This window comes from Methanolobus vulcani (genome assembly GCF_006546655.1).
Lineage (GTDB): Archaea > Halobacteriota > Methanosarcinia > Methanosarcinales > Methanosarcinaceae > Methanolobus > Methanolobus vulcani_A.
This window is the reverse complement of record NZ_VIAQ01000019.1, coordinates 57,672-173,014: the sequence shown is the minus strand read 5'-3', so window position 1 is coordinate 173,014 and position 115,343 is coordinate 57,672. Positions and strand designations below refer to the sequence as shown.

Here is a 115,343-nt window from a genome sequence, read left to right as displayed (position 1 = left end):
AGTCAGGTAATTATTATCATAAAAATCCGTGACAAATCAACGATATATTTTTATTCTATCTCATCAAAGATTTATTTAGGTGAAAATATGGCCCAGTCTACGCATGGAACTATGGGCTCCTATGCCCATCTGATGCAATCCCTTCCTGATTATTCGGAGTTGATAATAGCTCTACTTATCATTGTATTGCTACTTATCTCACTGGATGAGATAATGGACTTTATTTATATGGTAAGGGAATTGTTCACTTACAAAAGCATGCCTTTTAGTTGAAGCTAATAGCCAGACAGTAACTTCTTTCTGGAATGTCGCTATTTAGGGGGTATGTGAGTTTAATCTCTTGCTGAATTCTCCTACTTTTAACTTGTCCTGTCCGTTGTAGCATCATTGGCTTTTTAAAATGATGTAGTGAAAAAGGTGTATTTAGGCTCATTATTCTATTTTTATTCACTTCTTCCAACACTCTTATTTTTGGTATGAATACAAAAATACCCCACATTTTTGACCAAAATTCAAAAAACATATATATCTCTTCTATATTATGGGTTAGCATGCAGGAAATTACAGGTCTGGAGCTATCTCCAAAAAAAGTGCAATATCTTAAATTCCTTTTGAAGAAAGGTGATCTGGTAAAGACTACTGATATTTCCACGGAACTGAATGTCGATCCTTCTACGTCCACAAAGACAATAAATGACCTGGCTGAGTCAGGTTATGTGGATCATGTTCCTTATCGTGGTGTGCGTCTTACGGAAAAGGGCCGGGAATTTGCAGAATTCTTTGTGAACAGGCATAATATCCTGAGTCTGATGCTAAGTCATTATGGTCTTTCGTCAGAGGGTGCCTGTGCCGAAGTATCACGTTTTGAAGCATTCGTTTCAAAGGAAGCTATCGATACAATTTGTGGTTCAATGGGTCATCCTACTGTAAGCGTTTGCGGAAAAATCAAACATTCTTCGTGTAATTTGCATTGATTCTTTTTCGTAAAATCGTTGTATATTATAATATGGTGAATTAATCTAATGTTTGGTGTATGTCCAAAAAGGTTGGACCTACACCAAAGGCATTGGTTTACGTAATATCAATAAATGAGGTATTTAAATGAAGAAACTAACTATGGCATTAATTACACTCCTTCTGTTAGGAGTTGTTCTGATTTCCGGATGTGTGGATGAACAAAGCTCTTCCGAAACAACATCTGATTCTAATGATAATTCTATAATTGTAGGTGTCAGTATTCTCCCTCAACAGGAGTTTGTTGAAAAGATCGCAGGTGATAATGTAGAAGTGGTAGTGATGGTTCCTCCAGGTGCCGATCCGCACTCTTATGAACCAACGCCCAGCCAGCTTACTGCTCTCAGTAAAGCAAAAATGTATGCGATGGTTGGTTCCGGTATCACAGTAGAAGATACTATGATGGATAAGCTTGAAGACTTGAATCCTGATATGCAGATTATAGATTGTTCAGAAGGTATCACTCTCATCGAAATGGAGGCCCATGTGCATGAAGGTGAAGAAGAAACTGATGAAGAGGACCATGAGGAAGAAAGTGGTCTTGATCCGCATATATGGACTTCACCGGATAATGTGGAAATAATGGTCGAGAATATTTATCAGGGACTGGTAAGTGTTGATCCTGACAATCAGGAAACATATCTTGAGAACAAGAATGCATATCTTGCAGAGCTTAATGAACTTGATGAGCAGATACAGAACACTCTTGAAGGTAAAGAGGGTGGCAGCTTTATGGTTTATCATCCTGCATGGGGGTATTTTGCCAACCACTATGGAATAACACAGGTGGCTGTTGAGATCGAAGGCAAGGAACCAAGTGTTCAGGATATGCAGAACATCATCGATGAAGCAAATGAGGAAGGTATTAAGGTTATTTTTGTGCAGTCAGGTTTTAGTACTGTCAGTGCAGAAGCTATAGCAGATGAAATTGGCGGAGAGGTAGTAGAGGTCGATCCGCTGGCAAAGGATTATATAGATAATCTTGCAAAGGTAGCAGAAGCGTTTGAAAAAGGACTGGCTTAAATGGAAAATGTGATCGATCTTAAGGATATATGGGTAAGTTATGATGGTGTCAGGGTTCTTGAGTCAGTGAACCTGGTAGTAAAGGATAAAGATTTCCTGGCTATTATCGGTCCCAATGGCGGGGGCAAAAGTACTCTGCTAAAAGTCATCCTTGGATTGATCAAACCTGATAAAGGTTCAGTTAGTTTATTGGGTGGCATGCCTGCAAAAACCAGAAGGTATGTGGGCTATGTTCCTCAATATCATTCATCTAATCTTGATTTTCCCGTAACTGTATGGGATGTGGTCCTGATGGGTCGTCTGAATACTAAACGTCCTTTACAGCGATATAATGATGATGACCGCAATGCAGCTACTGAGGCGCTTAAGACTGTAGGTATGCTTGATTTAAAGGACCGGCAGATCGGTGAGCTCTCAGGTGGCCAAAAACAAAGGGTTTTCATTGCCCGTTCCCTTGTTAATAAACCTAAATTGTTACTACTGGATGAGCCGTCTACTGGAATTGATTCCAGAATGCAGAAGGAGTTCTATGAACTTCTCAATAAGCTGAAATCAGAGATTGCCATTGTAATGGTTACTCATGATCTAAGTGCAGTCTCAGTCTATGTGGATAAGATCGGCTGCCTGAACAGGAAGTTCCATTATCACGATGATAAGGAAATAAGTTCGCATGATCTGGAAGTATCATATCAGTGTCCGGTAGAATTAATTGCACACGGTGTACCACACAGGGTACTGAAAGAGCACTGAGGTGAAAACGGTATGCTTGAACTACTCCAGTATGACTTCATGAGGAATGCAATTCTGGCCGCGATTCTTGCCAGTATCGCATGTGGTATAATCGGTGTCTATGTTGTTGTGAAAAAAATTGTATTCATCAGTGGTGGTATCACTCACGCATCATTTGGTGGAATTGGTATAGGTTATTATCTTGGTATCAATCCTTTATTTGGCCTGATTCCTTTCAGTCTCCTGTCTGCAATTATAATGGGCCTTGTAAGCAAACGTACAAAAGTGGCTGAAGATACTGCAATAGGAATTCTGTGGTCTCTTGGAATGGCTATTGGTATCATTCTTATTTACTGGACTCCGGGTTATGCTCCGGATCTTATGACATATCTTTTTGGTAATATCCTGACAGTCCCTATGTCAGATATATATCTCATGCTGGGGCTTGATGCTGTAATCATATTTGTTGTCTATGCCTATTACAAACAGTTCATGGCACTTTGTTTTGATGAGGAATTCACAAAGGTTTCAGGACTCTCAGCAGAGAAACTTTATCTGCTTCTGCTTTGTCTTATTGCACTCACAATAGTACTCCTGATCAAAGTTGTCGGTATTATCCTGATTATCGCACTTCTGACAATGCCAGCATCACTCAGCAGGCATTATACCAATAATCTTGGAAAAATGATGTACCTTGCTATCATCTTTGGAGTATTTTTCAGTTTGGCAGGACTCTATCTGTCATATGTTTTCGATGCACCTTCCGGTGCAACGATAATCCTAGCCATGTCGACTGTCTATATACTCCATTTCCTGTATGATGGTCTTAAACCAAAAATAGCATCATAAAAGTATGATCATTCTGAAATGATCTCTTTTATCTTTTCAAGAACAAGAATGGCATCTTCTCTTTTGATGTCACGTTCATTTTCTTTGCAGAACTGAAGGAGGCTTTCAGCCTTTTCTTTTGATATTATTCCTTCTTTTTCTGCTGTTCGTGAGATTCCAAAATAGCTTCTTTCGGTGTAATGTGTATTCTTTGCAAACCGGGTTATAAGCCTGCACTGCTCATCGTCAATGATGCCTGCCGTGTTTGCGGCTTTTAATGTTTCACGTATATTGACCATGGGGCTTGAAACCGGTTCAAAAGTATCAGGGTTTGTAGCAACAGCAACTTCGTCATCATCCTCGATCACTCCGTCCCTGTACCACTCGTAAATTTTGCCAACACCCTCCATTCCGTGAACATCAAGTTCAGATGCCCTGAGAGCTCCCATGCTGCAGCCACCGATAACGGTAACTCCCTCTTTGATTACATTTATTATTTCTTTGTGGGCTGCGGCCGCCCTGCTAAAAAAGATGCCGTCTATTATGCCTATAATTTTGTATCCTTTACTGGCTGCTTTACCAATATCTCCTCTGGATATCGGTGGCCAGTATGTGGCATCAAGGATCGTTGATGCATCTTCGTGGCTGATACTTGTGCCAACAAAAACAAGGACTTCAGATTTAGCACTCATTTTCGACGTCCTTTTCTCCAGGGTCTATCCTGTGGGGCCATTTTCTTTCTGGGACCGGATTTTGCCCTTTTTCCAACACGTTCTCTGTCAAGGGTGTACATTTCAAAGGTTGGAATGACCACTCTTATAACCGGAACAGCTACACTTTCACGTGAAAGGTCCACGACAACTGCAGAATCTGTTACTTTTTTGAGCTGCTCGATAATCACATCAATACTTTCAGCAGGTGTGGTATTTGACAGGTCCTTCATCTCAGATATGGAGATTTTCTCTCCATCCTCGTACCAGTATTTATTCATGCGTTTTATCCTGTCATATCCTATTTCCCTGACAAACTTTTCACGTTCAGTGTCTTCACGGGCACCGTGTATCTGCACAACTCTTGACTGTGCAGCTTCAGTGAGTGCTCTTCTTACTGCGATTTCTGGTTTGAGGTGTGCACCTGCACCCATTACAAGCAGTGCAGCATCCTTTAGCCTGGCATCATCTGTGGTAGCAACCACTGTTGTAATTTCGGTGTCATGGGGTAAAGCCCAGAGCTTAATATCAACTTCGTTATCTATGAACTTGCGGAGAATCTCATAATTCTCTCCGTCTTCTTCTGTCAGGATTATTTCTTTTCCCGGGTTCCTGTTAAATTCTGCAATGCTGAGCGCATCTCTTTCAATAACTTCGAGCAATCCGTGGAATATTGCTTCTTCAATGGAATTTCCTGAAGCAAGTCCGTTGGTATTACTTCTGAAGAGTTTTAATGTTCTTCCGGGTGCATCATAAGGGTGATACACTGAATTAGCAGGCACAAATATCTCTTCATTTTTTAAAAGGTCCCATCCCTGTATCCATTCGATCAGTGCTTTAGGGCCATAGCTTTCGGCTATTAGCAGGGATTGAGGGTCTACTACATTATTTTCAATGGTGAGGTTACTATAACTCTCGATCACGTGAATGGATTTAATATCGTCTTCTACGTTCTCATTCATACCACTTCTCTCAGCAAGACAGCGCTCAAAACCTTCCATCATGGATGAGATTCTTGCCTGGGTCTCTGTGTTTCCTTTCCCGGAATAAACAGAGATAGCACCATCTGCCGCACTTGGTCTTATCGAGGAAAAAACAGGTATGCCAAGCCTGTCTAGATCAGTAATACTGGCTATTCTGGTAACCCCTATGCTTTTAAGATTATCTTTTGTTTTTTCAAGGGTGCTGTTTTCATCAAGCACCCGTTGGGTACCATCTATGAATTTTAGTGACCTGTCAATGTTTATTTCTGGCATGATTAGCGAGAGTCTCTGCATATATTATATCTTTTACGACAAGATAACATTGCTCAGGGTGGTGTGTAGTAATACTGATCAATAAAATAAGATGTGAGTGCTTTTATTTACTAATCCATTCGTTGTTTCATTTTTATTTGCAACTACTCTTCTTTTCTTAAATCCTCATCTTAAAATTCATAACCAGAAGGTATTTATATTATGTGGGACAACTATAGTATTTAGCACGCAATGTGTAAATAAATATTGTTAGGATGTATATATAATTTAGCAGTATGCCGAATCCTGGCAAACAACTTAAAAAGAGAGACCGGAGGTAAAATATGAGAGACACGAAGAAATACAGAAAAACAGATGTATCCAGAGACTGCCATGCAGTGGTTGCTGGAATATCAAAAGACAAACTCTCCGCTGAGGATATGGAGCTTTATCGCTTCATGGTAGGCGGTGTGCAGGCAAAATAGCCTGCAAAACTATTTTTATTTTCTCTGCATAGTGCTCCCTATGTATGATGTTCTCAGTGTCAGGGAAGATTTTCCCGTATTAAAAGAAGTTATCTATCTTGATAATGCAGCCACTACCCAGACTCCAGTTCAGGCTGTTTATGCAATGCAGGACTATTTTTTCAAATATGCTGCAAACCATGGCCGTGGGGCTCATAGGCTTGCCCGGGAAACAACCAATCATTATGAGGATGCAAGGGAATCAGTGGCATCCTTCTTTAATATTGATGCTGAAAAAACGATATTTACAAAGAATGCTACGGAAAGTCTCAATATTGTTTCCAGAGGGTTCCCATGGAAAAAAGGGGACCATGTAATCGTAACACTTGTTGAGCATCATTCCAATCTGCTTCCATGGGTTCGCCTGAAGGAAATAGGTGTTGAAGTAACTGTTGTTGACGTTGATATCACTGGCGTTGTCGATCCTGAAGATATTCGCAACGCTATCAAAGACAACACCCGACTTATAGCTGTGAATCATGTTTCTAATGTATTCGGTTCTATACAGGACGTTGGAAAGATAACTAAAATAGCAAAACAGGCAGGTGTTATGATACTTGTGGATTGTTCACAATCCGCAGGAAACATGTCAATTGATATGAAATCTCTTGATCCTGATTTCTTTGTCTGCCCGGGACATAAGGGTTTGCTTGGTCCGCAGGGGACAGGTGTTCTATATATCAAAGACCCGGATGAGATCCAACCATTGTTCCTTGGTGGTGGAATGGTTAATTCTGTTACAAAGGAAACTTTCAAGATGGAGCCAAGTCCTGCAAAATTTGAGGCAGGAACTCCTAATATCCCAAGTGTAATAGGTCTTGGTCGTGCAGTAGAATATGTCGCAGAACTGGGTGTGGATTCCATAGAAAAACATGAGTTTGAGCTTGCCAGAGATGCAGCTTCACGTCTTGCAGATATCGAAGGCGTGGAAGTATATGGTCCAGAAAAACGTGCAGGAGTCGTTCCATTCAATGTCATTGGTATGAATGCACATGATGTTGCAATGATACTTGACCAGACCAAAGGTATATGCGTCAGAAGTGGTTACCACTGTGCAATGCCCGGAGTTTCCAGTCTTGGTGTCAATGGTACTGTGAGGGCATCATTTGGACTGTACAATACAGAAGATGAACTTGAATCACTTGTGAAAACCGTTTCAGATATCACTGCACTGGTATGAAGCATTATATATTTATTAATACTGTGTTATATCCTGATAATTCATTGCCGTATCTGATTTATGCCGGACAAAAGCAAAAAGTTATTATGCGCAAATAATTATATTAGTCTTGCAAAGTGAATTCTGAAACACATCAGATTATCTTATTATTAAAAATGGCAGATGACAATAGCTGGTAATAATGGCAATTAACAATGGTTATGAGTAATGATGATTAATTATCTGGCAAGAGGGGAGTTCAATTGAGCAAAGACATGCTTTTGTGGGATGAAACTATTTTCAGCAACGGGGAGGTACTTGAATTTGATTACCTGCCGGAATATTTCGTACACAGGGATTCCCAGATGCAGGCTCTTCGTTTTAGTCTCAAACCTGCGTTAAGAGGAATGCGGCCTGTTAATTGTCTTGTAAAAGGTCCTCCCGGCACAGGAAAGACAACTGCTGTAATGAAAGTCTTCAACGAGGTTAAAGAATATACTGATGATGTTGCTTTTGTGAAAGTAAACTGTCAGATTGACTCTACCAGGTTTGCGGTTGTTTCCAGAATATATGAACAACTGGTTCACATCACGCCACCTTCATCTGGAATATCATTCAGGAGACTTTTTGAGAAAGTTATTAAGTACCTGCTGGATTCAAACAAGACACTTGTTGTAGCTCTTGACGATATCAATTACCTTTTCCCGGAAGGACATGCAGATGAGGTTATGTACTCACTTTTAAGGGCACATGAGCAGTATCCCGGAGCAAGGATTTCTGTAATAGCCATTATCAGTGATGTTGGTATTCCTTACAGTTTTGATCCACGTGTGGGTTCTGTATTTCTGCCAGAAGAAATTGCATTCCCAAGATATGAAATAGCCGAGATTGCTGATATCATATCCAATCGTGTGAAACATGCTTTTTTCCAGGATGTTGTATCCGATGAAGCGCTCGATAAAGTTGTTACTTATGTGGACAGGACAGGAGACCTGAGAATTGGTATCGATCTTTTGAAACGTTCAGGTCTTAATGCGGAAAGAAGGGCAAGCCGCACTGTTTCTGTTGAAGATGTTGACAAAGCCTATGAAGCTTCAAGACTCCTGCATCTGTGTCGCAATATCAAATCACTTTCTGACCATGAGAAGATATTACTAGGTCTGATAGCAAAGGATAGCAGTCTTCCAACAGGTGAGCTTTACAAATCATTCCATGAGATAACTGGTCTTGGTTACACTCGTTTTTATGAGCTAATCGAAAAAATGCACATCTCCAGGCTTATTGATGCTGATTTTTCAGGCAAGGGTATGCGTGGAAGAACCAGGTATGTTGCACCTGTTTATGATTCGGAAGATATACTCAAATGTCTTGAGTAATTTATTTTTCAGTTATTAATAATAATTCAAAAAAGCGGTTTTGCGCAGAATTCAAGCGAACCTGCGCAAATAAGTTTAGATTTATAAATCTTTTTTTCAGGATATTTACATATCCATGCCTGGCATACCGCCCATTCCTGGTGGGAGGTTTGGAACCATGTCTTCTGCGGATGGTCCAGGTGCTCCCTGTCTGGATGCGATTATGTCATCGATCCTGAGGATCATTACTGCGGATTCTGCTGCTGCGTTGATCGCCTGGGTCTTTACTCTGAGTGGCTCTACGACTCCAGCTTCCCACATATCGATTACCTTTCCTTCGTAGACGTTGAGACCTGCTGTCTTTACACCCTTCTCGTGGTGTGCACGGAGCTCCATGAGCATGTCTATTGGGTCAAGACCTGCGTTCTCTGCAAGGGTTCTTGGAATTACTTCAAGAGCCTCTGCGAATGCCTTGACTGCAAGCTGCTCTCTGCCGCTGAGTGTTGCTGCGTATTCCTGGAGTCTGAGTGCGACTTCTACTTCAGGTGATCCGCCGCCAGCTACAAGTTTCTCGTCTTCGATTGCTACGCCGACTACTCTGAGGGAATCGTTGAGTGCTCTCTCGATGTTGTCGATAACGTGCTCAGTTCCACCACGGAGGAGGATTGAAACTGCCTTTGGATTGTCACAGCCTGTTACGAAGGTCATTGGGTCGCCGCCAATCTTCTTCTCTTCTACAAGGTCTGCCTTACCCATGTCAGCTTCTGTGATCTCATCGACATTTGTGACCAGCTTTCCACCAGTTGCTCTTGCAAGCTTCTGCATGTCGCTCTTCTTTACACGTCTGATTGCGAATACGCCTGCCTTTGCAAGGTAGTGCTGTGCCATATCATCGATTCCCTTCTGGCAGAATACGACATTTGCACCGCTGCCGGTTACCTTGTCAACAAGGTCCTTGATCATCTTTTCTTCCTGGTCAAGGAATGACTGGAGCATTTCAGGTGATGTGATTGAGATCTCAGCATCGACTTCTGTGTCTTTGAGTTCGATTGCTGTGTTGATGAGTGCGATCTTTGCGTTCTCGACCTTCTTTGGCATGTTGGTGTGTACACGCTCTTTGTCGATGATCATGCCCTTTATGAGCTCGGTTTCCTCGATACGTGCACCAGCCTTCTTCTCTACCTTGATATTGTCCATGTCAACATTGTTGTCTTCATCGGCAATGCTTGTGATAGCGTCAACTGTGACGTTTGCAAGGACTTCCTTTGTTGCTTCTGCACCCTTTCCGGTCATTGCTGTTCCGGAGATGTTGATGAGAATGTCCCTGTTCTCTCTGGTAACTGATTTTGCGAGTGTCTTGATGATCTCGCCTGCTTTCTCTGAAGCCATTCTGTAACCGGATGCGATGATTGTTGGGTGTACATCCTGCTCGATAAGTTCTTCTGCCTTCTTGAGGAGTTCACCGGCAATTACAGCAGCTGTTGTTGTTCCGTCACCGACTTCATCGTCCTGTGTCTTGGAAACTTCAACGATCATCTTTGCTGCAGGGTGCTCGATGTCCATCTCTTTAAGGATGGTTGCACCATCGTTTGTGATAACTACATCTCCGAGACTGTCTACAAGCATCTTGTCCATTCCTTTTGGACCAAGTGTTGTTCTTACAGCTTCAGCGACTGCTTTAGCAGCCATGATGTTGTTGCTCTGTGCTTCTCTGCCTCTGGTTCTCTGGCTTCCTTCTCTTAATATGAAAATTGGCTGTCCTGCCATCTGTCCTGCCATAATTGTCTATCCTCCTATGTTATGAAATTAGAATGACATTTATTCTCAAGTCGTTTTTTAATGTTTGTAGTTCTATATAAGCATATCGGGTTGGTTGAGTTCTTCACGAAGAAAGAGTAAGCTACTCACAATTGAAAAAAAGATATCGAAATAATAGATAAAAGAAAAAAAGATTGATGTAAGTGAGAAAACTCACCTTACAATTGATTTTGGTGATCTGCTGAGGAATCTCCTCTTTGCACCGGATGACATGTATCTCTGTGCTGGTCCTGGATGAGCTTTTCCTTCCCTGCACTTTGGTACTTTGATTGTTCTTCCTTTGCGTCCCTTTACTTTTGACCATTCAATGCTGCCTGTTTTACCCATGATAAAATCCTCTTGAATTATTATTTAAAATTATTTGTAAATTAATGTTAATTTTAAGTTATTTTATGTTTAACCTAGATATATAGTTCTAGTCGTTGAGTTTACTTCTAGACGTAATGCTTAGTATTAAAGCTTGCGGGAACGCAAGGGCAAAATTACTTGTAGACAGCAGAGATTATGCATCCATATTAGCAGGAGTTGATCAAAATAATCCCGGCAATTGAGAAACAGCTGGAAGCAGTAAAAGACGAGCTTCAGGGTGTACAAGATTATCCCAATGAAGAGCTCATATCTATTATACAGGAAGTTGGCTTTGAATGTGATTTCTGTGCCCGCTGCTGTACAAGGCAGTTCAATGACCATGTTTTTCTTCTGAACGAAGATGCCATCAGGATGAAACAGATTGATTCAGACTGCATGGAACCTGCACCATACTTTGAACTTTGTGACCGGCAAGGTCGTTTCTACGTATCCGGCTATGCACTAAAAGCAAAAAAAGATGGTTCATGCATTTTCCTCAATGAAGAAAACCGATGCAAAATCTATGACCAGCGCCCCACAATTTGCAGTCTTTATCCTTACATGCTTCACCGTGAACCAGATGAGGATGGCAATGTAGACTGGAGGCAGATAAGCGGCCTTAACCAGCACGGTTGCTATCACACAGAGATTATTAATGAAGAAGCCAGTGAGATTGCAGACCAGATTAAATCATACGAAACCGGTTATCTTTCCCAGCTAATAGAGTTCTTCAAAAAAGCAGAACAACACTTCAGCAAGAATAAACTGAAACACGTACAGGGTGTGTACGATAGGGAAATGCGTAAGTTCAACAAAGGTGCGGAAATTACAGTATTTGTCTACTATAATAGTGAATTCGTAGAGCACAAGTTCAAAAGACCAGAATTAAAATGAATTATAGTATTATTCCCACGTGCCGGTTGCCTTGCCTGTAAGTGCCAGTTTCCCCATCACTTTTTTGTAGCGCTTACTTACAGGTGATGTTTTCACATCAGCAAAAGGTGTTCCCGGTAGTGGTGTAAGGTAATGCGAATGCACATTCCCTCCTTTTTTGCAAATCCACTGGATAAGCTCAAGGCTCATATCCTGTTCTTCTTCAGTTTCATCGGGGAAACCAACCATAAAATCCACAATAGGTGTTATCCCATGGTCAAAACAGAGTTCAAGGCTATGGACAACATCATCAACAGTGTGTCCTCTGAGTATTTCTCTCAGGATCCGGTCACTTCCTGATTGTGCTCCAAGGCTTACCTTAGAGTTAGTACAGTACTTTGTGATTAGTTCCAGTGATTCATCGGTAACAAATTCAGGTCGAACCTCAGACGGAAAAGTCCCGAAGAAAATATCCCTTGCTCCAGTATCTTTTAGTGCCGATAGGAGTTTTTCAACCTTGTCAAAACGTGGATGAATTCCATCACTACCGTATGCCATTGAGTTTGAAGATGTGAATCTCAGGTCGCGGTAATATTTTGCATATTTAACGATAGAATCTATACTTCGATGTCTCATTTTATTTCCAAAAAGACGCGGAGTCTGGCAGTACCTGCACCTGAAAGGACAACCCCTGCTGATCTCAAGTGGTGACATTACAATATCAGGGTTAAAACATGGATATTTGTCAAGGTCAACAGGCTCTCTTTTCTCTGTGATTACAGTTTTTCCGGAATCATCCCTGTAAGCAATTCCTTTTACTGTGGAAACATCCCTCCCTGATTTGATTGCATTAACAAGTTCAGGTAAAGTCTCTTCACCTTCACCGATAACCACGTAATCAAAAAAATCCAGTGTTTCATCCGGCGCACCTGAAGGATGAGGACCGCCTGCTATGAATATAGATTCGGTGTCTGCTTTTTTTACTTCTTTAAAGATGGAATCTTTTTGCCTGGTGGCGAAGCTGTATATCATTACTCCATCGTGAGGCTTTTTGACCTTCAAAGCATCTGGTACAAGAGGTGCCAGTGCAGCAAGACTGTATGTGTTCTTCTTGTTCCAGCGAAAACAGACATCCATGAATTATCTCTAAACCTTAATTATTCATCTTTTAACTCAACAAAAGCTTCGGTACTGTTTACAATAACCCTGTCACCATTTTTCAGAATTTCATAAGGGTCATTTTCGAGCCTGTCAACAAGAGGCACTTCAGATATTATAGCTCCTACAGCTACGATTGGTTCAGATTCTAGATTTATCATTGCAGCAGGAGCTACACCATTCTTGAAAAGCTGGTAGATTACGTAAGAGCCAACAGTAGAACCTTTTCCATGAGGAAAAACAAGGACCTTTCCGGCAATTGACTGTCCGTAAAGTTCGTGCTGTGGCTCGACTATTTCTCCGGTTTCCGGGTCAACATTTCCAAGGAATGAGATCGCATCATTTGTAAGGAGAACTTCTCCTTCTGCAACGCCTCTGGAAATTGTCCTGCATTTAATTTTCATCAACAACACCTGCCTCTTTAATGCAGTCCTCAATGCTCGCATATTTTGCAGCTACTTTGCACATGCTTGGAACATAGGCAAGAGCCTTACCGGAATTTACTGTTATAGAAGCATACTTGTTCGTGGCAGGTGAGACTACCATGCATGTGTCACAGACAACCTTTGCACCGCTTTTCTCAATTCTCTGCACAAGGTCAGGATGCCTTTCAGCGACTTCCCTTGCAGTGCATACCCACATCTCCTTTTGTAGTTTCTTCCCTTCAACAAGTCCTGCAATCTCTTCCAGTTCCTCAACAGAACAGTGTGGACATCCAACGGTGATGATTTCGCTGGACTGTATATCCTTATTAGCTTCATAGACCTCGTCTATCTGTGTTCTTTCGACAGGGATGACTTCATCAGGCCTTGTAAATTTGTTCCTGACTGCCTCAGGTGTGACGCCTTCTATATGATATAGTGCCACAGCGCCGGATGCTGCAAGGGCTGCACCGAGGGCTTTCATCTCGTTCTTTGAAGGTTCGTTCTTCGTGTAGAATATTGGCACCCTGCTTCCGACAGTTTTGCCTACAACGTAACCAAGAGCACCAAAGTCAGAGCCTGAAAGTTCGCAATCAACTTCCACTGCTACCACAGGTTCTCTCATTTCATCAAGGTGGTATCCGTAGTTTGCGGTCTTGCCTACAAGTGCTGCGGAGAGTGCTGATGGACCTCCTTCACGGTTTGTCCTTGCACCAATAACTGAATTAGCATATGATACTGCTGAAGACTCACTCCATGCAATGTGATCGTCAAGTGTGACGTTGAATCCTTCAAGGTAATATGGTGTGCATGTGCACTTTGTCTGGATACCTAGTTTTGCATAAGCTTCGATGATTTCCTGCTGCTTCTTTGCAAAAACAGGATCAATTCCCATTTCATCCCAGCGAACTATGTCCATACCGGCAGGATTGAGTATTGAGGGGATCTTCACTTTTCCTTCAAGATCTGATATCCACTCAAGACCTGCATCTCCAATTGTCTTATAAGATACTCCGGCTATCTGTGCACTTTTTACAGGAATTAGTTTGTCAGCACCGTAGATGTCTCCAAGTGCAACCAGTATTTCGATGGCTTTCTGGAGGCTACGACCATATTCACCATCAAGTGTTTTTTCTTCTTCAGGTGTAAGATACATTCTTTTTCACCATGTTGTTATTTTCAATCTTACTCTGGCATCTTTGCACGTTCAAAGTTCTGTGCTTCTTTCAGAACCTTGGTTGCATCAATTCCCATTTTAGTTGTGGTTCCGTCAGGTGCACCACGTGGATCAAGTGAACTTCCTCTCACATTTGGTATTATCATAACGTCCATGTCACCTTTCACTCTGGTGGCAATGGCAAATTCAACATCATGTAGGTCAAAGATGTCGATGTCATCATCAACTACAACCACATGCTTCAGGCTTGTGTGGGCTGCAAAGGCTGCCATGATGGCGTTCTTTCCGTCACCTTCTGTCTGTTTCTCTATCTGCACAACAGCATGCAGGTAACAGCATCCGCCTTCTGTGAGCACCACGTTCTTGACGGTTGTGACCTCGCTTACAGCATTGAATATCCTTGGTTCGTATGGAACTCCCATCATGAGCAGGTGTTCAGGACCTGCCGGGAGGATTCCGTGGTAGATAGGGTCTTTGCGGTGCAATATTCTTGTGATATGTATGACTGGTTCTTTTCTCACAAGGTCGTAGGTTCCTGTGATGTCCACGAATGGCCCTTCATCGACTCTTTCAACAGGGTCAATGTAACCTTCAAGTACAATTTCTGCATGAGGGACTTTGATTCCGTTTGAGCATTCGAAAAGTTCCACTGGCTTTCCACGAAGTGCTGCAGCATAGTTGAATTCCTTTCCTGCCGGTACACGTGTGGTCGATGCGAAAGTAACTGTGGGGTCTGCACCAAGAACAATTGCTACAGGTAATTTTTCTCCCTTGTCGGATGCTTTCTTGTGCATAACATAGCTGTGTCTTGGAGCTACAAGACGTGCTGCAAGTCTGGTTTTATCGACTACAAGAAGTCTGTGGATAGCTGCGTTCATGACACCTTCATATTCTGTTACAACAACTCCGGCTGTAAGGTATGGCCCTGCATCCTTCTCGAAGTGTGTCATTATGGGGAGTTTTGTAAGGTCAACTTCATCCTCGATGACTTCCATGGTTGGTGAGTTTTTTACAATAACAACCTCACCATCTGGTGATACTTCAGAGAGTTTCTTGATGATTTTATCCTTGTCCACACCGAACATTGTTGCAAGTTCATCCCTTGAACCAAGTACGTTCATGATGGCTTTGTTGCCGTCAATATCATGGAACAGCACCGGTCCGGGTGTTTTCTTTGCAATACGCGGTGCTTCGAACACCTTTGAAACAGGCTCTGTAACCTCTACGAGTTTCCCGTTCTTCCTGAGCTGGTCGATAAATTCCCTCATGGTATCATCCGTGTAAAAGTTGTAATATGTTAGTGTAATCTCATTTTTGGGCTAGAATATGAGCCAATTATATTTGAATGCATATACTAAAAGGGGATTTGTATACTTTACTATCAAAGTGAAAACCAGTATCTTTGTACTACTTTTTCACCTTCGTTAACTTCATTTTCCAGTCTTCCATCGCATTTAAGGATAGTTTTTGCAGAAGCTACATTCTTCTTATCGCAAGTTAGAAGCACTTTTGAAACTCCAATATCCTTTAAAATAGAAAGTGCCTTTTTAAGCATATAAGTAGCATAACCTTTACCACGTTCGGAAGGCCGGACACCATATCCTATATGCCCTCCATAATTAAACAGGTAATCGTTAAGTTCATGTCTGATATTTATTGCACCTAATATGCGTTCATCTTTAACTAAAAAATGAGTAGATGCCGGTACCAAGTCTTCAGAGCATGTTTCTTTTCTTTCGAGTTTGTAAATCTCAGTTAACCATTTTTCGTAACTTCTATCCAGTAGTCTTGCAGGAGATGGAATGATTTCTTCATTGCTTTTTTTCCATTCAATGGCAAAATCCAGATACGAATCTTTCATTGCTAGTGTTGGTTTTACAAGATTTACTGTTTCATTGATCATTGTGTATCTTTAATTTAGCATCATGCATGATAATAACCTTTATCCTTACCAACCTCGATCGGAATACAAAATAACTCCATTGTCCTTTTCGGTATATGGGGCTCAATTATGAGATTAAAATAGATTCCTATGTTGCGGTAGTTAACGGCTTTCTCGGAAAAGAAGTTTTTCAGGATACATGTGAATGCATCCTAATCATCGACTAGAATCTTGATTTCTTCAGATTTAATTTCTCCGAACCAGTAAGGCTTTGATACCATTTCATTCTTCAGTGTCCGATAAACGCCGTAGAGGGTGTATTCTCCAGGTTCTAGTTCCCAACATTTGGAATTGAATGTGGTATTAATTGATTCTCCCGGTTTTAGTTCTTCGGTTTCTTCATTGGTCATTGGAACTCTTTCCAACACACCACAAGAATAATGCACATAATTATCGGATTCAACTGATCTGAAGTATAGATCATAACTTATCTGCTCACAGAGTTTCCATACATTCAGGGTATTGTTTCCTGTATTTGTCAATGTAAGATGTATATCAAAGGTTTCGTTATCTTTTACTTTCGTCTTTTCCGGCACAACTGTTAAGTTCAAATTACCTGATTGATACTGGGATAAATAGATAATCTCAATAAATTTTCCATTGTATACTTCTCCATTACTAGTGCCCTTTATGTGATATTCTTCATTACCGTTGATAATTTCTCCACCCAAATAACCCATGGATTCCGATCCTGAAAACCATGCTGAGCTCTCTGTGTTATTAACAACCTTTCCTTCGAATATGAATACTTCTTGTGGGTCCTGTCCGTCGAAATATATGTCCGGTCCGTTGTTTAAGGATACCTTTCTGGCTCCTTCGGGAATAGCCACTTCCGTAAGCTCTAATTCTAAACTCCTATTTATTAGTTCAAGTGTGAAAGTGCCACTATCTGCATACTTCTTGAATAGTGCCGGGTCAGGGGTAACAACTTCATAATTTTCTTCAAGCCAGAAGTACTGGCTATCTGTAGAGATATCATAGTCTACAGTCTCGAATATTGAGTCTGCATTCTTCGTTGTTGAAGAATCACTATGGTCCATATCAAAACATCCGGCAATTGATACTGTAATGAGTGCACAAAGGATAACTAAAGGAATGGTTGGAGCTTTCATAGCATCACTATATGTAAACATGCATAACTTTGCATATAAATATATGCACTTATAAAATAATAGTATGTCGTAATATGTTTTATTTCAAAAGTAAGTTTTGAATAAATTTTTAGATTGTAACAATTTTCCAAATTAACAAAAAGAATAAAGGTTTTTTTTCAACACCATGCATGATAATATCCCTTATCCTTACCAACCTCGACCGGAATGCCAAATAACTCCGTCAGTTTCTCAGCAGTAAGAATATCCTTAATATCTCCGTCTGCAAAGATTCTGCCGTCCTTCAGAAGGACCGCACGGTTGATTTCAGGAACAATATCCTCAAGGTCGTGGGTTACAAGGATAATGCTCTTTCCGGCAGCTGCGATTTTGCTCACAGTTTCCCTGAACACATGCTTGCTTTTCAGGTCAAGGCTGTTTGTTGGCTCATCCAGAACAAGTATCATGGGGTCGTGGACAAGTGCCCTTCCGATGAGAACTCTCCTTGCTTCACCGGTTGAAAGGTGGGATATGTTCTTGCTTGCAAGATGTCTGATCTCAAGGAAATCAATAATATCTGCTGTCCTTTGCAGCATGTAAGGTTCGATTTTCATGTTAGGATAGATGCCAATGCTGCTGAAAAAACCGGAAAGGACCACTTCTACAACTGATATGTCTCTAGTATAGTCAAGTTGAAGCTCTCCTGATACAATTCCCATGAGATTTTTCAGGTCAGAGATTACCCACCTGTCTTTTTCCATAATCCTGAAAACCATGCCTTCAGTATCTGCAATTGGGCGGTAGTCTCCGATAATTGTTTTAATGATAGATGACTTGCCGGAACCATTCGGTCCGATGAGTGCGATATTTTCACCTTTCTTAATGTTGAAACATAAGGAATCAAGGATTAGTCTGTCATTTTTTCTGACAACTATATTCTTCATCTTAACAAGAGATTCAGGCATCTTTTCACTGCTCAACTTTGTGTTTTTTTGATTCTCTGTCATCTACTGGTCACATGTTTCCTTTCAGCTTGGTTTCATCCGTTTATTTGTCTAAGCATAATAATTCTTTTGTAGTATTCTATGAATGCCACATGAATCTTGTTTTACTATTTGATTTAACAGAATGACAAAAGACAATCTTTATATATTTATTACGTTATACTATTTTTTATTATCATCTATGGTTGTAATACTAAGGTACAAAAGTGGTCTCAATTCAATAGATGTCAAGGAGGGTTAAAATGGATGATGAAATAATCGGAATTGTTCCGAACATGAAAAAAAGTAAGATGCTGGGTATGTCATATGATATGTTCACTTTGATCGCAACGCCAGATACTACCATCATGGCTAAGGTCACACGTGCAATGCTGAATCAGGTTATAAAAGACTCTCGTGCACAGGCAAAAGCTGAAGGAAAAGGCTTCTTTGGCCAGTGGGGTGCTCAGATCTCCGGTGCGAACAAATACGCAGAAAGATATGTTAACATGAGTGCACAGACAGCTCTGGCAGAGGATAAAGCAAATTTTGCAATTCCAAATTCAACTATCAGTTCTGTCAAGGTCAATAAAAAGACCAGTACAGATGACGATGGCATAACTCAGACAAGCTGGGAAACCATCATCAAGGCAGATTCCGGGAAATTTAAGTACAAAACTGATTTTGATCCGAAGGGACATTTGCAGGCTATATACGGCAACCGTGTAAAATAACCTGGCTAAATCTTGTTTGAGATTCTCCTTTTATTATCAGCCATTTCCGGCTGAACTTTTTATCCAATCTTAAAGCATCTCATTGAAACAGATGCATGCTGGAATCCTTCATGAGTAAACTCAAGAGTGTCATCTTCTTCCTGTAATGCGATTGTATATATCATCGGCAAGTAGTGATCCAGAGTGGGAACACCAAGTTTGGCTACTTCACCCATGTTCAGGTATTCAATAAGATCCCTGTGGTTACCTGATAGGAGATTATCCTTGACCTTCTCATCAAGTTCAACCGCCCAGTCATAGGGTTCTGCATCTACATTCTGGAAATCAATAAGACCCAGATTATGGACGATGTTACCGCTGCCAATAATAAGCACACCCTGATTTCGAAGTTCTTTAAGTTCTGATGCAAGATCATAGTGATATTGCATCATTTTCGGGTGCCACTCATTGAAAGAATAATCAATACTCATCTCAAACACAGGAATATCAGCTTCAGGATACATATGTTTAAGGACTGCCCATGATGCGTGGTCCAGTCCCCACTGGTTACTGCACTCAACCGGTGCTTTTCTTACGGTTTCGCATGCAAGTTTAGCTTCAAAAGGAGCTCCCGGAGCTGGGTAATCAATCTCATATAATTTGCTTGGGAAACCATAGAAATCATAGATCGTCTTCGGCTTTTCATTACAGGTAACAAAAGTTCCATCGGTCATCCAATGAGCCGAAACAATCATAATCGCTTTTGGTTTTGGAAGTTCTTTCCCGAGTTTCGCAAGGCTCTGTGTGTAGCTGTTGTCAAGAATGATGTTCATTGGAGATCCATGTCCAATAAAGAGTACAGGCATTTTATCGCTTGATATGTTCCCACTCATAATATCCCTACATGAATTATGTTGTGCGTTATATTAATGATTTTTTGACTTATCCCACATACGGCTCTGTAAAAATCCTGCTATCAATATTTTAGGGTAAGCAGGTTGGTTTTGTCATGTCAATATGATTTCTGGTGGGTCATGAATAACTTGAGTAACCCAAAGGGCCCGGCGAAGCCGGCGTTTTTCAACAAGAAGGAAAAAACGATCTTCGTAACTCTGGAATACTTTCTTCGCATGCACTATTCTTTTGAATTATATTCTTTATAGCAGCATAGGAATGTGCCGCCTTCGGCGGATGGTTACTTTGTTTTAGATTTTCAAATTTTTTTTGTGGAATTTAAATAGAGCAAAGTTTTTTTTCACTCATATAAACAGGAATTCCACTGGGCAACAAATAGCTTCACTTATATACTGTCTTTTCCTACTCTTATTGTGAATTCAGAACTCGTTCCCTCACTGGACAAGAAGATCACAGAGTTTAGTTCACTCCCTGTCATAGAAGGCTATTACCTTGTGCTGGGTGGTGGAAAAATAGGAAGTGACTTTGCCAGATATGCCAGGGAGAAGTCTTTCTCTTTTGTAGTGATCATTGATGTAGATAAATCATCTAATGCCTCTAACAGTTCAGTGACTGTTGGCCGTGAAGAACTTCTCAATCTAATAAAGTATTTCCACAAGTCAAAAAGCAAATCCGACAATGTTTATTTCCATTGTATGGATGTTCGTAATGTACCTGAGATTCTTGAAGCCGGAATCCCGGAATTCATAATTCCTGCTGTGCCAACTCATGCTGTTGTGAATATGGCAATCGATATGTTGGGTTCATTTTCATCCGGAAATCTCATTTCAGCCGTTCAAATTGCTGACAACGATGAGAAAATGACGGCATATTTTAACGGCATACTCTCCCTTTTGCCTGAAAATATTGTGGTGTTTAATTCTCCAAAGGACGGGGCAATCATGCTCTCGTACGCTAAGATGGGAGAAATATGTCCTGATAACTGCATGGGGCCTGCTGAGTATTGTTATAATTTCAAGAGGGAAAAACCTGAAACAATAACGGCTTATGCCAGAAAGCTACTACCCATCTACAAGGGCTGGGTTTTTGAAAGTTGCCAGATGAAGCCTGGAATTGGTGGGATCAGAGGAGTTGATTTTAAAGAATATATGCTCTCTTTGATGGAACATGTGAAGTCAGTTTCTGAAAAAAGGGATTCATGTACAATTAAAGATCGTGTTTTCTTTATTGCTACAACCTGTAATTGTCATGGGATTATGAATTTGCTTGAGGTGCAGTAAAGCATTTCTGTAATCGGTAAAATTGATTTGTCACTGTCTAAATTGAGAGCACCGGTTATTTATACAATAGGGTGGTTGAAAGGAATAGTTCGATTGCTCAACGATGTATAAAGGGTTACTCTATTTTTGCGTGCTTCTTTTAACAATTGCTGACAGTAAGAAGTAGCCGTATCGGAATGAGCGATTTGGTTTTAACAGATATTACCTGTTCATACAATAATTCTCAGTATCGGTTCTGCTGTGCGAACTATATAAAAATTTAGGAGAAATATAAAATGGCATTCAATAACAGAGGCGGAAACAGTAGAGGCGGCGGCTTTAGGTCAAACAACGGTCCAAGAGAAATGCACAAGGCAATATGTGCTGACTGCAAACAGGAGACTGAAGTTCCTTTCAAGCCATCCGGTGACAGACCTGTATATTGCAGGGAATGTTTCCAGAATCACAGACCAAAAAGATACTAATTATTTCGTATAATTCAGTATATTTCAGACAGATACTGTTTTCATCTATTTGATTATCGTATCTGTCAACACAACTTTTTTCAATCCTTGTTTTTTTATCCTATCACTTTCCGTAAGCTAAGCTAGGGAGAAATGCAGGCATGAAGTTAAAAAAAGTGTTATGTCCGGCATGTGGTTCCCATATTCTTGCAGGTATACCATTGGGATAAAGCATTGTATCTGTTTCAATCACTTCCGGTAAACCGGGTGACTTTGGTGCAGCATAAAATCAAGTTCAAAGTGTACAAGCTGCAATAAAATGTTTGCATGTTATACTAAGAACGATGATTAAGAATGAAACTCTAAGAAACTAAGTAATCTATTCACTGGAATGAATCTCTTTAACTCGTCCAACACTACCATCTTCCAGTTGAACTTTTATTCCGTGTGGATGAGATGAAGATTTTGTCAGGATTCTTTTGACAACACCTCTGGTTATCTTGCCGCTTTTCTGATCCTGCTTGAGGACAATTCCAACAGCAAGTCCGATTTTGATGTTTTTTCGTGAGCTTCCGGGATTCATGGTGGTGTGAGAGTTTGAGACCATATAAGTTTGTTTGTAGATTGAATTTACAAATGAGCCGATAGTCTGGGGCTGCAGATGTGGTATTATATTGGTATTATCTCATTCAATATATCTTTTCCAACTTTTTGTTTCAGGACAGGTTTGAGCACAAGACCAACTTTAATTCCCAATGTTTCAGAAAGATAATCCTCAAGTTCAATAAAACCAAGCAATCCGGGCATATCACTGTACTCTACAAGCAAGTCGATGTCACTTTTTTTGTTTTGGTCATTTCTGACATAAGAACCGAATACTGCAAGAGAATGAACGTTGAATCTTTTTTTCAGTTCCGGCAACAACTTATGAAGTTGCTCTATGTACATATCAATTTCAATACTACTTGTATTTACCATAAGCATTCGTCCAGTTATTCGCAATCTTCAAAAACTCTTCATATCCGTATTCCCTTATAAACTCAGTTGCCTGCTGATATTTCCCGTATTTGTACCCATTTTTACCGTAGAACTCCATAATTGCAGGGCATGTCTCAATTTCAGGACAATCGGCACAGCTATCATATCCTTTCACAATGCAGCAGATTTTTATTTTGCATCTGGCTTTGCTGATGTCTCTATCACCGGTGTCATAGCCGATTTTGCATCCCTTGCAGGTTCCGGTGTAAAATGGTTTACAGGTTTTGCAGTATGCACCGCAGCAGCCTATTTCTTTGATGGACATGATTGTTATTTAGAGTCAATTATTCAAATGCATTGAGTGGCAGTCCCAGAGACTGAGCTTTTTCTGCTGCACGAAATCGCCTGATTCTAATTTCCAGTTCATTTGCTTTCGATTCAAAAGTTTCATGTGTTTCATCCATTTTGTCTTTTGATTCCCACATGCTAGTGGCTTTATTAGTTGAATATGTGATATTCTTGAAGCTTATAATCGGAGGCGATAGGTAGTGACCTAATAAATTCCGGTAGTGTGGCTGACCCGGCAGAGCAAAAATGATCCAGGGGTTGTTTGCAGCCATTTCTTTAATTGCATGGTTTTCGATTTCGTCCATGGAATAATCAGATATATCATTTTGATCTTCGCCAGAAGTATCAAACATATTTGCCAGTTTCACAAATTTCCATAAAACCTGTGCTTTTTCAAGATATTCGCGGTAAATTGGATGAGTTCCCAATGTTCCTCTTTGAATTACATCAAAACCGCTTGTAAAACCAGGTAAGTTTTTCTCTTCAAGTGTTGGTAACACAATTTTGTCCCAGGCGAATGTCCAGCTATTGATCCAGTCAAAATTAATATTACCTGAGCGATGTTCCATTATCTCCTTTATTATATCTTCCTCTGTTGCACGTTCAAAACAAGATGTGAAAACACTAACCGGGTCAGGGCTGCCAAATGATGCGTGGGTTATTACTGGAAACAGAAGTGCGATAAGATAACTATTGCCGGAAGCTTTTTCCAACAGCCATCTGTAGGGCTGAGCATAGAGGTGAGAATCTTCACCCTGTTGCATTATTGTGTCATATTCTATCCATGAATAATTGCCAGCCAGTCTATTATTATAGGTTTTAGCTTCGCCAATTTCAATTCCTTCTTCCTGTATTATTCGTGCAGGACTGCGAGTATGAACATCCCAATACCTGGCCCAGCATTCGGTAAGCTCATAAGGCGAAAATGGGATGTCTTCAGGACGCTGGCTAAAGTTCTTTAAAAAATCACTTTTAGGGATTATCTCGTTCATTTGTTCAAAATGATCCAGGCGTTTCCATTCCTCACTGATCAGATTGGCTATATAGCCAGAGGCAAGAAATTGCCAGAAATGAATGGATTCATGATAGAGCACACGGCAGAGAACATCTCCCCACTTTGCATTATTGGGGTTTTCATAGAATGCGTCTAACCCTTTTTCCTGCAAAATATCCGGCAATGGTGCTGAAATATTAATGGCTCCATTCAGGTACTCAAAATTATTGCTCATTGAGCTTAGATCCCCCCTTATTGACCCAATGCCAGGTTTAGTATGGACATCATGGATTTCAATGCCTCATCATCGCCTTTATCATAGTCTACTTTGTGGGTTGTAGCCTGGCCGTCTTTATCAATGATTACAAGAAAACCCATTGGTATGCCGGCAATTCGTGATATGAGTGGTGGTACTTCCCTCAAGTCCATCATAACACCCTGCTCCTTCTCTTTAAACCAATGATCGATCATACGTTTTGCAAGGTAAAGGACAGTTGCACCAACAAGAGCTGTTACCGGCTCGACAAAACGAGCTTCTTCCAGAGGTTCCCCCGGCAGACTCGTAATAGGTTTGATATTTTCGATACTAAATTCGTCTATATCCCCGGAGACTTCCTGCTCTGTTTTTAGTTCCTCTCTTGTCATATCCAGACGAAAATTAATGACGTCACTCATTTTACTCCCTCCTCCCACGTTAGATAATGAGTTATGTAAAATTATATGGTCAGTAGTATATAGTGCTTTTCTTCATAACAGTCTCTGCATTTGGAAATTTGTGGATATAAATCGCATTGAACTATTTTGCTTCTACTTTTGTCTTTCTTTTTCCACATCTTGCACATTCATAACGTTGATCACGTACATTTGATGAAAAATTAGAAAAACTTCCAGCTTTTCTCCATTTATGAAGACCCAGTTTACATAAAATTGAGATTACAACCACCAAGTGAAATTAGTATTATTGAATATAAAAAATTTACATTTTTATATGTTTTGAGTTCACAGCATCATTTAAACAACAACTTCACCACAACCATAATCCCCAGAACAATCACAGCGAACACAACAAGAAGATACACAAAACTGAATGCCAGATGGAAAAAAGCTCCCATGAAATTAAGAATGGCTTTTACTAAGGCAAAAGCAGCTATAATAACTACAATTACCAGAATGATCTCTTTAGCATCCAATGACATGCACCTGTCACTTAATTAACACTTTTATTATTTTATGTTTTTGAGAACCTGGTTTGTGAAATAGTTTTAACTAATATTTTATCAGGTTGATACTGAAATGCTCATATTAAAAATTTCTAATAAGCAATCATAAATTTATGCAGGAGCCTGCATGGAAATATTCTATAAACTAAACATTTATAAATATGAACTGGATATGTATATTAGACATCATATAAAATCGGCGGTTGTTGTGTTTACTTATATATTGTTAATCTTTTGATTGTGATCTAATATATAGGGACTTAAAAATGAGACAATGGAGTCCATCAAGATGAATAAAACGGGCAATGTTGACACTCTTGATACAGAAAATAAACTCAAACAAAGACTGGACTATGAGCTTATAACAGTCAAATGCATGCGCATTTTACTTGAACAAAACAGTCTGGACAACATTTTACCCAGAATACTTGACACAATACATCAGGTTGTAGATGTTAGCAGATTGTATATTTTTGAAAATGAAAATGACCCTGATAATGGTCTCTGTATGTCTCAGGTATATGAAGTTGTCTCAGAAGGAATCGATGCACAAATTGACAACCCGGACCTTCAACATCTGCCCTATAGTGAAGGGAGTCCTACTCTATTATCCATATTAAGTACAAGAAACTACTTTGCGCATTTGGTAGAAGAACTGGATGAACCTGAAAGAACGATACTTGGCGAACAGGGGATTCTTTCAATACTGCTGATTCCCATTTTTGCAGGTCAGCAGTTCTGGGGCTTTATTGGATTTGATGATTGTGTTAAAGCACGTAGATGGGATGAAGAGGATATCAACCTCCTCACAATGATTGCTGATGGGATTGGAGAATGCATTTCCCATAGAAAAGCTGAAAATGAACTGAAGGAAAGTGAAGAAAGATATAAATCACTGACAGATGCACCCTTAGGTGGGCTTTTCCTGCATAGAGATGGCATTATAATTGACTGTAATTTAGGTCTTTCTAAAATGACAGGATATTCACTTGACGAACTGATAGGGATGGATGGACTGCTCCTCCTTTCCGAAAGGTGCAGAGATGAAGCAACAATTCATATGCGAACATGGCAGGAATTATCTTATGAATCCACAGGACTTAAAAAAGATGGAACTGAATATTCCATTTTCGTACAAGTAAGGAACGTACCGTATAAAGGACGAAATGTGAGGGCTGTTGAATATAGGGATATGACTGAGCTGAAAGAATCAGAAAATGCGCTCAATGAAAGTGAAGAAAAATACCGTTTCCTTGCTGATAATACTCTAGATAGCATCTGGATTTTGGAACTTGACTTGGTATTTTCATACATTAATTCGGCAGTAACTAGGATTATGGGATTTACTCCCGAGGAATGGATTGGGTCAAAACTCAGTGATCACTGTGACGAAGGTAATTTTAGGAAAATGATGGACCTCATGCAATTGGAAATGGGAAAACCTGATAAATCAGAAGGCATCATGTTTCAGGTAGAGCTACTCCATAAAAAAGGATATAGTGTTCCTGTCGAGATAATATGTAAAGTGATCACTGATGATAATGGAAAACCTCTGATTATACAGGGTACTACCAGAGATATTACTAGTAGAGTACGTTCTGAAAAAGCACTAAAAGAAGGTGAAGAAAAGCTCAGTGCAATGGTAGCTAACATTTCCGACGTTATTGCTATTGTTGATAAAAGCGGGGTTAACAGGTACAAAAGTCCAAATGTAGAAAAATGGTTTGGGTGGAAACCTGAGGAACTGGTTGGTAACTTTGCATGGGAACTGATGCACCCGGATGATATTGCAAAGACACAGGAAGCACTCTATGAGATATCTACTAAACCAAAAGCTACCACTAAAATAGAAGCAAGGTACCGTTGCAAAGATGGGAACTACAAATGGGCGGAATTTATAGGTATAAACCTTTTTGATGAGCCTTCAATAAATGGATTCCTTGTGAATTATCACGATATTTCTGAACGCAAACTGGCAGAAAAAACTATTCTTGACAGGGAAGAACAATATAGGGCGCTTTTTACAGAAGCACCGATTTCGATAATAATACATGACAGGGATAGCGGTGAGATCATTGATGCAAATCCTAAAACCTGTGAAATGTATGGTTTTTCTTCGCTTGAGCAGCTAAAAACAAATGAATTATGGTCACTCCCTCAATATTCCTATAAAGATGCACTGAGATGGATACATAAAGCTGCAGATGAAGGAACACAGGAATTTGAATGGTTCAACAGAAAGATGACCGGAGAGCCTTTTTGGCAGCATGTCCGATTGAGTCCTGTAATCATCAATGGTATTGAAAGAGTTATGGCGGCAATCATAGACATAACTGAGCGAAAAAAAGCTGAAGAAAGGATGACAGAAGAAACTATCAGGAAACGTGTCCTCTTTGAACAATCCAATGATGGAATTGTTGTTGTTAATGACAAAGGTGAGGTTGTTGAGGCTAACCAGAAATATGCTGATATTCTGGGCTATTCTATGGATGAGGTGCTCCAGTTACACATATGGGACTGGGACAATCAATGGACACCCGAAGAACTAATTGAAGTGATAAAGAATACTGATGAATCTGGTTGCATGTTCGAGACACTACACCGTCGTAAAGATGGAACTTTACTGGAAGTTGAAGTTAGTTCGAACGGAGCAATCATTGACGGCCAGAAACTTGTTTTTTGTGTATGCAGGGATATAACTGAACGTAAACGGGCAGAAATGGAATTACGAAGGAAAGAAATGCAACTGCGTACAGCTCAAAAAGTAGGACATATTGGAAGCTGGGAGTTCAATCTCAATTCTGGAATCGTTAATGCTTCAGAGGAAGCAAGAAACATATACGGAGTAGGAGTAGATGAGGAGCTTACAATAAAAAGAATACAAAAAATCCCATTGTCAAAATATCGTCCAATAATGGACAACGCAATGAATGCCCTTATTGAAAGAAAAGAAGCTTATAATATTCAATTTGAAATCCCCAGCTCAAAAGAAGGGGAGATTCGCTTCATTAGTGCTGCAGCAGAATACTTTGCAGAAAGAAATGTAGTTATTGGTACTATACAGGACATCACGGAGAGAAAAAGGACTGAAGCCAGGGTTGCAGAAGAAACTGCAAGAAGACGTATTCTTATAGAGCAGTCCAATGATGGAATAGTAGTTCTCAATGATAAAGGGGAAGTAATTGAAGCTAACCAGAAATATGCTGATATGTTGGGCTATTCTATGAATGAGTTCCTCCAATTACACGTGTGGGATTGGGACAATAGATATTCACATGAGGAAGTAATTGAATTATTAAAAAATACTGATGAATCCGGAGTTAGATTTGAAACAAGCCAACGTCGTAAGGATGGGAGCTTTATTGATGTTGAAGTCAGCTCAAATGGGACTATTTTTAACGGTCAGAATCTGATTTTTTGCGTGTGCAGGGATATTACTGAACGTAAACAGGCTGAATTAGCTCTTCTTCAAGCTAAAGCACTGGCTGAAGAGTCAAACCTAACAAAATCGGAATTCATTGCAAACATGAGTCATGAACTGCGTACGCCACTCAATTCGGTAATTGGATTCTCCCAGGTACTAACAGACAGAATGTTCGGAGAGCTGAATGAAAAACAAATGGGTTATGTCTGTAATATACTGAAAAGTGGGGAACATCTGCTGGAATTGATCAATGATATACTCGATATTTCAAAAATTGAATCAGGTAATATGGAATTTACACCCGAAACAATTTATTTACAGGAAGTGATCAATGAGATCACATCATTAATGGAGCCTCTGATCAAAGCGAAAAACATTGATTTTGAAGTTAATAAGGACTTTGAAGAGCTAGAAGTTGATGCTGATAAGCTTAAGCTTAAACAAATTCTATATAATCTTCTTAGCAATGCAGTTAAATTCACACCTGAAAATGGCAAAGTTTGGTTTAATTCTAAAATCCTGGACAAAGGTATTCAGATATCTGTATGCGATAACGGTATTGGTATTCCCTTGGACAAGCAGCAAGCTATATTTGATCCGTTCAAGCAGGTTAGTTCCTTTGCAAACCGCATTCACGGTGGAACAGGACTCGGACTTTCTATTGCGAAATATTACATAGAGATGCATTCAGGAGAAATCTATGTTGAAAGTGAAGTTGGAAAAGGAAGCACTTTTACTTTTACAATACCGATTGATTCAAGAATAAATTAATCTATTTTCCATCATAAATTTAATCAAAACTTGACCTTTATATAGACATTTCTATTCCTTACAATGCATCTACATCACATAACTTGGTGTATTCTGGCAAGGCAAATAATTCAACTCCTGTCAAAATATGCAATCCGGATGAAGTGCAATTCGAGATATGTATAGCATGGATGGCAGGAAAAGTCATTATGACTCTCTAAAAACAATATTCAGGGGATATTAAAAATAATTAATATGACATCTATTATATATTATGTGCAATAATTACACATTAACATAATATAATGCAGCACGGTTGATATTTTACTTATATATAAATAATAACTACTTTTTTTCAAAAAAGTAATCAAAGAGGATATATGAAAGATAATTCCAGATCTTTAAAGCGCATTCAGGAGAAAATAGAGACGGAATACTCGTGCCTATTCAATAACGATAAAGCTGTTATGCTAATTATTGATCCTGATAGCCTGGATATTATCTATGCTAATAATGCTGCTTCCTATTTTTATGGCTGTTCATCTGAAGATTTCAGACAAATGAAAATAACTCAAATCGATATGATGTCTGAACAAAAAATAAAAGTAGAGTTATCTAAAGCAGAGAAGGGGATTCAAAATCATTTCATCTCTAAACAAAAACTGCAAAATAATGAAATCCACGATGTTGATATTTGTTTAATTCCAATAACCACTGAAGAAAGAACTCTTCTTTGCTTAATGGTCAATGATATATCAAAGGTAAATGAATGTGAAGAAGTTCTTCTTGAAGATGAAGCTAATGATAGGGATTTAAGATATATCACAAGTAAAAACGATCAAATAATAAAGAATGCCATCAGTGGAGTAGTCCTCCATAAAATGATTTTTAATGATGATGGAAAACCAATAGACTGCATCTATTTGGAAGCAAATCCAGCTTTTGAGAAATATACTGGACTGAAAATAACCGATGTTATTGGCAAACTTATTACTGAAATTCATCCATATGTAAAAGAAACATCCTTAATTGAAACATACGGAAACGTTGTTCTCACTGGAATACCTGCAAGTTTTGAAACATTCAATCCACAGCAAAATAAACATTATTCTGTGAACGCATGTAAAATTGAAGATGATTGTTTTGCCGCTATTATTCAAGATATCACTGAACGTAAAGAAGCAGAAGCTGTTCTAAGGAATACTGTAGGACAGCTACGTACACTGGTGAATACTATTCCAGATTGCATATGGATTAAAGATGTCCATGGTACATTCCTCGGATGCAACCCTAAGTTCGAGCGATTAGTTGGTGCTAAGCAAGAAGATATTATTGGAAAGACAGATTATGATTTTGTTGCCAAAGAACTTGCAGATTTTTTCAGACAAAAAGATATCGAAACATTAGAAGCTGGCAAGCCTTTGGTGAATGAGGAATCAGTTACCTATGCTGATGACGGCCATGAAGAATATCTGGAAACTATTAAAAGTCCTATGTATGATTCAAATGGAAAACTTATAGGTGTGCTGGGGATTGGCAGAGATGTTTCCGAAAGAATGACGGCTGAAGAAAAAATTAAAGAAGAAGCTATTAGAAGACGTATATTCTTTGAACAATTAAATGATGGAATTGTTGTTATCGATCAGAATGGAAAGATCGTTGAGGCAAACCAGAAATATGCAGATATGCTTGGCTACCCCATGAATGAATTACTTCAACTTCATATATGGGATTGGGATGAATCATTTACCCGTGAGAAGTTATCCGAAGCAATCAGAACTACTGACCAGCATGGCTATTTTAAGACAAAGCACCGCCGTAAGGATGGTAGTTCATATGACGTTGAGGTAACCAGTACCAATGCTACGATATGTGGACAGAACCTGGCATATTGTATTTGCAGAGACATTACTGAAATAAATAGAACTGCAGAATCATTGAAACAAGCAAAGCAGCAATACAAACATGCATCCAAACTGTTGCAGGAAGTAATAGAAAGTCCAAAAGATGTTGTTATATTTGCTCTTGATAAAGATTACAGGTACATTACTTTTAATAAAAATCATCAGATGACAATGGAACATATCTGGGGTTCCAGGATCGAGATTGGTGTTAGCATGCTTGATTACATCAAAAATCCTGCAGATATGGAAAAGGCAAAAGCTAATTTTGATAGGGTACTTGCAGGGGAAGCTTTCACTGTTATTGAAGAATATGGTGATTCCTCACTCAACAGAAGATGGTATGAGAATGTGTATAGCCCGCTTGAGGATGATGATGGAAATGTTATTGGGCTTACATTGTTCTTAACAGACATAACTGAAAGCAAACTGGCTGAAATTGAATTGCTAAGGAAAGACATACAACTGCGTACTGCACAAAGTGTCGGAAATGTCGGAAGCTGGGAAATCGACTTAACTTCTCACATAGTCGATGCATCCGAAGAAGCAAGAAAAATCTATGGAATTGAAGATGATAAAGAATATACTAATGAATATATACGAAATTTAGCGTTACCCGAATACCATCAAATGCTATCTGATTCAATGATTGATCTGATTACAAAAGGCATCCGTTACGATGTTGAATTTAAGATTCGGCGAGTAAGTGATGGCGAAATTCGTGATATCCATTCCGCTGGAGAATATTTTGCTGACAGGAATGTGGTCATTGGTATGATTCAGGATATCACTGAACGTAAAAATGCAGAAATGACACTAAAAAATAGTGAGAAACAACTGCAAACGATTATAGATACTATTCCTGATCTTCTATGGGTCAAAGACATTAATGGTGTATTCATCACATGCAATCATAAATTAGAACAATTATTGAATGCAGATATAGCAGATATCATTGGAAAAACAGATTATGATTTTGTTGATAAGGAAGTTGCAGATCTGTTCAGGCAGAAGGATTTTGAAACTTTAGAAACAGGTAAGCTTACTATCAATGAAGAAATGGTCACCTATGCTGCTGATGGACATCAAGAATATCTGGAAACCATCAAAACTCCAATGTATGATTCCAGTGGAAAAGTCATGGGGATTCTGGGTATTGGTAGAGATATTTCTGAAAGAAAACAAGCAGAAAAGTCCATCTTAGAAGAACACAAACGTCTGGCTAATATCATCGAAGGTACGAATGTCGGGACATGGGAATGGAATATTCAGACGGGTATAACTTCATTTAATGAACGTTGGGCAGAGATAGTAGGTTATACACTCAACGAACTGCTTCCTCTTGATATCCATACATGGAATAAATTGGTTCACCCTGAAGATAAGAACGAAATGAATGTACTTCTTCAAAAACACTTTACGGGCGAACTGGAAATCTATGATCATGAAGTACGTATGAGGCATAAGAATGGAGAGTGGGTGTGGATACATGCTCGTGGTAAAGTAATAGAATGGGATGACGCGGGAAAACCCCTTCTCATGTATGGAACTCATGCTGATATCACTGAGAAAAAAAGGACTGAAGCCAGGTTTGCAGAAGAAACTAACAGAAGACGTATCCTTATAGAGCAGTCCAATGATGGAATAGTAGTTCTCAATGATAAAGGTGAGGTTATTGAAGCTAACCAGAAATATGCTGATATGCTGGGTTATTCTATGAGTGAGTTACTCCAATTGCACGTATGGGATTGGGACAATAGATATTCACCTAAGCGACTAATTGAATATATAAAAAACACTGATGAATCCGGGGTTATATTTGAAGTACTTCAACGTCGTAAGGATGGGAGCTTCGTTGATGTCGAAGTTAGCTCTAATGGCATAATCCTTAACGGTCAGAAACTGGTTTTTTGCGTGTGCAGAGACATAACCGAACGTAAACAGGCAGAACTGCTCCTTCTTCAAGCTAAAGCCCTGGCTGAGGAATCAAATCAGATCAAATCGGAATTTATTGCGAACATGAGCCATGAACTTCGCACACCACTTAATTCTGTTATTGGTTTTTCCCAGATATTGAATGAAAAAGTATTTGGTGATCTGAATGAAAAACAAATGCATTATATTTGTAATATACAGAGAAGTGGCAATCATTTGTTAGAACTTATCAATGACATCCTTGATATTTCAAAAATTGAATCTGGCAATATGGAATATGCACCTGAAATAACAGATATCAAAGAAATAATGGATGAGATTACAGTACTAACGGAACCTCTGGTTGCCGATAAGCATATTGTTCTTGAAACCAACAGTGAATTCGATAAGCTGGAAATAAATGTCGACAGAATGAAAATCAAACAGATCATGTTCAATCTTCTTAGCAACGCGATCAAATTTACACCTAAAAATGGGAAAGTGTGGTTTGATTCTAAAATAATCAACGGAAATATCCAGATATCTGTATCCGATAATGGTATTGGAATTCCTCTGGAAAAACAAAAAACTATTTTTGAACCTTTTAAGCAAGCCAGTTCATCTACAAGCCGTACTCACGGAGGAATAGGACTTGGGCTTGCTATTGTTAAATATTACGTGGAGATGCATTCAGGGCAGATACATGTTGAAAGTGAACCTGACAAGGGAAGTTCATTCACTTTTACAATACCGATTGATTCGGGAAGCTGTTAATTTCTATATGCAAGAACTCTGATTAATCCTCCCTCATCTAGGCGAATCAAAACACATCTGTAATGAGTTTTGAATAGTCGAAAATAAGAATGGAGCCTCAGGCGTACTATCAACCTCGTGTTAAAGCTGATCTCTATTGAGTTTTGTATTGTATCAGTTGCTTGTACTTATAGAAGTACAAAATGGGTTACAAAGAGGAATTCATTTTGAATCATTTATTGAGGGTGACTTGTCTAATTAGAATGGGAGAGTTTTGGAGCTAATTGGATTAACTCCTATAGATATCATTGTTTTATAAATTTTTATGTACAGTTATGCTTAGCACATATGGCACGTGCTACAATACGTCATTTCAATTATTATTTTTTACATAATTATATTTATATAGTATGTGTGACTTCATGCACAGTTGTGAATAACTTGCTAAAATTTAAATATTTATTCATAATGTCAGAAATATTTGCAAACTGATACGTATAGCAAATAATAGTTATTTACAAAAATTTGATTAATATTAGGCTAGGGATATACATGATGGAATACTTGCTAGGTAAAAAACATAAATTTGAAGATTCTCTTGATACTTCAAAAGATAATTCAACTGCCGTAAAAGAGATACTCGCACTTGTCGAGGCAGTAGTTGAGGGAAAACTTGATGCCCGTGCCAGAGTTGAATCATACGAAGGAACTGACAGGGAAATATTAGAAGGCGTTAATGAACTTCTTAACGCAGTGGTTGGGCCATTAATTGTTTCTGCAGAATACGTTGACAGGATCTCCAAAGGTGATATTCCTGAAAAAATTACTGATGAGTACAAAGGTGACTTCAATAATATCAAGAACAACCTCAATACCTGTATTGAAGCAATCAATAACCTCGTTGCCGATGCAAATATTCTGGCTCAGGCAGGAGTTAATGGTCAGCTTGGTACTCGTGCTGATGTTTCTAAACATCAGGGTGCATATCTTAAGATTGTTGAGGGGGTCGACAATTGCTTAGATGCAGTTGTAGGTCCTGTGAACGAAGCTGCAAGGGTAATTAATGCCTATGCTAAAGGCAACCTGAATGCGAGAGTAACGATACATACCAAGGGAGACTTCAGGCAACTAAGTGACACTCTTGATGAGTTAGGGGACGAGCTTCAGAGTGTAATCGACGATTTATCAGAAGTCCTCGATTCGATCTCGTCCAATGACCTGACAAGAAATGTAAAAGTTCATGGGGTCGGAGACTTCAGACAACTCACAGAAGGTGTGGAAGATTGCAGGTTGTCCCTGAATGATATGGTCACTCTTGTGAACAAGAACGCTGAAATGATTGCCTCCACTGCACAGGAAATGTCCGCATCCAGTGAGGAAATGACAGCTACCTCCGAACAAATAGCCAGCACTGTAAACGAGATATCAAAAGGCACACAGATGCAGTCCACCAAGACCGAAGAGGTTTCAAGGTCGATGATCGATATGACCCACTCTGTCCAGGAAGTGGCTGGTAATTCAGAGAAGGCTGCGCAAAATGCTGTAGAATCCAACAATCTCATACATGGCCTTGGTGAGATGTCCCGGGACCTCCTGTTAAAGATGGACAGCATCAAGTCTGCAGCGGGCGACTCTTCAAACGTCATCAAAGAGCTTGATGGCAAATCCAAGCAGATCGGGGAGATTGTCAGCCTCATTACAAACATCGCTGACCAGACCAATCTGCTTGCTCTTAATGCAGCCATTGAGGCTGCGAGGGCAGGTGAGCATGGACGCGGGTTTGCCGTAGTAGCTGACGAAGTGAGAAAACTGGCTGAGGATTCTGGTAATGCAGCCAAGGAGATAGCGCAGCTCATCCATGAGATGCAGGATGGAACCCATAATGCAGTTTCCTCTATGAAGATAGGTATGGAGGAAGTGGACATGGGGGCAGTTTCTCTCGAGAAGTCGGTTAGTGCGATCGAAGAAGTTGTGGAAGCAGGAGATATCATTGTTAAGATGGTACAGGAGATTGCTGCGGCTGCAGAAGAGCAGTCCGCATCAATTGAAGAGATCACGTCCTCCATTGAAGAGGTATCTGCCGTTGCGGAAGAATCCGCAGCAGGGACACAGGAGGCTTCCGCTTCTGTTCAGGAACAGTCCGCTTCCATGCATCAACTTTCAACATCAGCACAAGAACTTGCGGATGTAGCGGCTAATATGCAGTCCATAGTGTCGAAGTTCCGGTTAGATTCCGAAAGTGATGCTGCTGCCGGGAAATCAGGCCGTGCCGATAAAAGGGAGATGTCGGTATCTGTAAATATGAATGAAGGATCTCCAAACCATTCAAAGGTAAGATTTGTCTGATGCTGTGAGGTATTCTTATGACAAAATCTGTTTTGAATAAAGACGGCAGCTCTTCTATAGAGCTGCTCCAGTTGGTCATATGCCAGCTTTACAATGAAGAGTTCGGCATTGAGATATCTAAGGTCAAAGAAATCATTCGTATACCTGACATCACTAAAATTCCCCATGCACCGGTTTATGTGAAAGGCATCATAAACCTGCGCAGCAGCATAATCCCCATAATCGACCTTTCGGCAAAGTTCGGCCTTGCTCATGAAAAAATGAGTACTGATTCGCGTATAGTAGTTGTAGAAATAGGGGAGCTGGTTGCAGGAATGATTGTTGACGCAGTTAGCGAGGTATTGAGGATATCAAGTGAGAACATTGAATCCGCACCTGAAGTTATAGTTTCCCAGATCACCGGGAGATATATCCAAGGCGTAGGTAAGATCGATGAGCGTTTACTCATATTGCTTGATATCGATAAGATATTCACCGATGAGCAAAAAGTGCAAATCGGCCGGTTGGAAAATGCAGGATATGTTCCTGCATAATTTTATTTCAGAGGATAAATATCGGGATTTTAATTATAATGCATTGGTGGTGATCTGCTGTCTGAAAATAAAATTTATGCAGAAGACTCGGATGATAGAGGGGAACATTTAGACCATATCTTGGAATTATGGGGTGTGGTGGTTTGGTCTGTAACATATCCTGATCTTAAGATACTTCATGTCAGCCCTTCATTTGAGGATATATTCGACCTGGATTCGCGAGAGCTTGTAAACAAAAATGGTCTTTGGTACCAATATGTCCACCCTGATGACGTAAATATTGTACAGGCTGCGGCAAAAAAAAGAGAACTGGAAGGGGAAGCATCAGCAGAGTATCGCATTTTAAGACCCGACGGGAGCATTCGCCGGATACGTGAACACTCGGAGATTACCTGTGATGAAAATAATGTTCCTTTAAGAGTGAGGGGTATCGTTACTGATGTCACCGAACCAAAAAAAATAGGAAAAAATCTGTGCGAATCTGGAAAATGTTTTAACGCCATTCTCGAAAATATTCAGCTTGTGGGCCTGATATTGGATACGAAAGGAAACATTGTTTTTTGTAATGATTTTTTACTCGGCCTGACCGGATGGAAAAAAGAAGAGGTTCTGAATAAAGATTGGTTTGAACTTTTCCTGCCTGCGGAGATTGTTCATGAGATAAAAAATATCTTCTTCAAGATAGTTGAAACTGAAGATATCCCATCATACAATGAGAACGCGATTGTCACAAAAGACGGAAACAGAAAAATTATTGCCTGGAATAATGCCGTCTTTAAGGATGAAAATGGCCGAATATCAGGTGTTGCCAGTGTGGGAGAGGATATAACCGATCAAAGGATAGCTGAGGAGAAACTTCGCCAAAGTGAGGAACTATACAGGACTACTATCGAGACTTCCATGGACGGCTATAGCCATCTGGATATGAATGGCAGGTATCTTGAGGTGAACGAGACGTACTGCAGCCTCCTCGGTTATACACGTAAGGAACTGCTTGGCATGAGGCTAAATGATGTAGAAGTAAACGAGTCCCCTGAACAGACAGCAACCCGCCTCCTTAAAATAAAGGAGAACGGAATGGACCGTTTCGAGACCAAACTTCGCACAAAAGAAGGCAGGATACTGGATGTTGAGGTCAGTTCGACATACTCTGAAAAAGCAGGTCCGGGATTTTTTGTTTTCATAAGGGATATCACCAAACGTAAGCAGGCAGAAGAGAAACTTAAGCAAAGAGAGGAGCGTCTGGAAAGTCTTGTCGACATACTGCGACGAAAATTCAATACGGTTCGCGAATTCCTGGATACCGCACTTGCCGAATCCATCAAGCTTACCGGAAGCAAAATTGGCTATATCTATTATTATGACGAGGAAAAAAAGGAATTCAGCCTGAACTCATGGTCCGGGGGTGTCATGGAGGAATGTGCCATCACCGATTCGCATACCATTTGCAAGCTTGAGAAAGCTGGGTTCTGGGGAGAAGCGGTCCGCCAGCGTAAACCAGTTATCCTTAATGACTTCAATGTCCATCACCCATTGAGAAAAGGGTTCCCTGAAGGACATGTCGAACTTGGCAGGTACATGACCATCCCCGTATTCAGGAACGATAAGATAGTTGCCGTTGTCGGGGTGGCCAACAAAGAATCGGAGTATAGTGAAGATGATATACTTCAGATAACCCTGCTGATGGATGTCGTGTTGGAAGTTGTCGATCGTAAGCGTTTAAAGAACATTATTGAAGGCACGAATGCCGGAACATGGGAATGGAATGTGCAAACCGGTGAGGCTGTATTTAATGACCGGTGGGCACAGATAACAGGGTACACACTTGAAGAGCTAGCTCCGGTAAATTACCAGACTTGGGCAGACCTCATCCATCCACAAGATAAGAAAAAGACAGAAAAGGCCTTGGAAAGGCACTTTGCAGGGGAATTGGAATACTATGAATGCGAGTTGCGCTTGCGGCACAAGAAAGGAGGATGGGTATGGGTACTGGATCATGGAAAGGTTGTTCAGTGGAGCAGGGATGGAAAACCACTCCTGATGGCGGGAGCTTTCACTGATATTACCGAGCGCAGGCAGGCGGAAGAGAAACTGGCTGAAGAGACGAAACGGCGAAAAATCTTTTTTGAGCAGTCCAACGATGGAATAGTTGTTGTTACCTGGAATGGTGAGGTACTTGAAGCAAACCGCAAATTTGCGGATATGCTTGGTTATTCCTTGGAGGAAGTCCTGCAACTACACGTTTGGGATTGGGCCACCCAATGGACACAGGAAGAAACGCAGAAAAAGTATGTCGATCATCGTCATAAAAGTTCCTATCGTTTTGAGACGTCTCACCGTCGCAAAGATGGTAGTTTTTTTGATGTTGAAATCAGTGTAAACGTATCTGTTGTTAACGGGCAGAAAATGCATTTTTGTGTGTGCAGGGATATTACCGAGCGAAAGCAAGCCGAGGAAGAAATGAAAAGATACAAACAAATCGTTTCTTCGACTCCTGATCTTATCTCCCTTATAGATACAAATTATAGGTACAGTATTGTCAATGACACCTATGGGCGGGTCTCTGGAAAAGAGGAGGAGGAACTGGTTGGGCATGCGGCAGCAGAATTCTGGGGGGATGATCTGTTTAATAACCAAATCAGGGATCTGTATGACAGGTGCTTAAAAGGTGAAACCGTAAAGTACCAGAAGTGGTTTGATTTCCCAAAAACAGGCAAATGTTTTGCTGATATCACTTATTTCCCTTATATCAATAAAAAAGGTGAGGTAGACGGTATAGTTATAAATGGAAGGGATATTACAGAAATTAAGATGGCCGGGGAAGCACTTAGGGAAAGTGAGGAAAAGCTGTCCCTTGCGATGGAAGCTTCAGAGTTCGGTTTCTGGGATCTTGACTTGAAAAGCGGCAGATTATATGCGAATCTCACTGCATACGCAATGATAGGATACGAACCCGAAGATTTGCCTGAAAATCTTGAAGATTTGTTATTATCTATAGTTCATCCAGACGACAAGAAGCTTGTTTTCAAAGCCATTGAAAGCAACAGAAATACCCTTGATAAAATGATCAGCATCGATTTCAGAGTGAAACACAAATCCAGAGAATGGATATGGGTTTCTGCCAAGGGGAAATACTTTATTAACACTTATAGTGGCAAACCACATCACTTTATAGGGACACTGGTCAACATCAGTCCTAGAGTGAAAGCAGAAAAAGCTCTTTTGTATGCTAAACTTGCTGCAGACAACTCCAACCGCATGATGGATGAAATGTTAAACAACATTACCCATGAACTCAGGACACCCCTGGCGTCGGTGATAGGTTTTTCGGATGTGCTGCTCGAAGATACTGAAAAACTCAGCGAACCCCAGAAGAGGTACCTGTGCAACATTAACGAGAGTGGACATAGGCTTCATAATATAGTCAACAAATTACTCGACTTTGTAAATGTAGAACGTGGAAGTCTGGATTCACTCGACATTCGGCGTGTTAATATACAGGAGTTATTCCCGGAAATCCATAATATCCTTTCTGCAAAAGCGGAAAAGAAAAAAATTACAATCAATACTATTATAGACCGAGATTTCGGTGTTGTTGCTGTGGATCGCCAGAAACTCAAAGAAATCCTGTATAACCTTATAGAGAATGCCATTAAGTTCACAGACAGCGGAGGTTCGGTAAAGATAGAGGTAAAAGGTAGCAACGATGCTCTTCTGGTCTCGGTATATGACACGGGCATAGGTATAGTAAAAGAAAGGTTTGAGGAAATCTTTGAACCATTTGTTCAGATAGACGGATCGAGCACCAGAAGGTATGAAGGTACCGGCCTTGGCCTGGCTCTGGTTAAGAAACTGGTAGAGATGCACGGTGGTCATATACATGTTGAAAGTGAAGTGAGGAAAGGTAGTAATTTCACTTTTACAATACCGATTGATTCGGGAAACTGTTAATTTCGATATGCAATAACTCTAATAAACCCTTCATCATCCAGGTGAATCAAAACATATCTGTAATGAGTTTTGAATAGTTGAAAATAAGTATGGAGCCTCAGGCGTGATTTGAACACGCGACCTAGTGATTACAAATCACTCGCTCTGCCGGGCTGAGCCACTGAGGCATTTGATGACGCATTCCACATCTATTTATGGAAAGCAATCCCTTACATATCATAATAGCAGATAAGTTTTATGGTAGCGGACTACCCGGAGATATCCTATGTGGCGTGAAATTTCAAGGATTGGAAAAAAACTTGTGGAGAACGGACTGGTAGAATCCCACTTTGGTAATATCAGTGTGAGGATTGGCAACCGGATGCTCATCACACGCAGCGGTTGCGCTCTGGATGAGATAACAGAGAGCAATGTAGTAGAGGTTCGCATCGACGGTTCATCACCTCTTGACATGATCGCCTCATCCGAGACAATAGTTCACCGTGCCATCTATAGTAAAACTCCTGCCCTTGCCATTGTTCATGCACATTGCCCGTTTGCTGTGACACTCTCCTTACTGGCAGAAGCTGACAGTATCACGCCTGCCGACAGCGAGGGGCAATACTTCCTGGGAGAAGTTCCAATTGTAAAAGGCGGCATCGGATCAGATGAACTTGCAGATAATCTTGCCTCAGCCCTTGCGAATAACAAAACCGCTATTATTTACAGTCATGGCACATTTGCCATAGGAAAAGTACTGGATGAAGCCTATGTACTCACCACACAGGTTGAGCATTCATGCAAGATCAAATACTGGTATGACCTTGCCAAAAACACCAGAACATGAAACTTTACCTGATAATTAGCATGATAATCAGCCTGAAAATATCCTGAAATGCTATAATTTCCAGAAAACGTTAAATCATAAAAATGCTCATTTGGTACAATATCCATGACATTCAATGCTCTAAGACCTGCAGCATCAAAAATACTGGAGCCAATGGCCGTTACGATTGCAAAGATGGGTGTTTCCCCAAATACGATCTCACTGATATCACTCCTGTTTGCGGCACTTTCAGGCATACTATACTACCGGTCAGCCTTTGATCCTCTTCTTGTGCTCGTAGCGGGTTTATTGGTCGCATTTAACTCCTTTTTAGATGCAATGGACGGTCTTGTGGCGCGTCATCTCAATGTATCAAGTGCAAGAGGCGATTTCCTTGACCATGTAATAGACCGCTATTCAGATGTATTTATCATCTGCGGTATCTTCTTCGGAGGCTATGTGGAATGGCAAATAGGTGTCATAACCATTGTCGGTGTCCTCCTTACAAGTTACCTTGGTACACAGGCACAGGCACTGAATCTCGGGCGCTATTACGGCGGTATCATAGGCAGGGCGGATAGGTTAGTCCTTATTATGTTGTCTTCAGTTATCTACTACTTCTATCAGGCTGAAGTCCTTGGATTCTCATCCCTTGGCTGGATGATTCTTATAATCGGAGTTGGAAGCCACATTACAGCTTTCCAGCGCATAGCTCACATCTGGAAACAATTGGAATAATTTCCGCTATACCAATATAACAGTAGACTCTCGGAACCAAGGGGCTAATTTAATTATCTCAAGACCAATTAAGGTTCATGTCATCTGAGATGGGTCTCGACTACGAGTATCTGGAACACACTGCTGATGTAAGGTTTCGGGCTTACGGGAAAAGCCTTGAGCAGGCATTTGAGAATGCAGCCCTTGCCATGCTTAACGTAATGGTGGAAACCTCTTCTGTTAACAACAGCCTGTCAGTAACTGTTGAACTGACATCCTTTGACCTTGACAGCCTGCTCTTTGACTGGCTTTCCGAGATACTTTTCGTATTTGAAGTAGATGAAATGGTGTTTGGTCGGGTGGAAGTCAACAAAATAACCGTTGGCGATGAAGAATGCTCCCTTAAAGCCACTCTCTATGGAGAAACCATTGATCTTTCCGTTCATGTTTTTGATACCGAAGTAAAGGCTGCCACTTATAACGACATGAGGATCGAGAAATCAGATGATGGCTGGATGATCCAGGCAACAGTGGATACGTGAATTTTCAGTTTACCTATTTCCAGCCATTGGGTCAATCAATTTCTTATTATCAATATATTCATACTATTAGAGCACATAATCTCCATTATAGATGCTTGAAGGAAGAAAGACAAGAGGAAATAACATGTCAGATGAAAATGAAACATCAATTTTAGATATTCTCACCAAAGTAAATGATAATATATGGGAGGTGCCCGACAATTACAAACCAGGGATGAATGTTCCGGGAAGGATTTTCGTATCAACCCCTCTCCTTGAAATTCTGGAACCTGAAACCATCGATCAGGTTGCAAACGTGGCATCTCTGCCGGGAATCCAGAAATACTCCATGGCAATGCCGGATGCACATTTAGGTTATGGCTTCTCCATTGGTGGAGTTGCAGCTTTCGATAAGGATGAAGGTGTGATAAGCCCGGGTGGTGTAGGTTTTGACATCAACTGCGGAGTCCGTTTTATACGTTCCAATCTCATGGAGGATGATGTTCGTCCAAGGCTACCTGAACTTCTTGATGCACTGTTCGAGGCTATTCCTTCCGGTGTAGGTTCCAAGAGTCGCATGAGGCTTAACGATGAGGAACTGGATGATGTATTCGTCCACGGAGTGAACTGGGCTGTAAAGAATGGCTATGGTATGCAAGGAGATCTCAGTCATTGCGAGAGCAATGGGATGATGCCAGGTGCTGATCCTTCAAAGGTTAGTGTGAAAGCCCGTAAAAGAGGTCGTCCACAGATAGGAACTCTTGGAAGCGGAAATCATTTCCTAGAAGTGCAGTATGTGGATAAGGTCTATGACGAGGAAGCTGCAAAGGCTTTTGGTCTTAGGGAAGGACAGATCACTTTTATGATCCACTGCGGTTCACGTGGTGCAGGTCACCAGATATGTACTGACCATCTTCAGAAGCTCACACAGGCTTCCAGGAAATACAAGATTCCTTTGCCTGACAAACAACTGGCATGTGCTCCTGCAAGTTCAGAGGAAGCCCAGGATTATTTCAAAGCAATGATATGTGCTGCAAATTATGCATGGGTAAACCGCCAGATGATAATGCACTGGGCACGTGAGGTTTTTGATGAGTTCTTCAAGTCTCAGCACGGTGACCTGGGACTTGATCTTGTGTATGATGTTGCTCACAATGTTGCAAAGCTTGAGAAACACATGATCGATGGCGAGGAAAAAGAAGTCTATGTCCACAGGAAAGGTGCCACACGAGCATTCCCTGCAGGTCATCCTGAAGTTCCGGAAGCTTACAAGGATATAGGTCAACCGGTCATTATACCTGGAAGTATGGGTACAGCATCCTATGTGCTAAAAGGCTGTCCTGCTGCAATGGAACTGACCTTCGGCAGTGCCTGTCATGGTGCCGGAAGGGTTATGAGCCGAAGCAGGGCTAAGAAAGAACTGCGTGGTGAAGATATCCAGAATGAGCTGAAGTCAGAGGGAATCATTGTAAGAGCAACCCAGCCATCACTCATAGCCGAGGAAGCACCAGAGGTCTACAAATCCAGCAGTGATGTCGTGGATGTCGTACACAACCTTGGTATTGCTACAAAAGTTGCACGTGTACTTCCAATGGGAGTTGTCAAAGGTTAAACTGACCTTTGGCTTAATTTTTCTTTTTTAGTTTTCTCAGAATAACTTCTAATTTTAAAATTATCTTTAGTACACAGATACACAGAGTTTACACTAGTTAGCTAAATAACATAAAAGAAGTCTTGCTCTTCAATTGAGCAACGAGGAAACGGAGACATGTTTGAGGGGATGAATGGTTTTGCTTGGTTACAGTTACTATACCTTGAATACAGTTACAAGCAGTAGTTTCCGTTTCCTCTACTTATAATTGGTCATTATTATATATAAATCTGTTTGACATTATTTATATAGCAAACAAGGTTCACTTCCTTAAAGAAGATATAATCTGATATCAATTTAACCGCTATCATTTTAAAACTTATACTTTATTTAGCAACTATGAGCAATGCAGATAAAAATCTCATTAGAGTCAGGACAATGGCCGATATCCAGTTCGGAAAGGGTTGTGGAGATATTCTTTTCCCTGATGGTGTCACATTCCTGCTTTCCAGGACAAAACGTGTAAGACAGGTTCAGTTCAACGGAAAGCACATGGCAACAGTTCGTGCAAAGGATGGAATGCTCACTCTCAGTATAGATGGAGCTGCTGCTCTTCATCAGGGTCTTGAAAAGCCTGCATCAAGAGTTGTAATTTGTGATGATGCAGTTCCATTTGTATCAAAAGGAAAGACTGCTTTTGCAAAACACGTAGTTGCGGTTGACCCGGAACTAAGAGCAGGAGACGAGGTTATCATAGTTGATGGAAAAGACGAAATACTTGCAACAGGGCAACTATTATTGTCACCTGCAGAAGCACTTCGCATGGACAGAGGTCCTGCAGTTGATGTAAGGCGGGGGATAGCACAATCTTAGAATAACTATTTATAAATCTATCTCTATTAAATAGATGAAAATAAAGTCATAGTAGTGCCTTTGATACAGTATATCCGAGACCGGAGAGTGAAAGCATAGAAGAGGAGATATTTAAGACATTTGTAATTCCAGACAATACCAGGATGGAAGAGCATACAATAGTCATAGATGGGGATGTTATTGCAGGCAATCACTCTGAAATAAAGTACGGTATCATTGCAAATTCAGCAATATTTGGTGAAAGGGTCAGCCTCACAGGGGATCTGGTTACTACCGGGGATGCAAGAATCGATATCTGGTCAGAAATTGGCGGGAATGTCAAAACAGATCAGAATGCCTATATCGGAGAATTCGTAACCATCGACGGAAAACTGGTGGTAAAAGGCGATCTCGATATTGGTAACGATGTAAAGATCAACGGTGGTTTTGAAGCCAAGGGCTGGATTGTTGTAAGAAATCCTGTACCGGTCATAGTTTATCTTTTCCTTTATATCAGCGAGCTTCTAAGGCTTGGAAAGGACGAGGAAGTTGAAAAGGCATTAGAGGATCTGTTTGAGGATGATGAAGAGTCCATTGGGCTTAATTCCATGATCATTCCAAACGGTTCCAAGATATCCATGGACTCCATAAAGGTTCCTTCAAACGCGATTATCGGAAGCAAGTGCAGACTTGTAGGGAATATACGTGCAACTTCCCTTGATATGGCAAATGAGACTACACTTTATGGAAGCATACGTACCATTCAGGATGTAAAACTCGGAACAGATAATGTGATTCACGGAAATATAATTTCCAGAGGCAATGTTTACGTTGCTGCAGGAACACATATTCTGGGAGAGATTAACTCGCAGTCAATAAAGATACATGAAAGTGCCCGCGTAGATGGCGTGATGCGTGCACCGGGTGGTATAATCTTTGAGCGTGAGGAAGATGATGCTTTGAGTGACAACGAACTGATGCAACTGGATGTCTGATTGATTCAAGATAGGGTTACCAAAAAAATATGAGGGGATGGCTATGAGTCTAAGTTCAACGTTCCATTTTCTGGATCTTGCAATACGTCTTTGTATAGTGATTCTGGCGCTATTGACATCTTATCTCCTGGTGAAGATAGATCCCGATGTCATACGCTCGCGAATTTATGTATCATTTAACAATCTGAAAAAGTATTTTGTCTTTCTGACAGTAGGGTTTGTACTGTATCTTTTAGAGATACTCGTAACGATAAATTCAGTGCCGGGAAGCACACAGTATGATAACGTTAAAGGTTTCATGCTGCTTATTTTCCAGATATCAATGCTCGTTTTCCTTTATCATCTATATGTGGCGATAAAGGTACCTGACAGACGCATTCTTTGAGAAGTGACATTAGGCTGGCTGTTAGCTGGCTATGTTCACATTTATTTTTCTATTTGTTTTTTCTTGTGACGATAGTCAGATTTAAAAACGGTTCTAATAATTATAGTGAAAAGGTGTTAATTTGCAACAGGATTATACTTCATCATCATCTGAGTCTAAATCCATATTCGAGAAGGACTCAAAATATGTAATGCAGACATACGGCCGCCAGCCAATTGTTCTTGAAAGTGGGAAAGGTTCTCTGGTCTACGATATCGAAGGCAGGGAATATGTGGACTGTGTTGCCGGAATTGCAGTGAACAATATTGGCCATTGCCACCCACGTCTTACAGAAGCACTACAAGAGCAGGCTGAGAAACTTATTCATGTTTCCAACCTATACTACACGCAGCCACAGGCAGAGCTTGCCGAGCAACTTGTCAATGTGACTGGTATGGATCGTGTGTTCTTCTGTAACTCAGGCACAGAAGCAGTGGAATCCGCAATGAAACTTGCAAGGGCAACAACCAAAAAGACAGATTTCATTGCAGTGGAACACTCTTTCCACGGACGTACAATGGGTGCGCTGAGTCTTACATACAAGGATATGTACCGTGCACCATTCAAGCCTCTTGTTCAGGAAGAAAAGTTTGTATCTTTCAATGATGCGCAGGCAATAGCCGATGCCATCACACCAAACACAGCGGCTGTTATAGTTGAACCAATACAGGGAGAAGGTGGCATAAATGTTCCTTCACAGGACTATCTGAAAGAGGTTCGCAAGATATGTGATGAGAATGAAGTTCTCCTTATCTTTGATGAGGTCCAGACTGGTTTTGGAAGGACAGGAGCCTGGTTCTGCAAAGAACACTTTGGTGTTGAACCTGATATCATGACAATGGCCAAGGCTATAGGAGGCGGTTTCCCAATGGGTGCTATAGCTGCCCGTGAAGGTATCTCCTTCAACCGGGGTGAACACGCAGCAACATTTGGAGGAGGTCCACTTGCATGTGCTGCAGCACTTGCTTCAATTGATGTGATCCGTGAAGAGAATCTCGTCCAGCGCTCAAAGGAAATGGGTGAGTACTTCCGCAGTGAACTAAGTAAGATTTCCGCCGATGGATTTGTTGAAGTTCGTGGTAAGGGTCTTATGATCGGTGTCCAGTTCGATCGCAAGTGCGCTGACCTTGTGGATTATGGACGTAAGAATGGTGTTCTTCTGAACTGCACCTCCGAAACAGTACTGCGTATCGCTCCTCCGTTGGTGATCACTAAAGAGCAGATTGACAGGGTGGTGGGCGTACTTGAGCAGGCCTGAGCTAATCAAGGACGTTGTAAATTCCATTGCAGAATATGTTCCGGGAAAGTCCATTGAAGAGATTGCAAAGAAATATGGCATCGACCCAAAGTTAATCATAAAACTGGGTTCCAATGAGAATGTTCTTGGTCCGTCACCAAAAGCAGTTGAAGCTCTCATATCGTATGCATCAAAAGTGAATATATATCCTTCAGCCGATGCTTCCGAGCTTGTGGAAGCTATTTCTGAGTACACAGGTCTTCCGGTAGAGAATATATGCGCTTCCGGTCCAGGCATGGATGGTTTACTTGATAACATGATGCGTGTGCTCATTGAACCTGGTGATGAGGTTGTAATTCCAACTCCCACATTCTCCTATTATGAGATTGCAGCAAGGGCAAATGGAGCAACTGCTATTCATGTAGCTCCCGGTGAAGGGCTAAACTTCAATATGGCTGCCATAAAAGAAGCAATTACCGACAGGACAAAGGTTGTATTCCTCTGTTCTCCTAACAACCCGACAGGTATGCTCACTTCAGAAGAGTATGTCCGTTCTCTTCTTGAGTCTACAAAGGGACTTGTGTTCGTGGACGAGGCATATGTTGAGTTTGCAGACAGTAATCTCTCAAAACTGGTTCTTGAATACGATAACCTTGTAATTGGAAGGACTTTCTCAAAAGCATTCGGGCTTGCAGGTCTGAGAATTGGATATGGTTTGATGCCTGAGTGGCTCAAATCCCAGTATATGAAGATTGCAACTCCTTTCAATGTAAGTCTGCCTGCTGTAATGGCTGGAGTCGCAGCACTTTCAGATTCGGAATATCTGAAGAAAAGCATCTCAATGACTGTGGAAGGTCGCAAGTTCCTGGCTGAGAATATACCTTTCAAGGTTTATGATTCACAGGCAAATTTCATCCTTGTGGATGTTTCACCTCTGATTGCAAAAGATGTTTCAGAATCTCTTATGAAAAAGGGTATAATTGTCAGGGATTGCAGGTCATTCAAAAATGCCGGTGAATCACTGATACGTGTGACAGTGGGAACCAGGGAGCAGAATGAAAAAGTAGTATCAGCCTTTGAAGAAGCAAAGGCCGGTTCTAATTGAATCTAATTAGCAAAAATCAATATATCTTTTCTATTTTCATAAGCGGATAGTCAAGTTCGGTGTCAAATGCCAGACTGACATCCACTTTTGCACCTTTGAATACTGCTGTGATCTTGACATCCAGCATACGTCCTTCCAGTTCGCAATATCCGTATTTGCCGTTAAGTTTGGAGCGTATCATATCCCTGTTTATGGAAACACTGATCTTCTCAACGCAAGGCTGGACTGAAATACTTTCCTGTATTCCTTTTTCCAGACTCTCAACAGTTTCCAGATTTACCGGTGAGCCTGTGAACTGGTGATAGAGAGCACCGAGTTTTATACCTGCTTCAAAAAGTACGTTGTCCCTGTCAGTTATCACTTCGTTTTCCTGCATAGTGTACCTCTTTGTTCTTCTTGATAATTGGTGAGATTATGTAAATTGCCATAAGTCCTGAAAGCATTGATGCCATTACATGGGTATATTCGATATTTATAAAATATGAAATAATGGTTACAGCAAATATCATTGAAAGGAGAGCAAGTATGTTCTTATTCCTTGCTTTGAGGTATGTCACATTGCTGATCATGAGTAGTCCAAGTATGATAGCCAGTGCAGCCATGATATAAGAATCAAAGAATCCATTGTCCATGAGCAGATATGCTGATATGGATATTCCTCCTGCGGTTATTGGTAAACCGCTGAATGCGTTCATACCAAGGTGCATCGTGTTAAATCTGGCAAGTCTCAGAATGCCGCATATGAAATAGAATAACATTGCAAGGAGCAGAATGTACTGTGCCTTTGTTCCGGTGGCAGATGAGTATGTGATTATAACAGGTGCAGCACCAAAAGAAATGGCATCTGCAAGTGAGTCCAGATTACCTCCGATCTCGCTGGACGAGAACCTGCGGGCAAGTTGTCCGTCAGCGCCGTCAGCAACTGCAGCAATTAGTATGAGCAGTGGTGCTAGATAAGTAAAACCATCAAGGACAATAATAATGGCAATGACCCCACACAATGCATTCAGAATAGTGACTATATCAGGTAGTTTTAATGTATGGAGTATCTGGTTCACTTCCTTTATTTAATTCTGGCAATGACCGTTTCACCGGCAAATAAACGGTCCCCTTTCTTAACATGTATATCAAAGTTTTCAGGAATTGTGACATCGACCCTTGATCCAAAGCGTATCATTCCAAAACGCTGACCTTGTTTCATGTAATCTCCTTCCTGAACATAGGAGACAATTCTGCGTGTGACTGTTCCTGCTATCTGTATAACTTCAACCAGGCCATGTTCTGTTTCTATAAGGGTATGGCTTCTTTCGTTGCGATCAGAGTCTTTGCAGAATGCAGGGATATATCCACCTTTTTTATGTTCGATAGTGTGTATCTTTCCGGTAATTGGCAACCTGTTTACATGAACATTCTGGAAGTTCATGAAAATACAGATTTTCCTACCCCTGATGTCTACAACTCTGCCATCGGCAGGTGAGAGCATATGACTGTCATGTTCTTTTATTTCTCTTTCGGGGTCCCTGAAAAAGAATAAGAAGAAAATCGTTCCTGCTAGTGCAATTATTGCGATAGGTCCGGAATATGGGACTTTGTATAGCAGGTATGCAAAGAAGCTTACCACACTTACAGCGATGGATGTTAATATCCAGGGAAAAGAACCTTTTGCAAGCATTTATTGGTTTCCTACTACTTTATAGAATAGCTTCTGAAAAAATCCGGTAACCAAAAACCAGACTCCTTCGATCAGGTCTACCAGTTCCGGCAGTATGCGCATGACCAGATAAGCAATTACAAATAACGCAATTCCTGATCCTATCTTTGCTATGGTATTGTGAGCAATTTCAAAGCTTTCAGGACCAAACCACTGGTATCCATAGGCCATAATTACGAAAACATCCCTTATTATATTTAAAATGTATATGACTGGTACTGAAGTTATGAATGCTGCTGCCAACCTTTTGACTGGTGCATTTACTGATGCAATGAGGCCTATGAATAGTGCTATGCTCTCAATGGCAGTGCAGGCAAGGATAATCTCTACTGTGTATCCATTAAGTTGAATTTTGTTCCATGCTACAAGCTCTGCCGGGATATTCAGGTAATGGAGGGTAAGTAGCACAGTATCTGTGACCTGGGATATGATTCCTACATTGAGGATTTCCATTTGTGCAAATGGGAAATAGAATATACAACCAAGGGCAGTCGCACTTGTAGCCATTGTTGTGACGTCCGGTAAAGGTATTTTATTTTCCCTGTATTCTTTGAACATGGTGTATGCTATGATCAGGCAGACTATTCCAACGACTATTACCAGAGCTACGTTGAAGTAATCTTTAATTTCCATATAATGAATTGGCTGGTAGAACCAGTGTATGGAAAAGAATACCCATCCTGCCGCAGACACCATTCTGCGGCTTTTTTCAGTTTTAGGAATTATTGATCCAAGTAGCATTAAAGCCACTGCAATCCATAGAACATTTTCAATCATCTAAGCACACCTTTAATAGGTATGGCATCTATATATTTGATGTAGCCTATTAAGTTTTTGTTCCTTATGCCACCCAGTACGCCTAAACTGACAGTAGATGCCGTGATCATCTTAAATGGAAAAATAGTCCTGATTCAGCGAAAAAATCCTCCTTTTCAGGGAAAATTAGCACTTCCTGGAGGTTTTGTAGACATTGGTGAGACAACAGAAGAAGCTGTTGTGCGCGAGGTTCTTGAAGAAACAGGTCTTACCATAGAAATAGTTAAGTTACTTGGGGTATATTCTGAACCTTCGCGTGATCCCCGCGGGCACACAGTGAGTGTAGTGTACCTGACTTTGGGGAATGGTGTACCAAAAGCAGATTCTGATGCAAAGGCGGTGCATTTGCTCAGTCTTGAAGATATACCGCGAATGGCTTTTGACCATAACTTAATAATAGATAATGCGAGAAGTGATATTGATGGAATTTTGTCCCGAATGTAAAAGTATGATGTTTCCTTCAGGTGATACATTTAAGTGCAGAAAATGTGGTTATGTAAAGGGAAAACAAGGTACCGAGGAACTGGTGTCAAAAGAATCCAGGGAGAAAAGAGATGTCACTGTGCTTGAAGGGAATGTGGATCAGGGTCTTCCTACAACCACAGTGAGATGTGAGGAATGCGGTAACAACACTGCATACTGGTGGCTGCGCCAGCTTAGATCCGCTGATGAATCAGAGACACGTTTCTTCAAATGTACAAAATGTGGCTGTACCTGGCGTGAATACGACTAAGGATATCTGATACTTTTTCTTAGTTTTGGATATTTAAAAGAAAAGTTATATTAGTTATTAGATATAATGACCTAAAAATTTAATTTATTGGTGGCTAATCCATATGTTCAAGGCAACTATTGATGCAGATATTTTAAAGACTGCAATTGAAACTCTTTCGGTTCTTGTTGATGAAGCACGTTTCAGGATTTCTCCTGAGGGCATAGTTGTAAGGGCAGTTGACCCTGCAAATGTGGCCATGGTGAGTTTTGATCTTAATTCGAGTGCTTTTGATGAATTCAATGCTGATGACTCCGAGATAGGCATGGACCTGTCAAAGATCAATGATATTTTCAGTGTTGCAGGTAGGGATGAAAAAGTCGTCATGGAACTTGATGAGATGTCTCAGAAAATGTCACTACATCTTGGTGGCCTCTCATATACTCTTGCCCTGCTTGATCCATCAACTATCAGGGCAGAACCAAGGATTCCACAGCTAGAGTTGCCTGCTGAGGTTGTCCTTAATGGAAAAGACCTCCAGAGGGCTGTAAAAGCTGCCGAGAAGATCAGTGACCACATGTTGCTTGGTATTGATGAGGATGTCTTTTACATGGAAGCTGAAGGTGACACTGACCGTGTACGTCTTGACATGACTCGTGACAGTCTTATTGACCTGAAATCAGGTGAGGCACGCTCACTTTTCTCACTGGATTACCTGTCCGATATAGTCAAACCTGCTTCCCGTTCCAATGAAGTTACTGTTGAACTTGGAAAGGATTTCCCTGTGAAGATTGGTTTCGCCATTGCAAATGGTGCAGGTAAGGTTGGTTATCTTCTGGCTCCAAGGATCGAATCAGACTGATCTATGGATGAAAAAGACTTTGCACTATATCCTTACATTTCCGGGGCATCGGCACACGTAAAGAGCCTCGGGATGTCCCTTGACCGCTTGGTTACTTCCAGAGCCATGGAATCGGCACGAATTCGTGGTAAGGAACGTGTTATGCAGGCGATCGAAGGTGAGCTGTTCAAGCCTTCTCTTTCTGCATCAGATGAGCAGAAGATATTGCTGGAACTGCTTTCCTATCCTTTTTCAAGAATACTTGTTTCTAGCATTGATGATTCATTTCTGACCCGAAGGTATTGTCTTGCAGAGGCTGTTGCCTCATATAAACTTCTGAAGACTTCAGATCTTGATTTTCTGGAAGAGTTCGCGTCTGATTTTTCAGTTTACCCTGATAGAAGCGATACCGGTTTTAAACTACATTTCACCTCATATATCAGAATGGCGAGCTCCCTAAAAGCAATTGAGTGGAAGCTCGTTAACCGTAAGCTTCACCATGGAAATGTGAATGTTTCAAAAGAGGAATTCTCCCGTCTTTTACAGGAGCTGATCAAGGAACGTGTTGAACATAACCTGCCTATGCCTGTGAATGAGGAGCTTGTAGAGTCATGCGAGCCATATCTTGTAGAAATACAAGAATTACTTGAAGAAAGAAAGAGTACTTTCGGTGATTCTGAATTCGAATCAGTTGAAACCGATCTTTTCCCTCCATGTATCACACATGCTATAGCTAATACACAGGCAGGTGTGAACCTTGCTCATTCTATGAGGTTTGCCATGACTGCTTTCCTGATAACCATAGGCATGACTGTGGATGATATTATGAATCTTTTTACCGCATCACCTGATTTTGATATCGAAAAAGCCCGATATCAGATAGAGCATATTGCAGGTTCTTCAGGTACTCATTACAAACCACCTTCCTGTTCAACAATGCAGACCTATGGTAATTGCTATGCTCCTGATGAGATGTGTAAGAAAATAAGCCATCCACTTAATTATTACAGCCGCAAGGTCTGGTTCAGGAAAAGGGATGCTCAAAAGGCTGCGGGAAATACCGTTCCTGATAAGTCTCAGAAGAATGACAGTTGACTTGATTTTGTAAAAAAGAATATTTGGGACATTATGTGTCCCACTAAGTTATTTTTAAACAGAACTGAACTGAATCACTTTACAGTATTCAGCTATGTTTATATTCCCTGCATTTCTCAACAAAACTCTTCACAGGGAACGATGCAGGATGTGCATGAGTATAACTTGCAAGTGCATTATGCTCGGTAAGTCCGTCCTTGCCATCGAGAATTCCTTTTCCTCTTTTCATGTCATATGCGAGCTTTGCATCGTTATCGCAGTACGTTGCGGAATAATGGAACTCATGTCCTCTTATAGGTCCTTTGATGAAGTTTCCGTTTGCGACTCCTTCGGTGTAGCCCAGTGCCTGGAGTTTCTTTGTCTGGACAGTTTCTGCAGGCAATACATTTGCCATCTTGTAGACTGTCCCTTCAATTTCATAGGATGATGACATATATTGCAAACCGCCGCATTCCCCGTACATTGGCATGCCTTCTGCTGCAAGGTCTTTGAGAGCTTTTGTTGTCTTGGATTTCTCAAGCTCGGAAATGTAAAGCTCAGGGTAGCCTCCTCCAAAGTAGAATCCGTCCACATCCGGAATTTCTCCTTTTATAGGACTGAAAAACTCAACTTCTGCTCCTGCATTTTTGAAAGCCTCGAACATGTCCTGGTAGTAGAAACAAAATGCACTGTCATATGCAATACCGATTTTCAGGTCTGCTTCCAGTTCCTCTTCCTTTTCAGGCGCTTCATAATCCTGTGTTGTTTTTGAGAGTTCGATTATAGCATCAAGGTCTATGTTCTCTTCAATGAATGCAGCCAGGCTTTCCGTATCGAAATCAAGTTCATTTGCCATGTATAATCCGAGATGTCTTGAAGGCACAGTTACGTCCTTATTACGTGGCAGTGTTCCGACAACGGGGATGTCAGGTATTGAATCTATGATCATCTGTGCATGTTTTGGGCTTCCGACTTTATTCAGGATCACGCCGGCAATCTTTACGTCCGGGTCAAACTGGGAAAATCCCTTGACAATAGCTGCGGCACTTCTTGACATTCCATGCACATTTACAATTAATATTACAGGAATCTTAAGTGACTTGGCAACATGAGCGGAACTTGCAATCTCTGTAGCATCCATACCGTCAAAGAGTCCCATGACACCTTCCACGATGTTAATGTCAGTGTTCTCAGAATGCTTTGAAAAAGTGTTCCTTACACCATCCACCTGCATCATATAAGTATCAAGATTTCTCGATGGCTTGCCGCAGATAGCTGTATGATATGTTGGATCTATGTAATCAGGTCCTACTTTGAAAGGTTGAACTATCATCTCTCTTCGTTTAAGGGCAGCCATGATGCCCATGGAAACTGTCGTTTTTCCAACGCCACTGTTGGTACCTGCAAGCAACACCGCATTTGTCATGGTGTTTATTGTGTATAGTTCGGATATATGTATTATTCCCTCAGGTGAGGATTCAAAACGATTAAATAAATGACGTATATCTAAGTACTATGTCTTCTCCGGAAACAACAGAACTTCTTACTGACTCTTACGGACGCACAGTCCGAAGTTTGAGAATGTCTGTAACCGACCGCTGTAATCTTAATTGCATATATTGCCACAATGAAGGCCATATAGGGCACAGTAAAGAAATGTCAGTGGATACTATTGTTAATATCGTTGAAGTTGCATCTGGTTTTGGAATTAACAGATTGAAGATATCCGGTGGTGAACCACTTCTTAGAAAAGACCTTGAGGAAGCACTTGTTCGCCTTCCAGAATTAAGGGATGTTTCCATGACCACGAATGCTGTTTTGCTAAAGGACAGGGCATCTTCTCTGAAGGATGCCGGTCTTGACAGGGTCAATATAAGTCTTGATAGTCTTGACCCGGATAAGTATCACACTATCACTAAGTGTGGAAAGGGTATTTTTGACAGGGTGCTTGATGGAATACATGAAGCTGTTGACGTTGGCCTTACTCCTGTAAAACTCAACATGGTTCTCCTCAAAGATTTTAATGATGATGAGGTCAAAGATATGCTGGAATTTACGCGTGGATATGGCGGGGACGTTATCCTGCAGTTGATCGAACTCATGGATTTCAGGGATCTTCCGCAGTACCGGATAGATGCCAATGAAGTAGAACGCTCATTATTGTCAGTCTCTTCTGATGTACATGTGCGTGAACTACATAAAAGGAAAAAATATATTATCAATGGTGCAGAAGTCGAATTTGTCAGACCGGTCGACAATACTGAATTCTGTGCAAACTGTAATCGTTTAAGAGTAACAGCAGACGGAAAACTAAAACCTTGCCTTCTGGTAAGTGATAATATGGTTGATGCCTCAGGGGCCAGTGTGGAAGAATTGCCTGATCTTTTCAGGCTGGCTGTCAGCAGGCGTGTACCGTTCTGCAAAAGTTGAAGGAGTAGTAAAAATGGAAGTCGTACTTACAGTAGATGGGAAGGATGTCGAGATAAATCATTTCGTGCAGTCCATACTTGGCAGCACGGTTATTGGAGCCATCACAACACTTCATGGCGTTGAAGATGACTGCAAAGAAGTCGTTATCAAAGTAAAACCGTAGTTCCTGATATTGCATCGGGAACCATTTTGTCGATTTTTAAGTATCTGTGATTTTAATTCTTATTACAATTGTTTACAGCAGGTGCTCTATTTCTGAGAAATCAATAGGTGATGTTGCGTCAAGTGATATGGGTGTCACAGAGACATTTCCATTGTTCATAATGGCATGAACATCGGTTCCTTCTTCTTCATCAACTATCAGTTCACCTGCAATCCAGTAATATGGTCTTCCTCTGGGGTCATGTCTTTCTTCAACATCGGTCTTGAAGAATTTCCTGGCAAGATGTGTGATCTCTATATCGGGTTCTTTTTCTACGTGATGTGGGATGTTCACATTAAGCAGGTCCACATTTTCAGGCAGGCCATGTTCAAGTACTTTCTTTGCGATTCGGTTGACAACTTTTATAGCGACATCATAGTCATGCTGAAAATTCCTGTTATCATCAAATTTGTCTCCTTCTTCCATGACCTGAATGGACGCTGCAATGGCAGGAACTCCATAACTTGCTCCTTCCAGTGCCGCACCAATTGTGCCGGATGTTGTGATGGTATCAGTGCTGATATTTTCGCCGATATTGAATCCTGAGAGGATAAGATCAGGCATTTGTTTCATGACTGCGAAAATTCCCAGTATTACGGAGTCTGTAGGTGTGCCTGCTACTGCATTAACGTCAATTCCATTGATTGTTGTTTGTGTAATCCTGAGCGGCTCAAAAATGGATATTGACCTTCCAACACCACTTTGCTGTGTCATGGGGGCGGATACTGTCACATCCCCCAGATCTGAAACACTTTTCCAGGCAGCATGTATCCCTGTGGAATAAACACCATCATCATTGGTAACAAGTATCTTTTTTGACATGTCTGTATCAATTGCCAGACAATGCCTTAAAACTAATGCCTTATACAGTTTAATTATGATTATCGGGATTTCTGATCAAAAATAATTCGATGAGAATATATTCTCAGGGGAATGAAATATTAAAAAAGGTATAATTGGAGGTGATTTTGAATTATATGAATTCACACGTTTGCGTAAATTCTATCTTTTCTTTGTGATGTAGCAGGGAATCCTTCCTGTTCGGACATGTCTGCAAGCGCTTTGACTTCTTCCAGGACTTCAATTTTATCGCTCATCTCATCAAGTGTGAAGATCATTTCTTCAATGGCCTTGTTCTCATCAGTACTCAGGCAGGGACTATCCTTTACGATTTCCAGTAGTATTGAAGCGTCGTCGATTACTTGGGCCAGAATTGTCCGGTCCATATAAGATTTTGCTTCTTCAGAATCACTGCCAGACAGGGTTGAGTTGAATTCATTGAGTTGTTCCTCAAACAATCCCACATCGTAGTGTGCGCTTCTGAAGATTTTTTTAACATAATCTTCTCTATAGACCTGTTTTGAGTTTTTCAATACTTTCAGAAGTTTTTTATAGTCCATGGTTTTCATCCTGGGGCTGGGTGCAGGTACCTTTCCCTCATCCCGTGCAAATTTCGTCACGTAAGGTCCTGCTACTTATAATCTCGAAGTTGATTTACTGGATTGTTGCTTCATTCCCAAGATTATGTCTTATTGTTTCAACAGGCATTACTCTGTTGAAGCTTGCATCTGAGAACTGTCCGCCATTCACATCATATTCCCGTTCGATATCAATTCCATAATCGCCGTCCATCTCTTCGATTATAGGATCGCACAGGTATACTTGCAGGCTGCCACTTGCATCCATGAATACGGATGGTCTGACACCTGTATTATTATATTCTTCCACTAACCCTCTGAATACTAATGACATGTAGCGCATTGATTCCATCGGTCATCACCAGTAATTCATTTTCATGGTCATGCACTTAAACATAATGTGCGGATTTTTCATGTTATGTGCAAAGTATTTCGCATTCATGTTCACAATATGGGGGAAATCATGTTCGTGATTTGTCGATAAAAAGCAACAATATAAATTATTGGTCATGTATATTTATAATACTCTTTATATATTGCATTGTGTGGCACACAGGTAAAGAATCTCTGATAAGAAACGTTTTTAATCATTGGTGCGATAGTTGGAAGAATAAATCTGACTATTATTAGAATTAGACTAAAACAATCATCCAGTTGGAATATTTATGCTTGAAGACGAATATCAGCTTGATTATTTTTTAGAGAATGGATTCGTTCGCAAACAGTGCTCTAAATGTGGAAAACATTTCTGGACCCGTGATCTTGAAAGGGTCACGTGTGGAGATGCGCCATGCGATCCATACTCATTTATCGGTAATCCCGTATTTAAGAAAAAGTTCGACCTTGCGGAAATGCGTGAGTATTACTTGAACTTCTTTGAAGAGAAAGGCCACACAAGGCTTGAAAGATATCCTGTTATCGCAAGGTGGAGAGATGATATCTATCTGACAATTGCTTCCATTGCGGATTTCCAGCCATTTGTTACTTCCGGGCAGGTACCACCACCAGCAAATCCTTTGACCATTTCACAGCCATGCATCCGTCTTTCTGACCTTGATGCGGTTGGTAGAAGTGGCCGCCATCTGACCACATTTGAAATGATGGCTCACCACGCCTTCAATAAAAAAGGCGAAGAAATATACTGGAAAGACCACACAGTAGAATTATGTGATGAACTTTTCAATTCCCTTGGTGTTGATCCACTGGCAGTGACCTACAAAGAGGAACCATGGGCTGGCGGTGGAAATGCCGGTCCTTGTGTAGAGGCACTTATCGGCGGTCTTGAGGTTGCGACCCTTGTGTTCATGGATCTCAAGCAGTCAAAAGACGGTGATATCTCCATAAAAGGCGATAACTACCGCAAGATGGACAACTACATTGTGGACACTGGTTACGGTCTTGAAAGGTTTGTATGGGCATCCAAAGGTTCTCCTACAATATATGACGCAGTTTTCCCAGAAATTGTCAACGAACTCATGGATCTGGCTGGTGTTAGCCATGAACTTGATAACTCAGAATATGCTAATATCCTTGCTCAGAATGCCCGTCTTGCAGGTCTTATGGACATTAGCGAAAAGGCCAATCTCTTTGAGCTGAGAAAACAGGTCGCTTCCAGCATCGGCACAACCGTGGAGAAACTTTCATCCATCATGGAACCAGTTGAGACTGTATACGCTATCACTGACCACACACGTTGTCTGACATTCATGCTTGCCGATGGTATCATTCCTTCCAATGTTAAGGCCGGATACCTTGCAAGGCTTGTACTGCGCAGGACACTCAGGATGATGAAGGACATGGGCATTACAGTTCCATTGTCTGATATTGTAAGGATGCATATCAATAACCTGCCGGAATATCCTGAGTTTGGGGAGAAGTTTGATGTTATACAGGACATCCTTGAACACGAGGAGCGCAAGTTCGGTGAAACCCTTGAACGTGGAAAGCGCATGATCAAGAAGTCTGCCAAACACTACAAGGAATCCGGGCAGAGCATGCCTCTTGAAAGTATTATCGAGATGTATGACAGTCACGGAATTCCACCTGAGATCTCAAAAGAAGCAGCATCTGAGGTTGGTGTGGCTGTAGATCTTCCTGACAATTTCTATTCACTTGTTGCCGAAGGACACAGCAAGGCTGAAGCAAAAGAGGAAAAAGTCTTCCCATACGCAGAAAGAGTTGCCAAGCTTCCAAAGACCAAGAAACTGTTCTATGATGAGCCTACAAGAATGAACTTTGAGGCAGTCATACTTGACGTATTTGATAATCATATAGTACTTGACAGCACATTATTCTATCCGGAAGGTGGTGGGCAGCCTGCAGACTATGGTACAATGGTCATTGAGGATGTATTGCACAATGTCATTGACGTTCAGGGTGTAGATGGTGTTGTCGTTCACATTATCGAAGAATCTGAAGATGAGTTCCATATTAAGAAGGGTGACATGGTACAGGGACATGTGGACGAAGAACGCCGTATGGCTCATGCATGTCACCACACTGCAACTCATATTGTCAATGATGCCGCACGTAAGGTACTTGGTGGTCATGTATGGCAGGCCGGTGCCCAGAAATCCGTGGACCGCGCACGTCTTGACATTTCACACTACAAACGCATCTCTCTGGAAGAGCTCAACCAGATCGAGTTGATAGCCAACCGTACTGTCATGGAGAACCAGCGTGTTATTGCAGAATGGATGGACAGGATCGATGCTGAGAAGAAATATGGTTTTGGACTGTATCAGGGAGGCGTTCCTCCTGGAAGCACTATTCGTGTTCTGAAAGTTGCTGATGACATCGAGGCATGTGCAGGTACTCACTGTACCAGCACAGGACTTGTTGGTCCTATCAAGATGCTTAAGACTGAGCGTGTTCAGGATGGTGTTGAGCGTATTGAGTATGCAGCAGGTCTTGCAGCTGTCAGGGCAACACAGGAAATGGAATCATATCTTAGCCAGGCAGCAGATGCACTTCGTGTCAGGCCAGAACATCTTCCATCCACAATTGACCGTTTCTTCAATGAATGGAAGGAATTCAAGAAAGAGAATCAGAGACTCAAGGATGACCTTGCGCACGTTCATGTGCTCCAGATGGCCAACGAGGCTGTCAATATCGCAGATATGCGCCTTGTGGCAAAATGCATACCTAACGCAGACATCGATGAGCTTGTCAAGATTGCCGGTGAACTGACAACCAGTGAAGACATGGTTGTACTTCTGGCAAGTGATGCAGGCGGTGTTAAAATAGTCGGTGCTGCAGGTGAAGACGCACTTAAGGCCGGAGCAGATGCCGGAAAGATTGTCCGGGCTATGTCACAGGTAGTTGGCGGTGGCGGCGGCGGAAAGCCTGCCATGGCCCGCGGTGGTGGTGTTGATGCCAGTAAGATCGATGAAGCACTTGCTGCAGGACAGAGCCTTCTTGGAGATCAATTAAATAATTAGATATGTATATATATCTATAGATTGTAACACACCAGTATGATACCTGGTGAGGTTAAAGAGTTCTTTTCATCCCAGTATGGAAAGTCCCTTCTTGTAAAGGGGCAGCCTGGTACTGGGAAAACCACTTTTGTCTTTGGAATACTTGATGAGATATGCCCCGAAGGCAATTGTGTTTATATTTCACCGCGCATTGATAAAGCCTCAGATTATGGAAATTATCCCTGGATCGAAGGCGATTTTAATAATAATGAAGATTTTCTGCGTATGCTGGCATCCCGCATAAAAGTCATATGGGAATCCAGTGACACTAAACCAATTATTGTTGTAGATTCAATTGATTCCCTGAGCATTGCGACAACACGTTCCTCTGATTGGGAAAGTAACAAATTTGAGCTTGAACGTTTGCTATTCGATTTTTCACGCAAGGTCAATGCCGATCTTATAATGATCACAGAGCAGTCCGATATCACATCCCTTGATTATCTTGTGGATGGTGTGGTGTTCCTTGAGATATCAGAGATTTCCGGACGCGACATAAGAAAAATAAACCTGCTCAAGATACGCGGTGTTGAGCTTGCACAATCAAGATATCCGTTTACTCTTGATGGTGGCCATTTCAGGAGCTTTGAACCGTTCACTGTTTCATATCCTGAACAAACACAGGTTCCACGTCCTCTTTCTGATCCGGAGGAAAGCAAGATCTCTACCGGTATGCATGATTTTGACGAGATACTTGCCGGAGGGTATCAAAAAGGAAGTTTCAATCTTTTTGAGATCACAAGTGGTGTAGGCGACTCTTTCTACAGTTTATTGTTACCGACATTCATAAATCACCTCAAACTTGGTCGCGGTCTTCTCAGCATGCCCACAGAAGGTACCAGTGTTGAGACCGAAAAGCGTATGATCTCTCCATTTACAGGAGATAATCACTTCCAAGGTCAGTTTGTGGGATTTGAGATAAGAGACATTAAAGGTAGAATTCCTGCATACATTGAACCTTTCTCAGGTAATGTCTACAAAGACATGGATATTTTCCACAAGGCCAAGAATGAAATTCTGCGCCAATGCGGTTCACCTGTTTTAGATTATATTGGTCTTGACAGTATGGAATACAATTACGGATGGGAAAACATTGGTTCTATAATAGGGCAGATGGCATCTATTACAAAAACAACCGATAATGTTGTTCTTGCTGTCACAAAATATGGCCAGAGAATTACCGAGTCTGTAGCGCACATGGCCACAACTCACTGGAAGTTTGAAAATGTTGACAAGACCCTTGTTATGTATGGTGTGGTACCAAAAACCGGTGTTTTTGCTGTTCAGATGGAGTTTGTGTCAGGTTACCCGCAGGTTAACCTCATTCCTATGAAATGAGTAATTTACATGCTGTAAGCATTTTCTTCCCAAACATTAATAAGAAAATAATACTAATAATATTTACTAAACAAAATTAAAAGGTACTTGGCAATGAATCCTCAAACGCAGGAAATCCTTTCAACCCTCAGAACAGAGCTGTCCCGGAAAAACACATTATTCCTTGCTCCTGTGGATAGTTTTATTGAGAGGCTTGTCTATTTTTTTGTATCGGACATACTGAAAGAAGAATCTGAAAGAGCCGTGGTGTGGCTATGCCTTAACTCTTCCAGGGATAAAATATTGTCAAGATTTGAGGATTTTGGATTTGACATCACTTATGGTGGAAAAATGTTTTTCATTGATATTGATGCACCAGGTAAGGAGCACCATGATGATACATTCTACTGCAGCTCAGTTGCAGATTATACAAAGATGGCATCCCATATCTCGAATATCTTTCAGGATCATCAAAACTCAGTGCTAATTATAGACAATATGAATGTGCTTGCAAGTGACACAATGCAAGTAGTGGAGAATTTTGTCCAGTTCATAGAAAAGAAAGTAGCAGAGAACGATGGTAGTATCGTTTCCATGCTTTCAAGGAACATTCTGCCCTCTGAGACTGAGGTTCTTATCACTTCATTCTTTGATGTTGTTATTGATACCACCAATGTAGGTGAGATCCATGCTGAAATTGGTATGAAGGATTTTGATTACAGGTACTCGGTGGAAGAAGGGTCTATTGAATTAGAGCCTATGCAAAAGAAGATCAAGCGTGAACGCCTGAAGATTCTTATTGTTGATGATGAACCCGACATTCCAGAGCTTCTCAAGCTATCTCTTATAAGTGAACCCTATGATTTCCTCGTGGCTCATAATGGTCAGGATGCTATCGATCTCACACTTAAAGAGCTTCCAGATCTTATTCTTCTTGATATCATGATGCCTGATATGGATGGCTATGAAGTGGTAGAGAATCTTAAAAAGAGCAAGGCTGCAAGCGATATTCCTGTAATTATGATCTCAGCTAAAACAGCTATTGAGGATAAGGTCAAAGGTATGGAACTTGGAATTGATGACTACATTTCCAAACCATTTGACAAAAGAGAGGTCAAAGCAAGAATTAAAATGGTAATGCGTCGTCTTGGTTGGGTTGACGAGGAATAATTATATATTCTTTTAACTAATCTTCTATTATATATTTATAATCAAAACGTCTTAGGAGATGTATCATTAATGTGTCCCAAAATCATGGTTGTGGATGATGAACCCGATACCATAGATCTCATAAAGTTGATCCTGGAATCCGAGGATATAGAAGTCGTCGGAGCAAATAGTGGATTTGAATGTCTTGAATCAATTGAAGAGGAACGGCCGGATGCAATTTTACTTGATATCATGATGCCTGATATGAATGGTTGGGAAACTTTCCATAAGATCAAAGAAAAAGAGCCAGTTCTTCCAGTTGCCATGCTTACGGTAAAAAGTCAGGAATTTGATAAAATGCTTGGTCTGCATGTACTCAAGGCAGATGACTACATCACAAAGCCTTTCAGCAGAAAAGAACTGATCAAGAGAACAAAAGAATTGCTGGAAATGAAACTTCAGTGATCCAGCACTTCATATAATATTGTTTTTCCCTCTTTTACAAAAAGGTGTGCCTTTCTTTCGCCATCTAATCCGTTTTCCAGTTCATTGCGCACATCCCAGTACTTTTCAGGCTCAATAGCTGCCCGGACAATAACTTTTCCAAATGAGTTCTTCTTAAGGTAAGAATTGATCTGTGAAAAGTCAGTGCCAGTAACAAGCAGCTTCTTATATCTATTCTTAAAAAGGCTGTTCTTAATCTCATTTTTTGAACTGAGAAGTGTTCTTTTCTCATCAATCTCAAAGATGGCAATATCATCTGATTCTTTTTTAAGCTCTGCCACAAGCTGTTCAAGCAGGCCTGCTTTGGTTACGCATTCTTCAGGCTCATAGGCGTAAAGGGACGTTTCCGTAACTTTGATGGCAGGTTCAACAGTATCTGTTTTTCTGATGATATTGCTTCCGGGAAGTGCAACAGCAGAAATATCTGCTTTTTTCAAATCTCCAAAATAAAGGTTAAGGCGGTTAAGCTTTCCTTCCAGGGACATGTATTCTCTTTCACAGTCAAAAGGTATTTTTTCAGGAGACAACTGTGGAGGCGCTTCAAATGTGAAATTCGATGAAATCTCTGCATAAGCTTTCATTACTTCGGGGATGGAAGGACTGAGATTATCTATACTTCTCTCCTTTTCAGTAGGTGGTCTTGCAGGATCTGAAAAAACAACGTCCAGATGAGGTAACTTTCCAATAACTTCAGGGGATAATGCATCTCCTACAATAAATTCGATGTTATCAACACCCATTATCCTGGCATTCTTTTTTGCAAATGCTATCTTCTTCGGGTCAATTTCAATAGCATAGACGAAATCACAGTATTTGGCAAAAAAGAGGGCCTGACCGCCAATACCACAACTGATATCTGCGATTGTTTTACATTGCAATCTTTTAGCCCTGTATTCCGCTACAGGTTCGGGAGTTGCAAATCTTATACCATCCTTGTCGGATATCATTTCTGTTTTGAATTGCTTCTTACGTGCCATGGACTTCTCCTACAAGTCGGGTAAACAATTTAAACTCATCTGATTTCACAGTAAGTTCGACGCATGTTTTATTCATAATTTATATATATTATTAAGGGTATATTGTTTGACGTATAGATATATCTCTCACAAATTAAATAAAACCAGTGGAACTATGGCCGGATTTAGTGATAAAATCAAAAAAGTAACCTCTGTTCTTTCCAAAAAGAAGAAGAGTAAAGGGGGCGATTCTCCGTTTGGTAGCGAAGCTCCTCCTTTCATGCAGGGCGTACCTGATCTTGGTTCAGTTCCGGATCTGGCTTCCGGCATGCCACCTGCGCCAGGTTCACCCGGCTTTCCTCCAGGTGCACCTGCCGATTCTGCATTTCCTCTTGGTATGGCTCCTCCGGGAGCAGCTCCTGGTGGTCCACCGGGAATGCCCCCACAAGCCGCTCCTCAAGCTGCTTCTGTAGATAATGAGATGTTGGAGGAGAATCGCAAAAAAATCAAAGATGTTGAGTCTAAAGTATCAAAAGCAGATGCCACTCTCAACATGGTGCAGAGGGACAATGAGGAAATTAGAAAAACGGTTGATAAGATCGACCAGAGTGTCCTTGAATTATTATCCCTGTATGAGATCGTATCCAATCAGGTCAATCCTTTTGTAGGGGATGGTGCTGGTTCCAGGGATACCATCGAGAGATTTGAAAAAACAGAGACCCGCCTTACTGAAATGGGCGACATGATTGTTCTTTTGAAAAACGAGTTTGATGCTACTGCTCAGAAACTAAGTATGCCAACAGGTATCTCTGAAGAAGCCGCTTCCAGAATGCAGGATTTTGAATCCAAAATGGATGCATTTGCAGATGCCATGGTAATGATGCATGAAAGTATTGAGCAACTAAACTCAAAAACAGATGAATTATTCACACGTACCGATTCACTTAATCAGAATTTAGTGGACATTGCAGAAACTACATCCGCCATAACCACCAGACTCGATGATCTTGAGAGTCGTCCAGTTGCTACAGGTAGCTCTAATTCTGTTCCTTCAAAAGGTGATGAAAAATCAAAGGCTGCAATAAGTGATCAGGAAGATGAAGAATCAGAAGATGCTGAATTGGAAGACGGAAGCACTTCGCTTGCAAAGAAATCCTCATTACCACTTGTAAGGCTGGAATTCATCAAAGCCGATCCTACCAGTGTAGTTGTCCTGCTTAACTGGATAGAGTTCCTGATGGAAAGGGTTGGAAGGAATAACCTGATGGATGCTCTTGATTATTATGTTGACATTGGCTGGATAAGTGAGGATGTAATGTCAGAGATCATGGCATATGCTCGTGGAATTGATTATTATGTGGAAAAGCCTACATGGCGGCTTTTGCCAGAGGATCACACAAAATCCCTGCTATTTATTGAAAGACTCTCCGGACGCAAGATAGACAGAAACATGCTTAGTTCCATTGACAGGGAAATGTCAAAGGTAAAGCACGGTCTGGAGGAATTGTATGGGATTTGAGCTTTCCGTTGTGGCAGTGATATTTTTCATCACTGCTCTTGTAATTGGCTCATTTTCATATTCCATGCTTAACACTTCAAATGAGATTGTAAGCGATGCTTCTGAAGATCAATATCAAATGCAGAATTCAAAGCTAAAAACAAATCTTGAAGTACAAAGCGCTGTTCCCGAGAACCACTCCGGGACCTATAATCTAACAGTGACACTTTCAAACACGGGCAGTGAAACCATTCGTTTTGATGAGCTCAATGTTCTCGTTGATGGTAATCTGGAATCTTATGGATATAGTGAAATTGCAGCTACCTGGACACCTGCAGAGACACGAAGTATGACAGTCACTGACCTTTCCGGTACAGGATCTCATCGTGTAAAAGTTGTAACTCGCAATGGTGTTTCTGCTTACAGTTCTTATACCGTCTGAACTGAATAACAATCTTATATACTATTAATTATATATTACTTCTCTAATTCTATTTGCATCGGGCTGGCAAAAAACATGAAAAGCATGCTAAGAACAGAAAAAAAGACCTTACTGGAGGATACAGGTGCAGAAACAGCAGTAACGCACATGATTTTCTTCATAGCCGCAATGGTTCTGGCTATCAGCGTAGTTGTTCTTGTCTCCGGCAATGTCCAGTCCATGGTTGCTTCTTCCAGTGCAAGCAGTAAGATAGTGTCCGAACAGATGAGGACAGATATAACAATCGTAAATGATCCTGAGATAATTCCCTATGACAATGTTTCCGGCAAATACACATTTTACGCAAAGAACACCGGTAAGACCGAACTAGCTCCGGAATATGTTACCGTACTTGTGGATGGTATCCTTCTGGAACCGGCAAGTGTTGATGCGGCATTGACAGATGGTGATGTTGTATGGAGGCCCGGTGATATTCTCCAATTGAATGTAACCACTACCCCATCACCACTGGATGAAGGTGATCATAGAGTGCTTGTTGCAGCTGACAATGGTAAATCCGGTGCGATGAGTTTCAAAACGTAATAAGAGGCAAATAATGGCAAAGATCAATGAATTTGCAATCCCCCGGGATGATCTGAATGATAAATTGGGAGGAGGCTTTCCTGCCGGTTCACTGGTAGTGATTGAAGGTGGCAGTGGCGGAGGAAAAAGCACAATTTCCCAGCGTTTTTCATTCGGATTGAATGAAAACGATGTCAGTGTAACACTTGTCTCTACACAACTGACAACAAAGGGCTTTATCAACCAGATGTATTCAATGGACTATCCAATAGCTCCATTTCTTTTGAATGGTCTGTTATTGTACATTCCTGTAATCCCGCTGGTACAGGCGGCAAAATCCCGTTTTGATTTCATTGAAAGATTAATGGCTGCTGAAGAGCTTTTCGAGAAGAATGTGGTAATAATCGATACTCTTTCCTCGCTTATCAAATACAGTGCAAACACTGAGAAAACCCTTGACCTGATATCATTCTTTAAAAAATTGAATGGTATGGGAAAGGTCATTATTCTTACAATCGAACCAAATCAGCTAACAGAGGACATTGCTTCAATGTTCCGCTCTTCCTGTGATGTGTACATTACTCTCAAATCAAAGCCTCTTGGAAGTGAGGTTAAAAGGACTATTGTAGTGAACAAATTCACAGGTGCCAAGGGTCCTGTAGGACAGATGATCGGTTTCAGAATAGAGCCAAAGGTTGGTCTTGTAGTAGAGATCGCTTCAGTATCATAATCTTAAAGGTAGTGGTAATGTGGATGCAGAATTTCAGAAAGCAGTACAAAGGAACCCTCATCTGGGTGAGTATGTAAAGAAATTCATGCGTGAGACCGGCGAAGACGAGCCAACTTTCATGGTAAGTCTTTCAAAAGATATTGACCACTCAAAAGTTAATATTATTCTTCCGGTTGGTGATCCTGTATTCATACACCTTTATGGTGGTGATGAACAGGGAGAGATCAATTATTATGGTGTAGAACCTGAACTTACTGACCTGGAAAAAAAGAAGTATCAAACAGCTCTGGACATTATTCTTGAGAAATCTGCAACTGAACCTGTTCCAAATACAGAAACGGAGCTCAAAGACCTGATCACAAAGCTATTCAATGGATCTATAGACATAGGATCAGGTGGCAGTATTGATGAAGAAGAAGGAGGAGGCAAATTCGATATTCTCCAGAAGTTCATACCAGTACAGAAAAAAGTACCCATGACTCAAGGTGAATACAATAAAATCCTCTATCACCTTGAAAGGGACATTATCGGTTCAGGTCCAATTGAACCAATTATCAGAGACCCGTATCTTGAAGATATCAGCAGTATAGGTGTGGATAACGTATTTATTGTCCACAAGATTTTTGATACAATTAAAACTGACCTTACATTCGGGACAGAAGAAGGACTGGATAATTGGCTGCGTAGTATGAGTGAGCGTATCGGTCGTCCTGTAAGTGATGCAAGACCAATTGCTGATGGTGCTCTTCCTGATGGTTCACGTATCAATATTATTTACAGTATAGATGTCAGTAAGCGTGGTAGCAGTTTTACCATGCGTAAGTTCAGTGAAGTTCCTGTAAGTATTATCCAGCTTATCAACTGGGGTGCATTGAGCGCTGAAATGGCAGCGTATATGTGGATGTGCCTTGAGAATGGTATGAGTATCTTCTTCAGTGGTGAAACTGCAAGTGGAAAAACTACAATGCTAAATGCATGCCTTGCTTTTGTAAATCCAAAAGCCAAGATATTCTCTGCGGAAGATACCGCTGAGGTTCAGCCACCACAGCCCGTATGGCAGCAATTGATCACTCGTGAGGAAGGTCCGCCGGAATCCAGGGTAGATACGTTTGCCCTTCTAAAGGCCGCTCTGCGTTCAAGACCAAACTACATCATCGTAGGTGAGATTCGAGGAGCCGAAGGTAACGTAGCTTTCCAGGGTATGCAGACAGGTCACCCTGTACTTGCAACGTTCCACGCATCTGCGGTATCAAAGATGATCCAGCGTCTTACAGCAGACCCTATCAATGTACCTGTGACTTTCATTGACAACCTGAATATTGCAATGATCCTTTCGGCTGTTTATCGTAAAGGTAAGTTCCTCAGGCGTGCTCTTGCAATTGAGGAAATAGAAGGTTACTATGAGGAAATCGGTGGTGTGGCAACCAGGGCTGTATTCCAGTGGGAACCTGATAGTGACACTCACAAGTTCCGCGGTCTGAATAACAGCTACATCCTTGAGGACAAGATCGCCACAAAGCTTGGTTATGAGGATAAAAGGATGATATATCAGGATCTTTTCCTGAGAGCAAAGATACTGACTGAAATGAAGTCCCGTGGAATAGAAGATTATTATGATGTCCTTGAGATTATAGTGAACTTCTATAAGCATGGTGTTGACGGTCTTCCATTTATGATATAAGGTGATTTTGTGAGCTATGAGAAAGCATTCAAGAACCTTGGGATGGAACCCAAGGCATATCTCAAGAAGTTTGCTTTACCTATCGTAGCTTTTGGATTTTTATTCTCAATTCTTCTTCTTGCATTACTCCCTTCGATATTCGTTGGAACTGCCGCGTATATCCCTTATCTGATACCTGTTATCTGTATTGTTTTTGCCTTCTCTTATCCTCTATCTATTCTGGCTGCAAAAGCTTCCAGAATTGACAATAATATGCACTATTACATCACTCAGATGGGTTCCATTGCAACAGCAGAAACTCCGAGAATTGATATAGTACGTATAGTTTCGGAAAATGCGGATTATCAGGAGCTTGCAGACGAAACAAAGAAAATATACGACCTTGTGACTGTATGGCACTTAAGTCTTGCAGATGCATGTCGTTTCATCTCCAAAAGAACTCCTTCTATAATATTTGAGGATTTTCTGGACAGGTTTGCACATGCTCTCCAGTCTGGAGAAGATGTAAAGACCTTCCTTTTTGCAGAACAGAACGTTGTGATGAACGAGTATGAGTCCATGTATAATGGTGCTCTTTATGTTGTTGAGATCATCAAGGAACTCTTCGTATCTCTGGTTATGTCACTTATCTTCATGGCATCCTTTGCTGTAATCATGCCGGTGATTACCGGTATGAATGCGGAACTACTCATGGGTATTGTGGTTGTCATTTTCCTTGTAACCGATATTGTAATGGTGATGTTCACCAAGAGCAAGATCCCAAAAGACCCGGCATGGAGCCAGTCAAGTAATATGACAGAGAATAAATTGAAACTCTATCGTTCAATTCCGGTTTCAATTGCAGGATGCATTGTTGTTCTCATTGCTGTGTTACTCTATGGTAAAATAGAAACAAGCATTGCAGTTGCCATGGTGTTAACCCCTCTTGTCTACACAGGACATGTTTCAAGAAAGATTGAGAAGAGTATCAGGAGAAAAGACGAAAATTTCCCTGCATTCATTCGTTCTCTGGGAAGCTCAGCCGGAGCCAGGGGTGGTGTTATTGATGAGGCCCTGAAAGCTTTGAGAGCACATGACTTTGGACCTCTGACAACCGATGTGAATAATCTCTACAAGATGCTTGTTACAAGGATCAACAAGTTCAGTTCCTGGGAATACTTCGCTTCCAACACTGGTAGCAACCTTATCCAGCGTTTTTCAGGTATGTTTGTCCAGGCAACCAACCTTGGTGGTCAGCCTGAGGTCATAGGCGACATTATAGCTACTAATTTTCACAGGATAGTAACTCTCAGAAAAAAAAGGTCACAGTCTGCCGGAAGTCTTGTGGGTGTACTGTATGGCCTGACAGGTGGTATCGGTTTTACCATGTACATTTCCCTTGGTGTTGTGGGTCTCATGCAGGACATGTTCTCATCTGTGGAAATGCCGGCAGGTATGTCCATGGGCATGGTTCTCTACACCAATGTAGGAAACATAGACACACTCTCAAACATGGTCATGGCCATCATGGTGGGTCACTCACTGATGTCAGCTATCCTGATTAGAATTGTAGATGGTGGCCATATGCTCAGTGCTACAATTGATTTTGTGATCATGGTTTGGATATCCGGTGCAAGTGCTGTGGTAACTATGGCAGCAGTGTCATCACTACTGGGTATTGCCTGACACGGAAAATAACTGACACAAAAAAAAGTATGTGAAATAAGGCAAAAAACAGAGTCTTATTTTACCCTTGTTTTGATGTAATTTGCTAAGAACTCACCAACTTCAGATGTACTGCTTTTCCCTCCAAGGTCTGGAGTGCAGATTCCAAGATTCAGGGATGTATCGATAGCTTCTTCCAGGATGGCTGCCTCTGCCATGTCTCCATGCCATTCAAGAAGCATTTTAAGACTAAGGATTGCAGCAAGAGGGTTTGCAATGTTCCTGCCAGCAATATCAGGTGCGCTTCCATGTACCGGCTCAAAGAATGCATATTTCTCACCGATATTGGCACTTGGCAAAAGCCCAAGTCCGCCTACAAGTGCTCCGGACATATCGCTGAGAATATCCCCAAACAGATTTGTGGTGACAATCACATCATAATTCCACGGATTTTGTATCAGGTTGTAGGCAAAGGAGTCCACAAGTTCGTCATTGTGCATAACTCCTGCATCAGTTGCAGACTGGCGGCAAACATCAAGGAATAATTTGTCAGATTTCATGACATTGGATTTATGGACTATTGTCATTTTGTTAGTCCTGCTCCCTGCTAGTTTGCTTGCATAATCTGCAATTCTCTTTGACCCTTTTCTTGTTATCACTCTTTTTGTAGTGGAAACGTCTTCACCAATTTCCTCTATTCCGGAATAGAGTCCTTCTGTATTTTCTCTTACTATAATGTAATTGAAATCCGTCCTGTCATAAATTCCCTTTACAGAAGGAAGAGGACGTATTGGGCGGACATTTGCATACATGTCAAGTTCCTTGCGAATCGTCAGGAGGACACTTTTGTAATTAGGGTCAGAGGGTGTTGTTATTGCGCCAAAAAGAACGCAGTCACAATCTTTCAATGTGTCAATGTCCTCATCTGTAATAGCAGAACCTGTGCGTTCCCATTTTCCATAACCAAGTTCTAGAGGAATTTTCTCAACATCAAGCTCAAATGCATCAAGAACTCCAAGTGCTGCAGGAATTACTTCCTTTCCAACTCCATCACCTTCTACAACTGCAAGTTTCATCTCAATTCCCCGATCATCTTATATTCGTAATTATAAATTGTCCTTCTTACCTGAAAGCCTTAGCTCTTCAACGAGATTCCTGATTGCCATGGTTACATCAAATTCCGAGGCTCCCCAGTGTACAACTGCTCCTCTTATGCCGGCAATTGTAACAATTCCAGAATTCTCAGCACGGCAGCATCTTGTAATGAATACTTTGCTGGGTTTGAATATATCTGATTTGAAGGGACAGATGTTAACAAACGAATACTCAATTCCCGGAAATCTGGACTCAAAAAGACTCTTTGAGATCTCACAGCCTACCAGCAATGCTCCATCTTCCTCGATAACATCACAATCCAGACATTTTCCCTTAAGTCCGGAAGAAGAACAAGGGAACACCGTATTCTCTCCTTCAAATTGTCTCAGATCGGTAAGGTTTTCTGAGAACCGTATGGATAAGTCTCCCCATACTCCGCTTTGTTCGATCCTGCGGACAACACTTGCAAGCCATGAAGGTTCAGGTGGGAATATATCCACGATCTCAATCTCAATGATCTCAGAAGGGTCAGGTTTGTGTACAAATGTCAGGTGTTTGTCTATGCCAGTGAATATAACAGTGTTGACTTTGCCTTTGCATATTTCAGTTGCTGTGTCTATGAGAAGTGCCCTATCTTTGATATTCAGTTCCTTTGGATAGCGTACGATCTCTTCACCTGAAGCCAGTTTTTTAAGGTTGGTAGCATCCCTGAGAAGTCCTTCTCCTTGATGTTCCACCTCAAAAAGAGAATAGTTACCGGTTTCACAGTTTTCTACTATCATATATTTTGTGAGGAAGTAGATTCGCCTGTCTTCTCCGTCAGGCATTTCTTTGCTGTGCCCGACGTATTTGTATTCATCCGGAAATATCATTTGAGACATTTTATTGTTTGTTCTTCTGTGCTTTTCTGTGTGCTACAAGACCGCCATCAGTAAGTATTTCCAGCAGGAAGTCAGGAAGCTTGTTGCCCTGGAATTCTTTTCCGTTGACCGTTACTGTTCCTTCATGCAGGTCGATTTCAACTTCATCACCTTCGTTGCATTCAACGTCTGCTTCCATTAACGGTAGTCCTACATTGATTGCATTTCTGAAAAAGATCCTGCCAAATGATTTTGCAACTATACAGCTTAATCCTGCATATTTGAGTGCCAGTGCAGCCTGTTCTCGGGATGATCCGCAACCAAAGTTATCAGCAGCAACAATGATATCGCCTTTCTCTACCTTCTTTGAAAACTCAGGATCAATTCCTTCCATAGCGTGATCTGCAAAGACCTGCATATCCTTTGTGCGCAGGTATTTTCCGGGAATTATTACATCTGTATCGATATCGTTGCCGAATATCCATGCTTTTCCCTTGATTATATTGTCCAATATATCACCTTATGGCTAGCTTCTGCATGATGTTATTTGTAAGTATCGGGAATGAAACAAAAAAGTAAAAAAGATGATAATGGGAAAATGCTTAAACTTCTATTGTATTCCCATTCAAAATGTCTGTTTCACTGACGCTGACCTGCTGTGTGGTGTTTCCATAACTTATCACATAAGATCCGGTTGGCATGGTATCGAACTGTGTTTCTCCTTCAATGGGTCCTGTTGTAGAATAAGGGACTGTGAACGAGTAAGTTCCGTCAGGTCTTGCAGTTGTGGTTTGTGAATACGCAAATGTTCTCATCTGGCTGGTTAGTATGGTGTTGCCGATGGTTACAGTTTCATCAGCAGGGGCTGTGCCTGTAATTGTAGCACCTTCTACGTATTCGAAGATTTTTACATATCCGCTGTAATCTTCTGGCAGATTTCCTCCAAAGAGCACATTGTAGACATTCTTATATCCTGCTTCCTGTGTGCTACTTGACATCGGTGATTCATGAACCATACGGTATTGTTTAAGTCCGTTTCCGTCAAAGATGTGAAGTCTTGCTTCCATTGAGTTATAGTATCTTTGTCCGGGGACTGTCATGTATCCTGAGTCTGTTTGTACCTGTACATAATAATCATCAGTGTCCAGTGTCCAGGCGGTCATAGCATAGAATTTTCCAGTTGCCATTTCAACGTCAGAGACTATGTAGCGTGCCCCTGCTTTATCAGGGTCAGGGTCAACTGCTTCCAGGACTTTAGTTGCTTCTTCTTCGGAAGATGCTGTGAAGAATGTGGAAGCACCCGGTTCATTTTCTTCTTCAATGCTCTCTCTTCTACCACCTACGCCCTGCTGGAATGGGTTCGCATTTGGAATGCGGTGTCCAATTACTTCTATCCAGTGTCCATAGTCCCACCAGGACATAACGCCATATGCAGTATCGGGATACTCATAAGTTTCTCCAGTTGCTGGTTTTTCATAATTCTCATAGTAGTCAAGTCCCGGATCTGGGGTGTTATATCTTAACCATGAGGTTGCTTCTATCCAGTAACCGTTCGGGCCACCGGTTCCCTGAGACTGCTGCATTGCAAGACTGTAGCTTGGGTATATCATGACCAGTATGATGATAACGGCTGAGAGTATGTGCATTATTTTAATATTACTAGCATTGAATGTTTTTGATTTGATACGGTCTGTTATGTTTTGCCAGCCGGCAAGATTTAGAATTTCAACTCCTATCCATGCACTGAGAATTGCTGCATTTACAGAGTAGTAATATGCAAAACGGTTCTGTTGAAGCATAGCCCAGATTATCATCAGTGTCCAGACTAAAAGGAATGTTTTGTCTGGAGTATTCTTTTTTGTAAATGTTTTGTAGATTAGTATTGCAAGTGCAAAGAATGATATGTACCCAAGTGTGCCGAAGTTGTACCAGAGTGGCTGGAGGGTGAATTGTCCTCCTGATGATAGGAGGGGGGAGGCTTCTGCTATTGTAAGACTGCCACCGGTGTTCATGAAGTAACTTGCTAATTTGGTGATGAGCGCATAGGTGCTTGGTGATATTGCTTTTGCAAGTACAATTACTGCTATAGCCAGTAATGCTATTGAGAGGGGATAATAATAAATCTCTAATTTTCGCTTCTTAAATTCGATGGAGATAAGAGTGAAAAGTGGAAATGCTATTATGCCAGTGAAGAGGCCTTCTATCAAAGGTCCTTTGGAAGATAGGTTAGGTACCATCAGTACCATCATTAATGCAATACCAAAGATTATTACACCGCTGATTGCCAGATACTCAGTAGGACGTTTGTGCATGTGATCGATTATATGTTGCACTGTGAGGTAGATACCAAGTATGAAACTGAAAAAAACGGCACCATACCATGCTAGTGAGTAAGCTCCCAATATTAATCCTGCTAATATGATGTATGGTAATGAAGCCATCAAGCCATCATAATTCCTTTCTTTTAGGTCAGTAAAGGTTATCTGTTTTTCATAAGCAACCATCAATAACTTAATCATGAACATGGCTACAAAAGTCGTAAGCAGAGTTTCAGCTATATGGTGATCATTGAATCCGATTATTGATCTTGAGAGGAATTGACCAGGTGCTAATGCGATAAGAAATGCTGCAAGTAATCCTGTCCTGCGGTCGAATAACCATTTTGCAGCAAAATATGTAGGAATTATCACGACTGCTCCTAGGAATGCGGGGTAGTATGCACAAATTTTGTAAATAAGATCCTGACTTGGGTTCCCTAAGCCCAAGATCCAGATTATTGTTGAAAGGACCATGTCGAACAATGGTGCAAAGACTTGGTTTGTGCCGTTTGGATATTGTGTATATGCATCGAACCACAAAACATTAGGATAATTATGTACAATAGATTCAACGTTGCGCAGATGATACCATGGGTCGTTCCCACCAAAACGCACAAAGGTATCTGATATGAACACACTTGCCCTAGGTCTGATTCTGATATATAGTGCTATAATGAATGGGATGAGAATTCCTGTGCAATAAGGTAGGATATTAATTATTTTTGTCTTTTCATTTTCACCGGTCATATGCTTCACTCACATTAAATACCATATTGAATACATGCAATTTTGAGGAATTGGAATGTAATTTGTAGTTGATTGGTTAGCTGGTCTATTATTTACTTCATAAAGGGAATTAAATCCTAAATTTGTAATGTATTACCTCTTCATCCAATATATATCTATTATTACAGATACACTATTTATTGCAAGTGCTCTATCTTCTTTAATTACTTTTACGTTTCAGAAAAGCATTTTTCTTATGGGAAATACCCGTTACGAAAAGCTTTCCAAAGTTAACCAGATATCTTGTATTTTTACTTCCAAGTACATAATTTAACGATGGATATGATATTGCCCAAGCATATGATATAAGCCAGGGAATTGTAATTACTCTCAACTGATGGTACTGTCTTGCTCTTGCAGTTTCCTTTACCAACTTTATACAGTTGTCAGTAATTCCTCCGGTTTGCATCCCTGCTACAATCAATCCGTTCACAAAGAGAGCATATCCTCCTTGCTTAAATGCTCTAATAAGCAATTCATAGTCTCCAACGATTTTGAAAGATTCATTGAATATCCCATAGCTTTCAAAGAGATTGCGATGATGGAACATGCCCTGATGGGTGAAAGTACAGACTCCGTCTATCATTATCCCATTCCATGTATGGTCCCATGAACTGCCATCAATGCAGCATATCTCATTATTTTCATTTACCCTTGCAACCTGTCCATAAACCAGTTGTATGCTTTCAGATTCTGCTTTGATTAGGTATGTTTCGAGTTCTTCAAAAACCTTGTTTTCCCACAAATAGTCATCAGAACCCAAAAAGTATATCCATTCACCATTTGCATGTTCCAGTGCTTTGTTCCATGCATTATATATTCCATTATCCGGTTCAGATATCCAGTAAGCGATCTTATCATTGTTGGCTTTTAAAATATCAATTGTACCATCTGTGGAACCACCGTCAATAATTATAAGTTCTTTATTTTTAAAAGTCTGATTAGATACACTATCGATGCAGCGCTGCAAGGTTTTTGCACCGTTATAAACTGCGATGATGACTGATATCAAGGTTTTTTTTGTCATTTATTTTGTTATTGAGCATATTAGGGTATTGTTCGTTTTGCTACTTCTGACTTATATACCACTCATATGCCTGTTCAATTCCATAGCGGAGTGTGATTTTAGCTTTCCATCCAAGTCTGTCCAGCCTGTTTACATCCAGCAACTTTTGTGGGGTTCCATCTGGTTTTGAAGTATCATAAACGATATTTCCTTCATATCCTACGATTTCAGCTATAAGCTCAGCCAGTTCCTGAATTGTAATATCTTTTCCAAACCCAATATTTACGAATTCTCCGATATCCATATAGTCATAGTTCTCCATCATATGAACACAGGCATCAGCCATGTCATCCACATGCAGGAATTCACGTTTAGGTTTTCCACTTCCCCATACTACAATTTCAGGTTTATTTTCTACTTTTGCTTCATGGAATTTACGGATCAGTGCGGGCATCACGTGTGAGTTTTCAAGGTCAAAATTGTCATTTGGACCATAGAGATTGGTTGGCATCACCGAAATAAAGTTGGTTCCATACTGTTGATTATAATGCTTACACAACCTTATACCTGCAATCTTTGCAATTGCATATGCTTCATTAGTGGATTCCAGTTCTCCGGTTAGTAAGTAATCTTCTTTCATAGGCTGAGGTGCAAACTTAGGATAGATGCAGGAAGAACCAAGGAAAAGAAGTTTTTTGACACCATAGGTGTATGCGGCATGGACTACATTTGCTTCTATCATTAGGTTCTGATAGATAAACTCTGCAGGATATGTGTTGTTTGCAAGAATTCCGCCGACTTTAGCTGCTGCGAGGAATACATAGTCTGGTTTTTCGATTTTGAAGAAGTTGTTGACCGCTTGCTGGTCTGTTAGGTCGAGTTCTTTGTGGGTGTGGCATATAATGCTTTGATAGCCTTTTGATTCCAACTTTCTTTTTATGGCCGAACCGACCATACCTCTGTGACCTGCAATGTAAATTCTACTTTTCTTATCCATGCCTAATCCTCAAATATTAATTTATAATTTTGAATACAAGTCTGCATATCTTTTAGCAACTGACTTTAGTTCAAAGTTTTCCTCGACATATTTTCGTGAGGTATCACTTAATTTTTTCTTTCTTTTGTCATGCTCAACAATCCACTCCATGCCTTTTGCCAAATCTTCAGTATCAAAGGGTTTTGCTAGATATCCATTTTCCTTATGCTTAACTATGTCAATTAAACCCGTTGAATTAAATGATACTACTGGAGTGCCGCATGCCATAGCTTCTGAAGCTGTTTGTCCAAATGCTTCTTGTACAGAAGGAACTATCATTATATCTGCGGAAGAATAAAGTAAACTTAGGTGATCATCAGGTATGTAACCTAAATAATTAGTTGGAATCGAAATGTTTTCCTGTCGACTCTGCCCATTGTTCCCAAATATTATAGTTTCGAAATTTAAGTCTTTTGAAAGAATCTCTATGGCTGGCTTTAAAAATTGGAACCCTTTTCTTTGATCATGTGTTGAGTTCATTGCTCCAAAAAGGATTAAATTCTTATCCAAAGGTAATTTCAATGCTTTTCTGGCTTCATTCTTATTAATGGGCTTGAATTTTTGCAAATCAATTCCATTTGGTATCACTTCTATTTCCTTATCCTGAAATAGAGAACTTGAACGTGCACATGTTGCAAGCCAATTGCTAGGTGTAACAATAGTGAAATCTATATTCTCCCAATATTTTTTTTTGCGTTTCCATACCCAATTACTCAAGTCTGTCTCCTTATTGGAACTAAGTTGTGGGCACTTGCCACACATATGTTTAAATCTATAACATGTCTCGCTATAATGGCATCCTCCAGTAAAGGCCCACATATCATGCAATGTCCAGACTAGGGGCTGTTTAATTTTAGCAATTTCTTGAATAGGTATAAATCCCTGACATATCCAATGCAAATTCACAATATCAGGATTTATCTCATTAATCTTTAGATGTATATTATTAGGTACCCACTGTGGGCTCCAATCAATTTGCTGGAAATTTCGATAGTTGTAATATATCAAAGGTAACCTGTCGGTAAGATAGCGGGCAACAGACATAAAGTTCCATTTAGATGCTCTTGGGCCTTTGATATTTGCTTTTATCCCTATTACGGAAGTATCATTGCTTATTTTCTTTTGCACTAGCATCTTTGAGTTTATATCTATTTGCTGAAGTCCTTGATGTAATCTATAAGCTGCTCTAGCAGCACCACCATGGATGTCCGATGTGTTGATGAGAAGAGGTTTCATAGATGTTCACAAAACTATTTTTTTTGTAGCAGTATATGGGATTCATGGCATGATATATATCTTTCATGGGCAAAATTATGAAGCAACCATATTTAAATAAGTTTTAATCGTTGCAAGCAGATTATTGAATCCAAATCAATGAATTTACTAAAACGATGATAGCAAAAATACAGTGTTTTCTTAAACATAGATCCTGCATAGAAATTGTAACATGCTTTAACAATTCTTCCATCTGGTATAACTATTTTAGGAATTGACATTTGTTCTGTATTTTGTTCATTTATTTGAACGTCATATCTTTTATCAGCAGAACAGTGCGTCCCACTTCCATCATTTCCTATATTCCTTATTCTGGATTTCACAGGAAATATACACAATCCATCTTTTAAGATTATATTGATGGACCAATATACTGCCCACGAATCACTCTTGCCACTTGTTTGTTTTTTTATCATAGGATATAAGTCAAGACCGGCTCTATCCAATTTTTTCTTTATTGAACTTGAACTTTCAATCATTTTCAATATATTAGGGTTATTAGAATAGTATGCCCAAGCCCTCTTCCAAGTACTCCAACCCCAAGATGACGACCTATAGGAAAAATAAATATCATAAGGATAATCTTCAGGTATTTCTATAGGGGAAGCATAACCACTTACATTCATTATTCTTTCATCTGATTCATAATAAGAAAGGCAAAAATTCATAAAGTTTAAAAAATCAGGAGTAGGAACGCAATCATCTTCTAAAACAATTATCTTATCATGTTTTTGCAACACATAATTGATTCCTTCTACAATTGACCTCGCAAGACCTTTATTGTTTTCGCTTTCAATTATAATTGTATTTTTTAAATCATAAGAGTGAATCAATTTTCGGGTATTTTGTACAGCACTAACATCTTCTTCAGTTTTTGCTCCGTCACAAAATATATAAAGCACACTATCTTTAAACTCTGGAGCTTTTATTAGATTTTCAAGGGTCTGGTGAGTATGATTAGGTCTGTTATATACGAATAGAGCTATTGGAGCAAGTTTCATATTGGCTTCCTGTTGGTCATTGTATGTGATATTTAATTTTTTTTTAATGACTTATTCTAATTTATATCGAGTCATTTTCATATGATGATAACATTGTAAATCATGAGTTTAATAATACATAACCTATGCTACGTAACGAGTTTACAATAAAGAAATAGGTACCATAGATCAAACCAAAATTCAAATATGAGTAATTGAAGAGATCTTTTAAATTGGAAGATGATTTTCTTTGGAAAAAAACTGAACATATACTTGGTAGTAGATTGTTTTTATTCAATTTTCCAGGTACATTAAGTTCTGTATAAACAATGGAATTACCAGAAACAAAAGCATGATATCCTCTTTTTTTAGCACGATATACCAATTCATAGTCTGCTCTATAATGTGGCAGATTTATTTCATCATATAATCCGATATCAATAAAAATATTGGCAGGAATCAATGTACCTCTACCTGACAATAGATCGCTTGGTAGGAGCTTATCTTTCAAATCTTCGATTTTACAGGATGTGTTGGCATACTCAAATTTTGCTAACATTTTATTTAAAACAATATTTGCATATATTATGTTTGAACTATTGGATTCAACACATAATGAACCAATCATTGTAGTCTTATCATTTTTCCAATCTAAAATTAAATTAGACAAATAATCATTACCAATAATTACATCATCATTAATCACCAAAATAGGTGTTTCTAGGCTAATATTTTTATTTTCTAATATGTAATTTATACCTTTGTTAACAGCACCAGACCACCAAAGTTTAGAAGAAGCTGTTATAATTGTTATATTTTGATCTGGAATTTTTTTTATTTTCTTTTTTCCATGATCAATTATGATTAAATTATAATTATTATATGTTTGTTTTCTTAACTGTTCCACTAAGTTTATCACACAGTCTTCTCTTTCAAATACAGGTACCACAATCCATATCAGTGGCAGATATTGCATAAACTCACATCACCATGCCGTTTTTATTTTATATTTTCCTGTCTATGGTAATACCTACAAATCATGTCTGTACTTATTGTTTCCGGAACATAACAACATAACTCTCTCCTAGTTTGAATAAATCCAATAATCTTGCAATTGGTGCCATTAGTTTTAATCGGTCTATTATACCTGTAGTTGTAAGTATTAATTTGGAGCACAAATTATTATTATATGAATATGACCAAAAAACTGAAACTTTTCCTTGTGAAGGATAATACAATAAATGATTAATTTGATATATTATCCAAGATGTGGGCGTTATTATTTTTATGGACTCTACTTCAAATCCGCATTTATGTGCCAACACTAGTATACTATCTTTTGTAAAATGTTGTTGATGGTATGGTATATGCCAATTAATCCATTTTCTTTTAAATAGTTTTGCCATGAGCGATTGTGAATTTGGTACGCTAAAAATAAGTTGGCCGCCAGGCTTCAAAATATCATGAATGCCTTTTACTGTTTCAATTGGGTTCAGCATATGTTCAAGAACTTGTGACATCGTTACATAATCAAATTTTTGGTCACTGTAGTCAGCAGGCTCAAAAAGACCAATTTTTACGTCCAAATCATATTTTTCAGCCATTTTTAACACGTTCTCATCAGCTTCAACTCCATATACATCGCATTTTTTATGTTTTAAATAGAGTAATGACTCGCCAAAACCACATCCTATATCCAAACAACATGATTTTGAAGGTATACTGTAATGGCACAATGTCTTTTTTCCTTCAAGGTATATTTTATATTTTGATGCAAATATTGATTTTGTGTTCATTTCAGCAGGCATCTCATTTCGTGGGTAGTATTCTGTGTACAAAGTAGCTATTTCATTATGTGTCATTTTGGGAGCCACAACTACATGACCACATGATTTACACTTTAATAATGAATAATTTTTAGGATATCCATATCTATCGTCATAGATATAGTCACAATAAGGTTCAATGTCATTTGAACATATTTGGCAAATTTCGCGTTTCATTTATATCTTTATTTATGAGTTAATTCTCTAATTTGATGTAATGTGGTTCTTGCTGAAGCCACAGTTAATATTTACTATATTATTTTAGTTATTTAAATTCAATATTCTGAATCCACTTTTGATTGTTTAAATACCATTCAATTGTACTTTCTATTCCCTCATCAAATTTGATAGTTGGTTCCCATCCCAATTCTTTTTTTATTTTTGTTGAATCGATTGCATATCTTCTATCATGACCAAGTCTATCTTTTACATGTTTTATTAAGCCGTCATTAATTTCTGAATCATTCAATTTATCTCTTAAGCAGCTTATTATTTTACGTGTAATATATATATTATTCTTTTCATTATGGCAACCTATATTGTATACTTCACCAATTTTACCTTTTTCAAAAACAATATCTATTGCTTTACAATGGTCGCTGACATGCAGCCAGTCTCTTATTTGTTTTCCATCTCCGTAAATTGGTAATTCTTGATGCTTCAAAGCATTGTTTATCATTAAGGGAATTAATTTTTCAGGGAACTGGTATGGTCCATAGTTGTTTGAACATCTTGTTATATTTATAGGCATTCTGTACGTATCATAATAGGTTTTAACCACTAAATCAGCAGCTGCCTTACTTGCAGAGTATGGGTTATGTGGGTCCAATGGCGTATTCTCTGTAAAATATCCAGTAGAATCTAATGTTCCATAAACTTCGTCAGTAGATATTTGTATGAATTTCTTATGTTGTATCCAGTTGCCATTTACCATCCATGATTTTTTTGCGATGTTAAGGAGAACTTGAGTTCCTAATACATTTGTTTTTAAGAATATGTAAGGGTTATTTATTGAATTATCTACATGCGATTCTGCAGCAAAATTAATCACTCCATCAAAATCATATTCATCAAACAAATATTGTACAAGTTCGAGGTTACAGATATCTCCTTGTATAAATTTAAACCTATTTTTCTGGTCAGCAGACAGTTTTAATAAATTATCTATGTTCCCTGCATATGTTAATTTGTCCAATCCTATTATGCTTAGTGTTTTATATTTACATAACATATAATATACAAAATTACTTCCTATAAACCCTGCAGCACCCGTTACAAGTAAATTCAAAACAATCACCACCATTTTATAGTTTTCTTTCGTTGGACAGGTTTATCAGGTATTCACCATAATCCGTATTTTTCAATCCTTTTGCCAATTCATGTAGTTGATTTTGACAGATGTAATTCATTCTGTAAGCTATCTCTTCAATGCATGAAATATAAAGCCCTTGTCTTTTTTGTATGGTTTGAACAAAAGATGATGCTTCATGTAATCCTTCAGAAGTTCCAGTATCAAGCCAAGCAAAACCTCTGCCAAGCAGTTCTACTTTTAAATCTCCCCTCATCATATATTCTTTATTAATATCTGTAATTTCAAGTTCTCCCCTTTGTGAATACGTTAATTTCTTTGCTATTTTTGTTACTTGCGTATCGTAAAAATAGAGACCAGGTACGACATAGTTTGATTTTGGTTTTTCTGGTTTTTCTTCAATGGAAATCACATTTTCATGTTCATCAAATTCAACGACTCCAAAAGATGTTGGATTCTGAACATAATATCCAAATATTTTTGCCCCATTTTTGATTTTTGTACATTCTTGTAACATTTGGGTGAAACCTTCTCCATAGAATACATTATCACCTAATATTAAACAAACTTCGGAGTCACCTATAAAATGCTCTCCTATAAGAAAGGCTTCTGCTATCCCTTTAGGCTCAGTTTGTTTTTCATACTTTATAGAAATTCCTAAATGACTACCATCGCCTAAAAGTTTCTCAAAGAAAGTAATAAATTCTGGATTAGTTATAATTAGAATGTCCTTAATACCTGCAAGCATCAAAGTTGATAGTGGATAATAAATCATAGGCTTGTCATAAACTGGTAATAATTGTTTACTGATTGATTTTGTAATTGGATACATTCTAGTACCACTGCCACCTGCTAGTATTATTCCTTTCATCTTTCACTCCATATTTATAATACATAATATAATATTAAGTCACGTTAAATAAATCATGCTAAAATTGTAGCAAGCTTATTATTATTTAGCATTTTCTTCAGTTCTTTTTTTAAATATAAACCCTTGATATTTTGCATGAAACCGATTATCAATTTCTATGTTTTGGCCTAGCTGGTTATTAAATTCTTCTATAAGTGTGTACTTATTAGCAAAGGTATTTAACAATTTTTTTTTATCAAAAAACCAACATGGATAGCTTGCCTTATATATGCCGGGGTGGATTTTCTGAATAGTAAGTATGTCTCTGTCTTCACCAATAACAATGCCTGTCAAATCAAAAATTATGTATTCAAATTGATATTCTAATATCTTTGTTAGGAAATCATAAGGTTTTTCGATGTATTGAATGGAACTAGAAAATAAGAGTGTATTTGGATTGTTTTCCTCAAGACAAGTATCTATGTTAAAATAATATTTAATTGTATTATCTTCAAAGTAACTTTTTCCACATTCCACAAAATTAGCTTGCTCGACAATATTCCATTTTAAATCGTTCAATGAACTCAAAAATTTCTTGTTTTGAAAGTATGTACTTCCAAGTGAACCACCGAAATCTATAATGTTTAAATTATTATTATTTTGCCCAGCAATCCACAATAAAGATGCGAGTAAAGGCCAAGAGTACTCTATTTTATCATATAACACTGAGTCTCTTTCATATATTGCCTCATTATTTTTTACTTTTAGTAGCGATGATTTTACTTTTTGTAAAATGATATCATTGTCATAGCCAACAGCACATTTGTTTGCATCTGTCCATGAATTGTAATCTCCAAACCATCCATATTTGCTATTGTGTAACTTTTGTAGGCTACTCCACAAAATAGGGGGTGTAAGGCATTTTAATATTGACTTCAAATTATCCATTGTTCGAACCTTATCTTAAAATTGATTTATGAGTTCTGTAACTCTCTCTATTTCAGCTACACTATGGCTGTAAGAAATTGGTAAACTTAATGTTGTTTCATGTATTTTTTCGGAGATAGGATATTTTTCATTAGCATCGATTATTCCTTTTAAAGCATTTTGTTTATGGGGTGGTATTGGGTAGTGAATATCAGTTTTTACTCCATTGTTGGAAAGATATTCTTTAAGCTCATCTCTAGCATCTGTCCGAATGTTAAAGATATGATATACATCATAATAGCCTTCTTGTAGTATGGGCTTTATGATGTTTTCTTTGAGATTTTGAATATAAATACTTGCCAGTTTTCTTTTATGCTGGTTTATTTGGTCTAATCTTCTCAATTTTATTGATAAAAAACCTGCTTGAATTTCATCAAGCCTTGAATTAAATCCTACTAGTTCATTGTGGTACTTTATGTCTGATCCATAGTTCCTCAATTTTCTAGCAATCGCAGCTAACCTGTTGTCATTTGTAGTAATTGCACCGCCATCGCCGATCGCTCCTAAATTCTTTGTTGGGTAAAAACTAAAAGCTCCGAAATCTCCAAAACTACCTACTTTTTTATTTTTGTACATTGAACCGTGAGCTTGGGCGCAATCTTCTATTATTTTTAGATCATATTTCTTACTTAATCTAACAATTTCATCCATGTCACAAGCTTTTCCATAGAGATGCACTACGATAATGGCTTTTGTTTTTTCAGTAATTTTTCTTTCAATTGCAGTTGGATTAATGTTATACGTTTTGATATCTGGTTCAACTAGAACTGGCTTTAAATTATTGTGCAATACTGCTAAAATGGTGGCTATATATGTGTTAGAAGGGACAATCACTTCGCTGTCCTTTGGAAATTGAAAAGCACGTATGGATAAAGTAAGGGCATCTAAGCCGGAACCGACGCCAATACAATGTTTAGAACCAATATATTGTGAAAATTCATTCTCGAATTTTGTCACATTTTCCCCTAAAACATACCAGCCATTATTTAATATATCTGAAAATGTTCTTTTATAGTCCTCAAAAAAAGGCCGATTAACTTCTCTAAGGTTTTCATATTCAATCGTTATAATCCCTTCTTAATCTTGTTTGTGGATATAGTCATCAGGGTTAAAATATTCTGATGCCAGAACTAATAATATACTATTTTCAGAAAAACTATGCATCGTGTGCCAATCTTCTGGATTTAATATAAGGCATTTATTTGGCTTATTCAATGTATAATCTGTTGTTAACCCGCTGTTGCTAGTTGATATTGTACAATTTCCATTCAGGCAAATGAGTGCTTGAATTGTCTTATGATGCCTATGTCCTCCTCTTGGGAGATTATTTTTATTGTTATAAATGTAGTAGATTCTTTTAATTTCAAATGGTAAAATTTTTTGTATGACTGTTAAATCGCCTCGTTCATCGGAATATGTGTCAAGATCTATTATATATGTCATATAACTCCTAGTAAAATATACAAGATATATTTCATTTTCTACCCATTTATCAATTTTGATTGTGTAAACTACTCTATGAAGTCTTTCACCTTTATACAGTTGTGCGTTTTTTTAAGTTTACATATGAGAATCCATATATAATGTTTTATGCCTTTCCTTAAATTAGTTGATCCATTAGGGTCAAATGCTTTATCGATTTTTGCAATCTTGTTTTCCATTTGCTTAATTTTCTTGACATAATCTTTGTATATCAGATTCTGAGTATTATCAGAAAGGCAATATCCTGAATTCAAGTCTACACTACCATTGGTAAAAAATTTAATTCCATGGAAATGGTAGAATACAATCTTACTCGTAAACTGAGTGGAATTTTCTTTGATATATTTTTGCTTGTTTGACTCGTATACAGTGTATTGTTGTACATTCCAAGGTGCTACTCCGCCTCCAAGATGCTTTAAAACATGGACACCTTCAAATCTTTGAGTCCAGTCATCAAGATACTTCTGATCACCTAATTTTCCATCTTCATATTTGGCATAACACCAATCTAGGCAGGCGTTTCTCCACCATTTTAAAGCCGTTAGGCCGGATATGTTATTCTTAAAAGTAACAAATTGAACACAATATTTCCCGGAAGTTTCTGTTTTATCATATTTTTTGGTATATCTATGTTCTGTTATAAGAATAGACTTTTCATCCATTTCATTTATTAGTTCTTCTGGTGATGAGAAAAAATAGATGTCTGCATCCAAATAAGTGCAATGGGACAAGTCATATTTTTCTATCGAATACAGGATTATGGATGGTGTACATGTCCAGCAATATTCCGCAGTTGATCTTGTTGGTTTTATTTCTAAGAGCTCTTTATCTTCAAATTCACAAAGTTCAATGACACTCACTTTATCTAAGTTTAGTATATTTAGGATTTCATAGCATTTTTTATCAAAGGCAAATATATACATGTGAAAATCATCATAGAGGTCCTTTAATGATTCATACATTGCTAAGCCACGTGATAAATAATTAGAGTCAAAAAGTGTACAAAAATAAAGCATTATTTTTTCCTCATAATATATTCTAATATATTCCTTAGTATTCTTTTTTTGTTTATATGTTTAAAATATGATTCAAACATTTGGATGGCTTCCTCATTTTGTTTGATTTCAATACACTGATTTATTAATGGTGAGTAGTTTTGATTCAATTCCACATTGAATTTACTTGACATGTTACAATGAGTTCCACTATCGTCAAGTCCAATATTATCTACAAATGATTTTCCAGGATAAAGGGTGAATTTATTATTGAGAAAAGCTGAAGCATACCATCTTATTGCCCATGAATCATTTTTTCCATCAATTTGATCAATAAGCATTTTAGTGTAAGGGTATGAATTATTTATATCAAATTCTTGAGTAAGATTTTCGTCTTTTAATTTAGACAATAGTTTTCTTCCATCAGGTTCAAACAAATCCCATCCTCGTTTCCAGGTACTCCATCCCCAACAATCAGCCCCGCGTATTAAAAAATATTCTGGAAGTCCTGTTATGGGGTAAACATATCCATGAATACTAATTACTTTTTCTTCATTCTCAAATAAGGTCAGGGCATCATTCATGTACCTTATGAAATATGGAGAAGTTACCATATCATCTTCTAATACAATTATTTTACCATATTCCTTGATTATTTCAGTAACTCCTAAAATTATAGATGTGGCTAGTCCTATATTAGTTTCTCTTTCAATAATTCTTATTTTTGCAAAGCCAGTTATCTCCTTTAAATAATTCCTAACTTCTTCGACATTATCATAGTCTTTTTTATTTTTTGGCCCATCACTATATATTATTAAATCACTGTTTTTTGCAAATTCATTTTTCCGAAGTGCTTCTATAGTTTTAGATGTATGCTTTAGTCGATTATATACAAAAAGTGCTAAAGGAGCAAAGTTATTAGACATCGTCAAATCCCAAATATTTTTTATTGTCAGATATTATTTTTTCAAATAGGTTGTAGTTACATTCTTGTTTTTTTTCACATAGGAGACTCAACGCATGTTGAGTCGAATATCTATGAGAGTCAATTCTAATGTTATGCAACATCAAAAGTTCACGAAATTCTGTGTTTTTCTCAGACATTATAAGTTGGCTTAATATGTTCGTTATCTTTTCTAAAAAATTCATTTGTAGGTGGATTGCGCCAGTTGCTGAGCAATAATATTTTCGGTATCTTGTAGAATATAGATAAAGTGCTTGTTGGTTTGATAACAATTCATAATCTTTTTCAAGCCACTCATTAAGTTTTTTTAAATACTCTGTGTACTCATCTTCATTACATATCTGAACAAAATTATTTTTTGTGTAATGGGGAACAAGTTTAAAGTCATTCTTTTCTTTACTTATATCTAAAATTACTGAATATCCATAATTTAATTTATTTTCGAAGTCTCCACTGTCCATAAAAAAATTGCCGAGACTATAAAATATCATGCTATTTTTGTATTTTTCATATCCTTGTGGTACATGAGGGTGATGTCCTATTACAAAATCCACTCCTTGATCACATAGATTACGATAGCGTTCTCTCCATTGTGGAAGTGGAAGTGGAACTTCTTCTACACCTCCGTGGGCAATTAATATGAGACAATCTACTTCATCTCTAATCTTCCTAATTATGTCATTGACATTTAAGTGATTTATATACCCATAGCCCCCACGATTTTCATTGTCAAGTAATGAACCAAATTCACTTTCGCACAATGATAATAATCCTATTTTTACATCATTTACGACTTTGATGAGTGGTTTGTAGGCGCTATTAAAATCCATACCTGCTCCTATTGATTCTAACTCATTTTTTGTAATTATATCTAGGGTTTCTCTTAAACCTACATCTCCATAGTCGTAAATATGGTTATTAGCAAGAGAGCAGACATTAAACCCAGTTTCTTTTATAAGTTCTACTGACTCAATAGTTTGGTTTAAATGAGGGCCTGCTTTTGGAATTGCTTGTCCACTAGATTCGACAGGGGCTTCAAAGTTACATATAGAAATATCGCATTCTTCTATAAGGGCATTTAACATTGAATCAACTATTTTATTCCTTGTTTTTGATATTACTATGTCTCCCGATACGAATATTTTCATTCATCCTCCGATTGTATCAGATTCAAACCATAAGCTACAGCTTGCATGATACATAATTTTCCATATGCTTTCAAGTCTCCATTTAAGGCATTGTCATATATTTGTTCTATTCCAATTTCAGAGAAAATTTGTTTCAATACTGTACTTCTTTTAGAATCAAAGAGAGGAAATAATCCTGATTTTTTAGAATGTGATAAAGCTGGGATATCAAATAAAACTGGTTGATCTAAATATTTTTTAGGGATTATTAGTTCCAAATTAATTTTCTTCATTATTCGTGAATAAAATAATAACATATTATCTAAATGATTTGTTAGGCTTTGTGTTCCATTACTGTTGGATATGATTGCTGCAGCATCAGGATAATGATATTGAAACATTAGTTCTATCGCTTTCCGATCTTTAAGATGTTTTTCATTAAGTGTCATAAAAAAATTTTGATATACTGCTGTCATATGGGGGCTGATTACTGGAACTTCCCATTCAAGGGTGCGAGGGTGATAACTGATGAAATTTCTCTGTCGAGTCCACACATCAAAAAGAACTGATTTTTGATCAATTCTTCCATCAAATCTATCAAATGCTTTTTTGAATCTCTTTTCTGCTAAATCTAACATTTTCTGATCAAAAAAATCGAATGCTCTTATAAGTTCATCGTTTTTCCAATACTTACTTTGACTAAAGTTCTCCATCGCTTCGGTTAATGAACTATTTTTGTTTTGTATTTTCAATTTGGATACGTGTTGTCCAGCAGGCACACCTGTCATGAAACCGGATGTGAGCACGGGAGAATCAGTTTCCAAAAACGGTTTTATTTTTTCCCAAAATTCAAGTTGGTACATTCCGTGTAAATGGAGGCTACTCCCAAAAATATTTAATATTGGGTTAAGGTAATGGCGTTCTAAAAATTGACAAGGCAATTCGATGTGCCTCCAATAGACTCCATATACTTTACAAAGTTCTTTTGCAGCAATAACCTCTACGGAATTTTCAGACCCATATGTAAAACATTTTAATCTTTTCAAAAGACCCTCGTTTTCTGAACACGCAGCAATAATCATTCTGGAATCATATCCTGCAGATAATGGTAAAACAATTTCTTTATATGGTAGTAAGGCATTTTGAACTAGGTCCTTGTTCAATCTGTACAAATCCTTTGCAACTTCAATATCTGATTTATAGATTCTATCATTGCTTGCTTTGATTGATTTGAGATCTGTTTTTTTTGGTTCTTTTGTACCCAGGGTATAAGTGTATCTACTATCTGGTTCTTGGCTGAATATATGTTTGTAGAGTGTTTCTTCCCAAATCAAATGACTAAATTTCATAAATCCGAAAAAAGAGTCATAAGAAATGTCATGTTCACTGGTGGAACTATTTGTTATTACTACAGGTTCTATATTTGAGATGACTACTCCTTCTCTAAGTGAATAGAATACAGGTATTGATCCAACATAATCACTTGTGCATATAACTCTATCATTAGAAATAGTGACCAAAAGGAACCTGTCACTCAAAACATAGGCACTCTTCCATTTATTATTATACTGACCAAGACAGAAATGTATATTATCATTTTCTTGATTGAGAAGTTCTCCTATCTTTCCTTCGTATACAACATGAAGTGTAAAGTAATCTGTCTTTATCTTTGATATATTTTTGTTGAAACGTTGGCAAAGATACTGAAGGGGCTTATTTCCATCATTAGAACAATTGATGTTGTTACTAACAATCATAAAAGCGATTATTCGATTCATTGTTCCTCACGAAGTCATCTAGAATATTTCAATAATTATACTACAGTGATGTGTACGATATGTATTTCTCAATACAGATTCTATATGCCAATTATGTTTGTCATTGACGCATTTTATAGAAAGGCTAAATAGTTGTAATTTTATTCGTTTATAAAGTCTGCTAAGAGGGACGTATATGATATATTTAGTTTATAAAATTGTTCTCTAAGATTTTCTGGAACACTCTCTATCATTTTTCTATATTCTTCATTGTTTTCAGTAAAGAGTCCTTTATAGTTCTTAGAGCATCGCGAAATATAACCGTCTGATAAGTCAAAATTATTTTTGTGAAAAATCCCATTATTATCAAAATATTCTACTTTATCTAGTTTATAATCAGTTTGACATGCAATATTTTCAAAGTCGTCTATGCCATAGAAATATTTATGATCATCAGCACCCGGCTCTAGTCCATTAACTCCTGTTAGTAATCTAACATATTCTGATGGATGATTTCTATCAGGGACTGCAATTCTTATAATAGCACCTTTTTTTAAATATGGTTTAATTGTAACTAAAAAATGAATGAAATTTTTATAATCGATATGCTCTATTACATGCTCCAATAAAATATTATCTATTTTTTTATTCGCAAAATAATAGTTAAGATCGTATGTAGATGTGATGTCTAGTTCTTGAACTTCGATACTAATCCATCCTTCATACCTTGTTTTTCCGGCTCCTGGCACTATTTTTACGATTTCGCTTGATAATATCTTATTTTTTATATAAGGTCTTTTGAGTTTGCCAATGATTTTTTTTTTGACACATGAAATGTTATTGTGCACATAAATCCATCCTTTAATTACCAAAATTATTTCTTTTTTTATGTTATCATCAAATCTTGAACACACTTCATTACCTAGTATTTCATTGAATACGATTAAATTAATATTCATATTTCTATAAACCATTTTGCATCTAGTTATTTTACATTGGATATAGCTTGAATTAGATCGAATATTAATTGACTCACTCAATGTTGTGGAGGTTCAACTTCGTTTACAATAGAATAGTACTAACGATTTTCTATATGTATGATTAATTTTTCCGTAGATATATAATTTTTCTCAGTCTTTGAATTTGGGAAATCAGCAAAATCGATTTTATGAGCATGAATACTGATGTTCTTGTTTCTTTAATAATAAAAGGCACTACTATTACACTTACAAATTGCGATATAAGGGTTGCAAATGCAGCACCATTTATTCCATATAAGGGTATCATATATAGATTTAAGATAACATTACTCAAGGCTCCGAGGAAGGTGTACAAAAAAGTATACGTCTGCAAATTTTCAGCTAATATCCATTTTCCCCTAGCTACTCCTAGAAATACAAATAAACCTGCCCAGATATGTATTGAAAGAACCGTTCCTGCACCAATATATTCTTGTCCATAAAGGACAATTATGATCCAATCTGATAATATTGTCACTGGTAGAATGATTACAATGGCAATTATGGCCAGTAAATCGTATAATTGTTGAAGTCTTGTATAATACAAATCCTCCGATATTTTTTTTGCTTCTATAATTGCAGGGTACAAAGAACTACTTATTATCATTGGAACAAAATACCAAGCTTCGCTTAGTTTTACAGCAGATGCATAGATACCAACAGCTTTGCTGTCTAATATTTCATTTATCATGACTTGATCTATTCTTATGTAGAATGTGACAAAGATACTTGAAAATATTAGTGGCCATGAGTTCTTGAGGAACAATTTAGCCAGATTCATATCAAATTTCCAAGATAAAACAGATAGTCCATTTGATTTATATATCATGAAGAAACCGAGGGCTAATATGATATTTTCTACTAAAACAAGGAATGCAAACCATAAGAGAGGAGCTTCAATATGAATTGAATATATTTTTAATAACGATATTCCCATTATTGACCAGAATTTTACTTGTACTATAAATCTTGACTGTACTCTTGACTGAAAATAAAAATCGATTACATTTATAGACTGAAATAAAGTACCTGCAGCTATTATGAATATGAGTAAGTTTGTGAATGAATCGTTAGAAGTAAATTGAATTCCAATTGCCAAAAGAATTAATACAAGAAATGCACCTAATATTTTGAGCAAAAAAGTAGTTCCAAGGATAAAATCTCTTTTACTTCTATCTTTTACCAGTTCTCGGATTACAATTTGATCCAAACCAAGAGTTGCAATTACTGAAAAAAGGCCTACAAAACTTATTGAGTAGTTGAGCAAACCATAGTTGTCAGGACCCAAATAGCGAGCAACATATACGCTTACAAAAAGTGCAACTGATAATCTGACAATATGTTCAAAAAAGAGCCAAGAAGTATTAACAAAGTATTTTTTAAAATATTCTGAATGAATCATCATACTACCTTTTTGCAAATATCAAGACTCTCCATACATATTAATTTAGTTTTTCACAAAGTCAGCTTCAACCATTATTTTCACCAAATCTCTGAAATCGAGATTAGACTTCCACCCTAGTTTCTCTTTAGCTTTTGTTGGATTTCCTATCAATATGTCCACTTCAGTAGGCCTGTAATATCTGGAATCAATCTCAACTAATAAGCTGCCATTTTCCTTGTTTATTCCAATCTCATTCACGCCTTCACCATGCCATTCAATCTCAATACCCACTTCTCTGAAAGCAAGTTCCACAAATTCTCTCACTGAATGAGTTTCACCTGTTGCAATCACATAATCGTCTGGCTCTTCTTGCTGAAGCATTAACCACATGGCTTCCACATAATCTCCTGCAAATCCCCAGTCTCTTTTAGCATCAAGGTTTCCTAAATATAGCCTGTCTTGAAGTCCTTTATTAATTTTGGCCACAGCCATTGTAATTTTTCTTGTGACAAATGTCTCTCCACGAATTGGAGACTCATGATTAAAAAGAATACCGTTGCAAGCGAATATCTCATATGCTTCACGATAGTTCACTGTAATCCAGTATGCATATAACTTTGCTGCAGCATAAGGACTTCTTGGGTAGAATGGAGTAGTTTCTTTTTGGGGTATTTCTTGGACCTTACCATAAAGTTCACTGGTCGAAGCTTGATAGAATTTTGTTTTCTTTTCCAAACCAAGTATGCGTATAGCTTCCAGTAGTCGCAGAGTTCCAATTGCGTCAGAGTTGGCGGTATATTCTGGTGTTTCGAAAGAGACTTGTACGTGGCTCTGAGCGGCAAGGTTGTAGATTTCATCTGGCTGGGTTTCTTGTACGATCCTTATGAGATTTGTGGAATCGGTCAAATCACCGTAGTGCATGAAGAAATTCACGTTCCTCTCATGAGGGTCTTTGTAAAGATGATCAATGCGTGCGGTATTGAATGACGATGATCTCCTTTTTATTCCATGTACAATATATCCTTTATTTAGTAAGAACTCTGCAAGATATGCACCATCTTGGCCAGTAATGCCGGTTATTAAAGCCACTTTTTTCATTTGATTGTCCATCCATCTATATAATAAAGTAATTACTTTGATAATTATAATTTGGCTAATGACAGATTATTTACTGTTATTCTCTTCCATAATCATCATCAAATCTAACGATATCGTCCTCTTCTACATAATCGCCAAGTTGCACTTCAATTATTTCGAGTGGTACTTTTCCAGGGTTAGTTAATCGGTGTTTTATACCAGCCCTTATGAATGTACTCTCTCCTTGTCTCAAGAAGTACTGTTCTTCATCGACCTGAACGCGTGCCATTCCTTTTACAACGACCCAATGTTCACTTCGATGATGATGTAGCTGCAAACTTAACTTTTTTTGTGGTAGGACAACTATATTCTTTATCTTGTGTCCTTCTGAGTTCTCAAGTATTGTATATGAACCCCACGGCCTGTATGCGGTTTGGTGTAATTGTGCACGCTCATCATTTTTGTCCTTAAGAGAAGATGCAACATCTTTAACTTTTTGACTACTACTCTTTGGACATATCAGCAATGCATCCATTGTATCCACAACGATCATATCGTTTACGTCAATGAGTGATACGATTTTACCCGTTTTTGAATGTATCAAATTACCATAAGAATTTATAATCTCTTCTTCACAATTGTGTATGACATTATTGTTTTCATCTTTGTCAAATTCATTATAAAGGGCACTGAAATTACCAAGGTCACTCCATCTTTCTGCAAGTTTGATTACGGCTACCTTGCTGGATTTCTCTATAATTCCATAGTCTATAGATATATAAGGTATTTTTTCATAAATCTCCTCGATTGTTTCATAATTTCTGAATGCGGTAGATATGTCTGGAGCATATTTTTCGAGCTCTTCAAAAAAAACAGTTGTTTCAAAGAGGAACATTCCACTATTCCACAGGAATCCTTCTTTAATATACTTTTTAGCATCGTATATGTCCGGTTTTTCCTTGAATTCCAATACCTTAAAAGCCATTCCAATTGGATCCGCTGGTTTGATGTATCCATATCCTGTATGTGGTGAGGTAGGCACAATTCCGAAAGTCAAGAGGTATTCAGAAGCTAGGGCTTCAGCATTCTTGATAGTTTGCATTGCACTTTTGTCAAGTATGTGGTCCGATGAGAATATGCCTACAAAATCATTTCCGAACCGCTTTTTGATTAGATGCATTCCATAAGTTATTGCAGGAAGCGTGTTCTTAGCAACCGGTTCTAACAGGATATTCTCTTTTGGAATTTCATATCCAAGTTCTTCAATTTGTCCGATAACAAAGAATTTTTGTGATTCGTTTGTCACTACATATATCTCGTTGATGTCCGATATTTCTAAGCACCTGCTCACTGTATCCTGAAATAGCGATTTTTCATTCAACTTTAAGAACTGTTTTGGATATTTTTCCCGGCTTAGTGGCCAGAGACGTGTACCTGAACCACCTGCAAGTATTATCGATTTAATGATATTCCTCCACTCATACATCTAGGCTTTTATATTTTATACTAGATGCACATACAAATATATAAATATTGATTTTTTCTGTAGAAATCCTCTTGAGATTATCAAATTAGGTCATAATTCACTCCATTCTAATCTGATGAGCATTTTTCTTAAAAATATCTGGCTAAGTATATCTTCTCACTCTTATTTTGTAAATTTACCAGTATCATAAACTGGTATGCCACAAATCTCACTATTGAATAAAGTTCCCTGCTATTTTCTGTATCTTTCTCACATCAAAGGTTACCCTACCTTTGATGTGTCTATTTGATCTTTCAATAGTTTGTCTCGTCTTAATCTTTTCCTCAAACTTTTCATCTACCAGTGCCTGGTTTCTAAGATACATTCCCACTTGTTTTCGCCTTCCGTTCTTGTATAGTAATTCCAGCTTTTTTGCTATTGGCATATGTATCGAACCGCCTTTTTTCCACAGCTTGTTGACCCAGTGATTAATTCTTTCAATTGTTCCTTCCATGTTAATTACTGCATTGCATTTGGGTGGGATAGTTGGTTTCACTTTTAAGTGATGCCATATATCAGCATAATTTTCAAATGAATCATATCCAGAATCCAAGGCATAAGAATCAGGGCAAATATTGTAATTCTTTAAGAAATCAATATGCTTATCCAGTTCAGGAGATGCATTTGCCAATCCATTTGTATATGTCTGTATAATGGAAAAACTCCTATTAATGTGATGTGAGCTTTGTCCATTTTACATCTATAGTGAGGATTATAATCACTGTGTTTATCGTATCTTGAGGCTTCAAGGGGTGTAGAATCTGTTTTTAGATATCTGGCTTTAGTGAGTTTGATGATTCTTTCAACTATCATCCCAATAATATATTGAAGTCCTTCTGTTCCTAACCTGTATTTTACAAAATGATGAAGTGTTGCTCCTGTAGGTAGTGCAATAGCTCCATGTTCATCAACAAAATGAAGGAATAGAGCTTCTTCATCTGAAAGAGATGAAATTGTTTTGTTGAACGAAAGATTTCTGAAACATTTGACAATAATGAGTTTTATCATAGAAGAAATACGATATCTGAAATGCCAGTCTTTATTGGAATAATGGTTATTTTCAACATGCTGTGCGATGTCGTCAATATTAAGAAAATGTAGCAAGCGGCAAACTGATACATTCTCTTTATCAATATCGTTTCGAATGGAGTCCTCAAAGAGGACTCCTTTATATACAGTATAAATATCCTCCATGAGACTGGCCAAACTTATACTATTTTAATCTTTGGAGGGAGCTGAAGCTATTCTTTTTTTTTTTTTGGGGGGAAAAAGAGGTCTTGTTGAAAATAGAGGTAGGTTTTTAAATCAAAATTCTAATTTGATGGTCTCATTTTTCAAAGCTTTAATATGCAGAAGTCTTATATATGCGAATTTCAATTTTTCATCCGAAAAGATTGATATGGCTGATTCATATGATCTTTATATGACTGATGCTTAGTATTTTGCGAAATATTATAGTGTCTGCATATTTATTAAGTAATGAAACTATATCTTGGCAGTGAAGGTTATTTATGATAGTTATTGCAAAAAAATATGGTCGTTTGGGTAATAGATTGATTCTTTTTGCTCATTTTATTGCATTCGGTATAGAACACAACGTAAAAATTGCAAATCCTTCATTTGGTGACTATGCTGAGCATTTTCAAAATATTAGTGATGATCTATTTTGCAGATATCCTTCAGAGAGATCCTTAAATGGAAATCGATTAATGCAAAAATTATTGTATTTGTGTATATGGTTACTTACAATAATCAGACTACCTTTCATAAAATATGTGACTCTAAAGGAGAATCAGTCTTATAATACGAATAACGAACAATTCATAAGAATTGCACAAAATAACAAATTCTTATTTGTTGATGGATGGGATTTTCGTGATTCAATTGATCTTCATAAACATGCAAGTATAATTAGAACTTATTTTGCACCAAACAAAAAAATACAAAATAATATAAAGGATTTGCTTGGTGGAGTTAAGCAAAACTATGATTTTTTGATAGGAATTCACATTAGGCACGGAGATTACAAAAACTGGAACAATGGTAAGTATTTCTATGAGTTAACCCAGTATATACAAATAATGGAAAATATTGAAAAAATATTTTCGACTAAAAAGATTATGTTTGTCGTATGTTCTGATGTAAAACAAAATGTAAAAGAACTAAGTAAGTTTCAATTTATTTTTTGTAATAATCATTTTGTTCAAGATATGTATTCTTTAGCTGAATGTGACTATATTGTTGGTCCTCCAAGCACGTATTCGTTGTGGTCCTCTTTTTATGGCAATGTCCCACTTTATCATATAACGGACCCGGATGCAATTTTCGATATAAATGACTTTACTACTTATGGCTCTCTAAAAAATGCAGATGAATAAAAACCTTCTAGCCATAAATCATCATATCAATGTCGTGAAACTACATAGGTTAGCTTTATATTTACAAATTCTCATCTCAATTATTAAGTACTATTAACTTAATTATATCTCCAAAATCCTATTACTTCTAACTTAACCTCTATATGTGATCACATGCCATACCAAATCATAGAGAAAAAAGAGATTGCGCCATCAGTGCACATGATGAAGATCAAAGCACCTGATGTTGCCAAAGCCGCAAAGGCAGGCCAGTTTATTATTTTACGTATTGACGAGACCAGCGAAAGAGTACCGCTGACTATCGCAGATTTTGATGCCACAGAAGGCACTGTAACCATAATCTTCCAGGAAATGGGCAAGACAACAAAGCAGCTTGCAAAGATGTCATCTTCAGATGAGCTTCAGGACTTTGTTGGTCCACTGGGCACTCCTGCAGATGTCAGAGAACTTGGAACTGTGATTCTTGTAGGTGGAGGAGTAGGAATTGCCCCGGTATATCCACAGGTAAAAGCTTATCGTGAGGCAGGAAACAAGGTAATTTCCGTAATCGGTGCAAGGAACGAGAGTCTTCTCATTCTAGAGGATGAGATGAGAGCAGCAAGTGACGAACTTCACGTTGCAACAGACGATGGTTCAAAAGGGCACCACGGTTTTGTCACGGATGTTGTAAAGAACATTCTTGACAGCGGTGAGAAGGTTGCAAGAATAGTAGTTATTGGTCCTCCTATTCTCATGAAGGTTGCAGCAGGTATGACCGAACCTTATGGAGTCGAAACAATAGTAAGCCTGAATCCTATTATGATTGACGGAACTGGTATGTGTGGCGGATGCAGGGTCTCGGTTGGCGGCGAGACAAAGTTCGCATGTGTTGATGGTCCGGAATTCGATGCTCACAAGGTTGACTTCAATCTGCTAATGAGCCGTCTGGCACTTTACAGAAGTGAAGAATCAAAGTGTCAGGAAAACCACGATCACAAATGTACCTGCAGGGGTGAGCACTAATGTCAGACAGACAGGCAATGCCATTGCAGGATCCTAAGAAAAGGGCACAGAACTTCAATGAGGTTGCACTTGGTTATACCGATGAAATGACCCTTGCAGAAGCGTCCAGATGTCTTGAATGTAAGAATCCAAAGTGTGTTGATGGCTGTCCTGTAAACATTGACATTCCTGGATTCATATCTTGCATAAAGGCTGAAGACTTTGACGGTGCCATTGAAACTATCAAACTAACCAACGCTCTTCCGGCTGTTTGTGGACGCGTATGTCCTCAGGAAGTCCAGTGCGAGGAATTGTGTGTACTGGCAAAGAAGGGTAAACCAGTTGCAATTGGCAGACTTGAGCGTTTCTGTGCTGATTACGAAAAGAAAAGAGGTGTAACTCCTCCAGTTCGCCCAGAGTCAACAGGTAAGACGGTTGCTGTTATTGGTGGAGGTCCTGCAGGGCTTACAGCAGCAGCGGACCTTGCAAAAGAAGGCCACGAAGTTACAATATATGAATCACTCCACGACACTGGTGGTGTGCTGACTTACGGAATACCTGAGTTCAGGCTTCCAAAGGCAATAGTAAAGGAAGAGGTTGAGTATATCAAACAGCTTGGCGTTGATGTCAAGGTGGATTATGTTATTGGCAAGATAAAGACTCTCGATGAGCTAAGGGAAGAGTTTGATGCCGTTTTCCTTGGAACAGGTGCAGGTCTTCCAAAATTCATGGGAATAGAGGGGGAGAATCTCAATGGCGTTTACTCAGCTAACGAGTTCCTTACAAGAGTTAACCTGATGAAAGCATACCAGTTCCCTGACTATGATACTCCTATCAAGAGAGGAAAGAACGTCATCGTAGTTGGAGGTGGCAATGTTGCAATGGATGCCGCAAGAAGTGCTCTCCGCCTTGGTGCAGATGAAGTAAGCATAGTCTATCGCCGTGGCGAGGATGAACTTCCTGCAAGAAAGGAAGAGATTGAGAATGCAAAGGAAGAGGGCATTGTCTTCAGGCTTCTTACCAACCCAACGAGGATTCTTGAGGGCGAGAATATGACCGTCAATGGTGTGGAATGTATAAAGATGGAACTTGGCGAGCCTGATGATTCCGGTCGCAGAAGTCCGGTTGCCGTAGAAGGTTCTGAGCATGTGATTCCTGCTGATATTGTAATCATTGCTATTGGAACATCACCAAATCCAATGATATTCTCCGGTTCAGAGGGACTTAAAACCAATTCCAGAGGTACTATTGTAGTCGATGAATCCGGCAAGACTTCACTTGATAATGTATATGCAGGTGGAGATGCTGTCACAGGTGCGGCAACGGTCATCAGTGCAATGGGTGCCGGAAAGGTTGCTGCAAAGGCAATCAATGAGTATCTCAGCAACTGAGCATCATCATTTGTAACTCAATTATCCGGTTTTAACCGGATTTTCTTTATTTTTTACTAGTTCAGTCATATTTATGTACCTGTCTTCATTTTTCCGTTTCTTTCCCGGACAGTTTTTAAGTTGGTGAGCGCTACATGGTATCAATGAAAAAAGGCAAATCCTCTTCCAGTGGTTCTGGAAAATCCAGCAGGCAAAGTAGTTCTTCCGGTAAGACTCATGTGAGAAGTGCCGGTTCACTCACATCCGGATACAGGAATTCTTCCAATCGTTCACATAAACAGGACAGAGGAACAAGCCACAATAAAGAAGTTCAGAAATATGCCAGTAATGAGAAAGATTACATCTTCTGGTGTCAGGAATGCAATGTACCACTGATTGAAAATGAATGTAGCATTTGCGGTGGCGAAGGAATGAGGATTGATTTATCACAACCGGCAGATGTGAGGTTCTGTTCTTCATATGAAAGGAAAGTTCTCCATGACGTGCTAGTTGCTGAATTTGGCACTGATCCTCTGGGTGACAGGGTAATCCTGTTGAACAAAATTCCGGGGGATGACAAGACTGATGAGGTCATAGTTGATGCTTTCATGTTTGGTATTCTGCGTTTCGACATGCCAAAGATGGATTATGTATTTGAGCCGTCTGTGCAGGGTGCTCATATCCTTCTAGGTAATACGGAAAAGAAAATCGTTGTTTTGAAAAAGAGTTCCAAGCATCTTAATGGTAAGAAAATTAGTTATGATATGGTTGAATCTATATCTGATGGTATCAGGAAAAACGATGTGGTTCTGATAAGGTCTGGAAATCTCACAGGTTATGGGGTTGCTTTATGTGATGCAAAAGAAGCATCTTCAGTCAATGGACCGGTGATAAGGGTCCGAAAAGTAGAATCACAACACGTCTCATTGAATAAGAAAGTGTCAATCATGCATGATGTGGTAGCTTCAAATGTCCCTCATATGCGTAATCTTGGCAGGAATGCAATGAATACCATAAAAGGTATTGCAAACCAGAAAGAATACAAAGCTCTCCCGGTTAATGTCTCATTCAGTGGTGGAAAGGACAGTCTTGTAGTACTTGATCTTACTGTGAGCGCACTGAAGAATCAGGCAGGCAGGGATATTTGCGCTTTTTTCCTTAATACTGGTATAGAGTTTCCAGAAACCGTGGAATTTGCTCACAATTATTGCAGGGATAACGGAATAGAACTTATCGAAAAAAGGGCAGCTTCAAATTTCTGGGATAATGTGGATGCATTTGGTCCCCCTGCAAAGGATTTTCGATGGTGCTGTAAGATATGCAAGCTTGCACCTGCAAACGAAGCAATAGAAGAATGTCTGCAAAAAGCTCCTACTTGTATAACAGTTGACGGGAAACGAAGATATGAATCATTTTCAAGGGCGCGTATCTCAACAAGTGAAAGCAATCCATTTGTTCCCGGGCAACTCAATATCTTTCCAATAAAGGACTGGAAAGCAATTGAGGTCTGGCTTTACATCTACTGGAGAAAGCTTGAATATAATCCTCTTTACGACTTAGGTTTTGAGAGGGTAGGATGCTATCTCTGCCCGGCAGCCCTTTCAGCAGAATACCAGCGTTTGAAAGACTTACATCCGGAATTACATGGAAGGTGGGAAACATTTCTCATGCAATGGGCAAAGAAGAACGGTCTTTCAGAGTCTTTTATAGAACATGGTCTCTGGAGGTGGAAGGAACTTCCTCCCAAGATGATCAAACTTTGTGAGGAAATGGGTATATCTGCCTGTGCAACTTCAGTGGAATCACAGTTTAGTATTAACATCACATCAGGTATATCTCCATGCAAGGCAGGAGGTTATACGATTGAAGCTTCTATTCATGGTTTTTCCATGAAGAAAACCAGGGATGTAATGAATATTATGGGGAAAACTGTATTTTCAGAGGAACTTGGTCTTCTCATGGTACGGGGGAAAACTTCAACGATTAAGATTTTCTCATCAGGCAATGTTGTTGTAAACTCAGATGACAAATCTTCAGCAGATTCAGTTTTTGCAGAAGCCTCACGTCAGTTATTGAAAGCTCACAGGTGCACAGGATGTGGTATATGTATCAAAGCCTGTCCGGTTAATGCAATTTCAATTAAGGATGGACATGTATTCATAAATGAAAACTGCATTCATTGTGGTAAATGTACTGATTCCTGTGTTGTTCTCAGATATGAAAATAAGTTCTAATTCGTTAGTATAAATTTCTATATTCAGCTATTTAATGCATTGTAATTATGAGGATGAATTATTAATAGTTTAAATATTATATAAAAAGCAAGAATCTTTGAAGGGTAAAAATGGTCAATAGCGAAACGGATGGAATATCCCGCATTATTGCTGCAAAATGGAAAATAGCTTCCTTCACGGTAGTTTTACTTCTTTTCCTCCTTTTTTGCTACATATTATTCCCTCTTGCAGATGGTATCGTGCTTGGACTCGTATTTGCCTATATAGCACGGCCTATCTTCATGAAACTCAGACGTTTCAGAAAGATGGGCGCTCTCATAGCAACGCTATGTATTGTTGTTCCTGTTGTATTCATCATTGGTTCCGGTATAGTTGAGATACTCAGGCAGATTGTATGGGTATTTGAGAACCAGTCTTATGTGGTGAATACAAGTCTTGACCTCTTAAGATCTATTGACATACCGGCAGGATATACTGATGATGTGCAGCAACTGGTATGGGATATTTCGACATCAATCTTGCCACTTCTTGGTAAAATAGGAATAGTCTCTTATGCTCGTAATCTTGTAATGTTTGGCATCAACCTTTTTCTGGCAATTTTCCTCTGTTATTTCTTGTTGGCAGATGGTGACGGCCTCTACAGGGGTATACTAAAAGTGGTTCCTGTTGATCATAAACATGATTTTGAATGTTTTGTGTTGCATCTTGACGTAATATTGCAGGGGATTTTTGTAGGAAACGCATCCGCAGCACTCATAGTCAGTGTGTTGTCCCTTATTGTATTCTATGCATTTGGATTTACACATGTTCTTGCGCTTGCAGCTCTTATATTCGTGGCTTCTGTGATTCCGATGTTTGCCGGTTATATGGTTCTGCTGGTACTATCTGCTTATCGTTATCTTCAACAGGGACTTGAAAGTGCATCCGTGTTCTTCATTGTTGCATCCATTGTAATTTATGCACCACCCGAACTTGTACTGCGTCCATATCTTGCAAGCATTAAATCCCAGATTCATCCATTCCTTATTCTTGTGGCATTCCTTGGTGGTGGTTTTGTAGGTGGTGTTGCGGGTTTCTTCCTGGCTCCCATAGTGCTTGGTGCTATTGTAGCAGCATACAGGGTTTACATCAATGACAATACTGCTATCTGCTCTCAAATGAACCTGTCAGTCTGCAAGGATGATTCTGAAAATAAGGGTATAACAGAATAGTATTTTGATCCATCATTTTTTCTGTTTTTTCTGTGATTTGAAAAAGGTTAATAAGGATTGGCCTAATAAGGTAGCGAAATCTTAAAGGTGAATTTATGCAGTTATTACTCATCCATTCTGATTATATTGAATATGAAGTGAAAAAGAGCACCCCGGTTGCTGAAAAAATTGAAGATTCCTTTAAACAGGGAAGACTTGAGGAGGCTCTTACAGCTTTCATAGCAGTCGAAAAGGTCGACGAGGCAAATGTTGAAGGTGCCATCTCCAAAGCTGTGGAAGAGATCAGGAATGTAGCTACACAGGTCAAGGCTGAGAATATCATGGTATATCCGTATGCTCACCTGAGCTCCGATCTCTCATCTCCAAAAGCAGGTGTTGCAGTTCTCAAAGGTATAGAAGATGCACTTTCTGGTGATTATACTGTTAAGAGAGCTCCATTCGGATGGTATAAGGCATTCAAGATCAGCTGTAAAGGACATCCACTTTCCGAGCTGTCACGTTCTATTGTACCGGATGAACCAACTGGTAAGGAATCTTCATCCTGCGGTGAAGCGGTAAAAGAGGAAGTAGTCTCTGAAGCGCTTAAGGCAGAAAGTACTGCCAAGTCTTACTGGCATGTTCTGACACCAGATGGTGAGCTTCATGATGCAGCAACCTTCGATTTCACAGGTCATGACAACCTTGGGAAGTTTGTGGATTATGAGATTTCCAAGAAGAGAGCTGTTGAAAAGGCTCCACCACATGTAGAGCTTATGCGCAGGTTGGAACTTGCAGACTATGAGCCAGGATCAGATTCCGGTAACATGCGTTACTATCCAAAGGGTCGTCTTATGAAGTCACTCCTTGAGAATTATGTACTCGAGGAAACTTCAAAGGTTGGTGCAATGGAGGTAGAGACGCCTCTGATGTATGATATGAATCATCCAACCCTGAAGAAATATCTTGACAGGTTCCCTGCCCGTCAGTATTCAATTGAATCTGACAAAAGGCAGATGTTCTTAAGATTCGCCGCATGTTTCGGTCAGTTCCTCATGAACCACGACATGACTATTTCCTATAAGAACCTGCCACTCAAGATGGTCGAGATGACCAGATACAGTTTCAGGAAGGAACAGCGTGGTGAACTTGTGGGCTTAAGGAGACTCAGGGCTTTCACAATGCCAGATATGCACAGTCTTTGTGCAGATATGGAAGGCGCAATAGACCAGTTCGGCAAGCAGTACAACATGTGTATCGCTGTCCTTGACAAGATTGGTATTAAGGTAGATGACTTTGAGGTTGCTATCAGGTTTACCAGAGAGTTCTATAATGAGAACAAGGATTTCATCACAAACCTTGCAAAGACCGTGGACAAACCGGTACTTGTTGAGATGTGGGATACCCGTTTCTTCTATTTCGTTCTTAAGTTCGAGTTCAACTTTGTTGACGCTCTTGCAAAGGCAAGTGCACTCTCAACTGTACAGATAGATGTTGAGAATGCTGACAGATATGACATTAATTACATCGACTCAGATGGAAGTGCCAACAGGCCGGTAATTCTTCACTGCTCACCAAGCGGTGCAATAGAGCGCTGTATCTATGGTCTTCTTGAGAAAGAGGCTATGAAGGCAGAAGAAGGTGGAGTTCCAATGCTTCCGCTCTGGCTTTCCCCGACTCAGGTAAGAGTTATCCCAATAGCTGACAAACACATGGATTATGCCATGCTGGTTGCTGACAAACTAAACTGCCGTGTTGATATCGATGACAGGGAAGATACAGTTGGTAAGAAGATACGTGAGGCAGGTCGTGAATGGATTCCATACGTCGTTGTTGTTGGCGATAGTGAAGTTGAGAGTGGAACTGTTAATGTAACCATCCGTGCAGAATCAGAGCCTAAGAAGCCAGTTAAGGTGGAAATGTCTCCCGATGAGCTTAATGCAAGGATTGCCGCAGAAACCGAAGGCATGCCATACAAGGGACTTTGCCTTTCAAAGATGCTTTCACAGAGGCCAAAATTCTTATAAGCCCGTTCTGCAAATTTAAGTGTATGCAGGATAACTTGTCCAACGCAGAGGATATTTCCTCTGCAACAGTACTTGTTACAGGAAGAGTTCAGGGAGTTTATTTCCGCAGGTTCGCTGTGGATAATGCGCAAAAACTCGGGCTTACCGGATTTGCCAGAAACCTGCCGGATGGCAGGGTTGAGGTTTTTGCAGAAGGCAAAGCCACCTCTATTCAGAAACTCATTGATTTTTTGCACATAGGTCCGGCTCTTGCAAATGTTGAGGATGTCAGCGTGGAATGGTCTGAACCTACAGGGGATTATACTGAGTTCTCGATAATGCGCTAAATTTCTTCATCTCATCTTTTTTGTTGTATTTTCCTTTAATTTCTGGATTCAAAAATATTATATTCCTACTACACGTATGTGTCTTTATGTCAGATGAAAAAACCAACCCCGAAAACCTGGTTTCTGCAACGATACTGGTACAGCTCAGGAATTCAAAAGGGGATTTCTACGAATATGCATCTAAAAACGCCATGCAACTATCTCTTACTGGTTATTCTCAGAATTTGTCTGATGGTTTATACAAAGTATTTGTAGAGGGGGAGAAATCTTCTATACAGTCATTCATCGGTTACATGGAAATGAACAAGGCTTTTGCTGGTATGGATAAAATTGATGTAGGTGACATTATGGTTTCCTAGTCATCTCATACCGGAAGTTACTCTGATTTTATCATCAAAGAGTGATTTATGCAGTTCCATCTCATAGCTGTCTCTTCAAAATTACTTTTTCCGATTACCTTTTAATAGTCTAAAGTTGATTGCTACTCAATGGAAAGCGTTATCCTTGTAAGATATGGCGAGCTTGCCTTGAAGAGCACAGGAGTTCGCAACTGGTATGAGAAAACACTTGTGAAGAACATAGCTGCTATGCTGGATCATCGTGGAATTCCTTATTCGGATATATCCCGTGAATGGGGGAGAATATTCATTAAAAGCGATGATATAAGGGCTGCAAAAGCAGCTGCTGATGTTTTTGGTGTTGTTTCTACTTCTTTTGCACAGGTTACAGGTGCTACTATCGAAGCGGCAGGGGCTTTGTGTGCAGAGCTTGCTGATGGCTATATCTCGGAAGGTCAGTCCTTTGCTATCAGGGCAAGACGCACAGGCAATCATTCATTTTCATCACGTGATATAGGTATTAAATGTGGGGATGCTGTATGGAAGATGCTTGAATCAAAAGGATTCACACCTTCGGTAGATCTCACAAGTCCTGACAGGGAGATATTTGTGGAAATGCGCCAGAGCAAGTCCTATGTATTCACAGAGACTGTGGAAGGTGTCGGGGGTCTGCCACTGGGAACTCAGGGTAAGATGATTTCACTTGTATCCGGTGGAATTGATTCGCCTGTTGCAACATGGCTCATGATGAAACGGGGAATTGAGGTTATTCCGGTTTATTGCAATAATACTCCTTTCAGTGATGAGCGTGCACATAATCGTACAATGGATTGTCTCAAAGTTCTTCAGGAATGGTGCCCTGGACGTCCTTTCAAGTATTATGAAATTCCGCACGGGGATAATCTCCAATCTTTTGTCGATAAATGCTCAAAGAACAAAACATGTCTATTGTGTAAGCGTACAATGTATAGGATTGCCTTGAAGATCATGGAAAAGGAAGGTGCAGCAGGAATTATTACCGGTTCTTCAATTGGACAGGTTGCATCACAGACAACCTACAACATGTATGCTGAACTCTACGGACTTTGCGTACCTTTGTATCACCCGCTGATAGCCCTTGATAAAAATGAGATAATCGAAATCGCCAGAAAGATTGGTACATATGATGTCTCCATTCGCGAAACCGGTGGATGTGGAGCTGTACCTGTACATCCTGAAGTGAAAGCGGCAATGGATTCAATGATTGTAGAGGAAAAAAAGATTAATATTGAAGAACTTGTGGCTGCTTCTGTGAAGAATGCTCGTATATCCCGAATTGATGTTGAATGATTTCTCACAGTGTTTTACACATTAAATCTTTTTCTGTGAGTAATTTGCACACATATATTTCTTCAAATTTTTATTTTTATCTAGTATATTTTTGAGTTAAATAATTATGTGCCTAGTGTTTTTCATCATGTACTCATAATCTGGGATATTTTAGGAAGTAACGCATAATCCTTATATACTATCATTAACAATGCACAATTAGGCGCACAAACTCACAGCAAAGTGAATTTTAGCACAAATTTCATCCTTTATCTCTCGTCCATTCCCTCAATTATTCCCGTGCGCCTAAACTCTTTTAATGTCTGTTTGTTCCTTTTGTATAGTTTATGTTATTTTTAATCAAGTTCAACTTTCCTTTTTCAGTCAAGAGCAACTTTTATATAAATATCCGCCATATAATAATCTTGTAATTATAATTATATCAATACTTCTTGTCAGTTGGTTTTTATGAGTGAGCTTCCATGGGAGAATAAAAAGATAGCAGATATTATGTCTTCTGTTGAAGAAGAGCAATCTTCTGCAAATGCATCCGGCGAAAAAAAGAGTTCTACGTCACCAATTCCTGACATATTGGCAAATGCTTTTGCCGATATACCAATGGAAGAGGCGAAAATAGATGTGCCAGAGGTAAATCCTGTTTCAGCAGAGAATGGCGCATCACAGGCAGCTTTTCCTTCGTTTGGAGATCTTCCTGACCTTTCAGCATTAGGCGGCACTCAACCAAATATCCCTTCTGCAGAGGAAAAAGAGGATTCTATTGAGGTGCCACCATTTATGAAATCTCCGCCAAATGCAGGTGAGGTAGGGATAATTTCATCCGTCAATCAGTTTCACGAGCCTTCTCCTGCCACAGATAAGCCTGCAAAGAAAAGGTCTCCTCCTCCATTATTTGAACCTTTTATTAATTCCGATGAGCCATCAGTTTCTCCTTCTTCTGAAATAGGTGAGTCTTTGCCTTTTGCTCCTGAATCGAATCAATCCCCACAGTTTGGTGCACAGTTGGAAGTACCACCCTTTTCAACACCAGACGCCCTTGTCTCTGCTGATGGTCCTTTAGAGTCCAATTCCTTTGAATCTACTCCTGTAACTGCTCCACTTACAGATCCTTTTGCCTCTGCCGGTGCCTCTGTCGAATCTAATCCTTTTGAATCCATTCCAGATTCTGTTCCATCTGTTGATCCATTTTCTTCAGTCAGTGACCCTGTAGCATCCAATCCTTTTGAGCCGATTCCTAATGCTGTTCCACCCGCTAATCCCTTTTCTTCAGTCGATGGCCCTGTCGAATCTAATCCTTTTAACCCAACTTCTGGTGTTACTCCATCTACTGATCCCTTTGCTTCAGTTGATGATTCTGTAGCATCCAATCCTTTTGAACCAGCTCCTGTTGCGGTTCCACCTGCTAATCCTTTTTCTTCAGCTGGTGATTCTGTAGCATCTAATCCTTTTGAACCAACTTCCGGTGCTTTTCAGTCTCAAAATCCATTTGGTGATCAAGTTGCTGCTGATACAGTATTATTTGAAAAGAATAAACATGCACAAAAGGTTCCTGTAAAATTACCGATTGATATGGGTTCATTTAAGAGAAACCTGGAAGGCATTTCTAGCATCACAAAAAGCTTCTTTAAAAATCTAACAAAAGGAAAAAGTCTCATTGAGAGAATGGAAGACATGCGAGATGATGTGGATGTTGCCGAGTCAAAACCACAATTTACTTCGAATGCTTCGTCATTTGATGCTAATCCATTTGAATCGTCAGATAATAACGTTGATTCAAGTCCTTTCTCTTCTTCTTTGGATGTGAATAAACAGGTTATTGAGGAAGCCAATGAACCTGTGAATCCTTTCATGGAAAATGAAGGTGATAGGACAGTTGGTGCTATACGACAGGTAACTCCTATTGAGAATCCAATTATGGAAATGAGGGAGGAATATCTTCTTGATAACAATGATTTTGGTAACGATGATTCAATTGATGCATTGTCTGGAAGCGTTGAGTTAACCGCAGAAGAATCTATTTCATCTATTTCTTCAGAAGATGTATCTATTCATGACCATGATCCGTTAGTAAAATATACAGAACTTGAAGTTTTAGATGAGGCTACACATGAAGTCTCAGATGTTTCTGAAAGTATGAGTAAACAGGAAAAGACTTCTTCTACATCAGGCATGGAATTATCAAAAAAGGTGTTTACCAAAGATATAAAGGACCTAAGGGCAACTACTGATAAAAAGTTCGAAAGCCTGGAAGATGATCTTGGAGGACTGAAAAATAGTCTGGATGACATGACCCTTCAATTTTCGTCTATGCATTCTGAAGTTGAAGAGTTTTCAAACAAGATATCAGAGATTACTGAAGCTGTGGCTTCTGCTGTAAGTTCAAGTGAAAATATTCTATCCCAGAGTAATTCCCGGTTTGATGCTATTGATGGAAAAGTCTTACAGGTTGAAAACGAGATTTCTGAGTTTGATTCTTCTATTGCTGTATTGCAGTCTGATAATGCTTCAATGACGACTAATTTATCACAAATTGAAGAGAACATTTCCGAACTTGTTGGTTCTTATACAGCTCTTCTTGCTCAGTTGCATGAGTCATTACAGGAGAACGAGTCTAAATTTGCAATCCTGGCAGAATTATCATCACGGATTGATGCATTTGGTCCAAGAGTTGAGCTTATGGAGAAGATGCAGGAAGAATCTAAATCCACTTCTAAGGAATTCTCCCGTTCGATTTCTTCAATGCTTGACAATCTTGGAAAGGTATCTTCAGAGTTCCAGAAGTTCAGACAGGAATCCGAGGAGAAAAATACTGCGGTAATGGAGAAGATTGATTCTCTCACAGAATATATGGAAAGCGAATTGAAGAAACTTGGCGCAAGAAGCTATAAGGGATTCGGGCAGAATGTCCACCTTTCAAATATTGTGAAAAATTCCAGTAACATGAAGCTCTGTATGGAATGGCTTGAGTTTTTGATGGAACTTGTTGGTCGCAATAATCTTCCAGATATATTGTCATATTATGAAGAGCTTGGCTGGATCACTGAAAAAGTCAGGATGGAGCTTCTTCATTATGCTGAAGGCATCGATTTCTATATGGAGAAACCTGACTGGAAACTCACTCCGGATGACCATGTTAAGTCTATATGGTTCATTGAAAGCCTTGCCGGCATGAAGGTTGACAAGAACAGGCTTTCTGTAATAGAAAGGGATATTGAGAAGGTCAAAAAAGGCTCAGAGATTTACGGAATATAACCATTTTTGTATATTCGGATAAAAAAGAATATGTTGTAGTTATTTTACTACAACTTATTTTATTTGATTAATCATACTTATGCTATTTACTCTGCCATCTCAAAGGTTGCATAAGCGAGGAATACTGCGCTTATAGGTGCAGTAATAAGTACTCCTATTCCCAGAAGGAATATGCCAATCATGTTGAGTACAAGAGTTATAACATAAACAATAATACTCTCTACAGGGGCAGTTTTAACAATTTCAACACTTTCTGTAATTGCTTCTATTCCACTGAGGCCTTCTTTAATAACAAGCAATGGCATTGTAAACATAAAGAGAATTCCTACTATAGTGCTGAGTATTGATGCTATCTGTCCAAGAACTCCTACAATGATCAAGTATATGATCATAAATGTCCAGCTTCTGATTATATTCTCTTTTTTGAATCCTTCAAAGACATCGCCAATTTCGATTGCTTCTCCTCTTGCACCCTTTACGGCCATTGAAGTAAATCCATAAACAAGAGGTGCTATTGTGACGATTAAAATAGACCCAATTACAGCTATCAAAAGACCAACAATAAATGTAACAATGTTTTCTTTAACTACATTCCATGAATTCTTTAATGATAATTCATAGTCCAACATACCACGTCCTGTATATAATTATATAACAGAGTGTGGATTTGGAACGTATATAATATTTCCTATATATGACTGCAATACAAAAAATGAAAAAAGATGACGCAAGATGCGTCATTAAGTTTGTGTTTAGAACCTGACGTCCATGTCAGCAATCAGCTGGCCACTTCCAACATCAACAAATTTAACGTTGACTGTTTCGCCTGTAGCACCTATATCATGTACAGCAGTGCCGTTTGGTGTCAAATCGAGGTAAAAGCCAGATGTTTGGTTACTGATGTATACGTTTTCACCAGCTACGAATCTCTTATCATCGTCAGAGGTAATACCATCGTCAATTGTCGCAGTAGTACCATCGACCACAATTCTTGTGTTTGCGGAGGCGAGAATCATCTCATCTCCACCTTGGTGCTCAATCTTGACCATACTGCTACTATTATCTTCCATAGCACTTGCCCTCAGACTTGCCTGTGGTGCCTGTTCTGGTGGTCCCATGCCGAATACGAATGCTGCGATAACTGCAGCAAGGATAACAGTGATTGCAACCATCAGGATTACACCGATGACTGGGGATACTGCATCCTCATCTAAAAATTGGTTTGCTTTGCTCATAGTTGTTCCTCTCTTGTTCAAAAGCTATACTTTTTTCTGCTTTTTTTTCTGGACCACTTTTTCAAGTTTCTTGGTCCACATTTTATCGTCGAGGTCGGTGTATTCGCACTCGAGATAATGTTGCACGGCCATACTCAGGGCTTCTTTTGTTGACGACTCATTGCATTTCTTCTTTAAAGCCGCCAGTTCATCTTCCGTGAGAACAGTTTGTGCATGTACAATTTTAACCATTGTATCTCCTGATTGTTTGAATCATCTGATGAACTTAGTCGTTCAAACCATCATCATAATAATCATAATGAAAATTGTATATAAACTTTGTTATATTCTCAAACGCTATTTTAATGAGAATCTAACTATTACAGCACATATTATATATTTACATAAATATATTCTTTGCTAGAATTTAATGTGATTGTATCGCTCATATTTTTCCATTAATCATATTTGTGCCTGATTTTTGGTTATATGAAACCGGCAAAGCGCTCAGAATGATTTTGCTTATTTATATTCCTTTAAGAGAAGTTCGTCACTGGCAAATATACTTTTTCATTGAAACAATATTAAAATATCATTTTTGCAATGATTTTTCATTGGCAAAGTCAAAATAGCATTTCATCTATTATGCTACTTTATAGTTATTAAATCACTATAAATCTCATTTAAAAAACCATATATAGAAGGAAAATTCATGTCATCCAGTCGTTTTATAATTACTGTTATTGGTGTTGATAAAGTTGGTATCGTTGCGGGAATCACGCAGACTA

The 115,343-nt window shown here is 39.2% G+C and carries 107 protein-coding genes, 1 tRNA gene and 1 pseudogene (1 of these 109 only partly in view); 53 read left to right on the top strand and 56 right to left on the bottom strand.

Translation table 11 applies throughout. From position 1 onward, the window contains the following. The first annotated feature begins 87 nt into the window (after nt 1-87). From FKV42_RS12155 to FKV42_RS12135, 5 genes are all read left to right on the top strand, one after another. The gene (locus FKV42_RS12155) at nt 88-273 is read left to right on the top strand and encodes a hypothetical protein (RefSeq protein WP_154810550.1); all 186 of its coding nucleotides are present in this window, start codon (nt 88-90) and stop codon (nt 271-273) included. Between the two features lie 278 nt (nt 274-551). After that, nucleotides 552-974, top strand: a complete 423-nt coding sequence (locus tag FKV42_RS12150) for a metal-dependent transcriptional regulator (RefSeq protein WP_154810549.1) — start codon at nt 552-554, stop codon at nt 972-974. A gap of 127 nt (nt 975-1,101) precedes the next feature. Then, a complete protein-coding gene (locus FKV42_RS12145; RefSeq protein WP_154810548.1) occupies nt 1,102-2,037 on the top strand; it encodes a metal ABC transporter solute-binding protein, Zn/Mn family in 936 nt (311 codons plus the stop codon). After that, nucleotides 2,038-2,787: a metal ABC transporter ATP-binding protein gene (locus tag FKV42_RS12140; protein ID WP_154810547.1), complete on the top strand. Its 750-nt coding sequence runs from the start codon at nt 2,038-2,040 to the stop codon at nt 2,785-2,787. Between the two features lie 12 nt (nt 2,788-2,799). Then, complete coding sequence (locus FKV42_RS12135; RefSeq protein ID WP_154810546.1) at nt 2,800-3,615, top strand: metal ABC transporter permease; 816 nt, start codon at nt 2,800-2,802, stop codon at nt 3,613-3,615. An 8-nt stretch (nt 3,616-3,623) separates the two neighbouring features. Here the strand turns inward: FKV42_RS12135 and FKV42_RS12130 are convergent, their stop codons facing one another. Both FKV42_RS12130 and FKV42_RS12125 read right to left on the bottom strand, forming a co-directional pair. After that, the gene (locus FKV42_RS12130; RefSeq protein WP_154810545.1) at nt 3,624-4,286 is read right to left on the bottom strand and encodes a TfuA-related McrA-glycine thioamidation protein; all 663 of its coding nucleotides are present in this window, start codon (nt 4,284-4,286) and stop codon (nt 3,624-3,626) included. Next, nucleotides 4,283-5,560, bottom strand: a complete 1,278-nt coding sequence (locus FKV42_RS12125) for a YcaO-related McrA-glycine thioamidation protein (RefSeq protein WP_154810544.1) — start codon at nt 5,558-5,560, stop codon at nt 4,283-4,285. The genes FKV42_RS12130 and FKV42_RS12125 overlap by 4 nt, the downstream gene beginning before the upstream one ends. A 323-nt stretch (nt 5,561-5,883) precedes the next feature. Here FKV42_RS12125 and FKV42_RS12120 point away from each other — a divergent pair, with 323 nt between their 5' ends. The 3 genes from FKV42_RS12120 to FKV42_RS12110 all read left to right on the top strand — a co-directional run bounded on the left by FKV42_RS12120 (nt 5,884) and on the right by FKV42_RS12110 (nt 8,598). Continuing rightward, the gene (locus FKV42_RS12120) at nt 5,884-6,024 is read left to right on the top strand and encodes a hypothetical protein (protein WP_154810543.1); all 141 of its coding nucleotides are present in this window, start codon (nt 5,884-5,886) and stop codon (nt 6,022-6,024) included. A gap of 40 nt (nt 6,025-6,064) precedes the next feature. Then, nucleotides 6,065-7,243 (top strand): cysteine desulfurase, encoded by a 1,179-nt coding sequence (locus tag FKV42_RS12115; RefSeq protein ID WP_154810542.1) that lies wholly within the window; start codon nt 6,065-6,067, stop codon nt 7,241-7,243. A 242-nt stretch (nt 7,244-7,485) separates the two neighbouring features. Further along, on the top strand, nt 7,486-8,598 hold the full coding sequence (locus tag FKV42_RS12110) for an ORC1-type DNA replication protein (RefSeq protein WP_196214133.1): 1,113 nt from the start codon (nt 7,486-7,488) through the stop codon (nt 8,596-8,598). A gap of 105 nt (nt 8,599-8,703) precedes the next feature. On the opposite strand, the gene thsA is transcribed toward FKV42_RS12110, so the two are convergent. Then, the gene (gene thsA / locus FKV42_RS12105; RefSeq protein WP_196214132.1) at nt 8,704-10,356 is read right to left on the bottom strand and encodes a thermosome subunit alpha; all 1,653 of its coding nucleotides are present in this window, start codon (nt 10,354-10,356) and stop codon (nt 8,704-8,706) included. A 192-nt stretch (nt 10,357-10,548) separates the two neighbouring features. Next, nucleotides 10,549-10,722: a DUF5350 domain-containing protein gene (locus FKV42_RS14035; protein ID WP_196214131.1), complete on the bottom strand. Its 174-nt coding sequence runs from the start codon at nt 10,720-10,722 to the stop codon at nt 10,549-10,551. Nucleotides 10,723-10,920: 198 nt separating this feature from the next. Between FKV42_RS14035 and FKV42_RS12100 the strand changes: the two genes are divergently transcribed. Further along, nucleotides 10,921-11,637: a YkgJ family cysteine cluster protein gene (locus FKV42_RS12100; protein WP_154810541.1), complete on the top strand. Its 717-nt coding sequence runs from the start codon at nt 10,921-10,923 to the stop codon at nt 11,635-11,637. 9 nt (nt 11,638-11,646) lie between these two features. On the opposite strand, the gene FKV42_RS12095 is transcribed toward FKV42_RS12100, so the two are convergent. The 7 genes from FKV42_RS12095 to FKV42_RS12065 form a co-directional block, all read right to left on the bottom strand. Next, nucleotides 11,647-12,753, bottom strand: a complete 1,107-nt coding sequence (locus tag FKV42_RS12095) for a TIGR04013 family B12-binding domain/radical SAM domain-containing protein (protein WP_154810540.1) — start codon at nt 12,751-12,753, stop codon at nt 11,647-11,649. Between the two features lie 20 nt (nt 12,754-12,773). Then, on the bottom strand, nt 12,774-13,187 hold the full coding sequence (locus FKV42_RS12090) for a DUF126 domain-containing protein (protein WP_154810688.1): 414 nt from the start codon (nt 13,185-13,187) through the stop codon (nt 12,774-12,776). Next, nucleotides 13,168-14,352 carry an aconitase X gene (locus FKV42_RS12085; RefSeq protein ID WP_154810539.1) on the bottom strand — a complete coding sequence of 395 codons (1,185 nt, stop codon included), beginning with the start codon at nt 14,350-14,352 and terminating at the stop codon, nt 13,168-13,170. The genes FKV42_RS12090 and FKV42_RS12085 overlap by 20 nt, the downstream gene beginning before the upstream one ends. Before the next feature lie 29 nt (nt 14,353-14,381). Continuing rightward, nucleotides 14,382-15,641 carry a UbiD family decarboxylase gene (locus FKV42_RS12080; RefSeq protein WP_154810538.1) on the bottom strand — a complete coding sequence of 420 codons (1,260 nt, stop codon included), beginning with the start codon at nt 15,639-15,641 and terminating at the stop codon, nt 14,382-14,384. A gap of 113 nt (nt 15,642-15,754) precedes the next feature. Next, nucleotides 15,755-16,276, bottom strand: coding sequence for a GNAT family N-acetyltransferase (locus FKV42_RS12075; protein ID WP_230375693.1), 522 nt, complete (start codon nt 16,274-16,276; stop codon nt 15,755-15,757). 191 nt (nt 16,277-16,467) lie between these two features. Beyond that, nucleotides 16,468-17,427, bottom strand: coding sequence for a hypothetical protein (locus FKV42_RS12070; RefSeq protein ID WP_154810537.1), 960 nt, complete (start codon nt 17,425-17,427; stop codon nt 16,468-16,470). Nucleotides 17,428-17,585: 158 nt separating this feature from the next. Next, nucleotides 17,586-18,413 (bottom strand): ABC transporter ATP-binding protein, encoded by an 828-nt coding sequence (locus tag FKV42_RS12065; protein WP_154810536.1) that lies wholly within the window; start codon nt 18,411-18,413, stop codon nt 17,586-17,588. 239 nt (nt 18,414-18,652) lie between these two features. Between FKV42_RS12065 and FKV42_RS12060 the strand changes: the two genes are divergently transcribed. Then, nucleotides 18,653-19,123: a hypothetical protein gene (locus tag FKV42_RS12060; RefSeq protein WP_154810535.1), complete on the top strand. Its 471-nt coding sequence runs from the start codon at nt 18,653-18,655 to the stop codon at nt 19,121-19,123. A 59-nt stretch (nt 19,124-19,182) separates the two neighbouring features. Here FKV42_RS12060 and ygiD read toward each other — a convergent pair whose 3' ends face one another. Then, nucleotides 19,183-19,995, bottom strand: a complete 813-nt coding sequence (ygiD, locus tag FKV42_RS12055; protein WP_230375690.1) for a 4,5-DOPA-extradiol-dioxygenase — start codon at nt 19,993-19,995, stop codon at nt 19,183-19,185. A 435-nt stretch (nt 19,996-20,430) separates the two neighbouring features. On the opposite strand from ygiD, the gene FKV42_RS12050 reads away from it, so the two are divergent. Together FKV42_RS12050 and FKV42_RS12045 are read left to right on the top strand one after the other, a co-directional pair. Next, a complete protein-coding gene (locus tag FKV42_RS12050; RefSeq protein ID WP_154810534.1) occupies nt 20,431-21,297 on the top strand; it encodes a Rossmann-fold NAD(P)-binding domain-containing protein in 867 nt (288 codons plus the stop codon). Nucleotides 21,298-21,572: 275 nt separating this feature from the next. Then, nucleotides 21,573-21,761, top strand: a complete 189-nt coding sequence (locus tag FKV42_RS12045) for a CxxC-x17-CxxC domain-containing protein (protein WP_154810533.1) — start codon at nt 21,573-21,575, stop codon at nt 21,759-21,761. A 358-nt stretch (nt 21,762-22,119) separates the two neighbouring features. Here the strand turns inward: FKV42_RS12045 and FKV42_RS12040 are convergent, their stop codons facing one another. From FKV42_RS12040 to FKV42_RS12010, 7 genes are all read right to left on the bottom strand, one after another. Then, complete coding sequence (locus FKV42_RS12040) at nt 22,120-22,323, bottom strand: YwbE family protein (protein WP_154810685.1); 204 nt, start codon at nt 22,321-22,323, stop codon at nt 22,120-22,122. An 86-nt stretch (nt 22,324-22,409) separates the two neighbouring features. Beyond that, the gene (locus FKV42_RS12035; protein WP_154810532.1) at nt 22,410-22,718 is read right to left on the bottom strand and encodes a nucleotidyltransferase family protein; all 309 of its coding nucleotides are present in this window, start codon (nt 22,716-22,718) and stop codon (nt 22,410-22,412) included. Continuing rightward, nucleotides 22,702-23,043, bottom strand: coding sequence for a DUF3795 domain-containing protein (locus tag FKV42_RS12030; protein WP_154810531.1), 342 nt, complete (start codon nt 23,041-23,043; stop codon nt 22,702-22,704). Before FKV42_RS12030 ends, FKV42_RS12035 begins: the two co-directional genes overlap by 17 nt. 19 nt (nt 23,044-23,062) lie before the next feature. Continuing rightward, on the bottom strand, nt 23,063-24,295 hold the full coding sequence (locus FKV42_RS12025) for a hypothetical protein (RefSeq protein ID WP_154810530.1): 1,233 nt from the start codon (nt 24,293-24,295) through the stop codon (nt 23,063-23,065). 17 nt (nt 24,296-24,312) lie between these two features. Then, nucleotides 24,313-24,735, bottom strand: a complete 423-nt coding sequence (locus FKV42_RS12020; protein ID WP_154810529.1) for a hypothetical protein — start codon at nt 24,733-24,735, stop codon at nt 24,313-24,315. Nucleotides 24,736-24,856: 121 nt separating this feature from the next. Beyond that, nucleotides 24,857-25,003, bottom strand: a complete 147-nt coding sequence (locus FKV42_RS12015; RefSeq protein WP_154810528.1) for a DUF1660 family phage protein — start codon at nt 25,001-25,003, stop codon at nt 24,857-24,859. A gap of 64 nt (nt 25,004-25,067) precedes the next feature. Then, the gene (locus tag FKV42_RS12010) at nt 25,068-25,256 is read right to left on the bottom strand and encodes a hypothetical protein (RefSeq protein WP_154810527.1); all 189 of its coding nucleotides are present in this window, start codon (nt 25,254-25,256) and stop codon (nt 25,068-25,070) included. A 313-nt stretch (nt 25,257-25,569) separates the two neighbouring features. Between FKV42_RS12010 and FKV42_RS12005 the strand changes: the two genes are divergently transcribed. From FKV42_RS12005 to FKV42_RS11985, 5 genes are all read left to right on the top strand, one after another. Beyond that, the gene (locus tag FKV42_RS12005; RefSeq protein ID WP_196214130.1) at nt 25,570-29,475 is read left to right on the top strand and encodes a PAS domain S-box protein; all 3,906 of its coding nucleotides are present in this window, start codon (nt 25,570-25,572) and stop codon (nt 29,473-29,475) included. 359 nt (nt 29,476-29,834) lie between these two features. Further along, nucleotides 29,835-34,043 carry a PAS domain S-box protein gene (locus tag FKV42_RS12000; protein ID WP_154810525.1) on the top strand — a complete coding sequence of 1,403 codons (4,209 nt, stop codon included), beginning with the start codon at nt 29,835-29,837 and terminating at the stop codon, nt 34,041-34,043. Between the two features lie 531 nt (nt 34,044-34,574). Then, the gene (locus FKV42_RS11995) at nt 34,575-36,368 is read left to right on the top strand and encodes a methyl-accepting chemotaxis protein (protein ID WP_154810524.1); all 1,794 of its coding nucleotides are present in this window, start codon (nt 34,575-34,577) and stop codon (nt 36,366-36,368) included. Nucleotides 36,369-36,385: 17 nt separating this feature from the next. Further along, complete coding sequence (locus FKV42_RS11990; protein ID WP_154810523.1) at nt 36,386-36,901, top strand: chemotaxis protein CheW; 516 nt, start codon at nt 36,386-36,388, stop codon at nt 36,899-36,901. A 138-nt stretch (nt 36,902-37,039) separates the two neighbouring features. Beyond that, complete coding sequence (locus tag FKV42_RS11985; protein ID WP_154810522.1) at nt 37,040-40,852, top strand: PAS domain S-box protein; 3,813 nt, start codon at nt 37,040-37,042, stop codon at nt 40,850-40,852. Nucleotides 40,853-40,942: 90 nt separating this feature from the next. Here the strand turns inward: FKV42_RS11985 and FKV42_RS11980 are convergent. Next, a tRNA-Thr gene (locus FKV42_RS11980) sits at nt 40,943-41,019 on the bottom strand. A 98-nt stretch (nt 41,020-41,117) separates the two neighbouring features. Between FKV42_RS11980 and FKV42_RS11975 the strand changes: the two genes are divergently transcribed. From FKV42_RS11975 to hisC, 9 genes are all read left to right on the top strand, one after another. After that, the gene (locus FKV42_RS11975) at nt 41,118-41,678 is read left to right on the top strand and encodes an aldolase (RefSeq protein WP_154810521.1); all 561 of its coding nucleotides are present in this window, start codon (nt 41,118-41,120) and stop codon (nt 41,676-41,678) included. Between the two features lie 105 nt (nt 41,679-41,783). Continuing rightward, the gene (pgsA, locus tag FKV42_RS11970) at nt 41,784-42,395 is read left to right on the top strand and encodes an archaetidylinositol phosphate synthase (RefSeq protein WP_154810520.1); all 612 of its coding nucleotides are present in this window, start codon (nt 41,784-41,786) and stop codon (nt 42,393-42,395) included. 77 nt (nt 42,396-42,472) lie between these two features. After that, on the top strand, nt 42,473-42,916 hold the full coding sequence (locus tag FKV42_RS11965) for an archease (protein WP_154810519.1): 444 nt from the start codon (nt 42,473-42,475) through the stop codon (nt 42,914-42,916). Between the two features lie 91 nt (nt 42,917-43,007). Then, on the top strand, nt 43,008-44,507 hold the full coding sequence (locus FKV42_RS11960; RefSeq protein ID WP_394348069.1) for an RtcB family protein: 1,500 nt from the start codon (nt 43,008-43,010) through the stop codon (nt 44,505-44,507). A 378-nt stretch (nt 44,508-44,885) separates the two neighbouring features. Then, nucleotides 44,886-45,359 (top strand): PUA domain-containing protein, encoded by a 474-nt coding sequence (locus FKV42_RS11955; protein WP_154810517.1) that lies wholly within the window; start codon nt 44,886-44,888, stop codon nt 45,357-45,359. Between the two features lie 143 nt (nt 45,360-45,502). Continuing rightward, nucleotides 45,503-46,333 (top strand): acyltransferase, encoded by an 831-nt coding sequence (locus tag FKV42_RS11950; protein ID WP_154810516.1) that lies wholly within the window; start codon nt 45,503-45,505, stop codon nt 46,331-46,333. A 43-nt stretch (nt 46,334-46,376) separates the two neighbouring features. After that, entirely contained in the window at nt 46,377-46,718 is a 342-nt protein-coding gene (locus FKV42_RS11945) for a hypothetical protein (RefSeq protein WP_154810515.1), read from the top strand. Nucleotides 46,719-46,908: 190 nt separating this feature from the next. Next, on the top strand, nt 46,909-48,015 hold the full coding sequence (locus tag FKV42_RS11940) for an acetylornithine transaminase (protein ID WP_154810684.1): 1,107 nt from the start codon (nt 46,909-46,911) through the stop codon (nt 48,013-48,015). Next, a complete protein-coding gene (gene hisC / locus FKV42_RS11935; RefSeq protein ID WP_154810514.1) occupies nt 48,002-49,099 on the top strand; it encodes a histidinol-phosphate transaminase in 1,098 nt (365 codons plus the stop codon). Before FKV42_RS11940 ends, hisC begins: the two co-directional genes overlap by 14 nt. Nucleotides 49,100-49,115: 16 nt before the next feature. On the opposite strand, the gene FKV42_RS11930 is transcribed toward hisC, so the two are convergent. Genes FKV42_RS11930 through artA form a run of 4 tightly spaced genes read right to left on the bottom strand, consistent with a single transcriptional unit; the run spans nt 49,116 to nt 51,587 of the window. Further along, complete coding sequence (locus tag FKV42_RS11930; protein WP_154810513.1) at nt 49,116-49,475, bottom strand: dihydroneopterin aldolase family protein; 360 nt, start codon at nt 49,473-49,475, stop codon at nt 49,116-49,118. Further along, nucleotides 49,450-50,157: an archaetidylserine synthase gene (locus FKV42_RS11925; RefSeq protein WP_196214129.1), complete on the bottom strand. Its 708-nt coding sequence runs from the start codon at nt 50,155-50,157 to the stop codon at nt 49,450-49,452. The genes FKV42_RS11930 and FKV42_RS11925 overlap by 26 nt, the downstream gene beginning before the upstream one ends. Before the next feature lie 5 nt (nt 50,158-50,162). Next, complete coding sequence (locus FKV42_RS11920) at nt 50,163-50,771, bottom strand: phosphatidylserine decarboxylase (protein WP_154810511.1); 609 nt, start codon at nt 50,769-50,771, stop codon at nt 50,163-50,165. Beyond that, a complete protein-coding gene (artA, locus tag FKV42_RS11915; RefSeq protein ID WP_154810510.1) occupies nt 50,772-51,587 on the bottom strand; it encodes an archaeosortase A in 816 nt (271 codons plus the stop codon). A 66-nt stretch (nt 51,588-51,653) separates the two neighbouring features. On the opposite strand from artA, the gene FKV42_RS11910 reads away from it, so the two are divergent. From FKV42_RS11910 to priL, 4 genes are all read left to right on the top strand, one after another. Then, entirely contained in the window at nt 51,654-52,070 is a 417-nt protein-coding gene (locus FKV42_RS11910; protein ID WP_154810509.1) for an NUDIX domain-containing protein, read from the top strand. Continuing rightward, nucleotides 52,048-52,359 carry a transcription factor S gene (locus FKV42_RS11905; protein ID WP_154810508.1) on the top strand — a complete coding sequence of 104 codons (312 nt, stop codon included), beginning with the start codon at nt 52,048-52,050 and terminating at the stop codon, nt 52,357-52,359. The genes FKV42_RS11910 and FKV42_RS11905 overlap by 23 nt, the downstream gene beginning before the upstream one ends. A 103-nt stretch (nt 52,360-52,462) precedes the next feature. Further along, nucleotides 52,463-53,200, top strand: a complete 738-nt coding sequence (locus tag FKV42_RS11900) for a DNA polymerase sliding clamp (RefSeq protein ID WP_154810507.1) — start codon at nt 52,463-52,465, stop codon at nt 53,198-53,200. 3 nt (nt 53,201-53,203) lie between these two features. After that, nucleotides 53,204-54,274 carry a DNA primase regulatory subunit PriL gene (gene priL, locus FKV42_RS11895; RefSeq protein ID WP_154810506.1) on the top strand — a complete coding sequence of 357 codons (1,071 nt, stop codon included), beginning with the start codon at nt 53,204-53,206 and terminating at the stop codon, nt 54,272-54,274. A gap of 88 nt (nt 54,275-54,362) precedes the next feature. Here the strand turns inward: priL and FKV42_RS11890 are convergent, their stop codons facing one another. Continuing rightward, nucleotides 54,363-55,679 carry a cobyrinate a,c-diamide synthase gene (locus tag FKV42_RS11890; RefSeq protein WP_154810505.1) on the bottom strand — a complete coding sequence of 439 codons (1,317 nt, stop codon included), beginning with the start codon at nt 55,677-55,679 and terminating at the stop codon, nt 54,363-54,365. Nucleotides 55,680-55,768: 89 nt separating this feature from the next. Between FKV42_RS11890 and moaA the strand changes: the two genes are divergently transcribed. Beyond that, a complete protein-coding gene (gene moaA, locus FKV42_RS11885) occupies nt 55,769-56,683 on the top strand; it encodes a GTP 3',8-cyclase MoaA (protein WP_154810504.1) in 915 nt (304 codons plus the stop codon). A gap of 13 nt (nt 56,684-56,696) precedes the next feature. Further along, entirely contained in the window at nt 56,697-56,846 is a 150-nt protein-coding gene (locus FKV42_RS14030) for a hypothetical protein (RefSeq protein WP_196214128.1), read from the top strand. A 72-nt stretch (nt 56,847-56,918) separates the two neighbouring features. Here FKV42_RS14030 and surE read toward each other — a convergent pair whose 3' ends face one another. The 3 genes from surE to FKV42_RS11870 all read right to left on the bottom strand — a co-directional run bounded on the left by surE (nt 56,919) and on the right by FKV42_RS11870 (nt 58,655). Further along, nucleotides 56,919-57,707, bottom strand: coding sequence for a 5'/3'-nucleotidase SurE (surE, locus tag FKV42_RS11880; RefSeq protein ID WP_394348068.1), 789 nt, complete (start codon nt 57,705-57,707; stop codon nt 56,919-56,921). Between the two features lie 161 nt (nt 57,708-57,868). Further along, nucleotides 57,869-58,285, bottom strand: coding sequence for a hypothetical protein (locus tag FKV42_RS11875; RefSeq protein ID WP_154810502.1), 417 nt, complete (start codon nt 58,283-58,285; stop codon nt 57,869-57,871). 94 nt (nt 58,286-58,379) lie between these two features. Continuing rightward, nucleotides 58,380-58,655, bottom strand: a complete 276-nt coding sequence (locus FKV42_RS11870; protein WP_230375688.1) for a hypothetical protein — start codon at nt 58,653-58,655, stop codon at nt 58,380-58,382. A 313-nt stretch (nt 58,656-58,968) separates the two neighbouring features. On the opposite strand from FKV42_RS11870, the gene alaS reads away from it, so the two are divergent. The 4 genes from alaS (at nt 58,969) to FKV42_RS11850 (ending at nt 64,713) form a co-directional block, all read left to right on the top strand. Then, nucleotides 58,969-61,743, top strand: coding sequence for an alanine--tRNA ligase (alaS, locus tag FKV42_RS11865; protein ID WP_154810501.1), 2,775 nt, complete (start codon nt 58,969-58,971; stop codon nt 61,741-61,743). 36 nt (nt 61,744-61,779) lie between these two features. After that, entirely contained in the window at nt 61,780-63,120 is a 1,341-nt protein-coding gene (gene gvpD, locus FKV42_RS11860) for a gas vesicle protein GvpD P-loop domain-containing protein (protein WP_154810500.1), read from the top strand. 93 nt (nt 63,121-63,213) lie between these two features. Continuing rightward, nucleotides 63,214-64,269, top strand: a complete 1,056-nt coding sequence (locus FKV42_RS11855) for a response regulator (protein WP_154810499.1) — start codon at nt 63,214-63,216, stop codon at nt 64,267-64,269. 69 nt (nt 64,270-64,338) lie between these two features. Beyond that, nucleotides 64,339-64,713, top strand: a complete 375-nt coding sequence (locus FKV42_RS11850; protein ID WP_154810498.1) for a response regulator transcription factor — start codon at nt 64,339-64,341, stop codon at nt 64,711-64,713. On the opposite strand, the gene FKV42_RS11845 is transcribed toward FKV42_RS11850, so the two are convergent. Then, entirely contained in the window at nt 64,707-65,729 is a 1,023-nt protein-coding gene (locus tag FKV42_RS11845; protein WP_154810497.1) for a methyltransferase domain-containing protein, read from the bottom strand. The two genes, FKV42_RS11850 and FKV42_RS11845, sit on opposite strands and share 7 nt — an antisense overlap. Before the next feature lie 154 nt (nt 65,730-65,883). On the opposite strand from FKV42_RS11845, the gene FKV42_RS11840 reads away from it, so the two are divergent. The 6 genes from FKV42_RS11840 (at nt 65,884) to flaJ (ending at nt 72,285) form a co-directional block, all read left to right on the top strand. Further along, entirely contained in the window at nt 65,884-67,227 is a 1,344-nt protein-coding gene (locus FKV42_RS11840; protein ID WP_154810496.1) for a FlaD/FlaE family flagellar protein, read from the top strand. Beyond that, nucleotides 67,217-67,648: an archaellum stator protein ArlF gene (arlF, locus tag FKV42_RS11835; RefSeq protein ID WP_154810495.1), complete on the top strand. Its 432-nt coding sequence runs from the start codon at nt 67,217-67,219 to the stop codon at nt 67,646-67,648. Before FKV42_RS11840 ends, arlF begins: the two co-directional genes overlap by 11 nt. Before the next feature lie 84 nt (nt 67,649-67,732). Beyond that, entirely contained in the window at nt 67,733-68,230 is a 498-nt protein-coding gene (gene arlG / locus FKV42_RS11830; protein WP_230375687.1) for an archaellum stator protein ArlG, read from the top strand. Between the two features lie 13 nt (nt 68,231-68,243). Next, the gene (arlH, locus tag FKV42_RS11825) at nt 68,244-68,939 is read left to right on the top strand and encodes an archaellum protein ArlH (RefSeq protein ID WP_154810493.1); all 696 of its coding nucleotides are present in this window, start codon (nt 68,244-68,246) and stop codon (nt 68,937-68,939) included. Nucleotides 68,940-68,958: 19 nt separating this feature from the next. Continuing rightward, nucleotides 68,959-70,620, top strand: coding sequence for a type II/IV secretion system ATPase subunit (locus tag FKV42_RS11820; protein WP_154810492.1), 1,662 nt, complete (start codon nt 68,959-68,961; stop codon nt 70,618-70,620). 9 nt (nt 70,621-70,629) lie between these two features. Further along, the gene (gene flaJ, locus FKV42_RS11815; protein WP_154810491.1) at nt 70,630-72,285 is read left to right on the top strand and encodes an archaellar assembly protein FlaJ; all 1,656 of its coding nucleotides are present in this window, start codon (nt 70,630-70,632) and stop codon (nt 72,283-72,285) included. A 56-nt stretch (nt 72,286-72,341) separates the two neighbouring features. Here flaJ and FKV42_RS11810 read toward each other — a convergent pair whose 3' ends face one another. The 24 genes and pseudogenes from FKV42_RS11810 to FKV42_RS11695 form a co-directional block, all read right to left on the bottom strand. After that, a complete protein-coding gene (locus tag FKV42_RS11810) occupies nt 72,342-73,340 on the bottom strand; it encodes an isocitrate/isopropylmalate family dehydrogenase (RefSeq protein ID WP_154810490.1) in 999 nt (332 codons plus the stop codon). A gap of 30 nt (nt 73,341-73,370) precedes the next feature. Next, a complete protein-coding gene (locus tag FKV42_RS11805; RefSeq protein ID WP_154810489.1) occupies nt 73,371-74,231 on the bottom strand; it encodes a DUF7714 family protein in 861 nt (286 codons plus the stop codon). A gap of 10 nt (nt 74,232-74,241) precedes the next feature. Beyond that, nucleotides 74,242-74,733 carry a LeuD/DmdB family oxidoreductase small subunit gene (locus tag FKV42_RS11800; RefSeq protein ID WP_328287530.1) on the bottom strand — a complete coding sequence of 164 codons (492 nt, stop codon included), beginning with the start codon at nt 74,731-74,733 and terminating at the stop codon, nt 74,242-74,244. Nucleotides 74,734-74,821: 88 nt separating this feature from the next. Continuing rightward, nucleotides 74,822-77,284 carry an oligosaccharyl transferase, archaeosortase A system-associated gene (locus FKV42_RS11795; RefSeq protein WP_154810487.1) on the bottom strand — a complete coding sequence of 821 codons (2,463 nt, stop codon included), beginning with the start codon at nt 77,282-77,284 and terminating at the stop codon, nt 74,822-74,824. 199 nt (nt 77,285-77,483) lie between these two features. After that, entirely contained in the window at nt 77,484-78,350 is an 867-nt protein-coding gene (locus FKV42_RS11790) for a glycosyltransferase family 2 protein (RefSeq protein WP_154810486.1), read from the bottom strand. Between the two features lie 40 nt (nt 78,351-78,390). Beyond that, nucleotides 78,391-79,326: a GDP-L-fucose synthase gene (fcl, locus tag FKV42_RS11785; protein ID WP_154810485.1), complete on the bottom strand. Its 936-nt coding sequence runs from the start codon at nt 79,324-79,326 to the stop codon at nt 78,391-78,393. A gap of 21 nt (nt 79,327-79,347) precedes the next feature. Beyond that, on the bottom strand, nt 79,348-80,601 hold the full coding sequence (locus tag FKV42_RS11780; protein WP_154810484.1) for a glycosyltransferase family 4 protein: 1,254 nt from the start codon (nt 80,599-80,601) through the stop codon (nt 79,348-79,350). 92 nt (nt 80,602-80,693) lie between these two features. Further along, nucleotides 80,694-81,641, bottom strand: a complete 948-nt coding sequence (locus FKV42_RS11775; RefSeq protein ID WP_154810483.1) for a glycosyltransferase family 2 protein — start codon at nt 81,639-81,641, stop codon at nt 80,694-80,696. Between the two features lie 100 nt (nt 81,642-81,741). Next, nucleotides 81,742-82,596, bottom strand: a complete 855-nt coding sequence (locus FKV42_RS11770) for a glycosyltransferase family 2 protein (protein WP_154810482.1) — start codon at nt 82,594-82,596, stop codon at nt 81,742-81,744. A gap of 73 nt (nt 82,597-82,669) precedes the next feature. Continuing rightward, complete coding sequence (locus tag FKV42_RS11765) at nt 82,670-83,623, bottom strand: class I SAM-dependent methyltransferase (RefSeq protein WP_154810481.1); 954 nt, start codon at nt 83,621-83,623, stop codon at nt 82,670-82,672. 88 nt (nt 83,624-83,711) lie between these two features. Further along, nucleotides 83,712-84,734: a dTDP-glucose 4,6-dehydratase gene (rfbB, locus tag FKV42_RS11760; protein ID WP_154810682.1), complete on the bottom strand. Its 1,023-nt coding sequence runs from the start codon at nt 84,732-84,734 to the stop codon at nt 83,712-83,714. Between the two features lie 16 nt (nt 84,735-84,750). After that, entirely contained in the window at nt 84,751-85,626 is an 876-nt protein-coding gene (rfbA, locus tag FKV42_RS11755) for a glucose-1-phosphate thymidylyltransferase RfbA (RefSeq protein ID WP_154810480.1), read from the bottom strand. An 81-nt stretch (nt 85,627-85,707) separates the two neighbouring features. After that, nucleotides 85,708-86,553, bottom strand: coding sequence for a TIGR04325 family methyltransferase (locus FKV42_RS11750; protein WP_154810479.1), 846 nt, complete (start codon nt 86,551-86,553; stop codon nt 85,708-85,710). Between the two features lie 15 nt (nt 86,554-86,568). Then, nucleotides 86,569-87,654: a DegT/DnrJ/EryC1/StrS family aminotransferase gene (locus tag FKV42_RS11745; RefSeq protein ID WP_268865992.1), complete on the bottom strand. Its 1,086-nt coding sequence runs from the start codon at nt 87,652-87,654 to the stop codon at nt 86,569-86,571. A gap of 15 nt (nt 87,655-87,669) precedes the next feature. Next, the gene (locus FKV42_RS11740) at nt 87,670-88,035 is read right to left on the bottom strand and encodes a sugar 3,4-ketoisomerase (RefSeq protein WP_154810477.1); all 366 of its coding nucleotides are present in this window, start codon (nt 88,033-88,035) and stop codon (nt 87,670-87,672) included. Between the two features lie 68 nt (nt 88,036-88,103). Continuing rightward, nucleotides 88,104-89,036, bottom strand: coding sequence for a hypothetical protein (locus tag FKV42_RS11735; RefSeq protein ID WP_230375685.1), 933 nt, complete (start codon nt 89,034-89,036; stop codon nt 88,104-88,106). A gap of 53 nt (nt 89,037-89,089) precedes the next feature. Continuing rightward, a complete protein-coding gene (locus FKV42_RS11730; RefSeq protein WP_154810475.1) occupies nt 89,090-89,995 on the bottom strand; it encodes a glycosyltransferase family 2 protein in 906 nt (301 codons plus the stop codon). Continuing rightward, a complete protein-coding gene (locus FKV42_RS11725; RefSeq protein ID WP_154810474.1) occupies nt 89,988-91,181 on the bottom strand; it encodes a CapA family protein in 1,194 nt (397 codons plus the stop codon). The genes FKV42_RS11730 and FKV42_RS11725 overlap by 8 nt, the downstream gene beginning before the upstream one ends. After that, nucleotides 91,178-92,938, bottom strand: a complete 1,761-nt coding sequence (locus FKV42_RS11720) for a hypothetical protein (RefSeq protein WP_154810473.1) — start codon at nt 92,936-92,938, stop codon at nt 91,178-91,180. The genes FKV42_RS11725 and FKV42_RS11720 overlap by 4 nt, the downstream gene beginning before the upstream one ends. A 140-nt stretch (nt 92,939-93,078) precedes the next feature. Then, nucleotides 93,079-93,891, bottom strand: a complete 813-nt coding sequence (locus FKV42_RS11715) for a class I SAM-dependent methyltransferase (protein WP_154810472.1) — start codon at nt 93,889-93,891, stop codon at nt 93,079-93,081. Nucleotides 93,892-94,018: 127 nt separating this feature from the next. Further along, nucleotides 94,019-95,356, bottom strand: a complete 1,338-nt coding sequence (locus FKV42_RS11710) for a flippase (protein ID WP_230375684.1) — start codon at nt 95,354-95,356, stop codon at nt 94,019-94,021. Nucleotides 95,357-95,383: 27 nt separating this feature from the next. Beyond that, a complete protein-coding gene (gene gmd / locus FKV42_RS11705; protein WP_154810471.1) occupies nt 95,384-96,418 on the bottom strand; it encodes a GDP-mannose 4,6-dehydratase in 1,035 nt (344 codons plus the stop codon). A 76-nt stretch (nt 96,419-96,494) separates the two neighbouring features. Continuing rightward, a complete protein-coding gene (locus FKV42_RS11700; protein ID WP_154810470.1) occupies nt 96,495-97,883 on the bottom strand; it encodes a mannose-1-phosphate guanylyltransferase/mannose-6-phosphate isomerase in 1,389 nt (462 codons plus the stop codon). A 128-nt stretch (nt 97,884-98,011) separates the two neighbouring features. Beyond that, nucleotides 98,012-99,116 (bottom strand): annotated as a pseudogene (locus tag FKV42_RS11695) (transposase). A 317-nt stretch (nt 99,117-99,433) separates the two neighbouring features. Here FKV42_RS11695 and FKV42_RS11690 point away from each other — a divergent pair. The 10 genes from FKV42_RS11690 (at nt 99,434) to FKV42_RS11645 (ending at nt 113,341) form a co-directional block, all read left to right on the top strand. Continuing rightward, nucleotides 99,434-100,300, top strand: coding sequence for an alpha-1,2-fucosyltransferase (locus FKV42_RS11690; RefSeq protein ID WP_154810469.1), 867 nt, complete (start codon nt 99,434-99,436; stop codon nt 100,298-100,300). A 153-nt stretch (nt 100,301-100,453) separates the two neighbouring features. Next, nucleotides 100,454-101,302 (top strand): sulfide/dihydroorotate dehydrogenase-like FAD/NAD-binding protein, encoded by an 849-nt coding sequence (locus FKV42_RS11685; protein WP_154810468.1) that lies wholly within the window; start codon nt 100,454-100,456, stop codon nt 101,300-101,302. Next, nucleotides 101,302-102,672 (top strand): NADPH-dependent glutamate synthase, encoded by a 1,371-nt coding sequence (gltA, locus tag FKV42_RS11680; RefSeq protein WP_154810467.1) that lies wholly within the window; start codon nt 101,302-101,304, stop codon nt 102,670-102,672. Before FKV42_RS11685 ends, gltA begins: the two co-directional genes overlap by 1 nt. 134 nt (nt 102,673-102,806) lie before the next feature. Then, nucleotides 102,807-104,885, top strand: a complete 2,079-nt coding sequence (locus tag FKV42_RS11675) for a phosphoadenosine phosphosulfate reductase domain-containing protein (RefSeq protein ID WP_230375683.1) — start codon at nt 102,807-102,809, stop codon at nt 104,883-104,885. Between the two features lie 110 nt (nt 104,886-104,995). Next, a complete protein-coding gene (locus FKV42_RS11670) occupies nt 104,996-106,096 on the top strand; it encodes an AI-2E family transporter (RefSeq protein WP_154810466.1) in 1,101 nt (366 codons plus the stop codon). A gap of 95 nt (nt 106,097-106,191) precedes the next feature. Further along, nucleotides 106,192-108,099 carry a threonine--tRNA ligase gene (locus FKV42_RS11665; protein ID WP_154810465.1) on the top strand — a complete coding sequence of 636 codons (1,908 nt, stop codon included), beginning with the start codon at nt 106,192-106,194 and terminating at the stop codon, nt 108,097-108,099. Between the two features lie 23 nt (nt 108,100-108,122). Continuing rightward, the gene (locus FKV42_RS11660) at nt 108,123-108,425 is read left to right on the top strand and encodes an acylphosphatase (protein WP_154810464.1); all 303 of its coding nucleotides are present in this window, start codon (nt 108,123-108,125) and stop codon (nt 108,423-108,425) included. Between the two features lie 86 nt (nt 108,426-108,511). Next, on the top strand, nt 108,512-108,784 hold the full coding sequence (locus FKV42_RS11655; protein WP_154810463.1) for an acylphosphatase: 273 nt from the start codon (nt 108,512-108,514) through the stop codon (nt 108,782-108,784). A gap of 129 nt (nt 108,785-108,913) precedes the next feature. Then, the gene (thiI, locus tag FKV42_RS11650) at nt 108,914-110,092 is read left to right on the top strand and encodes a tRNA uracil 4-sulfurtransferase ThiI (RefSeq protein ID WP_154810462.1); all 1,179 of its coding nucleotides are present in this window, start codon (nt 108,914-108,916) and stop codon (nt 110,090-110,092) included. 447 nt (nt 110,093-110,539) lie between these two features. Then, the gene (locus tag FKV42_RS11645; protein ID WP_154810461.1) at nt 110,540-113,341 is read left to right on the top strand and encodes a FlaD/FlaE family flagellar protein; all 2,802 of its coding nucleotides are present in this window, start codon (nt 110,540-110,542) and stop codon (nt 113,339-113,341) included. An 86-nt stretch (nt 113,342-113,427) separates the two neighbouring features. On the opposite strand, the gene FKV42_RS11640 is transcribed toward FKV42_RS11645, so the two are convergent. From FKV42_RS11640 to FKV42_RS11630, 3 genes are all read right to left on the bottom strand, one after another. Beyond that, nucleotides 113,428-113,970, bottom strand: a complete 543-nt coding sequence (locus tag FKV42_RS11640; RefSeq protein WP_230375681.1) for a hypothetical protein — start codon at nt 113,968-113,970, stop codon at nt 113,428-113,430. Between the two features lie 123 nt (nt 113,971-114,093). After that, nucleotides 114,094-114,576, bottom strand: coding sequence for a type IV pilin domain-containing protein (locus FKV42_RS11635; RefSeq protein WP_154810460.1), 483 nt, complete (start codon nt 114,574-114,576; stop codon nt 114,094-114,096). Nucleotides 114,577-114,600: 24 nt separating this feature from the next. Further along, nucleotides 114,601-114,807 carry a DUF5371 family protein gene (locus tag FKV42_RS11630; RefSeq protein ID WP_091711067.1) on the bottom strand — a complete coding sequence of 69 codons (207 nt, stop codon included), beginning with the start codon at nt 114,805-114,807 and terminating at the stop codon, nt 114,601-114,603. A gap of 460 nt (nt 114,808-115,267) precedes the next feature. Here FKV42_RS11630 and FKV42_RS11625 point away from each other — a divergent pair, with 460 nt between their 5' ends. Next, nucleotides 115,268-115,343, top strand: the beginning of a protein-coding gene (locus FKV42_RS11625) for an ACT domain-containing protein (protein ID WP_154810459.1). 203 nt of this gene lie beyond the right edge of the window; the window shows 76 of its 279 coding nt (coding positions 1-76); the start codon lies at nt 115,268-115,270; its stop codon lies beyond the right edge, outside the window.

Bases quoted from the DNA above. Each gene is read 5' to 3' on its own strand.
- FKV42_RS12155 (WP_154810550.1), top strand. From the start codon at position 88: ATGGCCCAGTCTACGCATGGAACTATGGGCTCCTATGCCCATCTGATG.
- FKV42_RS12150 (WP_154810549.1), top strand. From the start codon at position 552: ATGCAGGAAATTACAGGTCTGGAGCTATCTCCAAAAAAAGTGCAATAT.
- FKV42_RS12145 (WP_154810548.1), top strand. From the start codon at position 1,102: ATGAAGAAACTAACTATGGCATTAATTACACTCCTTCTGTTAGGAGTT.
- FKV42_RS12140 (WP_154810547.1), top strand. From the start codon at position 2,038: ATGGAAAATGTGATCGATCTTAAGGATATATGGGTAAGTTATGATGGT.
- FKV42_RS12135 (WP_154810546.1), top strand. From the start codon at position 2,800: ATGCTTGAACTACTCCAGTATGACTTCATGAGGAATGCAATTCTGGCC.
- FKV42_RS12130 (WP_154810545.1), bottom strand. From the start codon at position 4,286: ATGAGTGCTAAATCTGAAGTCCTTGTTTTTGTTGGCACAAGTATCAGC.
- FKV42_RS12125 (WP_154810544.1), bottom strand. From the start codon at position 5,560: ATGCCAGAAATAAACATTGACAGGTCACTAAAATTCATAGATGGTACC.
- FKV42_RS12120 (WP_154810543.1), top strand. From the start codon at position 5,884: ATGAGAGACACGAAGAAATACAGAAAAACAGATGTATCCAGAGACTGC.
- FKV42_RS12115 (WP_154810542.1), top strand. From the start codon at position 6,065: ATGTATGATGTTCTCAGTGTCAGGGAAGATTTTCCCGTATTAAAAGAA.
- thsA (WP_196214132.1), bottom strand. From the start codon at position 10,356: ATGGCAGGACAGATGGCAGGACAGCCAATTTTCATATTAAGAGAAGGA.
- FKV42_RS14035 (WP_196214131.1), bottom strand. From the start codon at position 10,722: ATGGGTAAAACAGGCAGCATTGAATGGTCAAAAGTAAAGGGACGCAAA.
- FKV42_RS12095 (WP_154810540.1), bottom strand. From the start codon at position 12,753: ATGGATGTCTGTTTTCGCTGGAACAAGAAGAACACATACAGTCTTGCT.
- FKV42_RS12085 (WP_154810539.1), bottom strand. From the start codon at position 14,352: ATGTATCTTACACCTGAAGAAGAAAAAACACTTGATGGTGAATATGGT.
- FKV42_RS12080 (WP_154810538.1), bottom strand. From the start codon at position 15,641: ATGAGGGAATTTATCGACCAGCTCAGGAAGAACGGGAAACTCGTAGAG.
- FKV42_RS12075 (WP_230375693.1), bottom strand. From the start codon at position 16,276: ATGATCAATGAAACAGTAAATCTTGTAAAACCAACACTAGCAATGAAA.
- FKV42_RS12070 (WP_154810537.1), bottom strand. From the start codon at position 17,427: ATGAAAGCTCCAACCATTCCTTTAGTTATCCTTTGTGCACTCATTACA.
- FKV42_RS12065 (WP_154810536.1), bottom strand. From the start codon at position 18,413: ATGACAGAGAATCAAAAAAACACAAAGTTGAGCAGTGAAAAGATGCCT.
- FKV42_RS12060 (WP_154810535.1), top strand. From the start codon at position 18,653: ATGGATGATGAAATAATCGGAATTGTTCCGAACATGAAAAAAAGTAAG.
- ygiD (WP_230375690.1), bottom strand. From the start codon at position 19,995: ATGAGTGGGAACATATCAAGCGATAAAATGCCTGTACTCTTTATTGGA.
- FKV42_RS12045 (WP_154810533.1), top strand. From the start codon at position 21,573: ATGGCATTCAATAACAGAGGCGGAAACAGTAGAGGCGGCGGCTTTAGG.
- FKV42_RS12040 (WP_154810685.1), bottom strand. From the start codon at position 22,323: ATGAATCCCGGAAGCTCACGAAAAAACATCAAAATCGGACTTGCTGTT.
- FKV42_RS12035 (WP_154810532.1), bottom strand. From the start codon at position 22,718: ATGGTAAATACAAGTAGTATTGAAATTGATATGTACATAGAGCAACTT.
- FKV42_RS12030 (WP_154810531.1), bottom strand. From the start codon at position 23,043: ATGTCCATCAAAGAAATAGGCTGCTGCGGTGCATACTGCAAAACCTGT.
- FKV42_RS12025 (WP_154810530.1), bottom strand. From the start codon at position 24,295: ATGAGCAATAATTTTGAGTACCTGAATGGAGCCATTAATATTTCAGCA.
- FKV42_RS12020 (WP_154810529.1), bottom strand. From the start codon at position 24,735: ATGAGTGACGTCATTAATTTTCGTCTGGATATGACAAGAGAGGAACTA.
- FKV42_RS12010 (WP_154810527.1), bottom strand. From the start codon at position 25,256: ATGTCATTGGATGCTAAAGAGATCATTCTGGTAATTGTAGTTATTATA.
- FKV42_RS12005 (WP_196214130.1), top strand. From the start codon at position 25,570: ATGAATAAAACGGGCAATGTTGACACTCTTGATACAGAAAATAAACTC.
- FKV42_RS12000 (WP_154810525.1), top strand. From the start codon at position 29,835: ATGAAAGATAATTCCAGATCTTTAAAGCGCATTCAGGAGAAAATAGAG.
- FKV42_RS11995 (WP_154810524.1), top strand. From the start codon at position 34,575: ATGATGGAATACTTGCTAGGTAAAAAACATAAATTTGAAGATTCTCTT.
- FKV42_RS11990 (WP_154810523.1), top strand. From the start codon at position 36,386: ATGACAAAATCTGTTTTGAATAAAGACGGCAGCTCTTCTATAGAGCTG.
- FKV42_RS11975 (WP_154810521.1), top strand. From the start codon at position 41,118: ATGTGGCGTGAAATTTCAAGGATTGGAAAAAAACTTGTGGAGAACGGA.
- pgsA (WP_154810520.1), top strand. From the start codon at position 41,784: ATGACATTCAATGCTCTAAGACCTGCAGCATCAAAAATACTGGAGCCA.
- FKV42_RS11965 (WP_154810519.1), top strand. From the start codon at position 42,473: ATGTCATCTGAGATGGGTCTCGACTACGAGTATCTGGAACACACTGCT.
- FKV42_RS11960 (WP_394348069.1), top strand. From the start codon at position 43,008: ATGCTTGAAGGAAGAAAGACAAGAGGAAATAACATGTCAGATGAAAAT.
- FKV42_RS11955 (WP_154810517.1), top strand. From the start codon at position 44,886: ATGAGCAATGCAGATAAAAATCTCATTAGAGTCAGGACAATGGCCGAT.
- FKV42_RS11950 (WP_154810516.1), top strand. From the start codon at position 45,503: ATGGAAGAGCATACAATAGTCATAGATGGGGATGTTATTGCAGGCAAT.
- FKV42_RS11945 (WP_154810515.1), top strand. From the start codon at position 46,377: ATGAGTCTAAGTTCAACGTTCCATTTTCTGGATCTTGCAATACGTCTT.
- FKV42_RS11940 (WP_154810684.1), top strand. From the start codon at position 46,909: ATGCAGACATACGGCCGCCAGCCAATTGTTCTTGAAAGTGGGAAAGGT.
- FKV42_RS11930 (WP_154810513.1), bottom strand. From the start codon at position 49,475: ATGCAGGAAAACGAAGTGATAACTGACAGGGACAACGTACTTTTTGAA.
- FKV42_RS11920 (WP_154810511.1), bottom strand. From the start codon at position 50,771: ATGCTTGCAAAAGGTTCTTTTCCCTGGATATTAACATCCATCGCTGTA.
- artA (WP_154810510.1), bottom strand. From the start codon at position 51,587: ATGATTGAAAATGTTCTATGGATTGCAGTGGCTTTAATGCTACTTGGA.
- FKV42_RS11910 (WP_154810509.1), top strand. From the start codon at position 51,654: ATGCCACCCAGTACGCCTAAACTGACAGTAGATGCCGTGATCATCTTA.
- FKV42_RS11905 (WP_154810508.1), top strand. From the start codon at position 52,048: ATGGAATTTTGTCCCGAATGTAAAAGTATGATGTTTCCTTCAGGTGAT.
- FKV42_RS11900 (WP_154810507.1), top strand. From the start codon at position 52,463: ATGTTCAAGGCAACTATTGATGCAGATATTTTAAAGACTGCAATTGAA.
- priL (WP_154810506.1), top strand. From the start codon at position 53,204: ATGGATGAAAAAGACTTTGCACTATATCCTTACATTTCCGGGGCATCG.
- FKV42_RS11890 (WP_154810505.1), bottom strand. From the start codon at position 55,679: ATGACAAATGCGGTGTTGCTTGCAGGTACCAACAGTGGCGTTGGAAAA.
- moaA (WP_154810504.1), top strand. From the start codon at position 55,769: ATGTCTTCTCCGGAAACAACAGAACTTCTTACTGACTCTTACGGACGC.
- FKV42_RS14030 (WP_196214128.1), top strand. From the start codon at position 56,697: ATGGAAGTCGTACTTACAGTAGATGGGAAGGATGTCGAGATAAATCAT.
- surE (WP_394348068.1), bottom strand. From the start codon at position 57,707: ATGTCAAAAAAGATACTTGTTACCAATGATGATGGTGTTTATTCCACA.
- FKV42_RS11875 (WP_154810502.1), bottom strand. From the start codon at position 58,285: ATGGACTATAAAAAACTTCTGAAAGTATTGAAAAACTCAAAACAGGTC.
- FKV42_RS11870 (WP_230375688.1), bottom strand. From the start codon at position 58,655: ATGGAATCAATGCGCTACATGTCATTAGTATTCAGAGGGTTAGTGGAA.
- alaS (WP_154810501.1), top strand. From the start codon at position 58,969: ATGCTTGAAGACGAATATCAGCTTGATTATTTTTTAGAGAATGGATTC.
- gvpD (WP_154810500.1), top strand. From the start codon at position 61,780: ATGATACCTGGTGAGGTTAAAGAGTTCTTTTCATCCCAGTATGGAAAG.
- FKV42_RS11855 (WP_154810499.1), top strand. From the start codon at position 63,214: ATGAATCCTCAAACGCAGGAAATCCTTTCAACCCTCAGAACAGAGCTG.
- FKV42_RS11850 (WP_154810498.1), top strand. From the start codon at position 64,339: ATGTGTCCCAAAATCATGGTTGTGGATGATGAACCCGATACCATAGAT.
- FKV42_RS11845 (WP_154810497.1), bottom strand. From the start codon at position 65,729: ATGGCACGTAAGAAGCAATTCAAAACAGAAATGATATCCGACAAGGAT.
- FKV42_RS11840 (WP_154810496.1), top strand. From the start codon at position 65,884: ATGGCCGGATTTAGTGATAAAATCAAAAAAGTAACCTCTGTTCTTTCC.
- arlF (WP_154810495.1), top strand. From the start codon at position 67,217: ATGGGATTTGAGCTTTCCGTTGTGGCAGTGATATTTTTCATCACTGCT.
- arlG (WP_230375687.1), top strand. From the start codon at position 67,733: ATGCTAAGAACAGAAAAAAAGACCTTACTGGAGGATACAGGTGCAGAA.
- arlH (WP_154810493.1), top strand. From the start codon at position 68,244: ATGGCAAAGATCAATGAATTTGCAATCCCCCGGGATGATCTGAATGAT.
- FKV42_RS11810 (WP_154810490.1), bottom strand. From the start codon at position 73,340: ATGAAACTTGCAGTTGTAGAAGGTGATGGAGTTGGAAAGGAAGTAATT.
- FKV42_RS11805 (WP_154810489.1), bottom strand. From the start codon at position 74,231: ATGATATTTCCGGATGAATACAAATACGTCGGGCACAGCAAAGAAATG.
- FKV42_RS11795 (WP_154810487.1), bottom strand. From the start codon at position 77,284: ATGACCGGTGAAAATGAAAAGACAAAAATAATTAATATCCTACCTTAT.
- FKV42_RS11790 (WP_154810486.1), bottom strand. From the start codon at position 78,350: ATGACAAAAAAAACCTTGATATCAGTCATCATCGCAGTTTATAACGGT.
- fcl (WP_154810485.1), bottom strand. From the start codon at position 79,326: ATGGATAAGAAAAGTAGAATTTACATTGCAGGTCACAGAGGTATGGTC.
- FKV42_RS11780 (WP_154810484.1), bottom strand. From the start codon at position 80,601: ATGAAACCTCTTCTCATCAACACATCGGACATCCATGGTGGTGCTGCT.
- FKV42_RS11775 (WP_154810483.1), bottom strand. From the start codon at position 81,641: ATGAAACTTGCTCCAATAGCTCTATTCGTATATAACAGACCTAATCAT.
- FKV42_RS11770 (WP_154810482.1), bottom strand. From the start codon at position 82,596: ATGCAATATCTGCCACTGATATGGATTGTGGTACCTGTATTTGAAAGA.
- FKV42_RS11765 (WP_154810481.1), bottom strand. From the start codon at position 83,623: ATGAAACGCGAAATTTGCCAAATATGTTCAAATGACATTGAACCTTAT.
- rfbA (WP_154810480.1), bottom strand. From the start codon at position 85,626: ATGAAAGGAATAATACTAGCAGGTGGCAGTGGTACTAGAATGTATCCA.
- FKV42_RS11750 (WP_154810479.1), bottom strand. From the start codon at position 86,553: ATGGATAATTTGAAGTCAATATTAAAATGCCTTACACCCCCTATTTTG.
- FKV42_RS11740 (WP_154810477.1), bottom strand. From the start codon at position 88,035: ATGACATATATAATAGATCTTGACACATATTCCGATGAACGAGGCGAT.
- FKV42_RS11735 (WP_230375685.1), bottom strand. From the start codon at position 89,036: ATGTATGAATCATTAAAGGACCTCTATGATGATTTTCACATGTATATA.
- FKV42_RS11730 (WP_154810475.1), bottom strand. From the start codon at position 89,995: ATGTCTAATAACTTTGCTCCTTTAGCACTTTTTGTATATAATCGACTA.
- FKV42_RS11725 (WP_154810474.1), bottom strand. From the start codon at position 91,181: ATGAAAATATTCGTATCGGGAGACATAGTAATATCAAAAACAAGGAAT.
- FKV42_RS11720 (WP_154810473.1), bottom strand. From the start codon at position 92,938: ATGAATCGAATAATCGCTTTTATGATTGTTAGTAACAACATCAATTGT.
- FKV42_RS11715 (WP_154810472.1), bottom strand. From the start codon at position 93,891: ATGGTTTATAGAAATATGAATATTAATTTAATCGTATTCAATGAAATA.
- gmd (WP_154810471.1), bottom strand. From the start codon at position 96,418: ATGAAAAAAGTGGCTTTAATAACCGGCATTACTGGCCAAGATGGTGCA.
- FKV42_RS11700 (WP_154810470.1), bottom strand. From the start codon at position 97,883: ATGTATGAGTGGAGGAATATCATTAAATCGATAATACTTGCAGGTGGT.
- FKV42_RS11690 (WP_154810469.1), top strand. From the start codon at position 99,434: ATGATAGTTATTGCAAAAAAATATGGTCGTTTGGGTAATAGATTGATT.
- FKV42_RS11685 (WP_154810468.1), top strand. From the start codon at position 100,454: ATGCCATACCAAATCATAGAGAAAAAAGAGATTGCGCCATCAGTGCAC.
- gltA (WP_154810467.1), top strand. From the start codon at position 101,302: ATGTCAGACAGACAGGCAATGCCATTGCAGGATCCTAAGAAAAGGGCA.
- FKV42_RS11675 (WP_230375683.1), top strand. From the start codon at position 102,807: ATGGTATCAATGAAAAAAGGCAAATCCTCTTCCAGTGGTTCTGGAAAA.
- FKV42_RS11670 (WP_154810466.1), top strand. From the start codon at position 104,996: ATGGTCAATAGCGAAACGGATGGAATATCCCGCATTATTGCTGCAAAA.
- FKV42_RS11665 (WP_154810465.1), top strand. From the start codon at position 106,192: ATGCAGTTATTACTCATCCATTCTGATTATATTGAATATGAAGTGAAA.
- FKV42_RS11660 (WP_154810464.1), top strand. From the start codon at position 108,123: ATGCAGGATAACTTGTCCAACGCAGAGGATATTTCCTCTGCAACAGTA.
- FKV42_RS11655 (WP_154810463.1), top strand. From the start codon at position 108,512: ATGTCAGATGAAAAAACCAACCCCGAAAACCTGGTTTCTGCAACGATA.
- thiI (WP_154810462.1), top strand. From the start codon at position 108,914: ATGGAAAGCGTTATCCTTGTAAGATATGGCGAGCTTGCCTTGAAGAGC.
- FKV42_RS11645 (WP_154810461.1), top strand. From the start codon at position 110,540: ATGAGTGAGCTTCCATGGGAGAATAAAAAGATAGCAGATATTATGTCT.
- FKV42_RS11640 (WP_230375681.1), bottom strand. From the start codon at position 113,970: ATGTTGGACTATGAATTATCATTAAAGAATTCATGGAATGTAGTTAAA.
- FKV42_RS11635 (WP_154810460.1), bottom strand. From the start codon at position 114,576: ATGAGCAAAGCAAACCAATTTTTAGATGAGGATGCAGTATCCCCAGTC.
- FKV42_RS11630 (WP_091711067.1), bottom strand. From the start codon at position 114,807: ATGGTTAAAATTGTACATGCACAAACTGTTCTCACGGAAGATGAACTG.